The 113018-nt window shown below is 71.5% G+C and carries 99 protein-coding genes, 2 tRNA genes, 3 rRNA genes and 2 pseudogenes (2 of these 106 running past the window's edge); 64 read left to right on the top strand and 42 right to left on the bottom strand.

Annotated elements, in window-relative coordinates; genetic code table 11:
* From ACZ466_RS07555 to ACZ466_RS07525, 7 genes are all read left to right on the top strand, one after another.
* Nucleotides 1–418, top strand: the 3' end of a protein-coding gene (locus ACZ466_RS07555) for a TIGR03936 family radical SAM-associated protein (RefSeq protein WP_378291289.1). It extends 473 nt beyond the left edge of the window; the window shows 418 of its 891 coding nt (coding positions 474–891); the start codon falls outside the window, past its left edge; the stop codon is at nt 416–418.
* A gap of 206 nt (nt 419–624) precedes the next feature.
* Complete coding sequence (locus tag ACZ466_RS07550) at nt 625–4074, top strand: Rne/Rng family ribonuclease (protein ID WP_464043069.1); 3450 nt, start codon at nt 625–627, stop codon at nt 4072–4074.
* 324 nt (nt 4075–4398) lie between these two features.
* Nucleotides 4399–4713 carry a 50S ribosomal protein L21 gene (gene rplU / locus ACZ466_RS07545; RefSeq protein WP_378291285.1) on the top strand — a complete coding sequence of 105 codons (315 nt, stop codon included), beginning with the start codon at nt 4399–4401 and terminating at the stop codon, nt 4711–4713.
* 24 nt (nt 4714–4737) lie between these two features.
* Entirely contained in the window at nt 4738–4992 is a 255-nt protein-coding gene (gene rpmA / locus ACZ466_RS07540; protein ID WP_378291283.1) for a 50S ribosomal protein L27, read from the top strand.
* 79 nt (nt 4993–5071) lie between these two features.
* Nucleotides 5072–6472 (top strand): GTPase ObgE, encoded by a 1401-nt coding sequence (gene obgE, locus ACZ466_RS07535; protein ID WP_378291281.1) that lies wholly within the window; start codon nt 5072–5074, stop codon nt 6470–6472.
* Between the two features lie 58 nt (nt 6473–6530).
* Nucleotides 6531–7763, top strand: a complete 1233-nt coding sequence (proB, locus tag ACZ466_RS07530; protein ID WP_378291279.1) for a glutamate 5-kinase — start codon at nt 6531–6533, stop codon at nt 7761–7763.
* A 31-nt stretch (nt 7764–7794) separates the two neighbouring features.
* The gene (locus ACZ466_RS07525; RefSeq protein ID WP_378291277.1) at nt 7795–9084 is read left to right on the top strand and encodes a glutamate-5-semialdehyde dehydrogenase; all 1290 of its coding nucleotides are present in this window, start codon (nt 7795–7797) and stop codon (nt 9082–9084) included.
* Between the two features lie 177 nt (nt 9085–9261).
* On the opposite strand, the gene ACZ466_RS07520 is transcribed toward ACZ466_RS07525, so the two are convergent.
* A complete protein-coding gene (locus tag ACZ466_RS07520) occupies nt 9262–10302 on the bottom strand; it encodes a M48 family metallopeptidase (RefSeq protein WP_378291275.1) in 1041 nt (346 codons plus the stop codon).
* A 344-nt stretch (nt 10303–10646) separates the two neighbouring features.
* Between ACZ466_RS07520 and ACZ466_RS07515 the strand changes: the two genes are divergently transcribed.
* From ACZ466_RS07515 to ACZ466_RS07485, 7 genes are all read left to right on the top strand, one after another.
* Nucleotides 10647–11942: a phenylacetate--CoA ligase family protein gene (locus ACZ466_RS07515; protein WP_378291273.1), complete on the top strand. Its 1296-nt coding sequence runs from the start codon at nt 10647–10649 to the stop codon at nt 11940–11942.
* A 70-nt stretch (nt 11943–12012) separates the two neighbouring features.
* Nucleotides 12013–12615 (top strand): nicotinate-nucleotide adenylyltransferase, encoded by a 603-nt coding sequence (nadD, locus tag ACZ466_RS07510; protein ID WP_378291271.1) that lies wholly within the window; start codon nt 12013–12015, stop codon nt 12613–12615.
* A gap of 198 nt (nt 12616–12813) precedes the next feature.
* Nucleotides 12814–13227, top strand: coding sequence for a ribosome silencing factor (gene rsfS / locus ACZ466_RS07505; protein ID WP_378291269.1), 414 nt, complete (start codon nt 12814–12816; stop codon nt 13225–13227).
* The gene (locus tag ACZ466_RS07500; protein ID WP_378291267.1) at nt 13220–13909 is read left to right on the top strand and encodes a histidine phosphatase family protein; all 690 of its coding nucleotides are present in this window, start codon (nt 13220–13222) and stop codon (nt 13907–13909) included. Before rsfS ends, ACZ466_RS07500 begins: the two co-directional genes overlap by 8 nt.
* Nucleotides 13910–13993: 84 nt before the next feature.
* Nucleotides 13994–14066 (top strand) — tRNA-Ala (locus tag ACZ466_RS07495).
* A 229-nt stretch (nt 14067–14295) separates the two neighbouring features.
* Nucleotides 14296–14901 (top strand): hypothetical protein, encoded by a 606-nt coding sequence (locus tag ACZ466_RS07490; RefSeq protein ID WP_378291265.1) that lies wholly within the window; start codon nt 14296–14298, stop codon nt 14899–14901.
* Nucleotide 14902: 1 nt separating this feature from the next.
* Nucleotides 14903–15496 (top strand): hypothetical protein, encoded by a 594-nt coding sequence (locus ACZ466_RS07485; RefSeq protein ID WP_378291263.1) that lies wholly within the window; start codon nt 14903–14905, stop codon nt 15494–15496.
* Here the strand turns inward: ACZ466_RS07485 and ACZ466_RS07480 are convergent.
* The 3 genes from ACZ466_RS07480 to ACZ466_RS07470 all read right to left on the bottom strand — a co-directional run bounded on the left by ACZ466_RS07480 (nt 15493) and on the right by ACZ466_RS07470 (nt 17962).
* The gene (locus ACZ466_RS07480) at nt 15493–16257 is read right to left on the bottom strand and encodes a crotonase/enoyl-CoA hydratase family protein (protein WP_378291307.1); all 765 of its coding nucleotides are present in this window, start codon (nt 16255–16257) and stop codon (nt 15493–15495) included. The genes ACZ466_RS07485 and ACZ466_RS07480 overlap by 4 nt on opposite strands.
* Before the next feature lie 168 nt (nt 16258–16425).
* Nucleotides 16426–17400, bottom strand: a complete 975-nt coding sequence (locus tag ACZ466_RS07475; protein ID WP_378291261.1) for a DUF5954 family protein — start codon at nt 17398–17400, stop codon at nt 16426–16428.
* 136 nt (nt 17401–17536) lie between these two features.
* Nucleotides 17537–17962, bottom strand: coding sequence for a hypothetical protein (locus ACZ466_RS07470; RefSeq protein WP_378291258.1), 426 nt, complete (start codon nt 17960–17962; stop codon nt 17537–17539).
* A gap of 177 nt (nt 17963–18139) precedes the next feature.
* Between ACZ466_RS07470 and ACZ466_RS07465 the strand changes: the two genes are divergently transcribed.
* On the top strand, nt 18140–19408 hold the full coding sequence (locus tag ACZ466_RS07465; RefSeq protein ID WP_378291256.1) for a hypothetical protein: 1269 nt from the start codon (nt 18140–18142) through the stop codon (nt 19406–19408).
* 66 nt (nt 19409–19474) lie between these two features.
* Nucleotides 19475–19547: transfer RNA gene (locus ACZ466_RS07460), tRNA-Ala, on the top strand.
* A gap of 218 nt (nt 19548–19765) precedes the next feature.
* Here the strand turns inward: ACZ466_RS07460 and ACZ466_RS07455 are convergent.
* From ACZ466_RS07455 to ACZ466_RS07445, 3 genes are read right to left on the bottom strand one after another with little or no spacing between them, the layout of a single operon-like run.
* Nucleotides 19766–20863 carry a baeRF2 domain-containing protein gene (locus ACZ466_RS07455; protein WP_378291252.1) on the bottom strand — a complete coding sequence of 366 codons (1098 nt, stop codon included), beginning with the start codon at nt 20861–20863 and terminating at the stop codon, nt 19766–19768.
* A 45-nt stretch (nt 20864–20908) separates the two neighbouring features.
* Complete coding sequence (locus ACZ466_RS07450; protein WP_378291250.1) at nt 20909–21418, bottom strand: DUF1360 domain-containing protein; 510 nt, start codon at nt 21416–21418, stop codon at nt 20909–20911.
* Nucleotides 21415–21771: a VOC family protein gene (locus ACZ466_RS07445; protein WP_378291248.1), complete on the bottom strand. Its 357-nt coding sequence runs from the start codon at nt 21769–21771 to the stop codon at nt 21415–21417. Before ACZ466_RS07445 ends, ACZ466_RS07450 begins: the two co-directional genes overlap by 4 nt.
* An 89-nt stretch (nt 21772–21860) precedes the next feature.
* Between ACZ466_RS07445 and ACZ466_RS07440 the strand changes: the two genes are divergently transcribed.
* A complete protein-coding gene (locus ACZ466_RS07440; protein ID WP_378291246.1) occupies nt 21861–22241 on the top strand; it encodes a DUF5709 domain-containing protein in 381 nt (126 codons plus the stop codon).
* A 52-nt stretch (nt 22242–22293) separates the two neighbouring features.
* On the opposite strand, the gene ACZ466_RS07435 is transcribed toward ACZ466_RS07440, so the two are convergent.
* The 3 genes from ACZ466_RS07435 to ACZ466_RS07425 form a co-directional block, all read right to left on the bottom strand.
* A complete protein-coding gene (locus tag ACZ466_RS07435) occupies nt 22294–22551 on the bottom strand; it encodes a DUF7218 family protein (protein ID WP_378291244.1) in 258 nt (85 codons plus the stop codon).
* A gap of 53 nt (nt 22552–22604) precedes the next feature.
* Nucleotides 22605–23414, bottom strand: a complete 810-nt coding sequence (locus ACZ466_RS07430; RefSeq protein WP_378291242.1) for an MBL fold metallo-hydrolase — start codon at nt 23412–23414, stop codon at nt 22605–22607.
* Nucleotides 23415–24800: 1386 nt separating this feature from the next.
* The gene (locus ACZ466_RS07425; protein WP_378291240.1) at nt 24801–24962 is read right to left on the bottom strand and encodes a hypothetical protein; all 162 of its coding nucleotides are present in this window, start codon (nt 24960–24962) and stop codon (nt 24801–24803) included.
* Nucleotides 24963–25436: 474 nt separating this feature from the next.
* Between ACZ466_RS07425 and ACZ466_RS07420 the strand changes: the two genes are divergently transcribed.
* The 6 genes and pseudogenes from ACZ466_RS07420 to ACZ466_RS07395 all read left to right on the top strand — a co-directional run.
* Nucleotides 25437–26138, top strand: coding sequence for a DUF6882 domain-containing protein (locus tag ACZ466_RS07420; RefSeq protein ID WP_378291238.1), 702 nt, complete (start codon nt 25437–25439; stop codon nt 26136–26138).
* Nucleotides 26139–26942: 804 nt separating this feature from the next.
* Nucleotides 26943–28457, top strand: a 16S ribosomal RNA gene (locus tag ACZ466_RS07415).
* Nucleotides 28458–28907: 450 nt separating this feature from the next.
* Nucleotides 28908–32014, top strand: a 23S ribosomal RNA gene (locus ACZ466_RS07410).
* A 155-nt stretch (nt 32015–32169) separates the two neighbouring features.
* Nucleotides 32170–32286: ribosomal RNA gene (rrf, locus tag ACZ466_RS07405) — 5S ribosomal RNA — on the top strand.
* Together the 16S, 23S and 5S rRNA genes form the textbook arrangement of a ribosomal RNA operon.
* A gap of 575 nt (nt 32287–32861) precedes the next feature.
* On the top strand, nt 32862–33023 hold the full coding sequence (locus ACZ466_RS07400; protein WP_378283878.1) for a hypothetical protein: 162 nt from the start codon (nt 32862–32864) through the stop codon (nt 33021–33023).
* A 78-nt stretch (nt 33024–33101) separates the two neighbouring features.
* Nucleotides 33102–33204 (top strand): annotated as a pseudogene (locus ACZ466_RS07395) (IS481 family transposase); the annotation flags it as partial.
* Nucleotides 33205–33623: 419 nt separating this feature from the next.
* Here ACZ466_RS07395 and ACZ466_RS07390 read toward each other — a convergent pair.
* Nucleotides 33624–34112 (bottom strand): 2-thiouracil desulfurase family protein, encoded by a 489-nt coding sequence (locus ACZ466_RS07390; protein WP_378283877.1) that lies wholly within the window; start codon nt 34110–34112, stop codon nt 33624–33626.
* A 96-nt stretch (nt 34113–34208) separates the two neighbouring features.
* Between ACZ466_RS07390 and ctaD the strand changes: the two genes are divergently transcribed.
* The 6 genes from ctaD to ACZ466_RS07360 all read left to right on the top strand — a co-directional run bounded on the left by ctaD (nt 34209) and on the right by ACZ466_RS07360 (nt 42226).
* Nucleotides 34209–35852 (top strand): aa3-type cytochrome oxidase subunit I, encoded by a 1644-nt coding sequence (gene ctaD, locus ACZ466_RS07385; RefSeq protein WP_378283876.1) that lies wholly within the window; start codon nt 34209–34211, stop codon nt 35850–35852.
* A gap of 73 nt (nt 35853–35925) precedes the next feature.
* Nucleotides 35926–36597 (top strand): class I SAM-dependent methyltransferase, encoded by a 672-nt coding sequence (locus tag ACZ466_RS07380; RefSeq protein WP_378283875.1) that lies wholly within the window; start codon nt 35926–35928, stop codon nt 36595–36597.
* Between the two features lie 214 nt (nt 36598–36811).
* Nucleotides 36812–37984, top strand: a complete 1173-nt coding sequence (locus tag ACZ466_RS07375; protein WP_378283874.1) for a PP2C family protein-serine/threonine phosphatase — start codon at nt 36812–36814, stop codon at nt 37982–37984.
* Between the two features lie 249 nt (nt 37985–38233).
* Nucleotides 38234–40525, top strand: a complete 2292-nt coding sequence (locus ACZ466_RS07370) for a sensor histidine kinase (RefSeq protein ID WP_378283873.1) — start codon at nt 38234–38236, stop codon at nt 40523–40525.
* Entirely contained in the window at nt 40525–40923 is a 399-nt protein-coding gene (locus tag ACZ466_RS07365; protein WP_378283872.1) for a DUF742 domain-containing protein, read from the top strand. The genes ACZ466_RS07370 and ACZ466_RS07365 overlap by 1 nt, the downstream gene beginning before the upstream one ends.
* Nucleotides 40904–42226, top strand: a complete 1323-nt coding sequence (locus ACZ466_RS07360; RefSeq protein ID WP_378283871.1) for an ABC transporter substrate-binding protein — start codon at nt 40904–40906, stop codon at nt 42224–42226. Before ACZ466_RS07365 ends, ACZ466_RS07360 begins: the two co-directional genes overlap by 20 nt.
* On the opposite strand, the gene ACZ466_RS07355 is transcribed toward ACZ466_RS07360, so the two are convergent.
* The 3 genes from ACZ466_RS07355 to ACZ466_RS07345 all read right to left on the bottom strand — a co-directional run bounded on the left by ACZ466_RS07355 (nt 42150) and on the right by ACZ466_RS07345 (nt 45029).
* Nucleotides 42150–43082 carry an SDR family oxidoreductase gene (locus ACZ466_RS07355; protein ID WP_464043058.1) on the bottom strand — a complete coding sequence of 311 codons (933 nt, stop codon included), beginning with the start codon at nt 43080–43082 and terminating at the stop codon, nt 42150–42152. The genes ACZ466_RS07360 and ACZ466_RS07355 overlap by 77 nt on opposite strands.
* A 172-nt stretch (nt 43083–43254) precedes the next feature.
* Nucleotides 43255–44301 carry an AurF N-oxygenase family protein gene (locus ACZ466_RS07350; protein ID WP_378283869.1) on the bottom strand — a complete coding sequence of 349 codons (1047 nt, stop codon included), beginning with the start codon at nt 44299–44301 and terminating at the stop codon, nt 43255–43257.
* Nucleotides 44298–45029 carry a TetR/AcrR family transcriptional regulator gene (locus ACZ466_RS07345; RefSeq protein WP_378283868.1) on the bottom strand — a complete coding sequence of 244 codons (732 nt, stop codon included), beginning with the start codon at nt 45027–45029 and terminating at the stop codon, nt 44298–44300. The genes ACZ466_RS07350 and ACZ466_RS07345 overlap by 4 nt, the downstream gene beginning before the upstream one ends.
* Before the next feature lie 175 nt (nt 45030–45204).
* Here ACZ466_RS07345 and ACZ466_RS07340 point away from each other — a divergent pair, with 175 nt between their 5' ends.
* Both ACZ466_RS07340 and ACZ466_RS07335 read left to right on the top strand, forming a co-directional pair.
* Nucleotides 45205–46416: a pyridoxal phosphate-dependent aminotransferase gene (locus ACZ466_RS07340; RefSeq protein WP_378283866.1), complete on the top strand. Its 1212-nt coding sequence runs from the start codon at nt 45205–45207 to the stop codon at nt 46414–46416.
* A gap of 71 nt (nt 46417–46487) precedes the next feature.
* Entirely contained in the window at nt 46488–46928 is a 441-nt protein-coding gene (locus ACZ466_RS07335; protein ID WP_378283865.1) for a pyridoxamine 5'-phosphate oxidase family protein, read from the top strand.
* Here ACZ466_RS07335 and ACZ466_RS07330 read toward each other — a convergent pair whose 3' ends face one another.
* The 12 genes from ACZ466_RS07330 to ACZ466_RS07275 all read right to left on the bottom strand — a co-directional run bounded on the left by ACZ466_RS07330 (nt 46929) and on the right by ACZ466_RS07275 (nt 60218).
* Nucleotides 46929–48077, bottom strand: a complete 1149-nt coding sequence (locus tag ACZ466_RS07330; RefSeq protein WP_378283864.1) for a pyridoxal phosphate-dependent aminotransferase — start codon at nt 48075–48077, stop codon at nt 46929–46931.
* A complete protein-coding gene (locus tag ACZ466_RS07325; RefSeq protein ID WP_378283885.1) occupies nt 48077–48976 on the bottom strand; it encodes an amidohydrolase family protein in 900 nt (299 codons plus the stop codon). The genes ACZ466_RS07330 and ACZ466_RS07325 overlap by 1 nt, the downstream gene beginning before the upstream one ends.
* Entirely contained in the window at nt 48976–49623 is a 648-nt protein-coding gene (locus tag ACZ466_RS07320) for a bifunctional 4-hydroxy-2-oxoglutarate aldolase/2-dehydro-3-deoxy-phosphogluconate aldolase (protein ID WP_378283863.1), read from the bottom strand. The genes ACZ466_RS07325 and ACZ466_RS07320 overlap by 1 nt, the downstream gene beginning before the upstream one ends.
* Nucleotides 49620–50636, bottom strand: a complete 1017-nt coding sequence (locus ACZ466_RS07315) for a sugar kinase (protein ID WP_378283862.1) — start codon at nt 50634–50636, stop codon at nt 49620–49622. The genes ACZ466_RS07320 and ACZ466_RS07315 overlap by 4 nt, the downstream gene beginning before the upstream one ends.
* Nucleotides 50629–51618, bottom strand: coding sequence for an ABC transporter permease (locus tag ACZ466_RS07310; protein ID WP_378283861.1), 990 nt, complete (start codon nt 51616–51618; stop codon nt 50629–50631). The genes ACZ466_RS07315 and ACZ466_RS07310 overlap by 8 nt, the downstream gene beginning before the upstream one ends.
* A complete protein-coding gene (locus ACZ466_RS07305; RefSeq protein WP_378283860.1) occupies nt 51615–53147 on the bottom strand; it encodes a sugar ABC transporter ATP-binding protein in 1533 nt (510 codons plus the stop codon). The genes ACZ466_RS07310 and ACZ466_RS07305 overlap by 4 nt, the downstream gene beginning before the upstream one ends.
* 16 nt (nt 53148–53163) lie before the next feature.
* Nucleotides 53164–54363: a substrate-binding domain-containing protein gene (locus ACZ466_RS07300; protein ID WP_378283859.1), complete on the bottom strand. Its 1200-nt coding sequence runs from the start codon at nt 54361–54363 to the stop codon at nt 53164–53166.
* Nucleotides 54360–55349 (bottom strand): ABC transporter permease, encoded by a 990-nt coding sequence (locus ACZ466_RS07295; protein WP_378283858.1) that lies wholly within the window; start codon nt 55347–55349, stop codon nt 54360–54362. Before ACZ466_RS07295 ends, ACZ466_RS07300 begins: the two co-directional genes overlap by 4 nt.
* Nucleotides 55346–56605, bottom strand: a complete 1260-nt coding sequence (locus ACZ466_RS07290) for a M20 family metallopeptidase (RefSeq protein ID WP_378283857.1) — start codon at nt 56603–56605, stop codon at nt 55346–55348. Before ACZ466_RS07290 ends, ACZ466_RS07295 begins: the two co-directional genes overlap by 4 nt.
* Nucleotides 56602–57090, bottom strand: coding sequence for a pyridoxamine 5'-phosphate oxidase family protein (locus ACZ466_RS07285; protein WP_378283856.1), 489 nt, complete (start codon nt 57088–57090; stop codon nt 56602–56604). The genes ACZ466_RS07290 and ACZ466_RS07285 overlap by 4 nt, the downstream gene beginning before the upstream one ends.
* Nucleotides 57087–57932, bottom strand: a complete 846-nt coding sequence (locus ACZ466_RS07280; RefSeq protein ID WP_378283854.1) for an IclR family transcriptional regulator — start codon at nt 57930–57932, stop codon at nt 57087–57089. Before ACZ466_RS07280 ends, ACZ466_RS07285 begins: the two co-directional genes overlap by 4 nt.
* Nucleotides 57933–58043: 111 nt before the next feature.
* Nucleotides 58044–60218, bottom strand: coding sequence for an ATP-dependent DNA helicase (locus ACZ466_RS07275; protein WP_378283853.1), 2175 nt, complete (start codon nt 60216–60218; stop codon nt 58044–58046).
* 152 nt (nt 60219–60370) lie between these two features.
* On the opposite strand from ACZ466_RS07275, the gene ACZ466_RS07270 reads away from it, so the two are divergent.
* Together ACZ466_RS07270 and ACZ466_RS07265 are read left to right on the top strand one after the other, a co-directional pair.
* A complete protein-coding gene (locus tag ACZ466_RS07270) occupies nt 60371–61423 on the top strand; it encodes an MCE family protein (RefSeq protein WP_378283852.1) in 1053 nt (350 codons plus the stop codon).
* Between the two features lie 5 nt (nt 61424–61428).
* A complete protein-coding gene (locus ACZ466_RS07265) occupies nt 61429–61926 on the top strand; it encodes a phosphoribosyltransferase (RefSeq protein ID WP_378283851.1) in 498 nt (165 codons plus the stop codon).
* 21 nt (nt 61927–61947) lie between these two features.
* Here the strand turns inward: ACZ466_RS07265 and ACZ466_RS07260 are convergent, their stop codons facing one another.
* The 3 genes from ACZ466_RS07260 to ACZ466_RS07250 form a co-directional block, all read right to left on the bottom strand.
* Entirely contained in the window at nt 61948–63075 is a 1128-nt protein-coding gene (locus ACZ466_RS07260; RefSeq protein WP_378283850.1) for a hypothetical protein, read from the bottom strand.
* Nucleotides 63076–63218: 143 nt separating this feature from the next.
* Nucleotides 63219–64700: a helix-turn-helix domain-containing protein gene (locus ACZ466_RS07255; RefSeq protein WP_378283849.1), complete on the bottom strand. Its 1482-nt coding sequence runs from the start codon at nt 64698–64700 to the stop codon at nt 63219–63221.
* Between the two features lie 258 nt (nt 64701–64958).
* Nucleotides 64959–66170: a helix-turn-helix domain-containing protein gene (locus tag ACZ466_RS07250; protein WP_378283848.1), complete on the bottom strand. Its 1212-nt coding sequence runs from the start codon at nt 66168–66170 to the stop codon at nt 64959–64961.
* A 647-nt stretch (nt 66171–66817) separates the two neighbouring features.
* Between ACZ466_RS07250 and ACZ466_RS07245 the strand changes: the two genes are divergently transcribed.
* Together ACZ466_RS07245 and ACZ466_RS07240 are read left to right on the top strand one after the other, a co-directional pair.
* Nucleotides 66818–67441 (top strand): hypothetical protein, encoded by a 624-nt coding sequence (locus ACZ466_RS07245; protein WP_378283847.1) that lies wholly within the window; start codon nt 66818–66820, stop codon nt 67439–67441.
* Between the two features lie 434 nt (nt 67442–67875).
* Nucleotides 67876–69801: a DUF6801 domain-containing protein gene (locus ACZ466_RS07240; protein ID WP_378283884.1), complete on the top strand. Its 1926-nt coding sequence runs from the start codon at nt 67876–67878 to the stop codon at nt 69799–69801.
* A 334-nt stretch (nt 69802–70135) separates the two neighbouring features.
* Here ACZ466_RS07240 and ACZ466_RS07235 read toward each other — a convergent pair whose 3' ends face one another.
* From ACZ466_RS07235 to ACZ466_RS07215, 5 genes are all read right to left on the bottom strand, one after another.
* The gene (locus ACZ466_RS07235) at nt 70136–70801 is read right to left on the bottom strand and encodes a hypothetical protein (protein WP_378283846.1); all 666 of its coding nucleotides are present in this window, start codon (nt 70799–70801) and stop codon (nt 70136–70138) included.
* Nucleotides 70802–71369: 568 nt separating this feature from the next.
* Nucleotides 71370–71945 carry a hypothetical protein gene (locus ACZ466_RS07230; RefSeq protein WP_378283844.1) on the bottom strand — a complete coding sequence of 192 codons (576 nt, stop codon included), beginning with the start codon at nt 71943–71945 and terminating at the stop codon, nt 71370–71372.
* A gap of 15 nt (nt 71946–71960) precedes the next feature.
* Nucleotides 71961–72569 (bottom strand): hypothetical protein, encoded by a 609-nt coding sequence (locus ACZ466_RS07225; RefSeq protein ID WP_378283843.1) that lies wholly within the window; start codon nt 72567–72569, stop codon nt 71961–71963.
* A 56-nt stretch (nt 72570–72625) separates the two neighbouring features.
* Nucleotides 72626–73252 (bottom strand): hypothetical protein, encoded by a 627-nt coding sequence (locus ACZ466_RS07220; RefSeq protein ID WP_378283842.1) that lies wholly within the window; start codon nt 73250–73252, stop codon nt 72626–72628.
* A gap of 234 nt (nt 73253–73486) precedes the next feature.
* The gene (locus ACZ466_RS07215; RefSeq protein ID WP_378283841.1) at nt 73487–74452 is read right to left on the bottom strand and encodes an AraC family transcriptional regulator; all 966 of its coding nucleotides are present in this window, start codon (nt 74450–74452) and stop codon (nt 73487–73489) included.
* 70 nt (nt 74453–74522) lie between these two features.
* Between ACZ466_RS07215 and ACZ466_RS07210 the strand changes: the two genes are divergently transcribed.
* From ACZ466_RS07210 to ACZ466_RS07195, 4 genes are all read left to right on the top strand, one after another.
* A complete protein-coding gene (locus ACZ466_RS07210) occupies nt 74523–75383 on the top strand; it encodes an NmrA family NAD(P)-binding protein (RefSeq protein ID WP_378283840.1) in 861 nt (286 codons plus the stop codon).
* Nucleotides 75380–75775, top strand: a complete 396-nt coding sequence (locus ACZ466_RS07205) for a DUF4440 domain-containing protein (RefSeq protein ID WP_378283839.1) — start codon at nt 75380–75382, stop codon at nt 75773–75775. Before ACZ466_RS07210 ends, ACZ466_RS07205 begins: the two co-directional genes overlap by 4 nt.
* An 87-nt stretch (nt 75776–75862) precedes the next feature.
* Nucleotides 75863–76678, top strand: a complete 816-nt coding sequence (locus ACZ466_RS07200; protein WP_378283838.1) for a VOC family protein — start codon at nt 75863–75865, stop codon at nt 76676–76678.
* Between the two features lie 284 nt (nt 76679–76962).
* On the top strand, nt 76963–77511 hold the full coding sequence (locus ACZ466_RS07195; protein ID WP_378283837.1) for a Uma2 family endonuclease: 549 nt from the start codon (nt 76963–76965) through the stop codon (nt 77509–77511).
* Nucleotides 77512–77516: 5 nt separating this feature from the next.
* Here ACZ466_RS07195 and ACZ466_RS07190 read toward each other — a convergent pair whose 3' ends face one another.
* On the bottom strand, nt 77517–78581 hold the full coding sequence (locus ACZ466_RS07190) for a methyltransferase domain-containing protein (RefSeq protein ID WP_378283836.1): 1065 nt from the start codon (nt 78579–78581) through the stop codon (nt 77517–77519).
* Nucleotides 78582–79253: 672 nt separating this feature from the next.
* On the opposite strand from ACZ466_RS07190, the gene ACZ466_RS07185 reads away from it, so the two are divergent.
* The 15 genes from ACZ466_RS07185 to ACZ466_RS07115 all read left to right on the top strand — a co-directional run bounded on the left by ACZ466_RS07185 (nt 79254) and on the right by ACZ466_RS07115 (nt 94081).
* Nucleotides 79254–80234: an ABC transporter ATP-binding protein gene (locus tag ACZ466_RS07185; protein WP_378283834.1), complete on the top strand. Its 981-nt coding sequence runs from the start codon at nt 79254–79256 to the stop codon at nt 80232–80234.
* A 46-nt stretch (nt 80235–80280) separates the two neighbouring features.
* The gene (locus ACZ466_RS07180; RefSeq protein ID WP_378283833.1) at nt 80281–81066 is read left to right on the top strand and encodes an MlaE family ABC transporter permease; all 786 of its coding nucleotides are present in this window, start codon (nt 80281–80283) and stop codon (nt 81064–81066) included.
* A 4-nt stretch (nt 81067–81070) separates the two neighbouring features.
* Nucleotides 81071–81907, top strand: a complete 837-nt coding sequence (locus tag ACZ466_RS07175) for an MlaE family ABC transporter permease (RefSeq protein WP_378283832.1) — start codon at nt 81071–81073, stop codon at nt 81905–81907.
* Nucleotides 81908–81931: 24 nt separating this feature from the next.
* Nucleotides 81932–83212 (top strand): MCE family protein, encoded by a 1281-nt coding sequence (locus ACZ466_RS07170; protein ID WP_378283831.1) that lies wholly within the window; start codon nt 81932–81934, stop codon nt 83210–83212.
* A gap of 2 nt (nt 83213–83214) precedes the next feature.
* Complete coding sequence (locus ACZ466_RS07165) at nt 83215–84261, top strand: MCE family protein (protein WP_378283883.1); 1047 nt, start codon at nt 83215–83217, stop codon at nt 84259–84261.
* Nucleotides 84258–85370 (top strand): MCE family protein, encoded by a 1113-nt coding sequence (locus ACZ466_RS07160; RefSeq protein ID WP_378283830.1) that lies wholly within the window; start codon nt 84258–84260, stop codon nt 85368–85370. The genes ACZ466_RS07165 and ACZ466_RS07160 overlap by 4 nt, the downstream gene beginning before the upstream one ends.
* On the top strand, nt 85367–86599 hold the full coding sequence (locus ACZ466_RS07155; RefSeq protein ID WP_378283829.1) for an MCE family protein: 1233 nt from the start codon (nt 85367–85369) through the stop codon (nt 86597–86599). The genes ACZ466_RS07160 and ACZ466_RS07155 overlap by 4 nt, the downstream gene beginning before the upstream one ends.
* On the top strand, nt 86596–87834 hold the full coding sequence (locus ACZ466_RS07150) for an MCE family protein (protein WP_378283828.1): 1239 nt from the start codon (nt 86596–86598) through the stop codon (nt 87832–87834). Before ACZ466_RS07155 ends, ACZ466_RS07150 begins: the two co-directional genes overlap by 4 nt.
* The gene (locus ACZ466_RS07145) at nt 87834–89084 is read left to right on the top strand and encodes an MCE family protein (protein WP_378283827.1); all 1251 of its coding nucleotides are present in this window, start codon (nt 87834–87836) and stop codon (nt 89082–89084) included. Before ACZ466_RS07150 ends, ACZ466_RS07145 begins: the two co-directional genes overlap by 1 nt.
* On the top strand, nt 89081–89638 hold the full coding sequence (locus tag ACZ466_RS07140; protein ID WP_378283826.1) for a hypothetical protein: 558 nt from the start codon (nt 89081–89083) through the stop codon (nt 89636–89638). The genes ACZ466_RS07145 and ACZ466_RS07140 overlap by 4 nt, the downstream gene beginning before the upstream one ends.
* An 8-nt stretch (nt 89639–89646) precedes the next feature.
* Entirely contained in the window at nt 89647–90147 is a 501-nt protein-coding gene (locus ACZ466_RS07135; protein ID WP_378283825.1) for a hypothetical protein, read from the top strand.
* Nucleotides 90148–90161: 14 nt separating this feature from the next.
* Nucleotides 90162–91007 carry a hypothetical protein gene (locus ACZ466_RS07130; protein WP_378283824.1) on the top strand — a complete coding sequence of 282 codons (846 nt, stop codon included), beginning with the start codon at nt 90162–90164 and terminating at the stop codon, nt 91005–91007.
* A gap of 10 nt (nt 91008–91017) precedes the next feature.
* On the top strand, nt 91018–91554 hold the full coding sequence (locus ACZ466_RS07125; RefSeq protein WP_378283823.1) for a hypothetical protein: 537 nt from the start codon (nt 91018–91020) through the stop codon (nt 91552–91554).
* A gap of 89 nt (nt 91555–91643) precedes the next feature.
* On the top strand, nt 91644–92852 hold the full coding sequence (locus ACZ466_RS07120) for a DUF4192 domain-containing protein (protein WP_378283822.1): 1209 nt from the start codon (nt 91644–91646) through the stop codon (nt 92850–92852).
* A gap of 728 nt (nt 92853–93580) precedes the next feature.
* On the top strand, nt 93581–94081 hold the full coding sequence (locus ACZ466_RS07115; protein ID WP_378283821.1) for a VOC family protein: 501 nt from the start codon (nt 93581–93583) through the stop codon (nt 94079–94081).
* Here the strand turns inward: ACZ466_RS07115 and ACZ466_RS07110 are convergent.
* Both ACZ466_RS07110 and ACZ466_RS07105 read right to left on the bottom strand, forming a co-directional pair.
* Nucleotides 94057–94311 (bottom strand): annotated as a pseudogene (locus ACZ466_RS07110) (helix-turn-helix domain-containing protein); the annotation flags it as partial. The gene ACZ466_RS07115 and the pseudogene ACZ466_RS07110 overlap by 25 nt on opposite strands.
* 240 nt (nt 94312–94551) lie before the next feature.
* Complete coding sequence (locus ACZ466_RS07105; RefSeq protein WP_378283820.1) at nt 94552–94920, bottom strand: hypothetical protein; 369 nt, start codon at nt 94918–94920, stop codon at nt 94552–94554.
* Nucleotides 94921–95107: 187 nt separating this feature from the next.
* Here ACZ466_RS07105 and ACZ466_RS07100 point away from each other — a divergent pair, with 187 nt between their 5' ends.
* Entirely contained in the window at nt 95108–96019 is a 912-nt protein-coding gene (locus ACZ466_RS07100; RefSeq protein ID WP_378283819.1) for a polysaccharide deacetylase family protein, read from the top strand.
* Nucleotides 96020–96141: 122 nt separating this feature from the next.
* Nucleotides 96142–96666 carry a DUF1707 and DUF4870 domain-containing protein gene (locus tag ACZ466_RS07095; RefSeq protein ID WP_378283818.1) on the top strand — a complete coding sequence of 175 codons (525 nt, stop codon included), beginning with the start codon at nt 96142–96144 and terminating at the stop codon, nt 96664–96666.
* Between the two features lie 54 nt (nt 96667–96720).
* Here ACZ466_RS07095 and ACZ466_RS07090 read toward each other — a convergent pair whose 3' ends face one another.
* Together ACZ466_RS07090 and ACZ466_RS07085 are read right to left on the bottom strand one after the other, a co-directional pair.
* The gene (locus tag ACZ466_RS07090; protein WP_378283817.1) at nt 96721–96888 is read right to left on the bottom strand and encodes a hypothetical protein; all 168 of its coding nucleotides are present in this window, start codon (nt 96886–96888) and stop codon (nt 96721–96723) included.
* 306 nt (nt 96889–97194) lie between these two features.
* Nucleotides 97195–97734: a DUF1707 SHOCT-like domain-containing protein gene (locus ACZ466_RS07085; protein ID WP_378283816.1), complete on the bottom strand. Its 540-nt coding sequence runs from the start codon at nt 97732–97734 to the stop codon at nt 97195–97197.
* A gap of 348 nt (nt 97735–98082) precedes the next feature.
* Here ACZ466_RS07085 and ACZ466_RS07080 point away from each other — a divergent pair, with 348 nt between their 5' ends.
* From ACZ466_RS07080 to ACZ466_RS07060, 5 genes are all read left to right on the top strand, one after another.
* Nucleotides 98083–99450, top strand: coding sequence for an FAD-binding oxidoreductase (locus tag ACZ466_RS07080; protein ID WP_378283815.1), 1368 nt, complete (start codon nt 98083–98085; stop codon nt 99448–99450).
* A gap of 100 nt (nt 99451–99550) precedes the next feature.
* Complete coding sequence (locus ACZ466_RS07075) at nt 99551–100816, top strand: class I SAM-dependent methyltransferase (RefSeq protein WP_378283814.1); 1266 nt, start codon at nt 99551–99553, stop codon at nt 100814–100816.
* A 126-nt stretch (nt 100817–100942) separates the two neighbouring features.
* The gene (locus tag ACZ466_RS07070) at nt 100943–101839 is read left to right on the top strand and encodes an alpha/beta fold hydrolase (protein WP_378283813.1); all 897 of its coding nucleotides are present in this window, start codon (nt 100943–100945) and stop codon (nt 101837–101839) included.
* 108 nt (nt 101840–101947) lie between these two features.
* Nucleotides 101948–103219, top strand: coding sequence for a cytochrome P450 (locus ACZ466_RS07065; protein ID WP_378283812.1), 1272 nt, complete (start codon nt 101948–101950; stop codon nt 103217–103219).
* Between the two features lie 160 nt (nt 103220–103379).
* Nucleotides 103380–105425: a glycosyltransferase gene (locus ACZ466_RS07060; RefSeq protein ID WP_378283811.1), complete on the top strand. Its 2046-nt coding sequence runs from the start codon at nt 103380–103382 to the stop codon at nt 105423–105425.
* A 49-nt stretch (nt 105426–105474) separates the two neighbouring features.
* On the opposite strand, the gene ACZ466_RS07055 is transcribed toward ACZ466_RS07060, so the two are convergent.
* Together ACZ466_RS07055 and ACZ466_RS07050 are read right to left on the bottom strand one after the other, a co-directional pair.
* Nucleotides 105475–107016 (bottom strand): long-chain-fatty-acid--CoA ligase, encoded by a 1542-nt coding sequence (locus ACZ466_RS07055; protein WP_378283810.1) that lies wholly within the window; start codon nt 107014–107016, stop codon nt 105475–105477.
* 234 nt (nt 107017–107250) lie between these two features.
* On the bottom strand, nt 107251–107547 hold the full coding sequence (locus ACZ466_RS07050) for a lytic polysaccharide monooxygenase (RefSeq protein ID WP_378283809.1): 297 nt from the start codon (nt 107545–107547) through the stop codon (nt 107251–107253).
* A gap of 434 nt (nt 107548–107981) precedes the next feature.
* Here ACZ466_RS07050 and leuS point away from each other — a divergent pair, with 434 nt between their 5' ends.
* Complete coding sequence (leuS, locus tag ACZ466_RS07045; RefSeq protein WP_378283882.1) at nt 107982–110480, top strand: leucine--tRNA ligase; 2499 nt, start codon at nt 107982–107984, stop codon at nt 110478–110480.
* Between the two features lie 347 nt (nt 110481–110827).
* Here the strand turns inward: leuS and lexA are convergent, their stop codons facing one another.
* Nucleotides 110828–111526: a transcriptional repressor LexA gene (lexA, locus tag ACZ466_RS07040; RefSeq protein ID WP_378283808.1), complete on the bottom strand. Its 699-nt coding sequence runs from the start codon at nt 111524–111526 to the stop codon at nt 110828–110830.
* 323 nt (nt 111527–111849) lie between these two features.
* Here lexA and ACZ466_RS07035 point away from each other — a divergent pair, with 323 nt between their 5' ends.
* Both ACZ466_RS07035 and ACZ466_RS07030 read left to right on the top strand, forming a co-directional pair.
* On the top strand, nt 111850–112089 hold the full coding sequence (locus tag ACZ466_RS07035; protein ID WP_378283807.1) for a LysM peptidoglycan-binding domain-containing protein: 240 nt from the start codon (nt 111850–111852) through the stop codon (nt 112087–112089).
* Nucleotides 112090–112189: 100 nt separating this feature from the next.
* On the top strand, nt 112190–113018 hold the 5' portion of the coding sequence (locus tag ACZ466_RS07030) for an MFS transporter (RefSeq protein ID WP_378283806.1). Its footprint extends 731 nt past the window's final position; only the first 829 of its 1560 coding nucleotides appear in the window; its start codon is at nt 112190–112192; the stop codon falls past the right edge of the window.

Below are 113018 nucleotides of genomic sequence, written 5' to 3'. Positions count from 1 at the left end.
GAAGGGACGCCGCCGTTTCGACGTGCGCGCCGCCGTCAGCGCTCTGGAGGCCCCGGAGGCCGGGGCGGCCGAGCCGGCCCGGCGCGCCGCGGAGGCGGTGGATGCCCCTTGTGCAATACTTCGAATGGTTGTTCGGCACACCACACCCGCCGTACGACCCGACGACATCCTCACCGGACTGCGCCAGGTCGCCGACCTCGCGCCGCCGTCACCGCCACTGGTGACCAGGCTGGCGCAGGGGCCCCTCGACGCGGTCACCGGTGAGATCGCGGATCCGTTCGAACTCGATCGCGGCGAGCTCTCGCCCGACCGAGAGGCCGTACGGCCGTCCGGCGACGACGCCGTGACGGCGCGCGGCCCTGCGCTGCCGCAGTCCGATCCGGCCGCGAGCGCGGATGTCGCCGGCGCCCGTTCGTAGGACCGAAGCCGTGGTGACACGGAACCGGTTTCCAGGGAGCGACGGGCGCGCCCCCGACGACTTTGTCGTCGCCGCAGGACCACGTGCGTGGCCAGGCGGTGACGGCGCCGACGACTGACGGAGAGTTCCCGTGCGGCGCACCGCACCGATCCGCCCCGGGGGGCGGAACGAGGTCGCGCCCGGGAACCTGACGGGAGATTGCCCGCATGCTGGAGAACGAAGCAGATTCGGCAGAGGCCGAAGCCACAGAGAACGCGAACGGCACCGCTGAGGAGGTCGCGGCCGGTACGGAGAGCGGCGCGGAGGCGCGCTCGCGCCGCCGTGCCAGCCGGCCCGCCGGCCCGCCCCCGGAGATCGAGGACGCCCCCGCGGTGGTCACCGCTCCGGCCGCCCCGCCGCCCGCGCCCGCCGAGCCCCCCGCGCCCGCCGTGAGCGAGACGGCCGGGGACGACGAGGACGCCGAGGACGAGGCCGAGGGCGAGCAGGGCGCGGGAGAGGCCGCGGCCCCCGCCGCCGCCGAGCCCCCGGCCGAACCCCCCGCCGAGCCCAAGAAGCCCGCGCGCACCCGGACGCGCACCACCTCCCGCGCCACCAGGCCCGCCAAGGCGCCCGAGCCCGAGCAGGAGGCGGAGGCCGCGGCGGCCCCGCAGGCCGCTCCCGCGGAGCCCGCCCCCGCCGAGCCCGTGGCCGCCGAGGCCGCTGAGGCCGTGCCCGCCGAGGCCGCCCCGGAGAAGCCGGCCCGCACCCGCACCCGCCGCCGTGCCGCCGCGCCCCCGGCCACCGGCACCGCTGCCGCCGCCGAGCCCACCGCGGTGCCCGAGACCGGGCAGACGGGTGAGCAGGCCGGTCCGCCGCAGGTCCCCGGCGTGCCCCTCGTCCCCGACCTGGGCCCGGGCGGCGCGCGTACGCCCGAGACCGAGCCCACCACGGCCGGCGGTGGCGTGCCCGGCGTGACCTTCCAGCCGCCGATGGTGGTGTTCCAGCCGCCGCAGCCGGCCGAGACGCCGTCCCGCGCCAAGGACAAGGACCAGGACAAGCAGGAGCGCGAGCGCGAGCGCGAGCACGAGCGCGAGACCGCCAAGTCCGCGGCGGAGGACGAGGAGCTCGAGGACGCCGCGCACGCCGAGCGCGACGAGGACGACGAGTCCGGCGACCGTCCCTCGCGCCGCCGCAGGCGCCGGGGCGGCCGTGGCCGCGGCCGCGGCGGCCGGGACGCCGACGACGACGCCGCCGACGAGACCGAGGCCGAGGAGGCCCGGGACGGCAAGGACGCGTCCGAGAAGGCCGAGAAGGCGGAGAAGGCCGACCGCGCCGAGAAGTCCGACAGGTCCGACAAGTCTGAGAAGACCGAGAAGAAGGGCAGGTCCGGCCGGAGCCGTGCCGAGGGCAAGGACTCGGGCAAGGACGCCGACGACAAGGGCCGCAAGAAGGACGCCAGGTCCGACCGCGACCGGCACGACGAGGACGCCGCCGACGCCGAGTCCGAGACGTCCGCCGACGACGGCGAGGACGGCGGCGACCAGGGCAGCAGCCGTCGCCGGCGCCGTCGCCGCCGCCGCTCCGGGGCCGGTGACGGCGAGCCCGCCACCGTCGACGACCCGCCCAACACCGTCGTGCACGTGCGCGACGCGCGCGCGGTCGAGGACGAGGTCCAGTCCGTCCGCGGCTCCACCCGGCTGGAGGCCAAGAAGCAGCGCCGCCGCGAGGGCCGCGAGCAGGGCCGCCGCCGCCCGCCGGTGATCACCGAGGCGGAGTTCCTGGCCCGCCGCGAGTCGGTGGAGCGGCAGATGGTGGTCCGCCAGGAGGGCGAGCGCACCCAGATCGCCGTGCTCGAGGACGGCGTCCTGGTCGAGCACTACGTCAACCGCGCCACCCACCAGTCGTACGTGGGCAACGTCTACCTCGGCAAGGTGCAGAACGTGCTGCCCTCGATGGAGGCGGCGTTCGTCGACGTCGGCAAGGGCCGCAACGCCGTGCTGTACGCGGGCGAGGTCAACTGGGACGTGGCGGGCCTGGAGGGCCAGCCGCGCCGGATCGAGTCGGCGCTCAAGTCCGGCCAGTCGGTGCTGGTGCAGGTCACCAAGGACCCGGTGGGCCACAAGGGCGCCCGGCTGACCAGCCAGATCTCGCTGCCCGGCCGCTACCTGGTGTACGTGCCGGACGGCTCGATGACCGGCATCAGCCGCAAGCTGCCCGACAAGGAGCGCAGCCGGCTCAAGCAGATCCTCAAGAAGGTCATGCCGGACAACGCCGGGGTGATCGTGCGGACCGCCGCCGAGGGCGCCACCGAGGAGGAGCTGTCGCGGGACGTGTCCCGGCTGGCCGCCCAGTGGAGCAACATCCAGAAGCAGGTCAAGAACGCCTCCGCGCCCTCGCTGCTGTACGGCGAGCCCGACCTGACCATCCGGGTGGTCCGCGACATCTTCAACGAGGACTTCGCCAAGCTGGTGGTGGCCGGTCCCGACGCCTGGGACACGGTGTCGGAGTACGTGGAGTACGTGGCCCCGCACCTGGCCGACCGGGTGGAGCGCTGGACCGACTCCCAGGACGTGCTGTCGGCGTACCGGATCGACGAGCAGATCGCCAAGGCGCTGGACCGCAAGGTGTGGCTGCCCTCCGGCGGCTCGCTGGTGATCGACCGCACCGAGGCCATGACGGTCATCGACGTCAACACCGGCAAGTTCACCGGCCAGGGCGGGAACCTGGAGGAGACGGTCACCCGCAACAACCTGGAGGCGGCCGAGGAGATCGTGCGCCAGCTGCGGCTGCGCGACATCGGCGGCATCGTGGTGATCGACTTCATCGACATGGTGCTGGAGAACAACCGCGACCTGGTGCTGCGCCGGCTGGTGGAGTGCCTGTCGCGGGACCGTACCAAGCACCAGGTGGCCGAGGTGACCTCGCTGGGCCTGGTCCAGATGACCCGCAAGCGGGTGGGCCAGGGGCTGCTGGAGGCGTTCTCGGAGACCTGCGAGTCCTGCAACGGCCGCGGCATCCACGTCCACCTGACGCCGGTCGAGCCCAAGGCCGACAAGGGCGCGGGCGCCGGTGCGGCGGGCGGCGGGCGCCGCCGCAAGCGCAAGGGCGATGTGGAGAAGGCGGTCGAGGAGAAGCTCGCCCAGCACGAGCCCGCCAAGGCGGAGCCCGTCAAGCAGGAGCCGGCCAAGCAGGAGTCCGCCAAGGCGGAGCCCGCGAAGGCGGAGCGTGCCAAGGCGGAGCGTGCCAAGGCGGAGCCGGCCAAGCCGCGGTCCGCCAGGCGGCCCGCCGGACCGCCCGCCTCGGAGCCTGACGAGGCCGAGGGCGCCGAGCCCGTGCCGGCGGCCGTCCAGGAGACGGCCCAGGAGGCCGAGCCTCAGGCGGCCGTGGAGGCGGCCGAGGCCGCCGCGGAGAACGCCGGGACCGCTCCGGGCGCCCTGGAGGCGGTCGAGCCGGTCGAGCCGGTCGTCAACGGCGTGGAGCCGTCCGAGCCCGCCGCCGGCGCCGCCGAGGCGCCCTTCGCGGTCGCGGAGTCCGGTGAGGCGGCCGAGGGCGCGGAGGCTCCGGACTCGGGCGAGGTCTCGGACGACGCCGCCGCGGCGAGCAACGGGCGGCGCCGCCGTACGCGCCGTACCAGGGCCAAGGCCGAGGCGGCTTCCGGCGACGCGGCCGGGGAGTGAACGGCGGGGCGCCCGGGTCCACCCCGGGCGCCCCGGTCGCCGCCCTCCGCGTCGGCGCCGTTCGCGTCCGGTACGGGCGTCCGGTACCCTGAGGTTTCGACGTGCGCGAGCGCGTCATCTCGACCTGCACCACTCGGTGCACGGCTCATCCGCCGGTCACAGCGACCCGGCGGGCAGGCGAGATCCAGCGGAGAGCGCCGGGCGGAGCGGCCCGGCGTGCCGCCCGTGGCCCCGGTGCCGCGGGTAGGCCCCCGCCCGGGGGCTGGAAGACCACGCGCGGGACCGGTTCGCTCCGGAAGCGCGCGCAGACGAGAGGTTTCCGCGGTGTACGCGATTGTCCGCGCAGGCGGCAGGCAGGAGAAGGTGGCCGTCGACGACGTGCTCACCGTCGACAAACTGTCCGGCGAAGAGGGTTCCACCGTCACGTTCCCGGCCGTGCTGGTCGTGGACGGCGACGAGGTCGTCAGCTCCGCCGCCGAGCTCGCCGGGTACCAGGTGACCGCCGAGATCCTCGGCGCGGTCAAGGGCCCCAAGATCAACATCATGCACTACCGGAACAAGACCGGGTACAAGCGGCGGATGGGTCACCGTCAGCCGTACACCGAGGTCAGGATCACCGGTATCGAGGCCGGAAAGTAGCCGGGGAAGTAGAGGAGCGGTCAGATGGCACACAAGAAGGGCGCGTCGTCCAGCCGTAACGGTCGGGACTCCAACGCCAAGCGCCTGGGTGTCAAGCGCTTCGGCGGCCAGGTCGTCAACGCCGGCGAGATCATCGTGCGGCAGCGCGGCACCCACTTCCACCCCGGCCTGAACGTCGGCCGTGGCGGTGACGACACCCTGTTCGCGCTGACCGCGGGGAAGGTCGAGTTCGGCCGTTACCGCGGGCGCAACGCGGTCAGCATCGTCCCGGCGGAGTAGTCCGCCGCAGCGAGACGTTGACACAGGGGCGGACCGGCACGGTCCGCCCCTGTTTCCTGTTCGGAGTGAAGGAGAGATCGTGGCCGCAGGAGCCGGTTCGGGCGCGCAGTTCGTCGACCGGGTGGTGCTGCACGTCGCCGCCGGCAACGGCGGGAACGGGTGTGCCTCGATCCACCGGGAGAAGTTCAAGCCGCTCGGCGGCCCGGACGGCGCGAACGGCGGGCGCGGCGGCGACGTGATCCTCCAGGTCGACGCGAACGCCGCCAGCCTGCTGGAGTACCACCGCCGCCCGCACCGCAGGGCCACCAACGGCCGTCCCGGCCAGGGCGGGCACCGCACCGGCGCGGACGGCGGCGACGTGCTGCTCCCGGTCCCGGACGGGACGGTCGTCAAGGACTCCTCCGGCGCGGTCCTGGCCGACCTGGTGGGGGAGGGCACCCGGTTCGTGATCGCGCGGGGCGGCAAGGGCGGGCTCGGCAACGCCGCGCTGGCCACCGCCAAGCGCAAGGCGCCCGGGTTCGCGCTGCTGGGCGAGCCGGGCGACGAGGGCGAGGTGGTGCTGGAGCTCAAGAGCGTCGCGGACGTGGCGCTGGTCGGCTTCCCCAGCGCGGGCAAGTCCTCGCTGATCGCGGCGGTGTCGGCGGCCAAGCCCAAGATCGCCGACTATCCGTTCACCACGCTGATCCCCAACCTGGGGGTGGTGAGCGCGGGCGACACCACGTTCACGGTCGCGGACGTGCCGGGACTGATCGAGGGCGCCAGCGAGGGCCGCGGCCTGGGCCTGGAGTTCCTGCGGCACATCGAGCGCTCGTCCACGCTGGCGCACGTGCTGGACTGCGCCACGCTCGAGCCGGGCCGCGACCCGGTCAGCGACTTCGAGGTGATCGAGCGGGAGCTGCGCGCCTACGACCGGGTGCTGGGCGACCGTCCGCTGTCGGACCGGCCGCGGATCGTCGTGCTGAACAAGGTGGACGTGCCCGACGGCCGCGACCTCGCCGAGCTGGTGCGGCCGGAGTTCGAGGCGCGCGGGCTGCGGGTGTTCGAGGTCTCGGCGGCCACCCATGAGGGGCTGCGGGAGCTGTCGTTCGCGATGGCGGCGATGGTCGAGGAGTACCGGGCCGCGCTGCCGCCGGCCGAGCCGACCCGGCTGGTGATCCGGCCGGAGCCGGTCGCCGGCGCGCCCGACTTCGAGATCCGCCCGGCGGGCGAGAACACCTACCTGATCACCGGGGAGAAGCCGGTGCGGTGGCTGCGGCAGACCGACTTCACCAACGAGGAGGCCGTGGGCTACCTGGCCGACCGGCTGGCCCGGCTGGGGGTCGAGCAGGCGCTGGCCGAGGCGGGCGCCGCCGCCGGGGCCACCGTCATGATCGGCACGCACGAGGAGTCGATCGTGTTCGACTGGGAGCCGGAGGTGCTCGCGGGCGAGGCCGCCTCCGGGCCGCGGGGCACCGACCGGCGCCTCGACGGCCGCCGCTGACGGCCCGCGACCACCACGCACGATCGCCAGGACGACGCTCCGAGCCACGAGGGAGAGCATGAGCCGCGAACAGGCAGCCGCGACGGCACGGGCGGCCACGACCGCCCCGGACGGCACCGCCCCGGGCGGCGCCGGGGCGACGGCCGCCCCGGAGCGCGCCGCCGTGCGCGACGCGATCGCGGGCGCCCGCCGCATCGTCGTGAAGGCCGGCTCCTCCTCGCTCACCACCCCGCACGGCACCATCGACGCCGACCGGATCGACGCCCTGGTCGACGTGCTGGCCGCCCGCCGCCGGGCCGGCACCGAGATCGTCTTCGTGTCGTCCGGCGCGATCGCCGCCGGGCTCGGCCCGCTCGGGCTGAACCGCCGCCCCGCCGACCTGGCCACCCAGCAGGCCGCGGCCAGCGTCGGGCAGGGGCTGCTGGTGGCCCGCTACACCTCCTCCTTCGCCCGGTACGGGCTGACCGCCGGCCAGGTGCTGCTCACCGCCGACGACATGATCCGCCGCGTCCACCACCGCAACGCCCAGCGGGCCCTGGGCAAGCTGCTCGACCTCGGCATCGTCCCGATCGTCAACGAGAACGACACCGTCGCCACCGACGAGATCAGGTTCGGCGACAACGACCGGCTGGCCGCGCTGGTCGCCCATCTGACCAGGGCCGACGCGCTGATCCTGCTGTCGGACGTGGACGCCCTCTACACCGGCGACCCGAGCCGTCCCGGCGCCCGCCGCATCGCGGACGTGCACGGCCCCGCCGACCTCGCCGGCGTCGAGCTGGGCGGGTCCGGGCGGGTCGGCACCGGCGGCATGATCACCAAGGTGGAGGCGGCCCGGATCGCCGGGATCCCGGTGGTGCTGACCAACGCCGCGTCCGCCGCGCACGCCCTCGCCGGCGCCCCGGTCGGCACCTGCTTCCACCCCGGCGACGGCCGCCGGCTGTCCACCCGGCACCTGTGGCTGGCGCACGCCACCACAGGCCAGGGCCGTGTCATGCTGGACGCGGGCGCGGTCGACGCGGTCGTCATGCGCCGCAAGTCGCTGCTCCCCGCCGGGGTGACCGGCGTCCAGGGCGACTTCGCGGCCGGCGACCCGGTCGACCTGTGCGGCGCGGACGGCGTGGTCGTGGCCCGCGGCCTGATCAACTACGACGCGGGCGAGATCCCCGACCTGATGGGCCGCTCCACCCGCTGGCTGGCGCGCGAGCTGGGCCCCGAGTACGAGCGCGAGATCATCCACCGCGACGATCTGGTGATCCTGACCACCGGGCGATCCGACCACGGACCGGCCTGACCACGAACGAGCGAGGCGGAAGGAGCCGGCGATGGGCGGCGAGCAGGACCGGGAACGCGAGGAGTTCCTGCGGGTGGCACGGCGTGCCAGGGAGGCGGCCGCCGGGCTGGCGCCGCTGCCGCGGGCGGCCAAGGACGCCGCGCTGCACGCGATCGCCGACGCGCTGACCGCCGCCGCGCCGGAGATCGTCAAGGCCAACGAGGCCGACGTGGAGCGGGCCCGCGAGTCCGGCACCTCCGAGCACATGATCGACCGGCTGAGCCTGACGGTGGAGCGGATCGCGGGGATCGCCGACGCCGTCCGCAAGGTCGCCGCGCTGCCCGACCCGGTCGGCGAGACGGTGCGCGGGAACGTGCTGCCCAACGGCCTCGACCTGCGGCAGATCCGGGTGCCGCTGGGCGTGGTCGGGATCATCTACGAGGGCCGTCCCAACGTGACCGTCGACGCCGCCGCGCTCTGCCTCAAGAGCGGGAACGTGGCGATGCTGCGCGGGTCGTCGTCGGCCTACGAGTCCAACACCGTCCTGGTCGGCGTCATGCAGGCCGCGCTGGCGGGCACCGCCGTCCCGGCGGACGCGGTGCAGCTGGTGCCGGGCACCAGCCGCGAGTCCGTCAAGCACCTGATGCGCGCCCGCGGCCTGGTGGACGTGCTGATCCCGCGCGGCGGCGCGTCCCTGATCAACTCGGTGGTGGAGGAGTCCACGGTGCCGGTGATCGAGACCGGCGTGGGCAACTGCGCGGTGTACGTGGACGCCGCCGCCGACGTGGACCTGGCCGTGAAGATCCTGGTCAACGCCAAGACGCAGCGGCCGTCGGTGTGCAACGCCGCCGAGACCGTGCTGGTGCACGAGGGCATCGCCGACGCGTTCCTGCCCAAGGCCCTGGCGGCGCTGCGCGGGGCGGGCGTGACGGTGCACGGCGACGAGGCCGTCCGGGCCCACGACGTCGCCGGCGAGGTCGTCGAGGCCACCGAGGACGACTATTACGCCGAGTACCTCTCGCTCGACATCGCCGCCCGCGTCGTCGGCACCCTGGACGAGGCGGTCGCGCACATCCGCACCTACGGGTCGGGCCACACCGAGGCCATCGTGACCACCTCGCAGGCCGCCGCGAAGCGGTTCGTGGCGCTGGTCGACTCGGCCGCGGTGATGGTGAACGCCTCCACCCGCTTCACCGACGGCGAGGAGTTCGGCTTCGGCGCCGAGATCGGCATCTCGACCCAGAAGCTGCACGCCCGCGGCCCGATGGGCCTCCCCGAGCTGACCTCCACCAAGTACGTCGTCACCGGCGAAGGCCACCTCAAGGGCCAGACTGTGTTTTAGAGTCCCGGCCTACGGGGCTCGCCTGGCGGCTCGCCCCTAACCGGGCCTTGGCGAGCGCGGCATCGCTTCGCGATCTGCCCGGTGAGGCTTGCCTCCGGCTTCGCCTCACCGGGCAGGTAACGCGCTCGCGCGACGGGCGGGGTACGGCTCAAAGCCCGCGCCCGGCCGCGCGGTCGTTCAGTTGGAGTTGCTCGTGGTGGTGCCGCCGTCGCGGCGGGACAGGCGGTCGAACAGGCCGCCCGCCGCGGACGCCGCGCCCTCGGCCACGTCGCGGACCTTGCCGATGAACGGGTCGGCGCTGCGCTCCCACGACTCCTTGTAGGCCGAGGCGGCGGCGCGGGCCTCGTCGGTGACCTTGGCGCTGCCGTCGTCGGCGCGGCGGGCGTAGTCGCCGCCGAGGATCCGCTCGTACTCGCCGCTCTTGGCCCACCGGTCGATCTCGGCGAAACGGATCACCGCGTACGGGTGGGTCTGCGGCAGCAGGTTGAGGAACTTCAGCAGCCCGTCGCGCACGTCGCCGGCCGCGTCGTACTCGCGGGCCTGCGCCAGGAACGCCTCGCTGCTCATCTCCGACAGCCGGGTGCCGCCGGCCAGCTTCATCATCGTGCGCTTGGCCGCGTCCAGGTCCTGGCCGGCCAGCAGCCCGGCCCGGTCGGAGGACAGCTCGGCCTTGCGGAACCACTCCTTCAGCCCGATGATGATCGCCCCGATGGCGATGTTGCCCAGCGGCAGCCAGGCCAGCCGGGTGCCGAGCTGGATCAGGATCTGCATCATCGTCTGGTAGACGGCGTGCCCCGACAGGATGTGGCCGACCTCGTGGCCGACCACGAACCGGAGCTCCTCGTCGTCCAGCAGGTCGATCAGGCCCGTGTTGATCACGATGAAGGGGTGGTCGGAGCCCAGCGCCATCGCGTTCGGCGTCGGGGACTGCCGCACGTACACCTCGGGGACCTCGGGCATGTCCAGGATGTAGGCGGCGTCGCGGACCATGTCGTGCAGGTGGTGGAACTGGCCCTCGCCGACCCGCACGGTGCCGCCCAGGAACATCAGCCGCAGCGCGCGCTCGTTGAACAGGCCCGAAAGACGCCGCAGCACGACGTCGAACCCGGTCAGCGAACGCAGCGCGACCAGCGCCGACCGGTCCGCGGGATGTTCGTAGGCGCGCGAGCTGATCCCCGGGAATCGGGTGCGTGCCCGGTCCGGTGTGTTCGTCGTCATGGGGTGCGCGGCGCGCCCGTCCCGGAAAATCCCCCGTCGGCGATCGCCGCTCCCTCCCTTCCTTCGGGTGTCGGCCGTGCCCCGACCTCGTTCGGATCCTGGTCACGATGTTCCCGGATCAGGACCGGCATGGTAAGTCCGACGAACCGGTCGAGTCCAAGGTTCCCCGCCGCGCGCCGCCGACCGGCTCCGGTCCGTCGCCCCGACCCCTCGTCCCGGAGGGGGCCCGTGCGGCAGAGTGGTGGCGTCCGGCCGCGGGGATGGTCGTTTCCGGGGCGGATCGGGGCGGCCGTCTCGGGGGAGAGCGAGAACTTACCAGGTCATCGGGGGCGCGAGGAGGCGCGATGTTCGATCCGAAGGCCGAGGCGATGTCCCGGGACGAGCGGGCGGCGCTGCAGCGCCACCGGCTGTGGGGACTGGTCGACCGGCTGCTGGTCGCGGGCGGCGTGCAGGCCGACCGGCTCCGCGAGGCGGGGGTCAAGGGCGGCGCCGACGTCACCCTCGCCGAACTGCACACGCTGCCGTTCACCACCAAGCAGGACCTCTGGGACGCCTACCCGCTGGGGATGCTCGCCGTCCCGCAGGACCGGGTGGTCGCCGTGCACGGCTCCAGCGGGACGCAGGGCAGGCCCACCCTCGTCGCCTACACCAAGGCAGACCTGGACCTGTGGGCCGGCATGTGCGCGCGGTCGCTGTCCTGCGCGGGCGCGTCCGCCGAGAGCGTCGTCCACAACGCCTACGGGTACGGCCTGTTCACCGGCGGCATCGGCGTCCACCAGGGCGCCGTGGCGCTGGGCGCCGCCGTGGTGCCGATGTCGGGCGGGATGACCGAGCGGCAGCTCCGGATGATCGCCGACCTGCGGCCCGACGTGCTGGCCTGCACGCCCGCGTACGCGCTGCGGCTGGGCGAGGCGGCCGCCGAGACCGGGACGGACGTCTCCTCGCTCAGGGCGGGGCTGTTCGGCGCCGAGCCCTGGTCCGAGGAACTGCGGACGGCGATCGAGAACGTGCTGCCGATCAAGGCGATGGACATCTACGGCCTGTCGGAGGTGATCGGGCCGGGCGTCGCCACCGAGTGCCTGGAGCAGAACGGCCTGCACGTCAACGAGGACCACTTCATCGTCGAGGCGGTCGATCCCGCGACCGGCGACCCGGTGGAGGAGGGCGAACCGGGCGAGCTGGTCTTCAGCACGCCCACCAAGCAGGCCCTGCCGCTGCTGCGCTACCGCACCGGCGACATCGCCGCGCTCTCGCACGGCGAGTGCGACTGCGGGCGGACCCTGGTCCGGATGAGCAGGATCCGCGGCCGGGTGGACGACATGCTGGTGATCCGCGGCGTCAACCTGTACCCGGGCGAGGTCGAGCGCGTCCTGCTCGGCTCCGGACTGGTCGTCCCCCACTACCAGCTGGTCGTGGACCGCCGGAAGCCCGACGTCCGCCTCGTGGTCGCCTGCGAGGCCGCCGAAGCCACCGAGGACGGCCCCGCGGAGGAGCTCACCCGGGCGCTGCGCGCCGATCTCGGCCTGCACGCCGAGGTGCGGGTGCTGCCCGCCGGGACCGTCCCGCGCGTCGAGGTCGGCAAGGCGGTACGCGTCGTGACCTGGGAATCGGGCCCGGCCCCGCTGCCCGGCCTGGACTGACCGGCGCCCCCGATCACCGCCGCGGGGGCGGTGGTCGGGGGCCACCGGCCCGCTGGCTATTCTCGTCGTCATGACGCAAAAGCGACGGTTGGGGATCATGGGCGGTACGTTCGACCCGATCCACCACGGCCACCTGGTGGCCGCCAGCGAGGTCGCCCACGTCTTCTCGCTGGACGAGGTCGTGTTCGTGCCCACCGGCCTGTCCTCCCACAAGGGGGAGCGCCGCGTCGCCGCCGCCGAGGACCGCTACCTCATGGCCGTGATCGCCACCGCGTCCAACCCCCGCTTCTCGGTCAGCCGCATCGACATCGACCGCCCCGGCCCCACCTACACCGTCGACACCCTCCGCGACATGCGCGAGCTGCACGGCCCCGACACCGAGTTCTTCTTCATCACCGGCGCCGACGCCCTCGGCAAGATGCTCACCTGGCACGACACCGACGAGCTCTTCGAACTCGCCCACTTCATCGGCTGCACCAGGCCCGGCCACCGCCTCGCCGACCCCGGCCTCCCCAACGGCCGCGTCAGCCTGATGGAGGTCCCCGCCCTGTCGATCTCCTCCACCGAATGCCGCGACCGTGTCCGCGCCGGAGAGCCCATCTGGTACCTCGTCCCGGACGGGATCGTCCAGTACATCAACAAACGCGTCCTCTACCGCGACCAAGCCGCCTGACCTGGTGCTGAGCGCCGTGCGGCGGCCGTACCGGCGGGTCGCGGCGGGGCCATACCCTGGAACGGACAGGACGGCGCCGTACCCGGTCGAAAAGGGCGCGGTGGGTGAACGCCGACGAAAAGGGGCCCGCCCCTTTCCGAAGCCCGTGAGAAGCTGGTTCCGGGAAGAGATGCCTACAGGGAGGATCGCGAGCGCATCGTGACCGCATCCGACAGGGCCGTGCAGCTGGTCCGCCTCGCCGCCGAGGCGGCGAGCGACAAGCTGGCCGACGACATTCTTGCCTATGACGTGAGCGAGCAGCTCGTCATCACCGACGCCTTCGTGCTCTGCTCGGCGCCCAGCGACCGGCAGGTCCGCGCCATCGTCGACGAGATCGAGAAGCGGCTCCGCGAGGAGGCCGACGCCAAGCCCGTCCGCCGCGAAGGCGAGCGGGAGGGCCGCTGGGTGCTGCTCGACTACGCCGAGATCATCGTGCACATCCAGCACGAGGAGGACAGGATCTTCTACGCCCTCGAACGGCTGTGGAAGGACTGCCCGCTGATCGGGCTCCCCGAGGCCGTCAACGCCCACTCGGCGCAGCGCCGCCGCACCGTCGGGAGCGCCAGTGAATGACCGCGTGCCGGGCAAGCGCCGCATCGTCCTCTGGCGCCACGGCCAGACCTCCTGGAACGTCGAACGCCGCTTCCAGGGCAAGACCGACATCCCCCTGGACGAGACCGGCGTCCAGCAGGCCCACCGCGCCGCCCGGCTCCTCGCCGCGCTGAGCCCCACCGCCCTGCTCGCCTCCCCCCTCCAGCGCGCCGCCGACACCGCCCAGGCGCTCGCCGACGTCACCGGCCTCCCCATCCGCCACGACCGCGACCTCATCGAACGCGACGGCGGCGCCTGGGAGGGCCTCACCAACCTGGAGATCCGCGAACGCTACCCGGCCGAGTACGCCGCCTGGCAGCCCCCCGGCGGCGAGACCAGCCTCCAGGTCGCCAAACGCGTCGGCGCCGCCCTCGACCGCGCCCTCGACGACCTGCCGCCCGACGGCCTCCTCGTCGTCGCCTCCCACGGCGCCGCCCTCCGCCTCGGCATGTCCCACCTCCTCGGCCTCCCCGAAGAGGTCTGGGAACGCCTCGGCGGCCTCTCCAACTGCTGCTGGTCCGTCCTCGGCGAAATGCGAGGTGGGGGTGGGTCCCCCGAAGGGGGACGGAATGAACGCAGCGGAGGGTGGCGGCTCGTCGAGCACAACGCCGGAACCCTCCCCGAACCCGTCCTCAGCGACGACCGCGTCGAGAACGGCGCCTGACCCCCCGGCAAACCGATTCGAGTACCACGGCCCAGTCCTATACACTGGCCAAGCGCTGCGGGATGAACGTCCACGCAGTCGCGCGGGGCTATGGCGCAGTTGGTAGCGCGCCTCCATGGCATGGAGGAGGTCTGGGGTTCGAATCCCCATAGCTCCACTCGTAGGTGGGAGGAGTGTGGTCGCGGCTGACGCCGCTTCCCCGCTCCTCCTCGTCGTGTTTATCGGGGGGGCGACCCCCCGAGCCCCCCGATGTGGGGGCTTCGCCCCCACGCCCCCTTGTGCGTGGTTGCGGTTGTTGGGGGTTTCTCCTTGTTGTGTTCTTTGGGGGCTTCGCCCCCAGGTGCCCCTGGCGGTTCTTGGGTGGGGTTTCGGATTAGGGTGCTCGGATGGTGAGCCTCTTGGGGTGTTCGGTGCTGCGGATCGAGCAGCGGTCATCGCAGCTGGAGTACGGGATCAGCGACGAGTCCGGGCAGGTGCTGGGGCAGGCGGTGCAGGTGGCCGGGCCCAAGCCGCGCAAGGGCTTGATCGCGATGTTCGGCGGCTCGGGGCTGGGCGGGGCCCGGGTGGTCGTCCAGGTCGAGGGGGCGGACGGGGGCGTTCTCTTCTACGTCGATCGCCAGGACGGGGCGCCGGTCGCGATCGTGGGGGCCGATGGAGTGGTGATCGGGCGGTTCGTCGACGATCCGGCCGGGGCGGCGAAGTATCTGGTGGAGCGCAAGCCGGGGCTGGTGCACCGGCTCCTGGACGTGCGGGACCGGACCGTGGGCGAGGTCGACTGGGAGATGAAGCGGCGGTCCAGCGAGGAAGCGGTGAGCGTGGTGCCGGTCGGTGGTGTCTGCACCGATCTGGAGGGGCGGCGGGTGGCGGAGATCGAGGTGCGCGAGGCCACCTTCAAGGACCGGTACACGCTGCGGTTGGAGGGGGAGCCGGCCGAGCCCCTGCGGACGCTGGTCCTGGCCACGCCGCTGGCTCTCGACCTGACCCGGAGCTGACATGGAACTCATGGCCTGGACGGTGGACGAGCCCCAGCTGCGGCGGGACTACGTCATCCATGATCGGGGCGTGGTCTTCGCGCGGGTGGAGAGGGTGCCCGCGCCGGATGACGGGTTGATGTTCTACCCGAACCCGCATGCCCGTTATGACGAGACGCGGGTGGTGGTCGGTGCGTCGGATTCTGAGGGCCGGCCTTGGTTCTCTGTGGATCGGACGAATGATCCGATGCGGCCGCAGCCCGCGCTTGTGGTCGGGGGTGATGGGGCTCAGCTCGGGGCGATCGCCGTGCATGTGGGTGGGGTGAAGGGGACGCTCGGGCTGTCGGGCGGGGAGAGCAGCGGGGGCTATGCGGTTCGGGACGCTCAGGGCGAGGAGGTTGCCTTCTTACTGATGCCGGGGGTGGATGCGGCTTTGCAGGAAGGGACTGTGGTGGACGCCTCCGGGGACGTCATTGGGCGGTTCTCGGTTGGGGTTTCTGTGTACGAGGAGAGGCGGCGCCGGTACGGCGTGCGTCTTGAGCATGCCGTACCGGAGCCGTTGCAGACGCTTCTGGTCGCCTCGCTGATCGGTGTTGAGCTGATGATTCCGTTCTAGGTGCCCGACCAGTTCGGGGCGCGCTTCTCGATGAAGGCCTTCGCGCCTTCCTTGGCGTCGGCGGAGTTGCGGACGGGGGTGGTGTACTCCTCCTGGCGGTCGAACGCTTCGTCCTGGGACCAGTCGGAGGAGCGGGAGAGCACCTGCTTGGACGCCGCCAGGGCCAGGGGCGCGTTGGCGGCGATCTCGTCGGCCAGCTTCAGGGCTTCCTCCAGGGCGGACCCTGGAGATGTCAGGCGGTTGACCAGGTGGACTTCGGCGGCTTCCCGGGCGGGCCACATGCGGCCGGTGAGGACGAGGTCCATGGCCAGGTGGTAGGGGATGCGGTGCTGGAGGCGGAGCAGGCCGCCGGCGGCGGCGCAGAGGCCCCGCTTCACTTCGGGGAGGCCGAACTTGGCGTTGTCGGCGGCGACGATCAGGTCGCAGGACAGGACGATCTCGAAGCCGCCGGCCAGGGCGTAGCCCTCCACGGCCGCGATCAGCGGCTTGGCGGGGGGCTCTTTCACCAGGCCGGCGAAGCCGCGGCCCTCGACGATGGGGCGCTCGCCCCGGGCGAAGCCCTTGAGGTCCATTCCGGCGCAGAAGGTGCCGCCCGCGCCGGTGATCACGGCGACGCTGAGGTCGGGGCGGGAGTCGAGGGTGTCCAGGGCCGCGGCGATCTGGTGGGCCATGGCCAACGACATCGCGTTCTTGGCGTCCGGGCGGTTCATGGTGAGGACGAGGACGCGGCCGCGTTCCTCGACGATCAGGTCGTCGCTCATGGGGTCTCCTTCAGCACGGATGGCGCCGTCGAGCCGGATGGTCTCGCCGTTGAGCATCGTCTTCTCGATGATCTGCAGGGCGAGGGCAGCGTACTCGGCGGGCGGGCACGCCGACGTGGTCGGCATGGGCCGAGGAGCCGTTCTGGGCGACGGCTGCGCCCTTGTGGGTCAGGACTCGTCCTGGACGACCTCCGGCACGCCGTAGCGCTCCTGGTCGGACGGGCGCGGCGCCTCCGGGCCGTCTCGGCCGAGCCGCAGCATCCGGGAGACCCGCACGGTGCGGAACCGGCGGCCGAGGGCGGTGAACTCGTGTCCGGTCGCCGCCGTGATCCGCGCCGCGGCCCCCGCCCACGCCTCCATCTCGGCGGGCGTGGCCGGATCGCCCTGGAACTCGCGCAGCCGCGGCAGCAGCCGGCTGAAGTAGCCCGCCAGGTGGTCGCGGGCGTCGTCGGGATCGCTGCCCCCGGTGAGCGGCTCCCACGCGTCCTCCGTGACCTCCACCACGGTGAACGTGGGCGGCAGCAGCACCACCCCGGGGTGGGTGCGGATCGCGTGCCGCGCCTCGGTCCGGACGATCTCCGGGACGGTGCCGGGCATCGGCATGTACCCCACCAGGTTCAGCCTGAGCTGGGCCTCCCACTGCCCGGCGGGCGCCCGCGGGTCGATCGGGTGCCCGCGCAGCATCGAGTCGATCCCGGTCAGGGCGCCGTCGCTGGGGCGGGGAGGCTCCATCACCCGGTCGCCGATCAGGGTGTACTTCTCGATCCTGATCACCCGGTAGCGGCGGTCGCCGAGCTCCCACTCGTCCTTGGGGAGCTGCTCGCCCTCCTCGGGGTCCAGCCGGTCGGCCGCCGCCCGCATGGCCCGGGCCGTCGCCGCGTCGGTGCCGTCCTCGGCGGCGGCCTGCCGCAGATCCATGGCCAGCCCGTAGCGCGCGGCCGAGGGATCGGTCGCGCCCAGGCAGCCGATCCGCCACCGCGAGCCGGTCTGCACCGCGTGTCCGAAATCGGGGGAGCCGGCCGGGAGGATCCTTCGGTAATCGCGGATCCGCTCGCCGATCTCGCGGTCCCGCAGCGCCGCGCCCGGCTCCAGTTCGGCGACCAGATTGATGTGGTCGTAACCGGGCATCAGGGGGAAACTCATTCCCTCATCTTCGCCACGGACCCGCACCGTACGCAGGCGATTCACCGGATCGGCGGGCAACTCCGCGCCGAATCCCCGTCGTCTGAACGGATATTTCCGATTACTCCGGAAAAGCGGGTCATGATCATTGTCGTGTTCACAGATCGAACCACGGAATGCACGTCACGTCGTAGAACGCGTTGGAATCCAGGCTCGCCTCGACGATCTCGTGCCAGTTCCCGCCGTGCCGGGCGTACATCCACTCGATCGTCGGGCCCTGCGGGCTGCCGTACCGGGCCTGGTTGCGCTGCTCCAGCTTCCGCACGTCCTTGACCTTCATCTTGCCGCGCACCAGCGACTTGGCCTCGTTCCGGCGCGGCACCATCGCCCGGGCGATCTCCTGCTCGCTCTTGCCCTGGATGCGCATCCGGTTGACCTCGACCTCCATGGCCTCCAGGCGGTCCAGGTACGCCTGCCGCACCTGGCAGTTGTGCACCCAGTCGTCCGCCGGGCCCACCCCGGTCCACAGGGACAGCCCGAACAAGCCGGGGAGCAGCAGGAGGGTGACCGCCAGCCGGCGCATGCGCAGTACCTTTCGTGACACGGGGGGTGACGCCGCCTATGGACGATGCCGTATACCGGATCGTCCGATCAACGGGAACGGGTGATCTCGGCCCTTCCCCGCGGCGGCCCTGTCATGGTGGCGCAGGACGGCCCCGCCCGTGAAGCCCGACCCGTCCTGGGCCGGTAGTTTTCATCTGTGAACGACGAGCGAGCGTCCCAGGCCGGTTCGATCGCGTTCGCCGGGGCCCTCGGCGCCCTGGCGGGAGCGGCCCTCGCCGGCCACCGCGGCGCGCGCGCGGCGGGAGCCGGGGCCGCCCTGGGCGCGGTCGCGCTCGGCGCAGGCGAGGCGGTGGCCCGCGCACGGCAACGCCCCGGCGAGATCCCCGCCCTGTGGCAGCGCATCGCCGTCAGCGGCGCCATGGCCGCGCCCTTGGGGTGGCTGGCCGGGCGCTCCGCGGGCCCGTTGGCCGTGGGGACGGTCTCCGGCGCCGTCGCGGGCGCCCTCGGCCTGAGACCGCAGAAGGTCGCCCTCGGCCCGGTCGTCGGCGCCGCCGTCGGCGCAGCCGCCACGGCACGGCCCCTCCCCGCCGCCGCGGTGGCGAGCGCGGCCGTGGTGACCTACCGCACCCTGGCGGCGCTCCTCTTCCGCGACGCCCAGGTCAGCCTCCTCGCCGAGGAGGTCCCCGCCGAGAGCCTCCCCTTCGTGGTGCCGAGAGAGGCCCGATCCCGGTACGTCGGCACCGGCTACGTCAAAGAACTCGCCGAAACGATCGGCGGCACCTACACCGCCGACGCCCCCGACGTCGGCATCGTCGGCTCCCTGGACGAACTCGCCGGCCCCGACTTCGACCCCGCCGGGACACACCCCCTCGTCCGCGAGTTCTACGAGCACACCGCCCGGTTCGAACTGGACATCGTCCCCGAATGGCGCACCTGGGTCCGCCCCGGCTACCTCCTCTACCGCACCCTCCTCGCCCGCCCCCTCGGCCAGGCGAACGTCCCGATGAACCAGCGCGAAGCCCAGCGCGGCGTGCGCGGCCGCATCGACACGATCGTCCCCGACCTCCCCGACGCGACCGCCGTCCGCGGCTGGATCCGCTCCTTCTCCGACACCGACGAACCCATCTACGTGGGCATCTACACCACCTACCGGCACGGCGACCGGGGCTACGTCAGCGTCGGCTTCCCACTGCCCCACGCCAGCTTCACCGCCACGCTCGCCCCGTACGCCCGGCCCGGCGGCGGACTCGTCCTCACCAGCGAAAGCGATCTCGACCACCCCGGGCACTACCTCACCTACGTCGACCCCGGCTCCAGAGACCTCACCGCCCTCGCCGTCCACGGCTTCGCCGAACGGCTCGACGTCTACGTGGAGGACGGCGCCCTCCGGGCCGAACACGCCTTCTCCGTCTTCGGCCTGCCGTTCCTCGTCCTGCGCTACACGATGACGCGCAAGACCCGCTGACGTCCCGAGCAGGCCTCCGCGTGCACTAAGCTCTCCTAGGGCCGGTCACCGGAAACGGCGGCCTGCGGGGCTATGGCGCAGTTGGTAGCGCGCCTCCATGGCATGGAGGAGGTCTGGGGTTCGAATCCCCATAGCTCCACTCGTAGGTGGGAGGAGTGTGTCCGCGGAAGGCGCGGACCGCTCCTCCTCGTCGTGTTTATCGGGGGGGCGACCCCCCGAGCCCCCCGATGTGGGGGCTTCGCCCCCACGCCCCCCTGGCGGGTGGTTGCGGTTTTTGGTTGGGGTGTTCGGCTCTTGCACGGGCGGCCCCGGCCCGCTCCTCCACGGGCGGGCCGGGGCCGGGCGGGGTGCTTTGGGTCAGTGGCGGGTGGACGGGTCGTTGTAGCGGAGGACGGCGCCTACGCCGAGAGAGGCGTTGGGGCCATCGGACGGGAGGACGACCACGTCCCCGTCGGTCGCGGCCACGGCCCTGATGAGGGCGGCGTCGGCGCGCTCCTCGACCGGGTCGTCGACGCCCAGGGGGCGGAGGTCGTCGGGGGTGGTGGCCACCTCGAAGGGCTGCGGGCCCGTCCAGAGCCTGGCGGGGGAGGCGGGGTCGTCGTCGATGAGCAGCGTCTCGACCTGGCCGCGGCGGACGGCCTCGACGGTCGCGGGGAGGCCCGCCACGGCGCGCTCGCCGTTGGCCAGCTCGCGTTCGAAGCGCTCGGCGACGGTGAGGATCCGCTCGGTGCTCTTGAGATCGAGGATCCGGGAGAGCTCGCCGTCCAGGCCGTTGCCGCGGTCGGACTCGACCGTGTGCTCCAGCACGCCGTCGGAGATCTCCTCCAGGACGGCGGTGCGGGCCCTGGCGTCACCTGCGATCACCACGGCCTCGGCATGGCTGGCGCGGGCGACCTTGTCGATCTCCCGGGCGACCTTCTTGGCGTTGCTCTTCCAGACGTTCTCCGCCGAGCGCTGGAAGCGCGACTGGTTCCAGTCGCCGGCCTTGACCTTGCGGATGGGGTACTCCTCGTCCCCGGGCACGTCGATGTGGCGGTGCCGGCCCTCCGGGTCGACGCAGTCGATCTCGCCGCCCCTCCGGTCGACGTGCGCGACCAGGTGGGCGAAGCGCTCCCCCCGGTCGGAAAGGTACGGCATCACGTGGGGGAGGGGGGACACCCTGGCCAGGGGCGTGCGGGGGGCGTGCTCGAACCGTTCGGAGAACACCACCTCGCCGTCCGCCGCGAAGATCACCAGGCCCTCGGAGCGGCGCCGCTCCACTTCCTCCTCCACGGCACGCTCCACCGCGCGCAGCGTGGGCTTGGGCGCGCCCTGCGCCTCCAGCTCCGCGTGCAGCGCACGCCAGCGCAGCTCGACGGCCTTGCCGGCGTCCTCGGTGGTGCGGGTCAGGTCGGCGTACACGGAGGCGTACGGACCCGGCCGGGAGTACAGCGGCTTGAGGAAAGACAGTTCCATATGGAGGCCCTACCCGTCCCGGCGGCACCAAACGTCGCCGCTCCCTCACTCCTCGGCGGCCCGCTGGAGCCGCGCGTAGGCGAGCTGGAGCCAGTCCGAACCGGCCACGGCCGTCATCGTGGCGCCCGCCAGACGGGTCGCGTCGGGGGCGAAGGCCAGACCGGCGGCGTACGCGGTCGCCACCCACTGGGCCGTGCAGAACGGGCAGGTGATCAGCTCGCCGACGACATGCCGGGCGCCGTGGCCGCGGACCTCCTCGGCCAGCTCGGACGGGCCGGCCGTGCCCGCGTACCGGGTGAACGGGGCGCGCAGCGGGCTCGTCACCGGATCCTTGGAGATCAGCCGGGCCAGCTTGTGCGTGGTCACCGTCATCAGGGCGAGATCGGCCGCCCCGACGCGGGTGGCGGGGGCGGCGCGGCGCCGGGCCAGCAGCGCCAGCGCGCCGGTGGTGAGGCCGTACACGGCGAGGGTGGCCAGGTACGAGCCCAGCGGGCGCTCCGCCCCGGCGGTGTACTTCTCCTTCTGTCGGCGGGCGTGTTCGGCGACCTTGGTCATGAGGATCCCTCCGGTTCGACGATCAGGCAGAACTCGTTGCCCTCCGGGTCGGCGAGCACCGTGGTGAGCCACCCCTCGTCGTCGAAGGGGCCGCGCACGACGGTGGCGCCGAGCCCGGTGAGCCGGGCCAGCTCGCCGTCCATGTCCGTGACGCGCAGATCGGGATGCATCCGGTTCTTGCCGACCTTGGGTTCGGGGACGCGTTGCAGCAGCCACTTGGGACCCTCGCCGCGCGGGTCGTCCAGCGCCGTGTACGGGGGAGAGTGCGGGTGGCGGCGGTAGCGGAGCGCGGCGGCCCAGAAGGCGGCCAGCCGCTCCGGGTCCGCGCAGTCGAGGACGAAGACCTGGCGCATGCCCCGAGCGTGCCCTGCCGCAGGGCGCCGAACCACGAATGATCCGCGCCACGCGGGTACGCGCCCCCGGAACGGAAAGGGGGAACGCGATGACCGAGCGGCACAGCTCGCCGGAGGACGACGGCATCCCCGATCTTCAGGACGGGACCCCGGAGCAGTACTGGACCGAGGACCCGCAGGAGGCCGCGCTGCCGGGGGACGAACCGGTCGCCGTGGACGACTTCGGCACGACCGCCGAGGAGATGCGCGAAGGCGAGCCGCTCGACGAGCGGCTGCGCCGGGAGGAGCCGGAGCGTCCCGCGCCCGCGGACGAGCCCGCCGCCCCCGCCCCCGCCCCCGCCGGGCGCATCGTCGAAGAGGACGAAGGCGCCCGCACCGACACCGAGCCGGACGCGGTCGCCCGGGACGAGGGCGCCGACGGCGGCGGGTACACGGCCGAGGAAAGGGCGATGCGGATCGAAGAGGAATAGGACGGCCGAACGAAGAGGGGGCGGCCCACGGGCCGCCCCCCTCTCCGATGGGTCAGTGGCTGCGCAGCGCCTTGACCAGTTCCGACTTGTTCATCGACGAACGGCCCTCGATGCCGATCTCGCGTGCGCGCTTCATCAGCTCGTCCTTGGACCAGTCGTCGTACGCGGGGCTCTTACCGCCCTTGCGGCCGACCTTCCCGCTCCCCTGGGAGGCGGAGGCGTTGGCGATCCGTGCCGCCTTCTCCTTGCTGTCGCCCTTCTCGCGGAGGCGCTGATACTTCTTCTCGTCCTTGATCTGGGCTCTGGGCATCAGATGACCCCTCCTTCCAAGGCCCGTGGTACCCGGCGTGCGCGTTTCACACGTCAGCTCAACCGGACGAAGGGTTCCGGGAGATGCGGTGCGGCCAGCAGGCCACCGCTCTTGCGCAGCTTGCGCAACACCGCGGTGCGCGTGGTCGCGGCCGCCGCGGAGTCCTCGTCGTAGACGTACTCGATGGCGGGGTCGGCCAGCTGGACGGGGTGCAGGACCACATCGCCCGACACCATGAGCTGGTCGTCCCCGAGCACCACCGACTGATGCCCCGGCGTGTGCCCCGGCGTGGGGACGACCTTGATGTCCTCGGCGATGCGGGTCTGCCCCTGGAGGGTGTCCAGGCATTCGGCCTCTTGCAGGGGGGTGACGACCTCGTCCAGGACGTCCCCGCCCTCGCCCTCCAGCCAGGTGAGCTCGTCCTCCTGGACGACGTGGCGGGCATTGGGGAACAGGGGCTTGCCGTCGACGACCGCGCCGCTGGCGTGGTCGCTGTGGAGATGGGTCAGTACGACGGTGTCGACGCTTTCCGGCTTGACGCCGATCTCTGCCAGCGCCGTAGGGAGGCGTCCGGGCACGGGCGCCCAGGAGGAGGCCGGAGATTCCTCTGGACCGAGCCCCGCGTCCACCAGCACGGTGGGACCCGCGGGGACGCGCAGCAGATAGCAGTGGAAGTGCAGGATCCACTCACCGTCCGGCCCGAACGCCTCAGGCGCCTCGGCCCTCGTGCGCTCCCAGAGCGCGGGCCTGGCACCAGTGAAGGTGTCGTCCAGCGGTTTCCGCAACGCCTCTCCCATCGGACCCACCGCGTCGCAGAGCGGGATGACCTCGACGCCGGAAACGATCCTTGGTTTCTCGTGCATGAAGCCACCCTCCCAGGAAGGCCCCACCCTGCCGCAAACGCGAATCGGCGGCCGAGGGGAGGACAATCTGCCTGCACGATTCCGGGCCGCCCAGGGTCGGCTGCGCATGCTGTGGCGGCGGCCCGTGATCGGCTGGCCCTGGACCAGCCGATGTGGACACCGTCGCGCCGTTCGCCTGGAGGAACTGCGGGCGCCCCCGCCGTGCCCCGCTCGTACCGCTGACCGTGGCACACCCGCTACGGGCGCGGGCGCCGTACGGGTCGGGGCCGCCAGCCGCTCGCCGGAGCGGCTGCTGACCAACGTCCCCGCCCAGATCACCAACGTCATCGGCTGGACGCGCTGGAGCACGAGAGCGCGCCGTCGGCGGCACGATGCCCGCGAGAACACCGCATGGTCCGGGGTGAGCGCGCCCGGGCCGCCGGGCTCCTCGGCACCACGTACGCCTGCCAGCGCACGACGACCGCCCAGGGCTCGACGCAAGCCGTACCGAGACCACCGCCCGGCAGGCACTCGGCGACGACAGCTCCGCCACCGCGTACGACCGCGCCCCGCGGACGGCCTCCATCTGGGACGACCAGTTGGATCACCACCCCCGCAAGCCAACGCCCCCGGGCGTGAACGACTTCCAGGAGCGCAACACCACCACGATCCCGGCCGCCCCAGGCCAGCGTGTGCCAGACGTGGTTGCCCACCGCCCCACCCGCCATCAGGGCTCGCACAGATGCGTCACCGAATTCACCTCAGGCCCGGAATCGTCGAGGTGTCCGGGATCAGAATGCTGCTCACATGCGCCGCGCGAACGTCGCCGCGACCCGGTGCGGAACCGAACCGTCCCCAGCAACGGCGCCGAACGCGCGATCGCCGTCTGCGGAAAGTCGAGGAAGCCCCGTGAACGTCATCGTTTCAGCGCTGTGCCCAGCCTCATCGTCGCGAACATCGCCATCTGCGGCACGAGGCCCGGAAGCAACTGCCACGGCTGGGCCTCCGTGTTACCCGCCACCGCACGACGAACATGAGCAGGAACACGACGGCGTCCCTCCGAGTGGCGCAGCCGGGCTACGTTCCCGCCGGGCCAGCGTCAACCCGTGCCGCAGCGGGGCGGCACACCCCGACGGCCCGGCGCTCTTCTGCCTCTGCCGACGGCCGTCCGGTCAGCGTGAGGAAGACCTCGTCCAGACTCGGCATCCGCAGTGACAACTCGGTCGGCACGCTCGCCGTCTCGTCCAGCCGGCGCGCCACCAGGCCGTCAGACCGCCGGAGCCGACACCGGCGCCATCACAAGCTCCATCGCCGCCGCGTGAGAACCGCCACGATCGCGCCCGGCTCCTCCATCCGATACGGCTCGGCCGCGCGTGCCACCAGAGTCTGCCGCCCGATCCGCCCCTTTCAGTTCCGCAGGCGCGCTCTCCGCCACCACCCGGCCGTGATCAGCAGCACCGTCGTCCCGTCGTCCACGAGGTCCCGGACGGCCGCCCGCACCTCATCGCGGGTTCGCGGGTCCGGTCCCGCCCTCGGCTCGTCCAGGTAGATCGCCTCAGACCGGTTCACCAGGCTCGTCGCCAGACCTGGCCTGAGTACGTCCTCACCGCGCGCCTCGCGGCCTCCATCAACTGGAACCGCTCTACAGCGCCCGCCTCCGCGCCTTGGCCCGTGCCGGGCCGAAGCCCAGCAGCCACACGATCATGACCAGGTCCTCGGTGCCGGTCAGCCCAATCGTTGCCCGCACCGGGCCGTGTTCCGGACGACGTCGTACCCGCAGACCTCCGCCCGGCCGGCGTCCGGCTCAGCAGCGTGCCCCGCCGGGCCGCCAGGTCCGCCCCGTCCAGTGCACGCGTCTTTCTGAACCGCCCGCAGGCCCTCCCGGCCCGTATCAGCTACTCACAGGCGGCCTTTCGACGATGACTCGCGTTCTCCGGAAGCACCGTCACCGGCGCCGCTGACACGTGCCCACAGGCGCGGGCACCCCGCTGACGCCCAGGGCACGGCCCTGCCGGTCGCTGTGCGCCACTATGCTGCCGCTGCATGTCACGACAGAGCTCCTACAGTCCGGCGTTCGAAGCGTTCGGGGCGGAACGCTCCGCAGCGGCGATGCAGCAGCAGGAGGCGTTGAACGCCTTCCTCGGCACCGAGCACAGGACCGCCGACCTGGAATCGCGGTCACTGCGCTCCGACGGTCTCGTAATCGGCGGCGTGACGAGCCTGGGCAGCTTCTCCCACCTCAGCAATACCTGGCTGTGGACCTGGGCGAATCCGAACTTCGGCTGGGACCATCCCGCCGTCGCCGCGGTCCGCGCCATCCACGACTACGGCGTGGAGCACGACATCCCCGAGCTGAGTACCGGCCACCTCGACCTCGGCGGTTTCCCCCAGCCGCACCAGGCCGCCACCACCATGGCCATCGCCGCCGGCCACCTGCTGGGCGGGAACGGCATCTGGTCATGCGCGATCAACGAGGGCAAGGGCGCGGCGTACGTCCACCTCGACGACCCCCAACTGCCCTCCGCCGTGTTCGACCCGAACACCGCGCCGCGCCTGCTCATGACCGCCGTCCAGGTCTTCCCCGATGACCACCGGCGGGTCGTGCGCGGCTACTTCGACCGCCACGGCGCCCCGTACGAGGAGACCGCCGAGACGATCTCCGGCGGCCCCCCGGGAGGCGGCAGCATCACCGTGGCCTTCGACTCCCAGGGCCGCGTCGACCAGCTCTCCGCGGCCCTGGCCTGAGGGGCCGCACCGGGCGAGCCTCGCGCCCTAGCGGTGGATCGAACGTGGGGTACACCACTTCCAAGCCATCCCATGGTTGCTCACGGGTGAGGTGCTCCCCTCGGCCGAGGCAAGCCCGGTGACCGGCATCCTCCGAGGTGCCCGCGTCCGGGCGACCTCTCCGGGGTCCGTGAGTGAATCAACCGTGACCTGGGGGTTTAGTCCGCGTGGGCGAGGGGTAACAAGACCGAGTTGACGAGTGGTTCTTGATTATCTAATGTTCTTCCTGCCCCGAGGGGATGCGGGACGCCGACAGGCGGACGGCCTCCGGGGAAGCCCCCAGAGGAAAACGGTTCGAAGCTCGCTTGGAACCGGGTTACTCTGGAGTGGTCAGCCCAGACGGGATGCAGGACGCCGCAAGGTGGTCGGCCCGTGGGACTCCACCGAACGATCGATCACGGGCCGCTCCGGCTGCCCGCGATGACGCACGGCGGGCTGGGCTAAGCCTCTGAAGATCAACCGCCAGGTTGGTTGACAGGAGCGAAGATCCTGGTAAGTTAGAAGGGTTGCCCCGGAGGACGGGCCCGCGAGAGTGGGCGCGAACGCGGTGGGTGTCCGTTTCTTGAGAACTCAACAGCGTGTTAAAAGCCAGTGCCTTTATAGGTCCGGCCGTTTAGGTCGGACCACCCCGTGGCCGCGGTCATCGCTTGTCGGTGTCCGTGGTGGGGATTTCTTTGAGGCAGTGCACCGGCCCGTGTACGGGTTGGTGTTTTGCTGGGATTTTTTCCTGAGGTTTGGCGGCTTTTCGGAGTCGTCGTTCGGACCTTGATGGAGAGTTTGATCCTGGCTCAGGACGAACGCTGGCGGCGTGCTTAACACATGCAAGTCGAGCGGAAAGGCCCCTTCGGGGGTACTCGAGCGGCGAACGGGTGAGTAACACGTGAGCAACCTGCCCCTGACTCTGGGATAAGCCTGGGAAACCGGGTCTAATACCGGATATGACCCTCCATCGCATGGTGTGAGGGTGGAAAGTTTTTCGGTTGGGGATGGGCTCGCGGCCTATCAGCTTGTTGGTGGGGTGATGGCCTACCAAGGCGACGACGGGTAACCGGCCTGAGAGGGCGACCGGTCACACTGGGACTGAGACACGGCCCAGACTCCTACGGGAGGCAGCAGTGGGGAATCTTGCGCAATGGGCGGAAGCCTGACGCAGCGACGCCGCGTGGGGGATGACGGCCTTCGGGTTGTAAACCTCTTTCAGCAGGGACGAAGCTAACGTGACGGTACCTGCAGAAGAAGCGCCGGCTAACTACGTGCCAGCAGCCGCGGTAATACGTAGGGCGCAAGCGTTGTCCGGAATTATTGGGCGTAAAGAGCTCGTAGGCGGTTTGTTGCGTCCGTCGTGAAAGCCCACGGCTTAACTGTGGGTCTGCGGTGGATACGGGCAGACTAGAGGCAGGTAGGGGAGCATGGAATTCCCGGTGTAGCGGTGAAATGCGCAGATATCGGGAGGAACACCGGTGGCGAAGGCGGTGCTCTGGGCCTGTACTGACGCTGAGGAGCGAAAGCGTGGGGAGCGAACAGGATTAGATACCCTGGTAGTCCACGCCGTAAACGTTGGGCGCTAGGTGTGGGGTCCTTCCACGGATTCCGCGCCGCAGCTAACGCATTAAGCGCCCCGCCTGGGGAGTACGGCCGCAAGGCTAAAACTCAAAGGAATTGACGGGGGCCCGCACAAGCGGCGGAGCATGTTGCTTAATTCGACGCAACGCGAAGAACCTTACCAAGGCTTGACATCGCCGGAAAACTCGCAGAGATGCGGGGTCCTTTTGGGCCGGTGACAGGTGGTGCATGGCTGTCGTCAGCTCGTGTCGTGAGATGTTGGGTTAAGTCCCGCAACGAGCGCAACCCTCGTTCCATGTTGCCAGCACTTCGGGTGGGGACTCATGGGAGACCGCCGGGGTCAACTCGGAGGAAGGTGGGGATGACGTCAAGTCATCATGCCCCTTATGTCTTGGGCTGCAAACATGCTACAATGGCCGGTACAAAGGGCTGCGATACCGTGAGGTGGAGCGAATCCCGTAAAGCCGGTCTCAGTTCGGATCGAAGTCTGCAACTCGACTTCGTGAAGTCGGAGTCGCTAGTAATCGCAGATCAGCAACGCTGCGGTGAATACGTTCCCGGGCCTTGTACACACCGCCCGTCACGTCACGAAAGTCGGCAACACCCGAAGCCCGTGGCCCAACCTTTTGGGGGGAGCGGTCGAAGGTGGGGCCGGCGATTGGGACGAAGTCGTAACAAGGTAGCCGTACCGGAAGGTGCGGCTGGATCACCTCCTTTCTAAGGAGCATCAACTGGCCTGTGTCGCTCACTTCGGTGGGGATGCGGGTCGGTGGCCGTCTTCGGCAGCGAGTGTCTGCCGGGTGGCTGCTCATAGATGTGGAGCACTGGTTATTCAGCTCGCCGCTCGTGCGAGCCGGCTAGTACCGCCCGGTCTTTGACTGGGAGTGGGAACGTTGGTCGTCGGGCGGGTGGGGAGCTGGACACGCTGTTGGGTCCTGAGGAAACGGACCCTTCAGCCCCTGAACACGAGAGTCTTCGACTCGGGTGTGATGGGGCTGGGTTGTTTCTTCTGGATTGCGGGGCTGGTTGCCCTGGTCGCCGGTTGGTGGCTGGGGGGCTGGTGGTCCCGGTTGTTTTTTGAGAACTGCACAGTGGACGCGAGCATCTCTGAATGAGGGCCCTTTCGGGGGTTCTTGTTCTCTGTTGCGATTTGTTGATCGTTTTGTGTGTTCAAGTTTTTAAGGGCATACGGTGGATGCCTTGGCATCAGGAGCCGATGAAGGACGTGGGAGCCTGCGATATGCCTCGGGGAGTCGGCAACCAGACTTTGATCCGGGGATTTCCGAATGGGGAAACCTGGCACCCGTCATGGGGTGTCGCCGCCGTCTGAATGTATAGGGCGGTTGGTGGGAACGCGGGGAAGTGAAACATCTCAGTACCCGCAGGAAGAGAAAACAATAGTGATTCCGTGAGTAGTGGTGAGCGAAAGCGGAGGAGCCTAAACCGTGCGCGTGTGATAGCCGGCAGGCGTTGCGTGTGCGGGGTTGTGGGACCATCCGGTCAGTGCTGCCGTGCTGACAAGAAGTTACAAACTGCTCGGGTAGTCGAATGGCATGGGAAGGCCGACCGTAGACGGTGAGAGTCCGGTAGACGAAATCTGAGTGGCTTCTGGGTGTGTTCCCGAGTAGCACGGGGCCCGTGAAATCCCGTGTGAATCTGCCACGACCACGTGGTAAGGCTGAATACTTCCTGATGACCGATAGCGGACCAGTACCGTGAGGGAAAGGTGAAAAGTGCCCCGGTGAGGGGTCGTGAAAGAGTACCTGAAACCGTGTGCCTACAAGCCGTCAGAGCGTCCTCAGCCCTTTCGGGGGCTGTTCGTGATGGCGTGCCTTTTGAAGAATGAGCCTGCGAGTTATGGTGTGTGGCGAGGTTAACCGGTGGCGGGTAGCCGTAGCGAAAGCGAGTCTGAATAGGGCGTTTGAGTCGCATGCTGTAGACCCGAAGCGGAGTGATCTAGCCATGGGCAGGGTGAAGCGCCGGTAAGACGGTGTGGAGGCCCGAACCCACCAGGGTTGAAAACCTGGGGGATGACCTGTGGTTAGGGGTGAAAGGCCAATCAAACTCCGTGATAGCTGGTTCTCCCCGAAATGCATTTAGGTGCAGCGTTGCGTGTTTCTTGCCGGAGGTAGAGCTACTGGATGGCCGATGGGCCCGACAAGGTTACTGACGTCAGCCAAACTCCGAATGCCGGTAAGTGAGAGCGTGGCAGTGAGACTGCGGGGGATAAGCTTCGTAGTCGAGAGGGAAACAGCCCAGATCATCGGTTAAGGCCCCTAAGCGTGTGCTAAGTGGTAAAGGATGTGGAGTTGCCGTGACAACCAGGAGGTTGGCTTAGAAGCAGCCATCCTTGAAAGAGTGCGTAATAGCTCACTGGTCAAGTGATTCCGCGCCGACAATGTAGCGGGGCTCAAGCACACCGCCGAAGCCGTGGCATTTCAGTCGTGAGGCTGGGATGGGTAGGGGAGCGTCCTGCGTCCGGTGAAGCCGCCGAGTGATCGTGTGGTGGAGGGCGCGGGAGTGAGAATGCAGGCATGAGTAGCGAATGGAGAGTGAGAAACTCTCCCGCCGGATGACCAAGGGTTCCTGGGGCAGGCTAATCCGCCCAGGGTAAGTCGGGACCTAAGGCGAGGCCGACAGGCGTAGTCGATGGACAACGGGTTGATATTCCCGTACCCGCTGGTATGCGCCAACGCTGAATCCTCTGATGCTAAGACCCTGAATCCTGGTTGGAGCCTTCGGGTTTCTTCCGGGCCTAGCGGTCGGCCCGAGGGGGTAGTAGGTGAGCGATGGGGTGACGCAGGAGGGTAGCTCAGCCCAGGCGATGGTTGTCCTGGGGTAAGCATGTAGCCCGTGCCATAGGTAAATCCGTGGCGCATCAAGGGTGAGATGTGATGCCGAGCCGTTTTAGGTGAAGTGAGTGATCCCATGCTGCCGAGAAAAGCCTCTAGTGAGTGTACCGGCGGCCCGTACCCTAAACCGACTCAGGTGGTCAGGTAGAGAATACCAAGGCGATCGGGTGAACTGTGGTTAAGGAACTCGGCAAATTGCCCCCGTAACTTTGGGAGAAGGGGGACCACGTCCGGTGATGGCACTTGCTGCCGGAGCTGGGGGTGGTCGCAGAGGCCAGGGGGAAGCGACTGTTTACTAAAAACACAGGTCCGTGCGAAGTCGTAAGACGCTGTATACGGACTGACGCCTGCCCGGTGCCGGAACGTTAAGAGGACCGGTTAGGCCTTCGGGTCGAAGCTGAGAATCTAAGCGCCGGTAAACGGCGGTGGTAACTATAACCATCCTAAGGTAGCGAAATTCCTTGTCGGGTAAGTTCCGACCTGCACGAATGGCGTAACGACTTCCCCGCTGTCTCAACCACAGGCCCGGTGAAATTGCAGTACGAGTAAAGATGCTCGTTTCGCGCAGCAGGACGGAAAGACCCCGGGACCTTCACTATAGCTTGGCATTGGCGTTTGGAGCGTCTTGTGTAGGATAGGTGGGAGACTGTGAAGCCGGCACGCCAGTGTCGGTGGAGTCGTTGGTGAAATACCACTCTGGTCGTTTTGAGCGTCTAACCCGCACCCGTGGATCCGGGTGGGGGACAGTGCCTGGTGGGTAGTTTAACTGGGGCGGTTGCCTCCCAAAGAGTAACGGAGGCGCCCAAAGGTTCCCTCAGCCTGGTTGGCAATCAGGTGGTGAGTGCAAGGGCACAAGGGAGCTTGACTGTGAGACTGACAGGTCGAGCAGGTGCGAAAGCAGGGCCTAGTGATCCGGCACCGGCGTGTGGAAGCGGTGTCGCTCAACGGCTAAAAGGTACCCCGGGGATAACAGGCTGATCTTCCCCAAGAGTCCATATCGACGGGATGGTTTGGCACCTCGATGTCGGCTCGTCGCATCCTGGGGCTGGAGTAGGTCCCAAGGGTTGGGCTGTTCGCCCATTAAAGCGGCACGCGAGCTGGGTTTAGAACGTCGCGAGACAGTTCGGTCCCTATCCGCTGCGCGCGTAGGAGAATTGAGAGGGTCTGTCCCTAGTACGAGAGGACCGGGACGGACGGACCTCTGGTGTGCCAGTTGTCCCGCCAGGGGCACGGCTGGTTGGCTACGTTCGGTCGGGATAACCGCTGAAAGCATCTAAGCGGGAAGCCTTCCTCGAGATGAGTTCTCCCTCCCACCTTTGGTGGGGTAAGGCTCCCAGTAGACGACTGGGTTGATAGGCCGGAGATGGAAGCTCGGTAACGGGTGGAGTTGACCGGTACTAATAGGCCGAGTGGCTTGACACACCCTGATCGACAGGTCTGCTGCGGTTGGTGTTCGCGTCCCTGTGTGGTTCCCGGAGAACAAACGGGAACCCCGTGTGTTTGAGTCTTGAATAGTGTGAGCCGTACGGCTCGAACGAGCTTGCCGCCCCTGTTTGGTTGGGGGTGTGCGTGGGTCGTTCGGTGGTTATGGCGAAGGGGAAACACCCGGTCCCATCCCGAACCCGGAAGTTAAGCCCTTCAGCGCCGATGGTACTGCATGGGAGACTGTGTGGGAGAGTAGGACACCGCCGGACACATATTAGGAAAGGGCCCTGCCGGGTTTACCGGCGGGGCCCTTTCTCATTTATAGGCATTCACGCCCCCGTCCGCCGCCAGGGCTGGGATGGGCTGGTCGGCCGGTGCAGCGGGCTGCGCTCTTGCCGGTCGTGGACATCTACCCGCGTCGAGGAGCAGGTGCTCGCAGGCCGGGCGCGAATTGCGGGTCGGGCGCGATCACATCGCCTGGGCGACCGGGTGGCGGCCCGTATCCTCACCCGGATCCTGCGCCGCCAGGGCTGGGACGGGCTGGTCGGCCGGTGCAGCGGGCTACGTTCCTGCCGGTCGCGGACAACCGCCCGCGTCGGGGAGTAGGTGCTTCGGGCCGGGCGCGAATTGCGGGCCGGGCCCGGTCACGTCGTCCGGGCGACCGGGGTGCCGGTCCGCATTCTCACTCGGATGCTGCGCTGCGAGGGCTGGGATGGGCTGGCTGGGCGGCGCAGCGGCGCCACGCTCTTGCCGGTCGCGGGCATCTGCCCGCGTCGGGGAGTAGGTGCTTCGGGCCAGGCGCGAATTGCGGGCCGGGCCTGATCGCATCGCCCGGGAGACCGGGGTGCCGGTCCGCATTCTCACTCGGATCCGGCGTCGTCAAGGCGTCCCCGTCCCGGCCGGCGGCGAACCGGTCACCGGGCAGCAGATCCGGGCCTCCCGCATGAGCCTGTGGCGTTACGAGCGCCCGGCGCCGGGCGACCTGATCCATCTGGACGTCAAGTAGCTCGGCCGGATCCCTGACGGAGGCGGCTGGCGTGTCCATGGCCGCAGCGAGGCCGTGCGCGGACGCGGGATCGGCTACGACCACGTCCACACCGCCATCGGCGACCACTCCCGGCTTGCCTGCGCCGAGGTCCTGGCCGATGAGGAGGGCACCACCTGCGCCGCGTTCCTGGCCCGGGCCGCGGCGTTCTCCGCCGTCCACGGCATCGTCCCGCATCGAGCAGGTGTTGACCGACAACGCCCGCAACCACCCGGGCCAGCCCCCTTTCGGCAGGCATGCGCCGACCTGGGAGTCCGTCAGAAGTTCACCCGCCTCCGCTGCCTCTGGACCAACGCGTTGGTGGGTGGACGCGCGGGTGCCTTGGATGGGGGCAGGGTGGCGTTTTGGTGGGCTTTTGGGTTGAGTGTTTTATGAGGCGAATGCGCTCGGGAGTGTGGATCTCGCGTCCAACCGTGATTGCTGGATGTGGGGGCGGCGAGCTGGGCGAGGACGATCTGGCGTTGAAGGTTGCAGGAGCGCTCGCTGGTCTTTTTCGGGATCCTGGGGCGGGACTTTCGGCGGAAGGGCCGATGTGGTGGTGCGGGGGCTCTGGGGCAGTGGTTAGCGTTCGAGTTCGGCCAGGTAGTCGGCGGCGGCGTCGAGTTCGTTCTCGTTGAAGACGCGGATTCCTGAGCGTTGGAGCAGCGTCGTGGTGATGCCGGCGCCGGGTATGCGGGTGCCGGTGAACGTGCCGTCGTAGGTGTGGCGGGTGGCGCAGGAGGGGCTGCCCTCCTTGAGGATGGCCATGCGGGCTCCCGCGCGTTCGGCGGTTTCCAGGGCCAGGCGGGCGCCGCGTACGAAGGGGTCGGTGACGTCGGCGCCGGTGTCGGTGCGGACGCCGGCGGTGCCGTCCAGCACGGCGGCGGCCGGGCCGGTGAGTTCGGCCGGGGGACGGGGGACGGGCAGTCCGCCGGATACTTCGGGGCAGAACGGGACCAGGCGGCCCTCGGCGCGCCAGCGTTCGAAGAGCGCGCCGTGCACGGGCTTCGCGGCGCCGTCGTAGCGGACCGGCCGCCCGAACAGGCAAGCGCTCACCAAAATCCGTTCCACGTCTCCAGCCTATGCGGGCAAGCCGGACGGACCTTGCTTGCGCCTCCCGTGACCTGGGCGAATAGTTGAGGGGACCCCGTTCTCAGGGAGTACGGCATGGTTCTTCTCGGCCGCCCTCTGACGGAGGCGCCGCCTCGGGAGCGCCCCCGGGGCTCGGTGCTGGTCTCCTGGATCACCACCACCGACCACAAGGTGATCGGCCACCTCTACCTCGTCACCTCGTTCACGTTCTTCCTGCTGGCAGGACTGATGGCGATGGTGCTGCGGGCGGAGCTGGCCTCGCCGGGCCGGCAGCTGGTGAGCAACGAGCAGTACAACCAGTTGTTCACCGTGCACGGCACGGTGATGCTGCTGCTGTTCGCGACACCGCTGTTCATCGGGTTCTCCAACGTCATCATGCCGCTGCAGATCGGCTCACCGGACGTGGCGTTCCCGCGGCTCAACATGTTCAGCTACTGGCTGTTCCTGTTCGGCGGCCTGATCGTGTTCGCGTCCTTCGTCGCGCCGGGCGGCGCCGCCAGCTTCGGCTGGACCGGCTACAGTCCGCTGAACAGCGAGCTGCGCTCGCCCGGCGTGGGCGCCGATCTGTGGATCATGGGGTTGGTGCTGTCGGGGGTCGGGACGATCCTGGGCGGGGTCAACTTCATCACCACGATCGCCGTGATGCGGGCGCCCGGGATGACGATGTTCCGGATGCCGATCTTCACCTGGAACATCCTGCTGACCAGCCTGATGGTGCTGATCGCGTTCCCGATCCTGGCGGCGGCGCTGCTGGTGCTGGAGTCCGACCGGCGGCTGGGGTCGCACGTGTACGACCCGTCGCTGGGCGGGGCGCTCCTCTGGCAGCACCTGTTCTGGTTCTTCGGTCATCCCGAGGTCTACATCATCGCGCTGCCGTTCTTCGGCATCATCACCGAGGTCATCCCGGTCTTCAGCCGCAAGCCGCTGTTCGGCTACGTCGGGATGGTCGGGGCCACGATCGCGATCGCGGGCCTGTCGATGGCGGTGTGGGCGCACCACATGTTCACGACCGGGCGGGTGCTGCTGCCGTTCTTCTCGTTCATGACGTTCCTGATCGCGGTGCCGACCGGGGTGAAGTTCTTCAACTGGGTCGGCACGATGTGGCGCGGCCGGCTCAGTTTCGAGTCGCCGATGCTGTTCTCGGTCGGGTTCCTGGTGACGTTCCTGTTCGGCGGGCTGACCGGGGTCATCCTGGCCTCGCCGCCGATGGACTTCCAGGTGCAGGACTCCTACTTCGTGGTGGGGCACTTCCACTATGTCGTCTTCGGCACGGTGGTGTTCGCGATGTTCGCGGGCTTCTACTTCTGGTGGCCGAAGATGACCGGGCGGATGCTGGACGAGCGCCTCGGCAAGCTGCACTTCTGGTTCCTGTTCGTCGGCTTTCAGGCGACGTTCCTGGTGCAGCACTGGCTGGGTGCCGAGGGCATGCCGCGGCGGTACGCCGACTACCCCGAGCAGTTCGTCGCGCTGAACCGGGTGTCGAGCGCCGGGGCGTTCATCCTGGGCGTCTCCACGCTGTTCTTCCTCTACAACGTGTACAAGACGACCCGGCACGCGCCGCGGGTGGACGCCGACGACCCGTGGGGGTTCGGGAACTCGCTGGAATGGGCGACCTCGTCGCCGCCGCCCCGGCACAACTTCAAGGTCATTCCGCGGATCCGGTCGGAGCGGCCGGCGTTCGACCTGCACTATCCGAGGCTGCCCGACGAGCATCGCTGAGGCGCGGCGGCCGGGTGTGGTCAGGTGCGGGTTCCCGGCCGCCTGCCGCTACACACCGCCATAGGGTGACCGCATGGAGCGACGGCAACGCGACTGGAACGCCTGGCACGGCGCTTACGACGATCCCTCGTCCGCCCTGGCGCGGCGGTTGCGGATCGTCCAGCAGCGCATCAGGGAAGCGCTCGACGTCGCCCGTCCGGGCAGGATCCGGACGGTGAGCGTCTGCGCGGGGCAGGGGCGCGACCTGCTCGGGGCGCTGCCCGGCCATCCCCGCGGCGCCGACGTCGTGGCGCGGCTGGTGGAGCTGGACCCGGCGAACGTGCGGGTGGCGCGGGCGACGGCGCGCATGTCGGGGCTCGGCGGAATCGAGGTGGTGGAGGGGGACGCCTCGGTCACCGACGCCTACGCAGGTGCGGTCCCGGCGTCGCTGGTGCTGGTGTGCGGAGTGTTCGGCAACATCGGTTTCGCCGACATCGAGCGGACGGTGTCGCTGCTGCCTCAGCTGTGCGGTGAGGGCGCGCAGGTGATCTGGACGCGCGGGCGCGGCGAGGCCGACCGCACGGAGGAGGTGCGCGCCCTGTTCGACGGGCACGGGTTCCAGGAGCGCTGGCTGTCGGGGCCGGAGGAGAAGGACTACGCGGTCGGGGTGCATCGCTTCACCGGCAGGCCGGTCCGGCTGCAGCGGGGGACGCGGCTGTTCACCTTCGTCGGGCACGACGCGCTGCGGGAGGGCGCCCCGGGCTGACCGTGCCGAGCCTTTCCCGTGGGGGCGGGAGAGGCGGTGTGACATTTCTCTGGACGCGCGTTCCGAGGGAACGCGTTTCGGTTCGTGTTCGCTCGACTACACTCGGCCACTGTCATCGTGTCTTGTGCTTGTCCCCGCCCAAGCAGAACGGCGAACCCCCATGCTCTGGTCGGATCTTCCCTCAGCCACCGGGGCCGGGACCGCGTTGCCGCCCGTGCCGGCGGCCGTGATCCCGGCGGCCGTGATCGGCGTCCTCGATCTCCTGCTCGGCAGCCCGTACTCGCTGTTGCCGCTGCTGGCCGCCGTGCCCGCGCTGGCGCTGCTGCGTCCGGCCGAGCCGCGCCGGGTGCTGGTCGTCGCGGTCGCCGTCGCGGTGGCGGCGGTGCCGTCGGCCGTGCAGTACGGGCCGGATCGGCCGGTCTCGGTGTCGACCAGCCTGCTCGCCGCCGCGATCAGCACCCTGATGCTGTGGATCGTCTGCCGCCGCCACCAGCGCGGCGAGCGTGACCGGGCGGAGTTGCGCCGGGTCGCGGACACGATGCGGCGGGCCGTGCTGCGGCCGGTGCCGGGGCGGCTGGGGCCGGTCACGGCGGAGGTCCGCTACCTGGCGGCGGCCGAGCACGCGCCCCGGAGCGCGGTTCCGGGTGCGGGGACGCGGGCTCGGGTGCGGGCGGGGGTGCGGGGGAGGCCGAGGCCGGATGGAGAGGGGGCGGGTGTCGGCGGCGATCTTTACGACATGGTCGCCACCCCGTTCGGCGTCCGGGTGATCGTGGGCGATGTGATGGGCAAGGGCCTGCCCGCGGTGGAGGCGGTCGCTGACGTGCTCGGCGCGTTCCGCGAGCTGGCGCAGCACGAGCGCGACCTGGCCGCGGTGGCGGTGCGGCTGGACGCCTTCCTCGGCACCCGGGGCCGGGAGGAGGAGTTCGTGACCGTGCTCCTGGCCGAGGTGCCTGGGGAGGGCGGGATCGCGCGGCTGGTTAACTGCGGGCATCCGCCGCCGCTGCTGCTGTCGGACGGCGCGGTGGCCTTCGCCGACCTGCCGGCCTACGCCTCGTCGCCGCCGCTGGGCCTGCTGCGGGTCGCGGGCAGCGACGGGCCGGTGGCGCACGCGACCGTTCCGTTCGGCCCGGGTGACGGGCTGCTGCTCTACACCGACGGGGTCGGGGAGGCGCGCGACCCCGAGGGGCGGTTCTATCCGCTGGCCGAGCGGGTCGCGGTGCTGAACCGGCAGGGCCCGCGTGGGCTGGTGCGGCGGCTGGAACGCGATCTGCGCGCCCATGTCGGCGGCGATCCGGGCGACGACGCGGCGCTGCTGCTGGTGCGGATGGAGCCCGTCCCGGTTCCGCTGCCGGGCTCGCCCTACGAGCCCCCGCACGCGCTCACTTGATCATTTCCGCTGGTCGGGGGCGGGAGAAGTCACGCGAAAGTAACAATCCACCCGCGTGAGGCAATCGGTCCGAGTGTCTCGCGGGGATGGAGTAGCGTTCCAACCCAACCGAGTGAGCTGGGTCACAGGAGCGCTGGGGGTCGTCATGCGCGTTGTCCGTGCCACCACCGGCCTGGGGGACTGATGGCGGGGCGCGCACGCCGTGCACGGGCGGCGGTGTCCCGTGCCCGGTCGGTCCGGTCCAGGATCGTGTTGCTGCTCGTCCCGCCCGTCACGGCGCTGGTGGTGGTGTGGGGCTTCGCCGCCGCCGGCACCCTGCAGGACAGCCTGCGGCAGACGCGTGCGCAGACGTTCACCGAGAAGGTGCTGCACCCGACCGACGAGGTGATCGCGGCGCTCCAGGACGAGCGGCGCATGTCGCTGTCCTTCCTCGGGGACGACGCCACCATCGGCCGCGCCGGGTTCGACGCGCAGCGGGCGGTGACCGACCGGGCCCGCGACCGGTTCCGCCGCTCGGCGGCCGACGGCGACACCCGCGGCGCGACCAGGCCCGCCACCCGGCAGCGGATGACCCGGCTGGCCGGCGCCCTGGGCGGGCTGCAGACGCTGCGCATCGCGGTGGACGGCCGTTCGCTCGACCGCGCCCGGGCGCTCGGCCGGTACACCGAGTACATCGAGCTCGCCGCCGAGATCTACGACGAGGTCCACGCGATGGATCCGGAGCTGGTGCGGGCCAACCGGATCCTGCGCACGCTGGAGCGCGCGAGGGAGAGCCTGTCCCGCGAGGACGCGCTGGTCACCGGCGCGCTGGCGGCCGGGCGGCTGAGCCGGGAGGAGCACCTGCAACTGGTGCAGTTCGCCGGGGCGCACCGCGTCCTGTACGACGACGCCGCCCGCGGCCTGCCCACCGCCGACCGCGCACGCTACGAGCAGATCATCGCCGGCGCCGAGTTCCGGCGGTACCAGGACCTGGAGAACCGGCTGATGCGCGGCGGCGCCACCGAGGGGCGCCCTACCGTGGACATCGGGGCCTGGCACACCTCCACCGAGACCGTCGACACGCGGCTGGCCGGGCTGTCGTCCGACCTGCGCTCCGGCATCACCCGGCGGGCGGGGGACGAGGCGGGCACCGTGCTGCGGCGGCTCGGCCTGATGGGCGGGCTGGGGCTGGTCGCGGTGGTCGCGGCGATCCTCATCGCGGTGCGGGCCGGCCGCCGGCTGGTGGTGGAGAGCCGGGACATGGCCGCGGTCGTGACCACGTTCGCCCACGACCGGCTGCCGCTGATCGGCGAGCGGGCGCGACGCGGCGAGGACGTGGCCGCCGGGACCGATTCCGGTCCTGGCGGGGCCGGGCGGTACCGGGTGACCGAGATCGAGCAGATCGACCGGGCGTTCGCCGAGGCCAGGCGGGCGGTGGTCGCGGCCGCCGAGCGCGAGGCCGCGGCGCACCGGCGGCTGAACGAGGTGTTCGTGACGCTGGCCCGCCGCAACCAGTCGCTGCTGCAGCGGCTGCTGCGGATGCTGGAGTCGATGCAGCGGCGCACCGACGACCCCGACGAGCTGGAGCGGCTGTTCGAGCTGGACTCGCTGGCGACCCGGATGCGGCGGCACGCCGAGGGCCTGGTGATCCTGTCGGGGCGGCCGTCCGGGCGTACCTGGCGCAACCCGGTCCGGCTGGTGGACGTGGCGCGCGCCGCCGCGGCGGAGGTCGAGGACTACGCCAGGGTCGAGGTGGTGCCGATGGGCCGGACCGCGCTGCGCGGTCCCGCGGTCGCCGACACCATCCACCTGCTGGCCGAGCTGATCGAGAACGCGGCGGCGTTCTCCCCGCCCGCCACCCCGATCCGGGTGACGGGGCAGGAGGTCGCGCACGGCTTCGCGCTGGAGGTCGAGGACCGGGGGCTGGGCATCGACCGGGAGACCATGGACGGGTTCAACCGGCTGCTGGCCACCGATCCCGAACTGGACCTGGACGACAGCGCCCGGCTCGGGCTGTTCGTGGTGGCCCGGCTGGCGGCCCGGCACGGCATCCGGGTCACGCTGCGGAGCTCGCCGTACGGGGGCGTGATCGCGATCGCGCTGGTCCCGCACGAGCTGGTGGTGGAGCCGGGGGAGGGCGACCGGTCCTCCGGGCACGCGGGGCCTGAGGAGGCGCGGGCGCGCGGCGGGGCCGGGACGGGTGAGCACCGCGCGCTGATCGCGTCCGCGCCGGTTTCGGCGGTCCGGGAGGCGGTCGAGCCGGTCGGCGGTCCCGCCCCGGTTCCCGCGCCGGACTCGTCGCCGACGGCGACGACCGGCGAGGTCCCGCTGCCCACGCGGCGCCGTCAGGCGCATCTGGCGCCGCAGCTCAGAGGCTCGGCGGGAACGGCCGGTCCGGAGCCGGACGAGGGCTCTGGCGGCGTGCCGAGGCCGCGGTCGCCGGAGGCGGCGCGCGACATGATGTCGACGATGCAGCGCGGCTGGCGGCGCGGCCGCGCCGAGGCGGCGGGCGGGTCGTCCGGGGGCTCTGACACCGGCGACGTCTCCGGCGGCGGGGAGTGATGTCCTCCGATCGGCCGGGGGAGCGGCCGGAGGACCTGTGGGTCGACGAGGAGGCCGGGCCCGTCGTCCGGCCCTTCGCGGTGACCCGGGGCCGCACCCGGAGCCGGCAGCGCGGCGGGGACCTCGACCTGATCGCGGTCGTGGTGACGGCGGAGGTGCCGATGCCCGATCCGGTGACGCTGGGGCCCGAGGACGAGCGGATCCTGGAGTACTGCCTGAATCCGGTGTCGGTGGCCGAGCTGGCCGCCGAGCTCGCGCTGCCGGTGGGCGTCGTCCGGGTGCTGCTGGGCGACCTGCTGGAACGGGGCCTGGTGGACGTGCAGCGGCCGGTCGTGTCGGCGGGACGTCCCGACGTGCGCATTCTCAAGGAAGTGATCGATGGTCTCCGTGCGCTCTGACAGGCCGGGGAGCAGGGCCGGAGCCCTGCTTGCCGGGGCGGTGCTGCTGGCGGGGGCGGCGGCCGGATGCGGCGGGTCGCCGGACGCCGCGCCCTCCGGCCCGGTCCCCGGCATCACCGACCGGCCCTGCCCGAAGGCGGTGAACCGGGAGCACGGCTGCGTCTACCTGGGGCTGATCTCCGACCTGAGCTCCACCCAGTTCAGGGCGCTGGGCGTGCCGATGGTGGCGGCGCAGCGGGCGTTCTGGGACCGGGTCAACCGGCAGGGCGGCATCGGCGGGTACGACATCGACGCCCACACCTACGTCCGCGACAACCGGTACGACGTGGCCGCGCACCGCCGCGCCTACGACGAGATCAAGGACAGGGTGCTGGCGCTCGGGCAGAGCCTGGGGTCGCCGACCACCGAGGGGATCCTGGACGACCTGCGCGCCACGCGGACGATCGCCGTGCCCGGCTCCTACCCGTCCAAGTGGGAGTTCGAGAACGTCATCCTGGAGTCGGGTGCCTCGTACTGCTTCGAGGCGATGAACGCGGTCGACTACGCGGCGGACACCTTCCGGGCGAAGAGCGTGATGTCGATCCACTATCCGGGCGACTACGGCGGGGACGCGGCGGCCGGGGCGAAGGCGGGGGCGGCGGCGCGCAAGCTGGGCTACTCCGCCGTGGAGACCGGGCAGGGCGCGGCCGGGCAGGAGGCGGCGATCAAGGCGGTCCTGGCCCGCAAGCCCGATCTGGTGGTGCTGACCACCGGCCCGGCGGAGGCCGCGGCCATCATCGCGGGGACCGTGGAGGCGGGCTTCGACGGCCACTTCATGGGCAACAACCCGACCTGGAACAAGGCGCTGCTGCAGAGCCCGGTCGCCGCGGCGATGAAGTCGCGGTACCTGCAGGTGGCGCCGTGGAAGCCGTTCGCCTCCGACTCGCCCGGCCACACGGCGATGCGGCAGTCGCTGGGGAGGGTGCGGCCCGACGACGCCTACACCTCGGGGTGGGTCCTGTCGTACCCGCTGAAGGCGGTCCTGCAGAGGGCGGCGGCGAACCGGAGCCTGACCCGCGAGGGCCTGTACGAGGCGCTCGGGCAGATCACCAACGTCGACTACGAGGGGATGCTGCCGGCGCGGGCGGGCGACACCTCGGGGACGCCGAACTCGGCGGCGTACCGGGAGTCGGTGATCGCCCGGCCGGACGAGCGGGAGTTCACCGGCGCGAAGGTGGTGACCGACTTCACGGCCGGGCCCACGACCAGGGCGTACCGGCTGGAGACGCCCTGCTACAACCCGGGCGGGACCGCGGGCTCCTGACCCGCGGAGCCGCGGAGCCTGCGGAGGCGGGGCTCAGTTCTTGTCGGCGCGGATGCGTCCGACGGCGAACTGGGCGGCCCGTACCGCCAGGGCGGGGTTGAGGCGGACGCCGCGCCAGGCCGCGCGGCCGTGTGTGGGGGCGACGATGAGCGCCTGGTTGCGGCGCACGCCGCGCATGACGTCGCGGGCCAGCTTCTCGGCGGTGTAGAGGCGGGGGGGACGCCTTGGCGATGTCGTCCTTGGCGTCGCCGCTCATCGGCGTCTCGGGGAGGCCGGGGTTGACGTTGGCGAGCAGCGGGGTGTCGACGAAGCTGGGGCACACGACGCTGACCTTGACGCCGCGTCCGGCGGCCTCGGCGCGCAGTCCCAGCGACAGGCCGACCACGGCGTGCTTGGTGGCGGTGTAGGGGATGCCGACGGGCATCGGCACCAGCCCGGCCAGGGAGGCGGTGTTGACGATGTGCCCGGCGCCCTGCTCCAGCATGATCGGGTACGCGGCGTGCACGCCGTGCACCACGCCCTTGAGGTTGATGTCGATGGCGCGGTCCCAGTGGTCGAGGGTGAGCTCCTCGGCCAGCCCGCCGATGGCGATCCCGGCGTTGTTGAAGACGAGGTCGAGGCGGCCGTGCTCGGCGCGCACGCCCTGGTAGACGCCGGTGACGGCGCCGGGGTCGGTGACGTCGAGGGCGGCGGCGGACGCCTTGCCGCGGCCCAGGGTGTTCAGCCGGTCGGCGACCTTCCGGGCGCCGGCCTCGTCGATGTCGGTGACGACCACCGTGTCGCCGCGGGCCACCAGGGACGTGGCGATCGCCCGGCCGATCCCCGACGCGCCCCCGGTCACGATCGCGATGCTCATGGCACTCCACTCCGCGTATTGGATGGTTTGTGTAATTGGGGTGAGTGTAGGGCGCGCGGCGGAGCCGTGAACACACGCTCCCCGCCAACACTTGGCGCCCGGGACGCTCACTCTCGCAACGTCCCGTCCTCCCCGGAGGGCGACGGCACGAGGGCGATAGGTCCCGGAACGGTCAGGCGGCCTTGGCCGCCTTGGCCGGGCCGGCCCCGCGGGCGGCCAGGCTGCGGTCGCGCCGCGCCTTGGGCTCGTCCCAGATGCCCAGCGCCTTCCACAGCAGCCGGTTCACCGGGGTGATCAGGCCCAGCTCGTGCATCAGGTCGCGGACCTTGCCGACCGAGTCGCTGATCTCGTCCAGGTGCACGCCGTCCCGGTACGCCTCGCGGACCACGTCCTTGGGGATGTCGAAGTGCCGCACCATCGGCCCGGGCGGGGACAGCATGATCCGGGCCATCCAGCCGAGGATGAGCGGGCCGGTGACGCCGATCAGCCGGCGCCGGCCGCGGCTCAGGCCCGGCACCCGGTGCTTGAGGTAGTGCCGGGCGAAGGAGATGTGCCGCGCCTCCTCCGCGATGTGGATCCTCATGATGGCCTGCTCGAGCGGGTGCTTGATGTGCCCGCCCTTGAGGCTCTTGCGCTGCACGTAGTCGATCGGGTCCTCGCCGCCGAGCACGAACACGAAGAACAGCTCGGTGCTGACCAGCGGGATCCAGGGCGCCACCTGCGCGACCGCGGTCAGCGCGCGGGGCATGCCGCGCACCGGCAGCCCGGTGCGGTTCACGAACTCCTGGAACATCATCCCGTGGTGACATTCCTCGGTGGTCTCGTGGTAGACGTACCGGAACTCCGGCCGCCCGTTCGGCAGCCAGTAGGCGTAGTTGAGCAGGCCGCGCTTGAGCAGGTTCTCGAACTGCAGGCCGACCTTCATGGCGGTGGCCACCCGCCACAGCCCGATCCGCGCCTGGACCTCCGGCGGCTGGGACCGGTACCACTCGGTGCGGCCGAGCTGGTCGACCTCGCCGAGGATCCAGCGCGGGTCGTCGGGGTCGATGGCGAAGTCGGGGTCGTCCCAGGGGATGTCGGCGTAGGCCTCCCAGTGCTTGTCGACCGACGCCTTGTTGAGACGGTCGATGACGCCCAGGTAGGACTTCTTGTCCTTCACCTGCTCGCGGACTTCCTCGGCCAGGTCGGCAGGGGTCTGGTTCTTCTTCAGCGCGGTCATGTCGTGCGCTCCCTCGGCGTTGGGGGTGTCGGCGGTGCCGGTGCCGTGCCGGAGTCGTTCGTCGTGTCGGTGACGGAGGCGGGGACGGTGCCCTGGTCGGGGACGAGCAGCCGCGCGTAGTCCTTGAGCTGGTTCAGCACGGCGGACTGGTGGCCTCCGGCGTCGCCGTCCAGGGAGTTCTGCAGTGACAGCCCGACCAGCAGCGCGAACAGGCCGCGGATGAGGGTGTCGACGAGGTCCTCGGGGAGCGTCTCGGGGAACAGGCCGTGGAAGACCTCCTTGACGATCCGCACGACCCGTTCGCTGAGGTCGACGCTCAGCACGCGCAGGTCCTCGTCGGTGCGCCCGGCCAGGCCCAATTCCAGCAGCGCCATCGCCGACGGCAGCCGGATGGTGTCCCAGAGCAGGTCGAGCGCGCCGGCGACGTCGCGCCGTTCGGGCGGCAGCTCGGCGAAGGCCCGCTCGTAGTCGGCGCGCAGCCGGTCGAGCAGGTGCTCCAGCGCCGCGGCGACCAGCGCCATCTTGGTCGGGTAGTGGTGCTGCTGCGCGCCGCGGGAGACGCCGGCCCGGCGCGAGACCTCGGTGGTCGACAGCCGAGACCAGCCCAGGTCGGCCAGCGCGTCCGCCGTGGCGTCCAGCAGCCGCTGCCGGGTCTCGGTACGGCGCTGCTCCTGCGTGCGCCGCCCGCCGTGCCGGCGGTGATGCCGCCGCCTGTTGTTCACTGACACGTTTCGACGGTAGGAGCGCGGTAACAAGCAATCAAGCCTGCTTGTATGTTGCCCGCATCACAATTGGACACCGCGTCTGATTCGGGGTCATCCGGGCGGCACGTCGCGAACCCTTGGCGGAACTCCGTCCGGAATACGGCCGAAGCCGGTGATCGTCCGCGGCTATGGTGTATCCATGCAGGTCAACCAGTCGGCCAAACTGACCAACGTCTGCTACGACATCCGGGGACCGGTGCTCAAGCGGGCCAAGCAGCTGGAGGCGGAGGGGCAGCGGATCCTGAAGCTGCACATCGGCAACCCCGCACCGTTCGGGTTCGAGGCCCCGCCGGAACTGCTCCAGGACATGGTCCGCAACCTGCCCGACGCGCACGGCTACAGCGACTCCAAGGGCATCCTGCCCGCCCGCCGCGCCGTCGTGCAGCGCTACACCGAGCAGGGCCTGACCGGAGTGGACGTGGAGGACGTCTACCTCGGCAACGGCGTCTCCGAGCTCATCGTCATGACGCTGCAGGCGCTGCTCGACAACGGCGACGAGGTGCTGATCCCCGCACCCGACTACCCGCTCTGGACGGCCGGGGTCTCGCTGTGCGGCGGCACCCCGGTGCACTACCTGTGCGACGAGGCCGCCGACTGGGCGCCCGCGGTGGACGACATCGAAGCCAAGATCACCGACCGCACCCGGGCGATCGTGATCATCAATCCGAACAACCCGACCGGCGCGGTCTACCCGCGCCCTGTGCTGGACCGGATCGTGGAGCTGGCCCGCCGCCGCAACCTGATCATCTTCGCGGACGAGATCTACGACCGGATCCTCTACGACGACGCCGAGCACGTCTCGATCGCCTCACTGGCCCCCGACCTGCTCTGCCTCACCTTCGGCGGGCTGTCCAAGAACTACCGGGTGGCCGGCTTCCGCTCGGGCTGGGTGGTGCTGTCGGGGCCCACCGAGCACGCCGAGTCCTACATCGAGGGCCTGGACATCCTGGCCAACATGCGGCTGTGCCCCAACGTCCCCGGCCAGCACGCCATCCAGGCCGCGCTCGGCGGCTACCAGAGCATCGAGGACCTGGTGCTCCCCACCGGCAGGCTCTGCGAGCAGCGCGACCGGGCGTGGAAGCTCCTGAACGACCTGCCCGGCGTCAGCTGCGCCAAGCCGCGGGGCGCCCTGTACGTCTTCCCGCGCCTCGACCCGGAGATGTACCCGATCGAGGACGACGTCCGGTTCGCCTTCGACCTGCTGGAGCAGCAGCGGCTCCTCGTCGTCCAGGGCACCGGCTTCAACTGGCCCGCCACCGACCACTTCCGCGTGGTGACGCTCCAGTACGCCGACGACCTGGAGGAGGCGGTCGGCCGCATCGGCGAGTTCCTGGCGACCCGCCGCCGCTGACCCGCGTGAGGCCGCCCGAATCCGGGAAAGGACTGCCGGGTGAGACAGAGCCTGCCGAGGGGGCGATGACCATGAGCGCATCCGGTGGGGCGGACCCGTCCGGCCGCCCGGTCCTGGAGGAGCTGAACCACGAGCAGTGCCTGGCCCTGATCTCGCCGGGCGGCGTCGGCCGGGTCGCCTTCGACGACGGTGAGGGGCCGACGGTCATCCCGGTGAACTACGCCGTGGACGGGGACGCCGTGGTGTTCCGCACCAGCCTGGAGGGGCGCCTCCACCAGTCGCTGGCGACCGTGCTGACCGGCGCGGCGGTGCGGATCGCGTTCGAGGTCGACAGCATCGACCCGGTGCGGCACGAGGGCTGGAGCGTGCTGCTGCGCGGCGGCGGCCAGGAACTGCCCGACCACGAGCGGCCCGCGTCGCCCGCCGTCGAGCCGTGGCCCGGCGGCGAGCGGCCGGTCTACGTCCGGCTGGTGCCGCACCACGTCTCCGGCCGTCGCCTGGGCCACGGATGATCAGCGGCAGCGGATGATGCGGTCCAGGCCCTCCAGCAGGTCCTCGGTCGCGGTGGCCAGGGACAGCCGGATCCAGCCCTCCCCGTGCGGGCCGAACGTCGTCCCCGGCGCCACCGCGACGTGCTCCTCCCGCAGCAGCCGCACCGCCCACGCGGTCACGTCGTCGCCGCACCGGTCGGACACGTCCGCCCACAGGTAGAAGGCCCCCTCTGGGCGCAGGTACGGCAGGCCCGCCCGGTCCAGGACGGCGGTGGCGGCCTCGCGCCGCTCCCGGTAGGCGTCGCGGGCGGCGGCGGTCTGGTCCTGCGGGCCGGTCAGCGCGGCCAGCGCGCCGTACTGCGCGGGCGCGTTCACGCACGCGACCAGCGGCTCCTGCAGCTTGGCGCACACCGGCGCCAGCTCCGGCGGCGCCAGCAGGTAGCCGACCCGCATCCCGGTCATCGCGTAGGTCTTGGAGAAGCTGAAGCAGCTGATCACCCGGCCGTCGGTGTCGAACCGGGCGGGGCTGACATGCGGCCCGTCGAAGGTGATCTCCTCGTAGCACTCGTCGGAGACCAGCCACAGGTCGTGCTCGCGGGCGAACTCCACCAGCCGCTCCACGGTCGCGGCGGGCAGCACGGTGCCGAGCGGGTTGGACGGGGAGTTCACCACGATCGCGCGGGTCCGCGGGGTGACCAGCCGGGCCAGCTCGTCCACGTCCGGCTGGAAGCCGTTCTCCGGGCGCAGCTCGTACCGGACCGGCACGCCCTGCAGCAGCTGGACGAGCATGGTGAAGTTGGGCCAGCCCGGGTCGGGGATCAGCACCTCGTCACCGGCGCTGACCACCGCGCTCATGCCGAGCTGGAGCGCCTGCATGCCCCCGGCCGACACGATCACCCGCTCCGTCTCGGCGGCGGCGAGGCCGTTGCGCTCGCGCAGCTTGGCGGCGATCGCGTCGCGCAGCTCGGTCACCCCGGCGTTGGGGACGTACCGGGTGCGGCCCTTGGCGTAGGCGTCGGCGGCCGCGTCCAGGACGTGCGGGGGCGTGGCGAAGCTGGGCTCGCCCACGTGCAGCCCGATGACCGGGCCGGGCAGCCGCCAGGCCATGTCCATGATCGCGCGGATCCCGGACCGGGGCATCCGCTCGGCGTTCGGTGCGATGGGCGGCATCAGGCCTCCTTCGTGGGTGGATTCGTGGGTGGTGCGAGGGCGGGGAACAGGGACAGGGCGGTGCCGCCGTGCAGGGCGGCGCGCTCGACGGCCGAGAGCCCGGGCAGCGTGTGGCCGGCGAGCCGCAGCAGCGCGGCGTGCCCCGGCACGTCCCGCGTCCACGGGTAGTCGGACGCCCACAGCATCCGGTCCGCGCCGAAGGCGTCGGCGAACGCGCGCACGACGCCGTCCAGATCGGCGTACGGCGGCTCCTCCCGGGACAGCGCGTACTGTCCCGAGAACATCAGGTGCACGTTCGGGTGCCGGGCCAGGCCGAGGACGGTCTCCACGACCGGCGGCGGGAACGGGTCCTCGAACCAGGGGCGGCCGTGCTCGTCCACGCGCATGTCGTGCGGGGCGAACCCCAGGTGGTTGAGCACGATCCGCAGGTCGGGCACGACGTCGGGCAGTTCGCGCAGGAGCGGGAGCTGCGCGGGCGGGACGTAGCTCCACAGCGGCAGCCCGAGCCCGGCCAGCTCGCGCAGCACCGGCAGCATCGGGCTGTCGGCCAGCGGCCGCCCCGGCTCGCCGAGCCACTGCGTGCGCAGCCCGGAGAAGCCCTGCGCGAGCCGCTCGCGCAGGGCTTCTAACGGGGAACCGGTTCCCGGGCGCCTTCCCTGGATCTCCGGGCCCGCCACCGCGACCGCCGCGAACCGCCCCGGATGGGCGGCCAGCGCCTCGGCCACGTACTCGTCCTCCGGGCCGAGCGGGACGAGCAACGCCCGCTCCACCCCGGAGGCGGCCAGCACGCCCAGCAGGTCCTCGACCGGGGCGTCCCGCCCGGCCGGGGCCAGCTCGTCCACCACCCGGCGCCGCAGCGCGGCGGGACGGAAGACGTGCAGATGGGCGTCGACGATCATCACGCCGCGGCTCCGCGCCGGGCCGCGGCGAGCTGCGCGGCGACCGCCGCCGCCCGCTCCGCGATGCCGGGCAGGTCGCCGGGACCGGGCGCGGCCGGGACCAGGTCGGAGCCGAGCCCGACCGCCACCGCGCCGGCGGCCAGCCACTCGCCCACCGCGTCGTGCCGGATCCCGCCGGTCGGGATGAACGCCGCGTCCCGGAACGGGCCGCGCAGCGCCCGCAGGTAGGGGAGCCCGAGCGCGCCCGCCGGGAACAGCTTGACCAGCCGCGCGCCCGCGTCCAGCGCGGTGGCGACCTCGGTCGCGGTCCCCGCGCCCGGCAGCGGCTCCAGCCCGGCGCCCAGCACCGCCCGGATCAGCCCGGAATCGGTGTGCGGGCTGACGCAGTAGCGGGCGCCGCTCGCCGCGGCCTCCTCGACCTGCTCGCGGGTACGGATCGTGCCCGCGCCCAGCAGCGCGTCGGCGGGCAGCGCGGTACACAGGGCGCGCAGCGCCGCCGGGCCGCCCGGATGGTCGAAGGTGACCTCCATGGCCTTCAGGCCCGCCTCGTACAGGGTCGTGCCGACCTCCACCACGTGCCGGTGGTCGGTCATCCGCAGGATGGCGATCGCGCCGGCGAAGCCGCCGCCGTCCAGGGTCGGGGTCATCGCAGGATCCTCCGTGCCTCGGCCCCGCGGCGCGCCAGGTCCGCCGGGCGGATCCGGCAGGCGTCGCCGGGCATGGTGTGCTGGAACGCGCCCGCCCAGGCCGCCTTGTCGGCGAGGGTGGCGCCGTCGTCCCCGGCCAGCCGGGCGGCCAGCAGCACGCCGAGCGCGGCGTCCCCGGCGCCGAACGCGTCGACCACGTCGGCCTCGTGGACGCCGCCGGTGACCTCCTCGGCGGCGGTGACGACGGTGACCCGCGCGGCGACCCGCCGCCCGGGGAGCTGGTCGGTCCGGCGGAGCACGACCAGTTCGTGGCCGAACTCCCCGATCGCCCTGTGGGCCAGTGCCGTCGCGCTCTCGTCCTCGCGCGCCGACGGCAGCAGCCGCAGCAGGTCGCCGCGGCCGGCGAGCAGCACGTCCACGTGGGGGAGCACGCCGCGCAGCACCGGCACGGCCTCGTCCCACGTCCACAGCCTGGCGCGGTGGTTGACGTCGAACGCGGTGACCGCGCCGCTGCCGCGCCCGGCCGCCAGCAGCGCGGTCGCGGCCGCGGCGGGCCCGGCGCCCAGCGCGCAGGTGATGCCGCTGGTGAGGACGGCCCCGGCCCCGGTCGTCAGGGCCGTCCAGTCGAAGGTGTCGGGGGTGAGCCGCCGCATGGCGGTGCCGGAGCGGTCGTACAGCACCTCCGAGGGCCGCGGCGGGACGCCCTGCTCGACGAAGTACAGCGCCGCGCGGGCCCCGGGATCCCAGTCGACCTGGACGTCCACGCCGAACGCGCGGGCGTGCGCGGCCACCCGGTGGCCGAGCGGGTTGTCGGCCAGCCGGGAGATCCAGGTGGCGCGCAGGCCCAGCCCGGCCGCGGCGATCAGCGCGTTCATCTCGGCGCCGCCGACCTCCACGTCCAGCCCGGTGGCGTGGTCCAGCCGCTGGTGGCCGGGCGGGGAGAGCCGCAGCAGGGACTCGCCCAGCCCCACGATCCGGGGCGGGCCGTGGGCGGGGGCGGGGGCGTCAGTCATCGCTGGTCCTCGGGACGAAGAGCGCGGCGGCGGCGAGGATCACCACGCCGCGGATCAGGTCGGAGGCGGTGGCGGGGAACTGCAGCAGCGTGAACGAGCTCTCCACCAGGGCGAGCAGGGCCACGCCGCCGAGCGTCCCGGTGAGGCTGGCCCGGCCGCCCAGCAGCGACGCGCCGCCCACGACCACGACCGTGATGGCCGACAGCTCCAGGCCCTGGCCCGCGCTGGGGGAGCCGATCGTGGCGCGCGCGGCCAGCATCACCCCGGCCGCCGCCGCCAGCGTGCCCGCGATCACGAAGGCGAGCACCAGGGTGCGGCGCACCGGGACGCCCGCCGAGCGCGCCGCGGCCTGGTCGCCGCCGACCGCGTGCACGTGCCGGCCGAACCGGGTCCGGTACAGCAGCACCGCGACGACCGCCACCGCGACCGCCAGCACCGCCAGGGCCAGCGGGAACGGCCCCCAGCGGCGCATGCCCACGGCCACCAGCGCCCGCGTGACCTGCCCGGCCGGGGTGGTGCTGATCAGGAACGCGATGCCCTGGATCAGGTAGAACGTCGACAGCGTCACCACGAACGCCGGGATCCGGGTCCGCGACACGATCAGCCCGTGCACGGTCCCGATCGCCGCGCCCAGCAGCAGCATCGCCAGGATCGCGGGGATCGTCCGGATCGGGTAGCCGTCGATCAGCATCGCGGTCAGCAGCGCCGACAGCGTCGCGGTGGAGCCCACCGACAGGTCGATGCCGCCGGTCAGCACCACCAGGTGCTGGCCCAGCGCCACCAGGCCGAGCACCACGGTCGCGGTGAGCACGTTGGCGATGTTGGCCGCCGCCCAGAACCCGCCCGGGTTCGCCACGGTCAGCACCGCCACCAGCACCGCGACGATCGCCCAGGCCGCCAGGCCGGTCCGCGCCGCCGCCGCCAGCACGCCCCCGGGCGCGCGCCCGGCGGCGGTACGGCCGGGAAGGGTCACCGCCGTCACGACGCCGCCTCTTCCGTTTCCGTCCCCAGCGCCAGATGCATGATCTGCTCCTCGTTGATCCGGTCGCCGGTCAGCTCGCCGCCCACCCGGCCGTCGCGGCACACCAGCACGCGGTGCGCCAGCCCGGTCACCTCCGGCAGCTCGCTGGAGGCGAACACCACCGCCAGGCCGCGCCCGGCCAGCTCGGCGATGATCTTGTAGATCTCGGCCTTGGCGCCGATGTCGATGCCCCGGGTGGGCTCGTCCAGCAGCAGCACCTTCGGGCCGGTGCGCAGCCACTTGGCCAGGACGATCTTCTGCTGGTTGCCGCCCGACAGCTGCCCGGTGCGCTGGCCCGGACCCGACACGCGGATCCCGAACCGCGCCCGCTCCTCCTCGAACGCGGCGCGCTCGCGGGCGCCCGACAGCCAGCCGCCCGGGGCGACCGACCGCAGGCTCGACAGCGTGGTGTTGGCGCGCACCGGCAGGTCGAGCACCAGCCCCTCGGTCTTGCGCTCCTCGGGGACCAGCACCACGCCCGCCTCCACCGCGGCGCGCAGCGACCCGCGGACCGGGCGGCCCGCGACGGCGACCTCCCCGGCCGAGCGCGGCGCGACCCCGGCCAGGGTGCGCAGCAGCGTGCTGCGCCCCGAGCCCAGCAGGCCCGCCACCCCGACGATCTCCCCGGCCCGCACGGTCAGGTCCAGCGGCGGGACGGACCGCCCCGCCGGCACCAGGCCGCGGACGCGCAGCACCTCCTCGGCGCCAGGCGCGGCCAGGTCGGGGAAGACCGCGTCCACGTCCCGGCCCACCATCTCCCGGACGATCCGGTCCACCGGGTACCCGGCGGCCGGGCCGGTGGACACCAGCCTGCCGTCCCGCAGGACCGTGACGTCGTCGGCCAGCGCCCGCACCTCCTCCAGCCGGTGCGTGATGTAGATGACCGCCACGCCGCCGGCGGTGAGCTCGCGCACCACGGCGTGCAGCGCGTCCAGGCCCTCGCCCGACAGCAGCGCGGACGGCTCGTCCAGCAGCAGCACGCGGCTGCCGCGCACCAGGGCCCGCGCGATCTCGACCAGCTGCCGGGTGGCGGCCGACAGCGTCCCGGCGCGGGTCCGCGGGTCCAGGCCGCCCAGGCCGACGCGTTCCAGCGCGGCGCGGGCGGTCGCGCGCTGCCGGCCGCGGTCCAGCAGCCCGCGGCGGGCGATCTCCTGCCCGAGCATCACGTTGTCCAGGACGGACAGGTCGGGCAGCACGGTCAGCTCCTGGTACACGGCGGTCACCCCGTGCGCGAGCGCCTGCCGCGGGTCCTCCAGCCGCACCGGCTTCCCGCCGATCAGCAGCTCGCCCTCGTCGGGCGGGTGGTCGCCGGTCAGGATGCGCACCAGGGTCGACTTGCCCGCGCCGTTCTCGCCGAGCAGGGCGTGCACCCGGCCCGGCCGGCAGACCAGCCCGGCCCCGTCCAGCGCCGTCACGCCGGGGAACCGCTTGACCAGCCCGCGGGCCTCCAGCGCCGGCGTCTCCTCCGGAGCGCGGGTCGATGACGTCATCTCGGGTCCACCTCCCTCAGCACAGCTTGAGCTTCTTGAGCAGGTCGGACGGCAGCGCCGAGGGCACCGCCAGGTCGTCGCTGCATTCCGGGCGGACGTACCGGTCGATCTGCTCGTGGGTGAACACCGCGGCGTCCACGTTCACCTGGCTCGGCACCTTCTTCCCGGCCAGCGCGTCCAGCGCCACGTCCAGGCACTGCGCGCTCTGCTCGGGCGGGAACGCGCTCAGCGCGAACGGCACGTTCTTCCCGCGGACCGCCTTCAGGAACGCGTTGGTGACGTCCCCGGTGACCGGCGGCACGGGCTTGCCCGCCTGGCTGTACGCCTCGTACACGCCCAGGTTGGTGATCGAGGAGTCCGACCAGATCGCGTCCAGGTCGGGGTGGCGGGCCAGCAGCTGCGCCGCGACGGTCTTGGCCTTGGTCGCCGACCAGTCGGTGTTCTGCTCGGCGACGACCTGGATGCCCGGGTACCGCTCGGCGAAGATCTTCTTCGCCTGCGCCTTCGGCAGCTCGGCCGTCGGCACCCCGGCGATCCCCGACAGCATGGCGACCTTGCCCGTGCCGCCGATCCGCCGGGCGATCCACTCCGCCCACAGCGTGCCCTGCAGCTCGTAGTCGCGGGTGACGGTGCTGACCGCGCCCGACCCCTCGCCGAGCCGGCCCGAGCACACCACGACCGGGATCCCCTGCGCGGCGGCGGCGCGGACCTGTCCGGTGACGGCGTCGCCCATCGGGACCACCACCATCGCGTCCGGGCGCTGCGCCACCAGCTGCTGGACGTTGTCGACCTGCTTGTTCACATCGCCGTTGGCCGAGGCGTACAGGACGTCCACGCCGCGCTGGCGCGCCCGGTACTTGAACGCCTCCTCGTTGGTCAGCGCCCAGGCGTTGGTGGGACCCTGCGCGGCGATCGCGACCCGGTAGCCGCCCCGCGGACGCTCCTTGGCGAACTTGGCGGTGTCGACCTCGCAGACCTGCGAGGCCGCGGGCGACAGGCCGTTCAGGCCGATCGCCGCGCCCGCGCCGCGCCAGGTCTCGGCGTACTTCTGCTGGGCGGCCCTGGCCTGCGGGCCGGTGCAGTCGGCGGCCTCGCCCAGACCGGCGGTGAGCGACTCGCGCTCGGTGCTGCACGCGCCGAGGGCGAGCACGCCCGCCAGCAGCGCCGCCGCCAGCCCGGCGGGCCGGGTCCGGCGGTTCCTCGTCCGGGGGGTCATCCGGAGCCTCCCTGGTCGGTCGTTCCGCGCTGGCGCAGCCAGGTGGCCAGCAGGATCGCGGCGCCCTGCACGGCGAGCTGCCCGCCCGCCCCGGCGCCGAGCTGGATCATCCAGACGATCAGCACGGCCAGCAGCGCCACGCCGATGACGGTGTGGCCGATGTGGCCGCGCCCGCCGGTCAGCGCGACGCCGCCGATGACGGCCGCGGCCAGCGAGTTGAGGTCCAGGCTGCGCGACAGCTGGGCGTCCACGTGCCCGGCGTAGGCGGCGCTGACCAGCCCGGCCAGCACCGCCAGCAGCGCGCTGGCCAGGTAGCCGGCGGCGATCACCCGGCCGGTGCGGATGCCCGACAGCCGGGCCGCCCTGGGGTTGGCGCCGGTGGCGTACAGGCGCCGTCCCGCGCTGGTCCGGGCCAGGATCACCGCGGCCACGACGGCGATGCCGGCGAACAGCCACAGCGGCGTCGGCACGCCCAGGAAGCGTCCGGAGCCGAGCGGCTGCAGCGCCTTGGGGATGTCCCCGGCCGCCGCGCCCTTCGTCCACGCCGTGATCGCGCCCTGCACCAGGACGAACACCGCGAACGTGGCCACGAACGGCGGCACGCCGCGCAGCACCACCAGCCCGGCGTTGACCGCGCCGATCGCCAGCCCGGCCAGCCCGGCCAGTCCGATCGCGACCGGGAGCCGACCGGCGTCGCCATCGCTCTGCGTCGCGATGACGACGGTGGTGAGGCCCATGACCGCGCCGACCGACAGGTCGATGCCGCGGCCGAGCAGCACCAGCGTCTGGCCGACCGCGGTGATGCCGATCAGCCCGGCCTGGAAGAGCACCAGCCGCAGGTTGGCGTCGGAGTAGAAGCCGGGGGTCACCACCGCGGCGATGACCAGCACCAGCGCCAGCCCGCTCAGCGGCATCAGCGTCGTGAGCGAGGCGAGCGACCGGACGCGTCCGGTCGCGGCCTCGCCCGTCGCGGTTCCGGCGCTCATCGCCCCTCCTCCTCTGCGGACGCCTCGCCGGGGCAGAACGCGGCGGCGATGCCCGCGTACAGGCCGACGGCCCGGCGCAGCGCGGCCACCGACACCCATTCGTCGGCGCCGTGCGCCCGGCGCAGCAGGCCGGGGCCGAACGCGGGCAGCACGGGAACGTTCCAGGCCGGTTGCAGGAAGGCGGCGTCGGTCGTCCCGGGGAACATCGCGTCCGGCGGCACGTGCCCGAGCACCCGCCGGGCCGCGGCGCGGACCGCGGCCGGCAGCGGCCCGGCCGGGTCCGCCACCGTCCCCGGCAGCAGGCCCTGCTCGTCGAACTCCACCTCCAGCCGCGCCCCGGTCCGCTCCGCGACCCTCTCCACGAGCGCCGTGACGGGCCGCCGGACGTCCTCGCGGGTCATGCCGGGCAGCAGCCGCACCTCGGTGTCCACGCTCATCCGTCCGGGCAGCACCCCGTAGCCGACCCCGCCCCGGTAGGCGAGCCCGGTGTTGACCGTGGTCTCCCAGCCCCGGATGCCGTACGGGTCGGCGGGGGAGGGCAGCTCGAGCTCCTCGGCCAGGGCGACGGCCGCGCGCGCGGCGTCCACTCCGGCGTTGCGGGTGCCGGGCTCGCCGGAGAGGCTGGAGTGGCCCTGCCGCCCGTGCGCGGTGACGCGCATCCGGGCGATGCCGCGGCTGCCCAGGTGGAGGAGGTCGTAGTCGTCCTCCAGGCCGCCGGGCTCGCCGATGAGCACCGCGTCGGCCGCGGCGAGGCCCTCGGGCGGCGACTCGGCGAGGTACTGGGCGCCGTGGTACGCGCCGTCCTCCTCGTCGGCGGTGAACAGCAGCGACAGCCGTCCCGCCACGGGGGAGCCGTCGCGGACGAGCCCGGACGCGGCCAGCAGCATGGCGGCCAGTGCGCCCTTCATGTCGGCCGAGCCGAGCCCGTAGAGGCGGTCGCCGTCCAGGTCGGCGCCGAGCGGGTCGACGCTCCAGGCGGCGTCGCCGATCGGCTTGGTGTCCATGTGGCCGCACAGCACCAGGTGCCGGCCGCCGGGACCGAAGTCGAGGGTGAACAGCAGGTTGGGACGCGGACCGCCGCGCCCCAGGACGCGCGGAGCCGGAAGCCCGGCCGCCCGCGCCATCTCGGTGAGCGCCTTGGCGACCTCGCTCTCGTCGCCGCCCGGGTTGGGGCTGGGCACCCGCACCAGCGCCCGGGTGAGCTCGACGACGTCGCCGGCGACGTCCCCGGCGGGGGCGGCGGGGACGGCGGTCACTTGTAGCGCTCCGCCCAGTCGTTCCCCTGCCAGGTGGTGATGTTCACCGGGTCGAGCCGGAACAGCCAGCGCGGCTTGTCCAGCGTCGGCTCCAGGTAGCGGGGGCCGTTCTCGCCCAGGTAGCGCACGCTCATCCGCTCGGCGACCGGCAGCCACTGCCCGTTCAGGCAGGGCTCCTCCACCAGGACGGCGCGCGCCTGCGCCACCACCTTGCGCTGCGTGCCGGCCTCGTCCACGGTGATCGCGCAGCGCGGGTCGGCGGCGAGGTGGCGGGCCCAGGCGGCGCGGGACCGGGGCACCACCCAGAACGCGGCGCCGTCCCACTCGTGCCAGCACGGCACCACGTACGGCCAGCCGTTCTCGTCCAGGCACGCCAGCCGCGCGATGTGGCCCTCGGCGAGGAAGGCCGAGACCTCGTCCTCCGCCAGCCTGCCCACCTTGCCGCGCCAGCTCTCGCCGCCGCCGGCCGGGGACGTCTCGCTCATGACACCTCCTGATTCTTCGATGCGGGATGGTGGCCGAGCCGCGCCGACAGCGTCGCGGCGGCCGCGACGACCAGCTCGGCGACGGCCGGCAGGTCCGCGCTGGCGAACCGGTAGGCGGGCGCCGACACCGACATCGCCGCGGCGACCCGCCCGGTGTGGTCGCGGATCGGGGCGGCGACGCAGCGCACGCCGTCCTCGTTCTCGATCTCGTCGATCGCGTACCCGCGCTCGCGGGTGGTCTCGAGCTCGGCCGCCAGCGCGTCCGGCTCGGTGATGGTGTTGGGGGTCTTGCGCACCAGCGGCCCGTCCAGGCAGCGCCGCCGGGTCTCGGCGTCGGCGTGCGCCAGCAGCACCTTCCCTATCCCGGTGCAGTGCAGCGGGTTGATGGTGCCGACGACGGCCGCGGGCCGGACCGCCTGCGGGCTGTCGACCTTGGCCACGTAGAGCACCTTGTCGTCCTGCTCGATGCCGAGGAAGCAGGTCTCCCGGGTGCGGGCGGACAGGTCCGCCATGAGGTCGCCGGCCAGGTCGCGGATGTCCAGCCGGTCGAGGAAGCGCTGCCCCCAGACCGCCAGCCGGGGGCCGAGGTCGTAGAGGCCGGCGGCGTCGGCGCGCAGGACGCCCGCCTCCAGCAGCACCTCCAGCAGCCGGACGACGGTGCCGCGCGGGACCCCGCTGGCCTCGACCAGGTCGGTGAGCCGCCGCGGCCCTTCGGCGGAGATGAGGTCGACCAGCCCCATGCCCTTCACCAGGGCCTTGGCCGTTCCGGTCGCCGAGGCCGCCGTCGCCGCGGGAGCGGTCGCCTCCGGTTTGGACGCGACGTCCATTCTTGTTCTGGACATGGCGTCCATTCCTAGCAGCACCGGTCTGACCTGCGCAAGTGGAAGTTTTCAGGCAGGGGCCGACGCGACCGGGCGCGGCTCGTTCGCCGCGCGCGGTGGAACGGAAGTGAGTTAGGCGTCGCCGGAGGATGCGGAGGAGGCGGCCGCGTCGAGGCGGCGCAGCGCGTTGCGGACGACCTCGGCGTCCGTCGTCGGCCAGAACGGCGGCAGCGACGCCTTGAGGAAGCTTCCGTAGCGGGCCGTGGCCAGCCGCGGGTCCAGGACGGCGACGACGCCGCGATCGTCCATCGAGCGCAGCAGCCGCCCGGCGCCCTGCGCCAGCAGCAGCGCCGCGTGCGTCGCGGCGACCGCCATGAACCCGTTGCCGCCGCGCGCCGCGACCGCCCGCGAGCGGGCCGAGTTCACCGGGTCGTCCGGGCGCGGGAACGGGATCCGGTCCATGATCACCAGTTGCAGCGACGGGCCCGGGACGTCCACGCCCTGCCACAGCGACAGCGTGCCGAACAGCGAGGTCCGCTCGTCCTCGGCGAACTGCTTGACCAGCAGGGACGTGGAGTCCTCGCCCTGGCACAGCAGCGGGTGGGTGAGATGGTCCTTCAGCTCGTCGGCGGCCTGCCGCGCCGCCCGCATCGAGGAGAACAGCCCGAGCGTGCGGCCGCCCGCGGCCTCGATCAGCTCGGTGATCTCGGTCAGGTAGGCGTCGGCCAGGCCGTCGCGGCCCGGCTGGGGGAGGTGGCGGGCGACGTAGAGGATCCCCGACCTGGGGTGGTCGAACGGCGATCCGGCGTCCAGGCCGGACCAGACGATCTCCTTCTCCCCGTCCTTCTTCCCGTCGTCCTCGGTAGCGGTGCGGGCCAGGCCCTCGGCCGCCGTCTTCGCGTCCCGGGGCGTCCCGTCGCCGGCGTTCCCGGCGGTGTCGAGGGGTGGCAGGCCCCACTGCCGGGCCAGCGGCTCGAACGACCCGCCCAGCGTGAGCGTCGCCGAGGTGAGGATCGCGGTGCGCCGCTCGAACAGCGTCGTGCGCAGCAGCCCGCCCACCCCGATCGGCGCCACGTGCAGCGACGGCGGGCGCTTGGGCCTGCCGTCCTGGACGAACGGCTTCTCCACCCACACCACGTCGAACCGCGCCGAGATCTCCGGCTGGAACGACTCCAGCAGCCGCACCGCCGTGTCGTGCAGGTCCTCCAGGGCCGACCGGGCGGCCTTGCGCGCCGCCATGGTGCCGGCGTCGGAGTCCTTCTTCTCCGGGCCGATCGCGGTCAGGCAGGCGTGCGCGGCGTCCCGCACGACCGCGAGGGTGTTGCCGAGCGCGGGGGACAGCACGTCCATGCGCCCGCCCGGCAGCTCCTCCAGCAGCAGGCCCAGGCCCTCGGCCGACTCCTTGAGCCGGTCGGCTCTACCCATTACGCCGCCCGAACCCACCTCCTCCTCGATCAGCCGTCCGCAGCGGCGGGCCGCGGTCTCGACCGCGGCGGCGCTCAGATCGCCGGTGGCGACCGAGGTGACCCGGTCGACCAGCTCGTGCGCCTCGTCCACGATCACCAGGTCGTGCTCGGGCAGGACCTGGAAGTCCTCCAGCGCGTCGATCGCCAGCAGCGCGTGGTTGGTGACCACCACGTGCGCCTCGCCGGCCTCGGCGCGGGCCAGCTCGGCGAAGCACTCGGTGCCCTGCGGGCAGCGCTGGGCGCCCAGGCACTCCTTGGCGGTCACCGAGACCTGCCGCCACGCCTGCTCGTTCACGCCGGGCACCAGCTCGTCGCGGTCGCCGGTGGTGGTCTCGTCGGCCCACTCGTTGAGCCGCTTGACCTGGCGGCCCAGCGCGGACAGCTGCTGCGGGTCGAACAGCCCGCCGCCCTCGGGCTCCTCCGGGTCGTCCAGCGCGCCGGTCTGCACCTTGTTGAGGCAGAGGTAGTTGCGGCGGCCCTTGAGGATCGCGAACTTCAGCTCCCGGCCCAGCAGCGGCCCGAGCGTCTCGGCCAGGCGCGGCAGGTCGCGGTCGACCAGCTGCCGCTGCAGCGCGATCGTGGCCGTGGACACCACGACCGTGGTGCGCCTGTCGACCGCGTGCCGGATCGCCGGGACCAGGTAGGCCAGCGACTTGCCGGTGCCGGTGCCGGCCTGGGCGGCCAGATGCTCCCCGGCGGCGATGGCGCGCTCGGCGGCCAGCGCCATCTCCACCTGGCCGGGGCGTTCGGCCCCTCCGATGGCCTCGACGGCGGCGGCGAGCAGCGTCGCCGTGTCCGGAATCTGGGTGTCGCTGCCGGTCAGCAGATCAGGGGCGGGCACGTCGCCCAACGCTACCGGTCGCGGGGACCGCGCGCGTCCCGGGTGCGTGAGAGGGATCACGCCGTCACGGGGAGCGGAGTGGGCGCTCCCTCCCCAATAATGCAAGCGGCCGCTTACGGGGCGCGACCGTGAGCAGGCACCCAGGGGGTTCCATGTCCGATGCCGCTCTCTCCGCACGCTCGCGGGCGCTCTACGCCGCCCTCGGCGCGGGCGCCCTGGCCGCCGCCGTGACCACCGCGGCCGTCGCCGCCCTCCCCGGAGACTCCGGCGCCACCCGCTACACCGCCGCCTTCGGCCGCGCCGGGCAGGGCCTGGACGCCCGCTCGGACGTCAAGGTCCGCGGCGTCACCGTCGGCACGGTCGAGTCGGTGGGGCTGGAGCCCGACGGCCGGGTCCGCGTCCGCCTGCGGGTGGAGCGCGGCGTGCGGATCCCGCGCGACGCCAGGGCGCGGATCGACCCGGTGTCGATCTTCGGGCCGAAGGAGATCTCGCTCGACCTCGGCCCCGCGGCCGGGCGCGGCCCGTACCTGGCCGACGGCGGCACCATCACCCGCACCCAGGACCCGGCCGACCCCGCCGACACGGCCCGGCCGCTGTACGACACCGCCCGCGCCATCGACCCCCAGGACATGGCCACGATCGTGCACACCCTCGCGCAGGGCACGGCCGGGCAGGGGCCGGCGCTGCGTCGCACCATCGGCAACGGCTCCCGGGTGATCGACGCGGCACACGCCGACCGGGCCGTCATCAACGGCCTGATCAACGACCTCGGCGGGCTCGGCGGCACCCTGCAGAACCGCGGCGGGGCGCTCGTGGGCACCGCCCGCGACGCCGGGGCGCTGTCGGCGAGCCTCGGGGACCGTCCCGACAAGGTGACCCGGCTCCTCGACCAGGCCGCGCAGGTGTCGTCCCGGGTCGGCGACGACCTCCAGGGGCACGGCGACGACCTGGGGCGGATCGTGGACGGCGCGGGCCGCACCGCGAACGTCGCCGCCGCCCGGAGCGGCGAGCTGCTCATGCTGGTGGACGCGCTCAACGGGTTCTTCGACGGGCTGGCCAGCGTCATGACCGCCGCCGGCCCCGAGGGCACCCGGCCCGCCGTGCTCAAGGGCACGCTCCCGCTGGACGCCTGCGCGATCGTCGCCGATCTCTGCGGCCCGGCCGGATCCGGGGTGCCGAGCAGTCCCGCCGGTCGGCGAAGATAGGGGCCGTGTCTGCCGAAAGAGAAGTCCTGACCTGGGAGATGTTCGGTACGGCCGGTCGCGCGCTGGCCCAGGAGATCGCGGACGACGGCTACCGTCCCGACCTGATCCTGTCCATCGCGCGCGGCGGGCTGTTCGTGGCCGGTTCCCTCGGTTACGCGCTGGACGTCAAGAACCTGCACGTGATGAACGTGGAGTTCTACACCGGCGTGAACGAACGCCTCGACCTGCCGGTGATGCTCCCGCCCGTGCCCAACGCCGTCGACCTGTCGGGCGCCCGCGTCCTGGTCGCCGACGACGTGGCCGACACCGGGGCCACGCTGAAACTGGTCCGGGACTTCTGCGCCGACCACGTGGCCGACGTCCGCTGCGCGGTGATCTACGAGAAGCCGCACTCCGAGGTCAAGTGCGAGTACGTGTGGCGGCACACCGACCGGTGGATCAACTTCCCGTGGTCGACGCTGCCGCCGGTGGTCGAGGGCGAGGACCAGGTCCTGGACGCCTGACCGGCGGCATCGGCGGCGGCGCTAGCCGCGCGGCTGGAGCCGGACGGCGGCCTTGGGACGCAGCGGCAGCCAGACCAGCCGTATCGGGACCGGCGCGGGCTGCGGCGGGACGGTGCGGAGCCGGGCGTCGGTGAGCCGCCGTCCGGCCAGCCACCGCCGCACGTGCGCCGGGACCTCCCGGCGCCGGGACATCCGCGTCCGCGCCAGCAGCAGCGCCACCGACGCCGCCATCGCGGCCAGCCAGCCCGCGTGGATCGCGGCCAGGTCCTCGGCGTCGAAGGACTCCTCGAAACCCGCGCGCAGCACCGCGCCCGGAGTGATCGGCGGCGGGCTCGCCGCGATCTGCGGCGAGGCGACCGGCGGCAGCGCGACCTGCGGGAGCGGGATCCCGGCGACCGCGTTGAACGAGGAGTTGGTCAGCGGCGGCACGTCCGAGGGCAGGTCCGACAGCGAGATCCCGGGCGGCAGCGCCCCGGACGAACTGGTGAGGATCAGCGTGTAGCTCCTGGAGACGGTGACGGCCTTGGACGCCGACACCGACGCCTTGAGCTTGATCGTCCCCGGCCGGGCGTTCGACGGCGCCGTGACGGTGGCCGCCGCCGTGCGGCCCCCGCCGCCGACGCTGCCCATGCCCTGCGCGGACGGGCTCACCGAGGCGCCGCTCGCCGACAGCCGCAGCACCGTGCCGTGGGCCGTGGCCTTCGCGGCGGCCACCTTGACCGTCACCGCGACCGTCCCGCCGGGCTTCACCGTCGAGGACGACGTCGACAGCCACATCGACAGCACCGGGTTGCTCGTCCCGGGGCCGCCTCCCGGCGGTGGGTCCGTCGGCGGGGGCGTCGTGGGCGGGTCCGTCGGAGGATCGGTCGGCGGGTCCGTCGGGGGATCCGTGGGGGGATCCGTCGGAGGGTCCGTCGGAGGGTCGGTCGGGGGGTCCGTGGGCGGGTCGGTCGGCGGGTCGGTCGGAGGATCCGTGGGCGGGTCGGTGGGGGGATCGGTCGGCGGGTCGGTGGCCGTCCCGCCGGTCGGGGACTCGCCGCTCGGACTGGGCTCGGGTTCGGCGATGACCGGTGGCGCCGCGGCCACCGCGAAGACCGCCGCCGCACCGAGCCCGGCCAGCAGGGAGCCGCCCGCCGATCGTGAGCGCACCTGCACGCACCTCCACGCAATCGCCGACCATGTCGTTCAAATGCACCGTGGTTCCGAATAGGCATGGGAGCACGGAACGAATGGTCGAATCAACCCTGACCGAACAGAGTTATTCGCGGATGCGCAATCGCCGTCGGTGGTTATCACCGGGTTCGCATTCTGGCCTCCATGGGCAGCCCGCCGTCCAGGGGTCCGCGGCCCTCGGCGGGCACCCGGCCGTCCGCCGGCACCCGGCCGCCGCGGCCGAGATCGAGCGCGGTCATCGCGATCTCGCGCGGCCCGGTCTCGCGCGGCCCGGTCTCGCGCGGCCCGGTCTCGCGCGGCCCGGTCTCGCGCGGTCCGGCGGCGCGGGGCGCCGCGTCCAGCGGCTCGGCGTCGGGCTCGGCGTCGTGCCTGGAGGCCGCCGGGTCCTGGAGGCCGGGGGCGTCGGCGTCGGCGCGGCGGCGCAGCCACATCGCGCGCAGCACCACCTCGATCGCGAACCGCGAGTCCGGCTCGGTGAGCCGCTCGCCCAGCGTGCCCTCCAGCTTGCGCATCCGGTACCGCACGGTCTGCGGGTGGACGTGCAGCTCCTCGGCGATCTCGGCGGCGGTGCCGCGGGTGGTGAGCCAGGTCCGCAGCGTCTCCAGCAGCCGGTGCCGCTGCCCGGTGTTGAGCGCCGCCATCCCGGCCAGGTTGCGCCGCGCGATCTGGTCGATCAGCGCCGGGTCGTTCAGCAGCCACAGCGTGATCAGGTGGTCCTCGCAGCGGGTCACCGGGCCGTCGTCCAGGATCCCCGAGTCGACCATGGCCAGCGCCTGGCGGGCCCAGCGCAGCGAGTCGGCGCAGCCGCCGGGCGGGACGCTCACGCCGGAGACGGCGCGGCCCTCCGGCAGCGCCTCGGCCAGCATCCGCTGCCGGTCGGCGGTCATCCGCCCCGGCACCAGCAGGTGCGGCTCGGGGTCGGTGAAGTCGGCCAGCACGTCGCGGTCCAGCGCGGTCCGCACCACCCGGGAGCCCGGCGGCACGGCCACCAGCGTCATCTCCTCCGGGACGTCCCACTCGGCCGGCTCGGCCAGCTCCTCGATCGCGCGCCGGGACGCCGCCGGGCGGCGCAGCAGGAGCCGCAGCAGCCGCCGCCGGTGCTCCTCCAGCTCCTCGGCGGGCAGCGCGTCCAGGTAGCCCTTCAGCGCCAGCGAGGCCAGCTCGTCGATGTAGGCGAACAGCGCGTCGGCCAGCTGCGCCATCACGGCCGAGGACAGGTTGCGCTGCGGACCGACCCGCATCACGCGCCGCCAGGCGACCTGCGCGCCGATCCGGAACGCCGCCTGCAGGTTGTCCAGGGTCCGGCCCTCCTGCGCCTCGAAGCGGCCGAGCCTGCGGTAGGTGTCCTCGTGCCGCTCGCGCGGCAGCGACGGGTCGGCGATCTGCTCGACGAAGTGGGCCAGGGCGCGCTCGACGCCGATCTGCAGGGCCTGGACGTAGGGACCCTGGATCGGCCGCCCGTACTCGGGGATCGACCGCCGGATCTCCTCGATGATCTCCGTGGCCAGGCTGGGCAGCTCCGGCCGCATCATGGCGGCCAGATGCCTCGGCAGGGGGGCCGACAGCTTCACCAGCCCGCCCGGTTCGAGCGTACGCGTCATCGGTGCACCTCCGAGAACGCCGAGATCATGGGAGCGTTCCCGCGCCGCCGGCGGGGCCGCCGGCGACTGTGACCTCGGGGTACGGCATGTGACCCGGGAGGAGCGCGCCGAGCGGGGGACCCCTGCGCGCCCCCCGGCAGGAATGTTTGTGAGGTGAAGCACACTGAACGTAGATCAGAAGGGCGTCGTTTTACGGTAAAGAATCGGCAAAACCGCCCTGCGTCATCACCTTGACACAATTGGTGATTCACATCGTCGTCAGCGCAGCGACGGGCTCCGTTCTCTCAGCCGGCCCGCGCGCAGCACCGCTTCCAGCGCAAATCTCGATTCCGGGTCGGTGAGCTGCTCTCCGAAAGCCTCGGTGATCTGCCGGAGCCGGTACCGGACGGTCTGCGGATGCACCTGGAGCCGCTTGGCCGTCTCGACCGCGTTCCCCTGCGTCTCCAGCCACGCGCCCAGCGTCTCGGTGAGCCGCAGCCGCTGCGTGGCGCCCATCCGGGCCAGCACGGCCAGCCGCCGCCGCGCGACCTGGTCCAGCAGCGCGCCGTCGGCCAGCAGCCACAGCTCCAGCAGATGGTCCTCGGCCGCGGTCAGCCCGGCGTCCTCGACGATCCCGGTGTCCACCAGCGCCAGCGTCCGCCGCGCCCAGCGCAGCGAGTCGGCCGCCTCGCCCGGCGGGACGGTCAGCCCGGTCGCCGCCCGCCGCTCCGGCAGCGCCGCCAGCAGCACCGCGCGCCGGTCCGCGTCCAGCGGGCCCGGCAGCACCAGATGCGGCTCGGCGCCGCCGAGGTCGGCCAGCACGTCGTCGCCCAGGGCCGCGCGCACGCACCGCGCCCGTGGCGGCAGCGCCACCGGCGTCACCTCCGCGGGCAGGCTCCACCCGGCCGCGTCCGCGGCCCGCTCCAGCGCCGCCCGGGACGGCCGGGGACGCTCCACCAGCATCCACAGCAGCCGCCGCTGCAACTCGGCGCGCTCATCGTCGGTGCGGGACCGGGCCTCCTCGAACCCCTCCACCGACAGCGAGGCCAGCTCGTCGATGTAGGCGAACAGCGCGTCGGCCAGCTGCGACATCACCGTGGACGACAGCCCGTGCCGGCGGCCGACCTCGGCGACGCGCCGCCAGGCCACCTGGACGCCGGTCCGGTAGGCGGCCTGGAGCGCGTCCAGGCTCCGGCCCCGGTACGCCTCGCTGCGGCCCAGCGCCCGGCACAGCTGGTCCCGGCGGTCGCGCGACTCGTCCGAGCCGGAGATCTGGTCGACGAAGGTGCGCAGCGTCTGCTCCACGCTCGCCCGCAGCTCCAGCCGCGCGCCCGAATCCGGCGGCTCCCCGTACTCGGGAATGGTTCTGCGGATCTCCGACATGATGTCCTCGGCGAGCGAGTCCAATTCCGGCCGCAGAACGGTGGCTATCCGCGGTGGAAGCCGTCCCGGACGCCGATCCCGCCCGGCGGAATCGTGGATGCGCGCCATCGTCGATGCTCCTTCCCGCCACCGCCGGCCGCGCGGCGCCACGGGTGGCGGCGGGGAGCCTCCCGGCTGCGGTAGGGCCATTACGGTCAGCGATATCGCGTGCATTCCACCCGCGGGGCCGGCGCATTCACCGGTCCCCGGGGTGATCTACGACGCGTCAAACGTAACCCAATCGGGCCGGTCGTGCACCGATCCATGGAAGGTTTCCCCGGGGGAGCGCGAATGATCGCACCGAGTGGTCATTGACCAGCGGTGATGATGTGCACGGAGCGTGGCGGGAGACCGCCCGGTCACTCACTTCAAGACAGAACGATCGACGTTTTCATCATCGGGTGACAAGAAATCGAGGGCGCTCAAGATTTTCCGATATCAGCCCTTGTCGGACGCGAAGTCGGCACTTAGTTTACTCATCGGTAGGAGGCGCCGAAGCGGAACGGGGCAGGTTACCAGAAACCTCCGCCCGGTTACCCGGATACGGCGAAAACTCCCCGGCCGATCCTGCCGGCCGATCCTGCCCGGCCGCAGTTTCACATCCAAGGAGCCGCCCAGAGAAGGAGTCTTGCCACCCCGTCCCCGGATCCCACCCCAACGAGTACCGAGTACCGGCACCCACCGGGTACAACCCCCCTCTCGAAAGGGCACATCCAATGCGCAAGTCCATCCGCACGGGACTCATCGCCGGCGCGATCGCCGCCGCCGGAATCGGCCTGACCGCCGCTCCCGCCGCCGCGGCCGACGCGAGCTGGACCGTCACCGGCGCCTCGGGCTACGCCTACGGCTACTCCGACGACACCCAGCTCAGGGTTCCGCGCAGCGGCGCCGTCCTGAAGTGCGTCGACGCCGAGGCCGACGCCACGATCAACAACGGCAGCTACAGCAGTACGGTCGGCACGATCGACAGCACCACCTGGACGACCTGCACCGGCCCGTTCGGGCTGACCTTCAACGTCACCCACGGCGGCACGTGGAACATCAAGGGCGTGCAGCCGACCGCGGACCCGGCCGTCAACGTCGGCTCCATCACCAACATCAGCGCGTCGATCTCCGGCCCGGCCTGCAGCGCGACCTTCACCGGCGGCGTGCCCGGCTACTACCGCAACGCCACCGGCACGCTGTCGGTCGACCCGACCGCTCCCAACCCGGGCAACGTCTCGCTGGTCGCCTCCGGTGTCACCGGTTGCCTCGGCATCATCCAGAACGGCGACACCGCCCAGTTCACCGGCAACTTCGAGATCGACCCCAACACGATCGACCTCACCTACGTCCCCTGACGGCGGTGAACACCGTGTGACCCGGGATCAGTCCCGAACGGCCGCCGCGCGGAGCCAGGCCCGTCCACCGCGCGGCGGCCGCACCCGTTTCCGAGGGCACCGCCCGCCGGTGCTTCCCCTCTGATAGAAATCCGGCGGCGGTTGTCATCGGTTTATAAAGGTGTCGCCGGCGGGCCTCGCGGCGATTGGCTTCCTTGTCGGAGTTGTGCGCCGCCGTCTATGCTACTCGTCCGTAGCAATGACTCTGTGAAACTGTCATCGTCATTTCTTCCGGTGCTGTCGTCGCAGGAAGCGGCCGGTGCAGCCGTGCTCGGGGAGCGAAACACGCGGCCGCCGGCGCGCACCTCCTTTTCTCGTACGGATAGGCGGATATGAAGAACGGCGCGCGTTGGGCATCCCGCAGGTCCGTCCGCACGGCGGGAATCGCCGCGGTGATGGTATTGGCGGGCCTGATCCCGGGGGCCGCCGCGGCCGTCGGCAGCCAGCGGGCGGACGTCTCGCTCAGGTACGCCTGCCAGTTCCCCTCCGGCGCCGAGCAGGTCGCGGTGCGCGTCCAGGGCACCTTCCCCGGATCGGTCGAGCCGCGCTCGCAGATCCGGGTGCAGGGGGTCTCGGTCACGACGACCCTGCCGGAGAAGGCCGTCGCGGGCCTGGGTGAGGGCGCGACGTCCGTCGAGGGCGTCGCCGGCTTGGACGTCCTGGTCACCGAGGGGCGACGGCCCGGCAGCGCGACGTGGCAGGGCCTCACGATCCCCGGTACGAAGGTGCCGGGACAGGGCTCGCTCAGCCTGGAGGCCGCCGGCGCCGTCCCGCCCGCCACGATCGGGACCGAGGGCGACGCGGTGTTCTCGGCGGGGGCCCTCTCCCTCCGGCTGACCCTCAAGGGAGCGGGCGACGGCGCCGCGGCCCCGGCCCCGCTGACGGTGGCGTGCACGCCGAACCTCGGCCAGGACAGCACGCTGGTGACCGTCCCGGTCACCGGGTCGCCGGACGCCGCCGACCCCGCGCCGTCCGCGAGCCCGGGAAGCGGCGGGGCCCCGTCGCGCACCCGCGCGGCCCCGGGCGAGGAGTGCCCGGACCCGATGCCGGAGGGCGGGTACAACGAGAAGTTCGTGCACCTCTTCCCGCCGGTACCGCCCGACCACGTCCACGTGTCCGACCCGATCGCCGGGTGCGCGTTCCTCTCCGGTAAGTCCAACGTGAACAAGCTCAAGGGCGCCAGCCCGATCGCCGGCCGCGCCTCGGTGATCGTGGGGCAGGACCTCTACAACTATCCGGACCCCCCCACCGGTGAGCAGCTCACCCAGGCTCGGCACATCGCGGTGGCCCACCTGGACACGCTGGAGTCGACCTTCCTCACCTTCGGGTTCATGCCGACGACCGCCAAGATGGAGATCACCCAGATCGGCAACATGAACCTGGCCTCGGTCGGCCCGGCGACGGTCTCCACCCGGCCCACCATCACCAACACCTGGGCGGAGGCGACGATCCGCGTCCATGACGTGCGCGTCAACGGCTCGCCCATGGACGTGGGCCCGAACTGCCGGACCGAGAAGCCCGTGTACCTGCCGCTGACAGGCCGGAGCGACAGCGACCCGCCGTACGACGTCGCCCAGGGCGGACGGCTCGTCGGCAGCATCGACATCCCCGGCTTCAGCGGATGCGGCGTCGGCGAGGACCTCGACCGGCTCCTCACCGCGTCCATCTCCGGCAAGGGGAACTACATACAGCTGACCCAGGGGCCGGTGTGCTTCCCCGCGCTCGGGAGCACCCGCATCAACCCCTGTCCCCCGACCCCCGGCTACGGGTACTCCATCAAGCCGGGCGGCGAATGGACCGCCACGTCCGGACCGGTGTCGATCCAGGCGGGCAGGACGGGCAACGCCGTCGTCCAGTGCTCGTCCACCACGATCCGCGGCCGCTTCGAGAGCGGGACGCTGATCCGGCCGGACGCCATGGGCGAGGTGACCGGTGTGACGTTCCGCGGCTGCGAGGGCAACGCGACCTTCGGGGGCGAGGACTTCACCGTGGAGGTCGGCCGCCTGCCCGCGAAGATCACCGACAACCGCGCCGGGATCGACCCGGCGACGGGCGACTTCACCGGCGCCTTCGCCGACTGGTCCTTCCAGGTGTCGTCGGCGTCGTGCAGCTTCGAGATCTCCGCGTCCAACCAGGCGCTGCCGGCGTTCACGCACTCCCGGAGCAAGAACGAGATCTCCGTGCCGGGGCTGGGCTCGGGAATGCAGGTCAGGAACAAGAGCGCCACCTGCGCCAGGTTCGCGGGGCCGCCCCAGTTCGTGGAGCCGATCGTGTACCCGGGGATCCAGCAGGACATCAGGTACGGCCAGACGTTCGAGTGATCCGGCGGGACGGGAGCCCGCGGCCGACGCCCATCGGGGCGTTCCGGCCACGGGCTTCTTTGTGCCGCGGGCGCCTTCGCCGCTGCATACGGGCCCGTGCGTCTCAAGCCCCGGTGACCGAGGTTTGCCGGCGGACCAAGCCCGGACGCTCGAAGCTCGCACGCCCGGACGGCCGCTGCTGGACTGGGCGCGTGAGGCACCGCCCTGAGCTGCCGGGACCGGGGATCGGGCGGCGGGCTCCGCATGGTGAAAAGGTCGGCGCGCACGTCAGAAAGCCCGCCACCCTGGAGGGTGGCGGGCCCCTGCTGTGCGCGGCGCGGGCGCGGGCTCGGAATCAGCCGATCTTGGCGAGTTGCTGGGCCACCGCCGGCGGGACGGTCGGCGTCCCCAGCTTCACCGAGATCGTGTTGTCCGGCCCCGGCACCGTGAGGTTGATCAGCGGCGTCGCCAGGATGCAGTTCTGGAACTCGGGGATCGTGTAGGTGCCCGTCAGCGTGCCGCCCTGCAGGACGTTCCAGTCGTCCCCGGACACCAGGTTGATCGTCGCGGGGGTCTTGGTCTTGCAGTTGTCGCCGACCGGCGTCGGGATGCCGGCGACCTTGAGGTTGGACAGCTTGAGGGTCACCTTCGAGGTGCTGGTGACCTTGCCGGTGTTGAGGTCGATCGTCCCGGTGGTGGGGGCCGCCTCGATGAGGGTGGTCGTCACGCTGACCGGGATGACGCCCCACTGCTTGAACTCGCCCTGGGCCGGGGGCATCACCAGGTTGGCGGTCAGACTGCCCGTGCCCAGGTCGAGGCTCGACTTGAGCGTGCCGGGCCCGAGGTTCAGCGAGGAGTTGGTCGCCTTGATGAAGGTGGTGCCGGTCGCCGGGTAGTCGACCTTGAGGATCGGCTCGGCCTGCGCGGCGGAGGGGACGGCGAGGACGGCGCCGGCGGCCAGCCCGGCGGTCGCGAGCGTCGCGAAGCGGCGGGCCTTGCTGCGAAGGGACGGGCGCACCATGAATTGCCTCCTGGGGCGGGACGGAATTCGGCCGGCACGGGGCGCCCCGGTGTCGTCGCGCCTTGGTGGCGATCGCTTGTGGCGGGCCGCCGACCGGCCGCCCCGGGTGCGGGCACCCGGGTGGAAAGAGAAGATGGTCGGGGTGCGGTCATGCGGGTCACGGCATTTCCGCGAATCGTTTCAACGGACTGAACATTACTTCTGCGCGGAATGGGTGACAAGGCTTGGTGCGGGCAATTTCCCGCGCTCCGGGAAAGCGGCTCCAATCATTGTCATCGCAATATAAGTGCGCGCTTTGCTTTGTGTGTGGATGATAGGTGGAAGCGGAGGTGCGGCGGATCCTCCCTGGTCGGCGGGCGGGCCGGTGGGACGGCGCCGTACTGGCCGCTTTGGGCCGCGGTGGAATCACTGACCGTGAATGCTGCCGCACATTCCGGTGACCGTCGTGAATAACCGAGCCGAGCCGACCGCCGGCGTGGACCGAGAGCTCGCCGGCGACGGTCGGCCAGAGTCGGCTCCTCCGCGTCGACCGAGCGCCGGCCCGCGGTACGGGGCCGGCGGGTGCGGCTCAGAGTGGAGGGTCGACGGTGTAGTCGCCTCGCCATTCCAGCAAGTCGCCGTTGGTGACGAGGCCGAAGCAGCTGACGACGCCGGAGGCGATGAGCGTGACCTTGTCGGGATTGGGCTGCAACGCGGCGAGCGCCATGGCGGCGCCGGCGCTGTCATAAATCCCCGGCGATCCACCGGTCACCGTTATCGAGCAGGAGACACCGCTGAAATGGAGCGAGATCTGGGTGATGGATATGGTGGTGAGGCTGGACGGTGGATATGATGTGAGGGTTTTGTACTTCCATATCCCCGTGGCCTGGGCGTTCAGACTGAAGTTGAGCGAGTCTGTGCAGTTGGTGAAGGCTTCGGTCTCGAGGTTCACGGCATTGAAGGTGGGCCAGCCGACCATCTCGTGCTCCTGGCAGGTGATGATGCGCTGGCGGGTGCGCAGATTCCAGAGCCCCATGTTGGTGGAGAAGAAGGTCACGTAGTCGGCCGCGCGCGGGGCGCTCTGCGCGTGTGCGGGCGGAGCCGTGAGGGCGGTGGCGAGCAGGGCCGCGACCAGGACGAGGCGCCTGACGGTCGATCCGATCATGTCTTCTCTCCCGCGTCAGGGCGTGTGGGTGAGGGTGTACGGCGGGTCGGTCGCGTAGCGCGCCGTCCAGTTGGCGACGCCGCCGTTCTGGATGAGCCCGAGGCAGCCCTGGACGTTGGAGAAGGTGAGTCCGACGCCGTCGGGGTTGGAGCCCGCCGAGTCGAGGGAGAGCGTGCCGTCGGTGTTGTCGTACCGGCCCGGAACCCCGCCGATGATCGTCGCGGTGCAGCCGAGGCCGGAGAGGATGAGGTGGACGCCGGTGATCGAAACGTGGTTCACATCCGGGTCGGCCGTGGGGGCGACGGCGTTGTACCGCCACTGGCCGACGACCGTCACGGCGAACGAGCTGAACGGGAGGCCGCAGTTCGTCAGGGTCTGGTCAGTGATGGAGCCGATGTCCGGGCCGGGGTGGCTCGTCGTGTCGTCCATAGGTCCCGACATCTCGTGATAGGCGCAGGTGAACCTCGCTCCGGAAGCCGGCACCGTCCACGTGAGATCGGACGACCCGTAAGTGACCCATCCGCCGGCACCGCTGACCGTCCATCCGGCCGCGTACGCGGGGGAGGCCGTCAGGGCGACGGCCGCGGCGACTCCCGCCGCCAGTGTGAGCAGGCGCTTGAACATCGGCCGCATCATGCGTGGCGTTCCCTTCGGGACGGGTGAAACGATGTGCCGGGCGGTCAGGGGGTGCTGGAAAGGCCATATACGGGATCAGTCAGATACGCGGCGTCCCACTCCATGGTTCTTCCGTTCGCCAGCATCCCGGTGCACCCCGTGACATCGGAGGCCACGAGCTCGTGGCCGCCGGGGTTGGGCGCGTTCAGATCCATCTCGAGGTAACCCGTGTCGCTGTGGTAGTAGCCCGGTGCCCCGCCCGAGATCGTCGCTTCGCAACCCGGGCCGCTGACCTCGAGTTCGATGGCCGTCACGGAAATGACGCTCACGTCCGGATTCGCGGTCGGCGCCACCGCGTTGTACTCCCAGAAGTTCTCCGATGTCACAGCGAACTGTCCGATGGACGGGTGGAAGCACGTGCCCCAGTCGAAGTTCTCGAGAACGCCGATTCCCGGCCCGGGGTGCCCGGACGTGTCGTTGAGTTCGCTCGCCATGAGCTGCTGGTCGCAGGTGAAGGCGACATTGGTCTGGACGTCCCTCAGGTAGGGCTGGCCACTGGAGGCGTAGAAGACCAGGCCACCGGCCCCGCTGACCGTCCAGGTCGCGGCGTGGGCCGGAGTCGCCGTGAGGGCGACGATCCCGGTGACCGCCGCGGCCGACGTGAGAACGCGTTGACGGAATGACCGCACCATGATCTCTTCTCTCCCGAGGAGTGCCAGGACCGCGCGAGACGGCCCGGGTGCACCGACGGTACGACGCCCGGTTTATACCGACAAGGGAGATTTCTAGAGGTGCTCGAAATTGTTCCGACCGCTCAAGCGCTTATCACCAGCTGCCAAGAACGCGGGCACACGGATGGCAGCTAAATTGCGCGAAGGTGCAACCGGAACCGGATGCCGTGATCCCCGCGGGGTGGTCCCGGCGGTTCATCGGGAAGCCGTCCGGGTGCGGCGGTATTCGCCGGGGGGCGTGCCGAAGTGGCGGCGGAAGGACAGGTGGAAACCGACGGCCGAGCGGTAGCCGACCCGTTCGGGGAGCACCCCCAGCGGCAGCGCGGTCTCGTCCAGGAGCCGGGCCGCCTCGCGCATGCGCCGGCCGTTCAGATGCCGGGCCGGGGCCTCGCCGACGAGGCGGGTGAACGTGGTCGCGAACGCCGACCGCGACATGTTCGCCTCCCGGGCCAGCGACGCGAGCGTCCACGGTTCGGCGAACCTGGTCTGGATCGCCAGCAGGGCCCGGCCGATCCCCGGATGCCGCAGCGCCCGCAGCGCGGGCGAGGTGTCGCCGAGCCTGCCGAGCGCCACCCGCAGCGCCAGCACGAAGACCAGCTCGAAGGCGCGCAGCGCCACCAGCCGGGCGCCGGGCGCGCCGTCCCGTGCCCCGCCGGCGAGCCGGTCGAGGGTCCCGGCCAGCAGCGGCTCGTCGGCCAGCATCTCCCGATCGAGCACCAGGATCTCCGGCAGCGCGCGGTAGAGCGGCGACACGGCGGTCTCGTCGTAGTGCAGCCCGCCGCACAGCAGCTCGGTCGCCGGGCCCGGGCCGTCCACCCGCAACTCCGTGGCCGTTCCGGCCGGGCGGCCTGGGAGCAGCAGGTCGAGCGGGGTGGTGGGACGGCCGGGACGGTCCGCCAACTCGTGCGCGGCGCCGTACGGGAAGACCGCCAGCTCGCCCGCGCGCAGGACGACCGGCTCGGACGGCCCCGGCATCGTGATCGCGCACTCGCCGGAGTGCACGTAGTGCAGGATCGCGTTCCGCTCCTGGTCGCCGCGCAGGCCCCAGGGCGCGTGGACCGTCCACCGGCTGGCGAACACGCCCTCCAGGCGCAGCGGCGCCAGCCACTCGCCCAGCAGGTCGCCCTCCGGGGCGGACGTCTCCCGCACTTCCACCGTCACAGACGATCCTTAATCAAAGCCGGATCTTTGCGTATAGAACGTACAGGAGAAGCAGCGGCAGCCTGAACGCATGAGCGATATCTATCTGGTGATCGGCGCGGGCGGCGCGCAGGGCGGGGCGGTCGCGCGGCGGCTGCTGCGGGACGGGCACCGCGTCCGTGGCCTCGGCCGGAGCGTGCGCGGGCCGTCCGGCGTCGAGTGGGTGCGCGGCGACCTCGCGGACGCCGCAGCCGTACGGGCCGCGTTCGAGGGGGTGACGCGCGCCTCGGTGACGCTTCCCATGGAGTTCGACCCGGCGGCGGTGGCCCGCTTCGTGGACAACATCGTCGCGGCCTCGGCCGATCTGGAACGCCTGGTGTTCAACACCGGCAACCGCGTCCCCGCCGTGCGGACGGGCGTCGCCGCGTTCGAGTCGAAGCGGGCCGCGGCCGAGGCCCTGCTGGCGTGCGGCGTCCCGGCCGTGGTGCTGCGTCCGCCCGTCTACCTGGACAATCTCGCCGCTCCGTGGGCGCGGGAGGCCCTCGCCGGCGGCGTCCTTCCCTATCCGCTGCCCGCGGCCCACCGGGTCGCGTGGCTGGCCCATGACGATCTCGGGGCCCTCACGGCCGCCGCGTTCGACCGCCCTGCCCTGGCCGGAGCGGCGGTGGACATCGGCGGCAAGGAGGCGGTGACGGGACCGGAACTGGCGGCCGCCTTCACCTCCGTCCTCGGCCGGGAGATCCGCTACGTACCCGTGGACCCCGACGCCTTTGAGGAGGGCTTGGTGCCGCTGCTCGGCGCGGAGGCCGCGGCGGGCGTGGCGAGCACGTACCGATGGCTGGCCGCCCCCGAGGCCGCCGGCCTCTACGAAGGCGACCCCGCCAAGCTCGAAGCGCTCTTCGGCGTCGAGCTGACACCGCTGCGCACCTGGATCGGGCGGAACGCCGCGTGAACGCCGTGGACGAGGTCGTGCTGCATCACCGCTTCATCGAGAGCTGGCTGCGCGGCGAGGCGGAACCGTCCGCCGTCGCGTCCTTCCTCGGCAGGCACGCGCCGGACTTCACCTGGTACGACCCGGACGGCGCCGTCAAGACCCTGCCCGACCTGGCGGCCATGATGGAGGCGGCCCACGGCGCGTCCCCGGGCCTCGTCCTGGAGATCCGCGAGCCGCGCGTCCTGCTGGACGAGACGCGCGGCGGCGGCATGGTCGTGGCGGCCTACGAGGAGCACCAGCGGACGCCCGTCTCCTCCGACGCCCGCCGCGCCGTGGCCGTCTTCGCGCCCGCGCCCGGCGCCCGCAACGGCCTGCTCTGGCGCGCCCTGCACGAGGTCTGGATCGTCTGAGACCCGGCTTGGCCCGCGCTTTACGGGCACCGATGAATCCGTGCCTCCGGTCGGGTCACAACCAGGAACGTACAACGAGGAGGTTCCATGGGAGTGACCCCGGCCATCGGCAGCATCCTGCTGGCCAGCAGGGAGCCGGAGCGGCTCCGGGCCTGGTACGAGCGGGCGTTCGGGATCAGGGCCGACGCCGACGGGTTCCTGTCGTTCGGCGAGGTCGGCGTCCTGATCGACGGCCGCGACGACGTGGCGCCCCTGGCCGCCGAACCCGCGCGGATCATCATCAACCTGCACGTCGACGACGCGCGGGCGATCGCGCGCCACCTGGACTCGCTGGCCGTGGCCTGGGTCGCCCCGCTCGAGTACCGGGAGGGGGCGGGCGCCTGGTTCGGGACGGCGCTCGACCCGGACGGCAACCTGCTCCAGATCATCGAGCTGACGCCCGCGTACTGGACCGCCCGCCGCGAACGCGAACGCGCCGCCGGGCGCGCGGCGGCGGGCCCGCTGGCCGACGCCGCCGTCTCCGCCCGGCTGCCCGCCCAGGACCTCGACCGGGCCAGGCGCTTCTACGCCGAGAAGCTCGGTCTCGAACCGGCCGAGACCCGTCCCGGCGGGCTGCGCTACCAGTGCCGGAATGGCTGGTTCTCGGTCTTCCAGTCCGCGGGCGGGCCGTCCGGGACGCACACGCAGATCGCCTGGGAGGTCGACGACATCGAGGAGGTGGTCGCCGAGTTGCGCCGCCGCGGGGTCGAGTTCGAGGACGTGGACGCTCCCGGGCTGCGCACCGTCGACGGGATCGCGCAGGTCAGCGGCAACTACCCGTCGGCGGGCGGGGTCGGTGAACGGGCCGCCTGGTTCCGCGACAGTGAGGGCAACATGCACGGCATAGGCCAGACCATGCGCTGACCCGGGGCCGCCCACCAGAAGCGTCCTGTGCTCCGTCCCCTCCCCCCTCTGGAGAAGGGGGGAGGGGACGGCCGCCGAACCGTCATGCTCGCCTCCCCCCCGAACGTCAACGCCTCACAGCATCAGCCCCCGAGATCGCGCTTCCGTATCACTCCCATCCCAGTACGAACCACCGATCCTTGCGCTAAGTTTCCATCCGGACGCTCTACGTGACCTTGTGGTGGCCGGTGCTGCTCTGTTCGGTACGGCGTCACCACCGCTGCAACCCCACGAGGGGACCTGTGATGACGGCGCCGTTCGACCGGGACGACCTCCGCGAGGTGTTCGCCGCGCTTGAAGTGGCTCCCGGTTTCCGGGCGGAACTGGTAGATGGGGAGATCATTGTTTCGCCGAGCCCGGATGGGCAGCACGAGACGATCGTGGTGGCGGTGGACGACTGGGTGCGGAACGCCCACGGGCTCCGGCTGCATCGCAACTTGACGCTGATCAGCCCGGAGGGGGAGTACGTGCCCGACGGCATCGCGGCGCCCAAAGGGGCGTTCGCGGGGCGTGAGTGGCACAGCAAACCCGAGGGCGTTCTGATGGTGCTGGAAGTCACCTCCAGGGACGGCCGGAGCCTCAAGGGCGCCGAACGCGACCGCGGTCCCAAGCGCCGCGGGTACGCCGCCGCCGACATTCCGCTCTACCTGCTGGTCGACCGGCTGGACGGCAAGGTCACCATCTTCTCCGAGCCTCGCGGAGGCGACTACACCCACAGTTCCTCGGTCGTGGTCGGGGAGGCGCTGGCCATTCCGGCGCCGCTCGAGGGCGTGCTGCCGACGGATGAGTTCTGAGGGGGTCAGCGGGGGCGTAGTTGGGTCAGGTGCGAGTGGGTGCCGGAGACTCTCACTTGTTGTAGGTGGACGGCTGTCAGCCCGTTCTTGAAAGCGGAGGTCAGGGCGCCGGGGTCGGGGATGAGGACGACGGCGATTCCCTTGGGCGCGAGTACGCGGCGCAGTTCCGACCACAGGCGGGCGGGGTCGCGGGCGAGAAGGCCGGACGGGTTCACCTGGGTTCCCCACGGCGGGTTGGAGATGACGCGGTCGATGCTCGCGTCCTTGAGAGGGAGGGCGCCTGCGTCGGCCCGGCGCAGGTCGACCCTGGGTAGGCCCTTGAGCCCCTTGGCGTTGGCGCGTGCGGCCTGGAGAGAGGCTTGTGCGGCGTCGAATCCGCGGTAGCGGGCCGCCGGTTGCAGGTGGGCGGCCTCGATGAGGAGTGTGCCCGCGCCGCAGCACGGATCCAGGACGATGTGGCCCGGGTCGATCTCGGCCAGGTGGGCCATGGCGGCGGCCACGGGCGGGTGCAGCGTGCCGGGGATCGTGTGGCGTTTGTACGCGCGGCGGTGCAGCGGGTGGTCTGCGATGCGCAGCAAGAGGGTGGCGTGGGTGCCGTCAAGGGTGAGCCGCCACCCGCTGTAGGCGGGCGGGGGTGCGCTGCCGTTCCGCCTGGAGTGGTAGGGGACGTTCAGGCGGGAGGCAAGGGCGGACCCGACGGCGTCCTCGGCGTCGTGGCGGTTGTAGTTGCGGCGTCCGAGGAAGGACGCGGACACCTCGACCCCGGTGATGGTCGGTGCGTGCCGCAGGTCGGCCTGGGCCGCCAGGTCGGTGAGCGCTGTGTTCAGGTCGGTCTTGGACGGGCCCGGGTCGGGCATGCGGGCGGCCAGGACGAACACGTCGTCGGCGGTGCGCAGGTCGGTCGCTTCAAGCGCGGAGTGCTGCGCGCTGAAGTGCACCTCGCGATGGCCGAGACGGGTGATCGTGCCGAGCCCGTTGCGGAGGATCTCGGCGGCCAGGGCGGGCTCCAGCCCGCGGACGCACCGCGCCACCAGGCAGGGGGCGGTGGAAAAGGGCGCACGGGTGCGCATGGTGATCGTTCTTCTCCCACGTCGGGACCCGGGACGGCGCCGCGCCGCCCCGCATCGCCGGCGGCGGGGGTTCCTCGCCTCGCCGGCGGATCCTCAACGCAGGAAGAAGAAGGTCATGGCGGGATGCTAGCACCGCTCCGGGCGCCCCGTTCACCGGCCCGATGGGCGGAACGTTCCCGTTCGTGGCCGTCACATCGAGATCGCCCGGTGTTCTCCGCGGCGCTCCGCGTGCTCGCGGAGCATTATGCGCGGTGATTTGAACTGCGTTCTGTACTCGATCTAGAAAATGCCGATCGGGCCGAGCGTCATTCTGTTGCGCACGCCTGCTCCGTGACCAGGTTAGTCCTTTCCCGGGGCGGTGGAGGCGCCTGTGCGGGAGCCCGTGGTGGCGCGTGGACCTGGGTCGATGGCAGGGCTTCCGGTCGGGCGCGCACTTGGAGATAAACCCTCTGGTAGGCATTGTCAATCGGTGACAACGAAGTCACAGGCCGATATTGGATTCACCGGTGTTGCTTGCGTCCGTCATGCCGCACAAGTAGCGTACCCGCCAGTAGGGAAGGCGTGGCGAACGGTTCCCCGGCAATCGCCGTTTCGGTGCGCGATTCAACGCGCGGGCGATCGCCGATATATGCGGCCGGAATGGGGAGTTCCTTCGATGTTCGAGTCCGCGGAATGGGCATAGAAGTCGTCGTCGAGGGGCTGACCAAGTCCTTCGGCCGGCAGACCATCTGGCGGGAGGTGTCGCTGACGCTGCCCGCCGGCGAGGTGAGCGTGCTGCTCGGGCCCTCGGGCACCGGCAAGACCGTCTTCCTCAAGTCGCTGATCGGGCTGCTCAAGCCCGAGCGCGGCCGGGTGCTGATCGACGGCGTCGACATGGTGAACGACCCCGACCGCAAGGTCTACGAGACGCGCAAGCGGTTCGGCCTGATGTTCCAGGACGGCGCCCTGTTCGGCTCGATGAACCTGTTCGACAACATCGCCTTCCCGCTGCGCGAGCACACCCGCAAGAAGGAGTCGGAGGTCCGGCGGATCGTCCTGGAGCGGATGGAGATGGTGGGCCTGGCCGGCCAGGAGCGCAAGCTGCCCGGCCAGATCTCCGGCGGCATGCGCAAGCGGGCCGGGCTGGCCCGGGCGCTGGTGCTGGACCCGCAGATCATCCTGTGCGACGAGCCCGACTCCGGCCTCGACCCCGTCCGCACCGCCTACCTGTCCCAGCTGCTCATCGATCTGAACGCGCGGATCGACGCGACGATGCTGATCGTCACCCACAACATCGAGATCGCCTCGACCGTCCCCGACAACATCGGCATGCTCTTCCGCCGCGACCTGGTCACCTTCGGGCCCCGCGAGGTCCTGCTGACCAGCGAGGAGCCGGTGGTCGCGCAGTTCCTGCGGGGCAACCGGCACGGCCCGATCGGGATGAGCGAGGAGAAGGACGCCTCCGAGCTGGCCGCCGAGGCGCGGCTGGCGCGGCCGGCGTCCGGGGTGCCCGAGATCGTCCCGCAGCTGGAGCCGAGCCCCGGCATGCCCGAGCGCAGGGCGGTCACCCGGCGCCGCGAACGCGTGATGACCATGCTCGCGCAGCTTCCCCCCGCAGCCCAGGAGGCGATTTTGAACAGCCTGCTGCCCCCCGTGAGGGGAGGCCGCCCATGAACGACTCGTCCGGCGGCCAGCGGCGCCCCCGCGGGGGGTGGTCGTGATGGTGTCGCAGTCCGGGGTGCCCGGTGCCGGGGCCCTGCGCGAGACGGGACGGCTGTTCGCGCTCGGCGCCACCGTGCTCACGCAGATGTTCCGGCGCCCCTTCCAGGCCCGGGAGCTGGTGGAGCAGTTCTGGTTCATCGCCTCGGTCACGATCCTGCCGACCGCGCTGGTGTCCATCCCGTTCGGCGCGGTGATCGCGCTGCAGGTCGGGTCGCTGGCGCAGCAGCTGGGCGCGCAGTCGTTCACCGGCGGCGCCAGCGTGCTCGCGGTGATCCAGCAGGCCAGCCCGATCATCGTGGCGCTGCTGATCTCCGGCGCGGGCGGCTCGGCGATCTGCGCCGACATCGGCTCGCGGACGATCCGCGAGGAGATGGACGCGATGGAGGTCATGGGCGTCTCGCCGATCCAGCGGCTGATCGTGCCGCGGGTGCTGGCGGCGATGCTGGTGGCGGTGCTGCTGAACGGCCTGGTCTCGGTCGTCGGCGTCCTCGGCGGCTACTTCTTCAACGTCATCCTGCAGGGCGGCACGCCCGGCGCGTACCTGGCGTCCTTCTCCGCGCTGGCGCAGCTGCCCGACCTCTACATCAGCGAGTTCAAGGCGCTGCTGTTCGGCTTCATCGCCGGGGTCGTGGCGGCCTACCGCGGGCTCAACCCCAGAGGCGGGCCCAAGGGCGTGGGGGACGCGGTCAACCAGTCGGTCGTGATCACCTTCCTGCTGCTGTTCTTCGTCAACCTGGTGCTGACCGCGATCTACCTCCAGGTCGTCCCGCCGAAGGGGGCGTGAGGGGATGGTCTCGACCGGTTCCCGCCTGCGCCGTCCCGGATCGTGGTTCGCCTGGCTCGACCAGCCCGGCGACCAGCTCGGCTTCTACGTGCGGGCGCTGCTGTGGACGCCGCGCGCGCTGCGCCGCTACCTCAAGGAGGTGCAGCGGCTGCTGGGCGAGGTCGCGTTCGGGTCGGGCGCGCTGGCGGTGATCGGCGGCACGGTCGGCGTGATGTTCGCGATGACGCTGTTCACCGGCGTGGTCGTCGGCCTCCAGGGGTACGCGGCGCTCAACCAGATCGGCACCTCGGCGTTCACCGGGTTCGTGTCGGCCTACTTCAACACCCGGGAGATCGCGCCGCTGGTGGCCGGGCTGGCGCTGTCGGCGACGGTCGGCGCGGGCTTCACCGCCCAGCTCGGCGCGATGCGGATCAACGAGGAGATCGACGCGCTGGAGGGCATGGGCATCCCGTCGCTGCCCTACCTGGTCACCACCCGGATCATCGCGGGCACGGTGGCGATCATCCCGCTGTACGGGATCGGGCTGCTCAGCTCCTACCTGGCGTCCCGGCAGGTCACCATCTGGGTGAACGGGCAGTCGGCGGGCACCTACGACCACTACTTCAACGTGTTCCTGTCGCCCACCGACGTGGTGCTGTCGTTCCTCAAGGTGCTGATCTTCAGCGTGATGGTGATCCTCGCGCACTGCTACTACGGCTACCGCGCGAGCGGCGGCCCCGCCGGCGTCGGCGTGGCGGTGGGCCGCGCGGTCCGCACCGCGATCGTGCTGATCAGCGTGACCGACTTCTTCCTCAGCCTGGCGATCTGGGGCGCCACGACGACGGTGAAGGTCGCCGGATGAGCGCGCCGAGGGAGGTGACCGGCGATGCGTGAAGGCCCCCTGGCGACGGTGTCGCGGCGGCTGCAGGGCGTGGTGTTCCTGCTGGTCCCCGCGCTGCTGGTGTGGCTGGCCGTCGCGATCTACCAGAAGCGGTTCACCGACGCGACGATGGTGACGCTGCGCACCGGGTCGGTCGGGAACGAGCTGCACCGGCACGCCGACGTCAAGGTGCGCGGCGTGGTCGTCGGCGAGGTCCGGGAGATCACCGCCGACGGCTCGGGCGCCCGGCTGACGCTGGCACTCAAGCCCGAGACGGTGCGGCGGATCCCGCGGAACGTGTCCGCGCAGATGCTCCCGACCACGCTGTTCGGGCAGCGGTTCGTGGCGCTGATGATCCCCGCGCAGCCGGCGGCGGACCGGCTCACCGACGGCAGCGTCATCACCGAGGACCGCACGGCCAACGCGGTGGAGCTCCAGGAGGTCCTCAACAACACGCTGCCGCTGCTGACCGCCGTCCAGCCCGCCAAGCTGTCGGCGACGCTGACCGCGATGTCGCAGGCCCTGGAGGGACGCGGCGACGAGCTGGGCCAGACGCTGGTCACGCTCGACGCGTACCTGAAGAAGTTCAACCCCGACCTGCCCGCGCTCAACCGCAACATCCACGAGCTCGTCGCGTTCAGCCACAACTACGCCGACGCGACCCCCGACATCCTGGACGCGCTGTACGACTTCACCGCGACCAGCCGCACCGTCGTCGACCAGCGCCGCAACCTCAGCGAGCTGTACTCCACCGTCACCTCCGGGGCGCAGGACCTCACCACGTTCCTGCGCGAGAACTCCGCCAACATGATCCAGCTGGCGTCCACGAGCCGCGGGTCGCTGGAGGTGCTGGCGCGGTACTCGCCCGAGTTCCCCTGCGTGTTCTCGATGCTGAACGACTTCATCCCGGAGATGGACCGGGCGCTGGGCAAGGGCACGGACCGGCCCGGCCTGCAGGTGGACGTCACCTCCGTCCCGTCCAAGGGCCGCTACATCCCGGGCAGGGACACGCCGCGGTACACGGCGGGCGGCGGGCCGCGCTGCTACCCCGTCCCGTACGACCCGTCCGGCGGCGCGGCGGCCCGCGGCCAGGCCGCGCCCCCGGGACGCGCCGCGCCGGTCGCGGTCACCCCCGGCGGCCTCGGCCTGCCCAACTCCCCGCAGGAGAACGCCCTGGTGAACGAGCTGGTCGCGCCCGCCCTGCGGGAGGTCCCGCAGTCCCTGCCCGACTGGAGCAGCGTCCTGGTCGGCCCGATCTACCGGGGGGCGAAGGTGAGCGTCCGGTGAGGATGAACCTCAAGGGCCTCGGCGGCCCGCTGGTCAAGTCGATCCTGTTCGTGGTCGTGACCGTCACCGCCACCGCCGTGCTGGCCATCAGCATCGCCAACACCGGCGTCGGCGACGCCGACCGCTACAGCGCGCGCTTCACCGACGTGGCCGGGCTGAACGAGGGCGACAGCGTGCGGATCGCGGGCGTGCGGATCGGCCAGGTCACCGACATCGGCGTGGTGAACCGGCGGCAGGCCAGGGTGGCGTTCACGGTGCAGAAGGGGCGCCGGCTGCCCGCGTCCACCACCGCGACGATCAAGTACCTCAACCTGGTCGGGCAGCGCTTCATCGAACTGGACCGGGGCACCGGGACGCCCGGCGCGATCCTGCCGCGCGGCGGCACCATCCCGGTGCAGCGCACGACGCCCGCGCTCAACCTCACCCAGCTGTTCAACGGCTTCCAGCCGCTGTTCCAGGCGCTGTCGCCCACCGACGTCAACCAGCTCGCCGGGGAGATCATCCAGGTGCTGCAGGGCGAGGGCCCCACGATGGACTCGCTGCTGCGCACGGTGGCGTCCCTCACCAGCACCCTGGCGGGCAAGGACCAGGTCATCGGGCAGGTCATCGACAACCTCAACGACGTGCTGGAGACGATCAACGCCCGCGGCGACCAGCTCGCCGACCTGATCGTCACGCTGCGCAGGCTGACCTCCGGGCTGGCCGCCGACCGCAGGCCGCTCGGCGAGGCGATCGGGGCCATGTCGGAGCTGACCAACAGCACCGCCGGACTGCTGCAGGTCGGCCGGGCGCCGCTCGAGGACAGCATCGCCCAGCTGGGCCGGCTGTCGGACAACCTCGCCGACGAGTCCCCGACCCTCGACCGCTTCCTGGGGACGCTGCCCGGCAAGAGCGCCACCATCGCGCGGCTCGGCTCCTACGGGTCGTGGATGAACTTCTACATGTGCCAGGCCACCATCACCGGCGCCCGCTACACCGACGGCAGCAAACCGCCCACGGGCGTCCCGATGGACGAGAGGGACGCGCTGAGATGCCAGGAGGAGCGATGAGCGGCCCCGCGCGGCCGGCGCCGACCGCGCTGCCGCCGCTGAAACGCGCCCGCGCCGGGTTCCTGCGCGGCAGGCCCATCAAGGAGCGCAACCCGATCGGCGTCGCCGTGGTCGGGCTGGTGATCATCCTGGTGCTGGGGACGCTCGCCTACCGCGCCGACGACCTGCCCGTCATCGGCGGCGGCACCACCTACACCGCCGACTTCCGCGAGGCGGCCGGGCTCCGGCCCGACGACGAGGTGCGCGTCGCCGGCGTCAAGGTCGGCGAGGTCACCGGCGTGGAGCTGGACGGGCCCAAGGTCAAGGTCACCTTCCGGGTCAGGGACACCTGGATCGGCAGCGCCAGCACCGCCGGAATCATGATCAAGACGCTGCTGGGCGCCAAGTACCTGGCCGTCGACCCGCTCGGCCCCGCCGCCCAGGACCCGGGCCGGCGGATCCCGCTCAGCCGCACCGTGTCCCCCTACGACGTCACCCAGGCGTTCCAGGACCTGTCCGGCACCATCGACCGGCTCGACACCGTCAAGGTCGCGCAGAGCCTGGAGACGATCGCCGACACCTTCTCCACCACCTCGCCGAGCGTCCGCAAGGCCCTGGACGGCCTGTCCGCGCTCTCCCAGACGATCTCCACCCGGGACGCGCAGCTCGCCCGGCTGCTCGCCAACGCCAAGCAGGTCACCGGCGTGCTCGCGGAGCAGAGCGGCGAGTTCCAGCGGCTCCTCCAGGACGGCAACCTGCTGCTGGCCGAACTCCGCCGGCGCCGCGAGGCCATCCACGGGCTGCTGGTCGGGTCGCGGGCCCTGTCCCGTGAGCTGTCCGGGCTCGTCGCCGACAACCGGCGGCAGATGCAGCCCACCCTGGACGCCCTCGACCGGATCACCACCGTGCTGCAGCGCAACCAGGACAACCTCAACCGGGCCCTGGCGATCGCGGGGCCCTACAACCGGCTGCTCGGCAACGCGCTCGGCAACGGCCGCTGGATGGACGGCTACCTGTGCGGGGTCGTCCCCAAGGAGTACCTGGCCCCGAACACGCCGCCCAAGGACGACTGCCGCCCGCCCAAACCCGCCGGTCCCGTGGTGACCGGGAACGGAGGTGGCGGCCGATGATGGAGACGTCCTGGCGCAGGCAGATGTGGCAGGAGCGGCGCCGCACCGTGATCGCGCTGGCCCTGGCGCTGGTCCTGATGGCCGTGGCGCTGGCGTCGGTCGCCGGCGGCACCACCGGCAAGCGCATCACCGCCTACTTCGCCGCCGCCGTCGGCGTCTACCCCGGCTCGGACGTGCGGATCCTCGGCGTGAAGGTCGGCACGATCGACGAGGTCACCCCCATGGGCACCCGCGTCCGCACGCGGCTCACCCTGGACCGGGACGTGCCCGTCCCCGCCGACGCCAAGGCGGTCGTGATCGCCCCCAGCGTCGTCGCCGACCGCTACATCCAGCTCACCCCCGCCTACACCGGCGGCACGCAGATCGCGGCCGGCGCCGAGATCCCGGTGACCCGGACGGCGACGCCCGTCGAGCTGGACCAGCTCTACGACAGCCTGAAGCGCATCTCCGGCGACCTCGGCCCCAAGGGCGCCAACTCCCAGGGCGCCCTGTCGCGCGCCCTCCAGGTCGGCGCGGAGAACCTGGGCGGCAACGGGCAGGCGATCAACGACACGATCGCCCAGTTCGGCCAGGCCAGCAAGACGCTGGCCGGATCGAGCGAGGACCTGTTCGCCACCGTCGCCAACCTGCAGAAGTTCACCACGATGATCAAGGACAACGACTCCCAGGTGCGGCTGGCCGAACGGCAGCTGGCCGAGGTCACCGGCTTCCTCGCCGCCGACCGCGACGAGCTCGGCGCCGCGCTGCGCGAACTGGCCGTCGCGCTCGGCCAGGTCCGCGACTTCGTCCGCGACAACCGGGCGCTGCTGAAGAAGGACGTCGACAAGCTCGCCTCCATCACCCGGGTCCTGGTCGACCAGCGGGCCTCGCTCGCCGAGGCGTTCGACGTGCTGCCGCTGAACGCCACCAACCTGCTCAACAGCTACGACCCGTCCACCCGGACGCTGATGGGACGCGGCAACCTGAACGAGATCAGCATGGGCCCCATCTCCACGGCCGGCACGGCTGCCGGGGCCGCGCTGGCGGCGCTCGGGCAGGGCACGGGCAACCCGGTGTGCGGATCGTCGGCCGCGTCCAACGCGACCGTGAAGGCGCTGTGCGAGAAGCAGCGCGCCGGGACCCTGACCCCCGTACCGGAATCGGCGACCGGGATCCTTCCCCCGATGCCGCTGCCGACCGTGGGCGACACGTACGGCTCGCCCACGTCCCCCAAGGGAGGCGGCCGATGAGCCACCCGAGAAGAACAGGACGGGCCGTGCTCTACGCCACGGCGGGCGCGGTCCTGCTGAGCGGCTGCGGAGGCGGCTTCACCGGAGTGCAGGACCTTCCCCTCCCCGGGGGCGCCGACCTGGGGTCCAACCCGTACACCGTCACCGCCGAGTTCTCCAACGTGCTCGACCTCGTTCCACAGGCCGCCGTGAAAGTGAACGACGTCGCCGTGGGCCGCGTCTCCAAAGTGTCGCTGCCACTGAACGGCTGGACCGCCCAGGTCACCATGAAGGTGAACGGCAAGGTGCGCCTCCCGTCCAACGCCACGGCCCGCCTGGAGCAGTCCAGCCTCCTCGGCGAGAAGTACATCCAGCTCGCCGCCCCCACCTCCGGCGCCACCGGCACCCTGGGCAACGGCGCGCGCATCCCCGCGTCCCGCACCAACCGCAACGTCGAAGTGGAAGAGGTCTTCGGCGCCCTGTCCATGCTCCTGAACGGCGGCGGCCTCCCCCAGCTGCGCACCATCTCCCGCGAACTCAACAACGCCCTCACCGGCAACGAGGCGGAGATCAAGTCGGTGCTGCGCCGCCTCAACGAACTCACCACCAGCCTCGACTCCAACAAGGGCGACATCGTCGCCGCCCTGGACGGCCTCAACCGGCTGTCCGCCACGCTCTCCACACGACGGCAGAAACTCGGCACCGTCCTGGGCGACCTGAGCCCCGGCCTGAAGGTCCTCGAAGACCAGCGCGGCGCGCTCATCACCATGCTCCGCCAGCTCGAGGACCTCTCGGACGTGGCGGTGAAGACCATCAACGCCTCCCAGGACGACTTCGTCGCCGACCTGCGCGCCCTCGCCCCCACACTCCAGAAACTGGCCGACGCGGGCGAGGACCTGCCCAACTCGCTGCAGGTGCTGCTCACCTACCCGTTCACCGACGCGGTGATGAACGCGGTCAAGGGCGACTACCTCAACGTGTACCTGGCCGTCAGCGCGGTACCGGGCACGGCGATCATCCCGCCGATGACGCCCGCGCCGTCCGGCGCCCCCGCCGCCCGGACCCCGAACCGGCAGGTGCGGGACACCCCGACGCTGCCGCTGCCGCCCGCCGACACCCCCTCGATCGTGCAGCCGCCCATCGTCCCCGGCACCCCGACCCCGTCCGGCACGGGCAGCCCGAGCCCGAGCGCGCCCGGCACGCCGCCCGGCGGCGGAGGCGGCATCTTCCCCGAGATCCCCGGCGGAGGCGGCTGATGCTGACCCTCGGAACACGGATCAGGACGCTGGCCTTCCTGGCCATCTCCCTGACGATCATCGCGTTCATCGGCGCCCGCTACGCCGACCTCGGCCGGTACGTGGGACTGCGCGGCTACTACGTCGCCAAGCTCGAACTCGCCGAGACCGGCGGGCTGTTCCCCGGCTCCAACATCACCTACCGGGGCGTCTCCGTCGGCCGGGTCGGCGACCTGCACCTCACCGACGACGGCGTCGTCGCCGACCTGAAGATCGACGACTCCGCGCCGCGGATCCCGTCGAACCTGCAGGCCGTGGTCGCCAACCTGTCCGCCGTCGGCGAGCAGTACGTCGACCTGCGCCCCGCCGGCAGCACCGGCCCCTACCTCGACGACGGCACCGTCATCCCGCGCTCGGCCGGCGCCATCCCCGCGCCCGTCACCGACCTCCTCAAATCCGCCAACGACTTCACCGGCTCGGTCCCGCTGGAGTCGCTGCGCATCGTCGTGGACGAGTTCTACCAGGCGTTCAACGGCCAGGGACCCAACCTGCAGGCGCTCATGGACGCGCAGAACCAGTTCATCCGCGCCGCCGACGCCAACATCGCCCCCACCAGCCGCCTCATCCACGACGGCGAGCTCGCGCTGCGCACCCAGAACGAGGAGGCCGCCGCGCTCAAGGCGTTCGCCCGCGACGCCCGGCTGCTCGCCGGCCAGCTCCGCACCTCCGACGCCGACCTGCGCAGGCTGATCGCCGCCGCGCCGCAGGCGTCCACCGAGATCACCGGACTGCTCCGCGACCTCGACCCCAGCCTCAGCGTCGTCATCGCCAACCTCCTCACCTTCTCCAAACTGACCGCCACCCGCACCGACGGCCTGGAGGAACTCCTCGTCCGCCTCCCCGGAGTCGTCTCCGCCGGCTCCACCGTCGTCCAGGACGGGAAACTGCGCTTCGGGATGGCCACCACGTTCTTCAACCCGCTGCCCTGCATGCGCGGGTACGGCGGCACCACCTACCGCAACGGGCTCAACGTCTCCGAGGGCCCGCCGCTCAACACCGGCGCGAACTGCACCATGCCGGCCTCCAGCGGGGTGAACGTCCGCGGCGCCGCCAACGCCCCCCGCCGCGGCGTCCCCGAACCGGCCCGCCCCGGCTCGGTGGGCCTGACGGCCGGACCGGACGCCGACCTCCCCGGCGCGCTCGGCCTCCCGGGCGTCCCGGGACGGCAGCCCGACATGGGCGACCTCCTCGGACTGGGAGACCAGCGATGACCGAAACCGAGACCCGCCCCGAAACCACCGAGGACTCGCCACCGGCCGCCCGCTCCCGCCCCGCCCTCGCCTGCTGGGCCCTCGTCGCCACCGCCGCGCTGTTCCTGGCCTGGTCCTGCTGGACGTTCTGGGACATGCGCCAGGGCGAGGAACAGGACACCGCCCGCGACCGCGACCGCGCCGTCACCGCCGCCAAGCAGCAGATCGCCGTGCTCAACAGCATGGACGCCCGGCACCTCGACCAGAGCCTGCAACGCTGGCAGGACTCCTCCACCGGGCCCCTGCACGACGAGCTGAAACGCACCCGCGCCGACAGCAGGCAGAAGATCCAGAAGGCCGGGACCAGCGCCACCGGGACCGTCTCCGACGCCGCCCTCACCGCCCTGGACCACCGCACCGGCTCCGCCCGGGTCATCGCCACCGTCCGGATCGAGATCACCCGGACCGGCGCCGCTCCGACCGTCCAGCGCAAACGCTACGACGCCGCCCTGACCCGCACCGCGGCCGGATGGAAGCTCAAGTCCCTGACCGCCCTGCCTGCCAACGCCCGATGAGGAGCCCCGTGAGAACGGCCCTGTGGCGCCCGCTGACCATCGCCCTGGTGCTCGCCCTGGCCGCGGCGGGCGTGCTGGCCTTCACCGACCGGCAGCGCGGCTCCTCCCCGTCCGCCAACCGCGCGCTGCTCGACAGCGAGGCCACCACCAAGGCGGTCGGCGACGTCAGCAACGCCCTGGTCAAGATCTTCTCGTACCAGCACGGCGACGTCGCCGCCACCGAGAAGGCCGCCGCCGACCTGCTGGAGGGCAAGGCCGCCCAGCAGTACCGGGGCCTGTTCGCGCAGGTGAAGCAGCAGGCCCCCGCGCAGCAGCTCAACCTGACCACCCGCGTCGTCCGCGCCGGCGTCTCCCGGATGTCCGCGGACACCGCCCACCTCCTGGTCTTCCTCGATCAGGCGAGCACCCGCAAGGGCCTGCCCGCCGGCGGCACGGCCGCGGCACAACTGACCGTGACCGCCCACCTGCGCGACGGCCAGTGGCGCATCGCCGAGATCCGGTCGAGCTGACGATGGGACCCCAGGTGAAGACCAAGAACCGCACCCCCAAGCCAACCGCCCCCGAACCAAGCGACACCGAGTCGGCCGAGACAGAATCGGGGGACACCAAGTCGCCCGACGCCGAAGCGCCAGACGCCAAGCCGAACAAGGCCAAGCCGCCCAAAACCGAGCCGGACGACGTCGAGCCGAGCGACGCCGAGCTGAGCAAGGCCAAGCCGCGCAAGGCCAAGCCGCTCAAAACCGAGCCGGACACCGCCGGAGCAGACAAGACCAGCGCAGACAAGACCAGCGCAGACAACACCGGAGCGGACAACGCCGAAGCGGACAACACCGGTGCAGGCGACGCGGACAAACCCCAGAAGCCGAACGGCAGACGCACGGTAGCGCTGGCTCTGACGGTGGTCGCCGCCCTGTGCGCGGCATGGTTCGGGTGGTCCTGGTACGGAGCGGCGCACGACGAATCCCTGCATTACTCAAGCGCGCGCGACGAAGCGTTGCATGCGGGGGAGCAGGCGATACAGAACCTCAACACCCTCGACTACCGCAGCCTGGACGAGGGCCTGAAGGTGTGGCAGGACTCCTCCACCAGCCAGCTCTACCGGGAGATCGTGCAGGGACGTCCGCAGTTCGAGCAGGCCGTCCGCAAGGCCCAGACCATCACGTCCGCCAAGGTCCTGGACGCGGCCGTGACCGAACTGGACCAGCACGCGGGCAAGGCGAGCGTCCTTGTGGCCCTCCAGGTGACCGTCACCCCGCCCAAGGGGGAACCGACCGTCAAGAAGACCCGGCTCATGGGCCAGCTCACCCGTACCTCGACGGGCTGGAAGCTCAGCGCCCTCGCCCAGGCCCCGGTCGGATCGGGCGGGTGAAAGGACGACCATGAAGCACACGCTCCGCGCCCTGTGGCGACACCCCAGGCTCCCCGTGGCCCTGGCTGTCATCACCATCCTCCTGGGCGGCGTAGGGGCCTGGTCGGCCCGCCAGGCGCACGCCCTCAACAGCGGGACGACCGCCGACAACGCCGCCCTGACCGACAACGCCCGGACGAGCGCGCTCAAGGGCGAGGTCACCGACATCGTCAACACGGTCTTCTCCTACAACTACACCGACGTCGCCAAGACCGAGCGCGCGGCGCAGACCCTCCTCACGGGCAAGGCCGTGCAGCAGTACAACCAGATGATCGCCGTGGTCCGCACGCAGGCCCCGACGCAGAAGCTGGTCCTCACCACCACGGTCACCGACAGCGGGGTCCGCATGCTGAACGGCGACCGCGCCCGCCTCCTGATCTTCGCCGACCAGCGCAGCACGCGCACGGACAAGAACCAGACGGCCTACTCCGCGGCGATGTTCTCGGTGAGCGCCGTCCACCGCGAGCGCCGGTGGCAGATAGACAACATCGACACCTTCCTCAAATAGGGACAATTCCGAAGGGCGTCCCGGCACCACTTATCCACAATTCCCGCAACCCCTTCCAGGCCCCCGCCCGACCGGCCAAAGTCGAAGGCATGAACCCACCGACCGGCCGGAACCCCATGGTGATCCGCTCCATTCCCGACGCGATCGCCGCCGTCCCCTACCTCCTGGGCTTTCACCCGTCCGAGAGCCTGGTGGTCATCGGTTACGACGGGCCGCACAACATGTGCGCCATTCGCGTCGACTTACCCGCGCGGGACGACCGCGCCGAAACGGCCGCCACCGCCGAGCGGGTCGTGTCCGTTCTGGGCGACAACGGTTTCCGGCGGGCCCTGATCCTCGGGTACGGCCCGGCGGATCAGGTCGACGCTGCCGCCTCCACCATCTGGGACGGCCTGGCCGCCCACGGCCTCTCCCTGACCGACGCCGCCCGTGTCGCAGACGACCGCTGGTGGTCCCTCACCTGCGTGGACGCGGAGTGCTGCGCCCCCGGCGGCAACCCGTACGACAGTTCCCTCACCGTCGTAGCGGCCCAGGCCACCCTCGCCGGAAAGGTCGCCCTGACCGACCGCACCGAACTGGCCCGCTCCATCGCCCCCGTCACCGGCAAGGCCCGCGCCGCCATGCACGAAGCCACCGCCCGAGCCGAGGCGCGCCTGAAATCCTGGGCCGTCGAAGGCCTCTCCCAATCCCAGTTCCACCAGCGGATGCTCCAAGAAGGCCAGTCACTGCTCATCCGCCTGCGCGGCGACGAGCCACCCACGGACAACTCCCCGTACCGCCACTCCACCCCAGAGCCGAAAGCGCTCTACCAACGTCCCACGGGATCAAACGCCCAGCACCCCAGCGCCTTCGACCGCTCACCACCCCCGACACGAAAGCCGCCGACCAACTCCGCCGGCCGGCCCAGCGACGATGACGTGGCCTGGCTCAGCGTCCTGCTGACCAACCTGCGTGTCCGTGACGAGGCCTGGGTGCGCATCGACGAGGAACAACCCGACGACGACATCGATTTCTGGCGCGACGTCCTGCGCCGCGTGGACGAGCCGTACGCGACCGCCCCAGCCTGCCTCCTGGCGTACGTCGCCTACGTCTCAGGAGACGGCGGCCTGGCCAACATCGCCCTGGAACGAGCCGACCCCGACTACTCCATGGCGACCCTTCTCGGATGGGCGTTCGAGGCGGGAGCACCGCCGTCCTTGGTCCGGCTCAACATGACGCCGGAAGACCTGGCCGCCGCCCACGCAACCCAAGACGCCCACTCCACCACCCCAGGAAGGGAGGGGCTTCTGGACCGATGACCCGGCGGGCCTGCTGCGAGGTCAACACCATCCCTTCCCTCCTTCACAAACCACGCAGCAGGCCGCCGCCCGTACATCAACCCTGAACAAGCAACCGACCCCTGCGACCAACCGCCCCAAACCCGCCAGCGGAGGCAGCGTGGTTCGGCCGGTGACAACGTCGCGCGGTGTTGGTCCTGGTGGACGACCCGGAACGCTGCGGTCGATAGAAACCTGGGCCATGGACGGCGGGCGGCGCGGCACAACGGCAGCGCGACGCCGGCTTCAGGTGGCGTCGGCCATCGGTCGCCATCATCGCGATGCCGCAATGTGCCGCCTATGCCCGCGGCGCCATGGAGCGTCGGGTGGCACGTAGCCCGTCAGGCGCGTCTCGGAGTGGGGCTCAGGTACCGCGCGAGTGCGCTACTCGGGTGGTGAGGCGATGTCGGGGGCGAGCTACCGACCAGCTCGCGAAGCGATGTTGTGTTCGCTGAGGCCCGGTAGGTGGGAGCCGATGCGGTACGGAAGCGCCATGAGTGCGTCCTAGTCAGATGAGTGCCGCTGGCCGACCACCTAGACGATCAAGTCCTATGGTTGGCCCGTCTGGCGAGAATCTGACTCGTCCCGGACGACCCTGGTGGGGTGATGTGGGTCGTCATCCATCGGGCGCCTTCTAGGACAGGGACTGACCTACAGCGGACCTAGCGTCATCGCCACGTTGAGGCGTTCGCACCCCAGGAGGCAGCCCGATGTCCGTCAAGCCTGTTCCCCAGGGCTACACCACCGTGACGCCGTGGATCATCTCTCGCGACACAGTGCAGCTCATCGACTTCATGAGGAGGGCGTTCGACGCGGAGGAGCTTGCGTGCCTCGCCGGCGAGGACGGAAGCGTCGCGCATGCGGAGGTGCGGATCGGTGACTCGGTGGTGATGATGTTCGACGCGCGGCCGGAGTGGCCGCCGACCCCCGGCTTCCTCCGTCTCTACGTCGAGGACGCTGACGCCGTGCACCGGCAGGCCGTCGCGGCCGGCGGAACCTCGGTCACCGAGGTCACCCACCTGTTCTTCGGAGACCGGGTCGGGCGGGTGCGCGACCCGCTGGGCAACCTGTACTGGATCCAGACCCGCATGGAGGACCTGAGTCCGCAGGAGATGGAAAGCCGCCTCGGCGACCCCGAGTTCACCAAAGCGATGGAGTACGTCCAAAGCGCCGACTTCTTCCCCGGACGGGATGCGGCGCGGTTGGTGTAGCGGTCGGCTGGAGCGATCGTGCATCCCCGCACGGCGCCCAGCCGCCGGTAACGGTCCGCCCAGCGGGCGGCGGTGGTGTGGGCCACCTGGAACCGTTCCGCCGCCCTGCGCAGTGGCCGGCCGTCGTCCACGACGCACCGCGCCAGACGCAGTCTGCCGGTCGGGGTCAGCGGGGCGTTACGGTGGGACGCGAGGGCCTCCTGGCGATCGGTGCAGACGTCGCAATCCACACCGAACCCATCAGGCCCTCACCCGTTCAAGCACCCAGCCCGCGTGTCACCAACGTGCCGGGACAGCACACCTAGGGCGTGTCTCGAAGTGGCCTCGGGGATTGCGCGAGCGCGTTCGCCTGGGAAGCGATGCCGGAGGCGAGCAGCTACTCCGAAATTGCGTGGTGATGTCGCGTTCGCCGAGGGCGGTTGGGGGCGCGTCGTCAGGCGAGCGTTGTGGGGCGGGCTTCGAGATACGGGCTAGCTGACGGCTTCGCCGGGGGAGCCCGGGTCTAGGCGGCGTTCGCGGTTGCGCTCGTTCCAGGCGCGCATGCGCGGTGGGTAGCCGACGATCTGCACGTCGTAGACGGGCAGGCCGAGTTTGTGGGCGACCTTGCCGATGACCTGGGGCGACCCGACCCGGCGGCGGGTCCATTCGCCGTCGTGGGCCACGGCCACGGCGGTGGTGTCGGTGGCGAAGGTCTCCGGCTCGACATAGAACTCGACGCCCTGGCGGCTGCGCGCGAACGCGATCAGCGCCTCGATGTCGGAGTCGGTGGCCTCGCGGTCGAGCCTGGTCACCGTCGAGCCACGGTGCTTGCGAATCCCGAATCGGTCCCGGAACCTCATCGGCGTGTCCCGTCGTCTCGTGCCGCCCCGGAACCGCTCCGGAGTCACTGGGCCGTATGACCCTAACGAGTATCGGGTGGAATGGGGTTCCCGACACAGGCGAGATATGCCCGGACGCCGGCCCCCGCGCCCCTACACTGTCGGGTCGAACAGATCAACAATGGGCGCGTGAGCCGAGGGAGCGTTCATGACGTGGCGGCGCGGAACGGTCGTGGTGCGGCGTTCGGCGGCGGTGGTGATGGGGCTCGCTTTGTGCGGGTGGCTGAGCACTCTGGCTCCCGTCCCGTCCACGCTCGTCTCCGCCCGTACCGGCGAGCGTCCCGCACAGGCCACGACGGTCGCCGGCGCCAAGGTGAGCCAGCGTCCTGTGCCGGCTCCCAGTGCGTCACCCACGCCCAGCGTCTCACCCACGCCCAGTGCCTCATCCACGCCCAGTGCGCCGCCCGCGGGCGGCGCCGATTGCAGGCGGATGAAATGCGTCGCCCTCACCTTCGACGACGGCCCGATGGGTGTCACGGCCCAGTTGCTCGACATCCTGGCCGCGCGCAAGGTGAAGGCCACGTTCTTTCTGGTCGGCCAGAACGTGGAGGAATTCCCGCACCTTGTTCGGCGTGAGGCCGCCGAGGGCCATGAACTCGCCAACCACAGCTATTCGCATGCCGACCTCGGCCGCTCCTCGAACTCGAAGGTGACGGCCGAACTCGTCCGCACTCAGCTGGCCATCAAGAAGGCGACCGGTGTCACTCCCACCCTGATGCGCCCGCCCTACGGATCGACCGACAAGCAGGTCGCCCGCATCACCAAGAAGCTGGGCCTCGCCCAGGTGCTCTGGACGGTGGACCCGCTCGACTGGCAGGTGCGCAACTCCAAGAGGGTGGAGCGCAAGGTCATCGGTGGCACCCGCAACGGGACCATCGTGCTGATGCACGACATCCACCCCACGACCGTCGCCGCGGTCCCGCTCATCATCAATCGCCTGGCGGCCAAGGGGTACGTCTTCGTGACGATCTCCCAGCTCTACGGCAAGCCCCTCACCCCGGGCAAGGAATACACCGAGCGCCGCGTGGCCGAGCCGCGCACTCCCCCTGTGGAACCTTGACATTCAGCGTTCGTTGTCTAAATACAACGGCCGTGTCGTCCCCGAGTCGGGTGTCGGATCTCAGGGGCGTCTCAGGGGCTTCCCGGATGGTGGGCACGCGTGCCCGGAGCGAGGATTGACGTATGAACGGTGGATATGCGGCCGCTGAGCTGCGGGTTTCGGACGCGGAGCGGGAGCCCGTCATCGAGCGGCTCCAGGAGGCGTACGCCGAAGGGCGCTTGGACGAAGCCGAATTCGACATGCGCATGCATCTGGCCATGACGGCCAAGACGCGGGGGGATCTCGCGCCGGTCCTGCAGGACCTCGCCCCCGCCCCGAACCTCGACGCGGCCCTGAAGGGCACCGGCCCTGCGCCCACGGGCGAGGACAGGATGCTCGCGGCCGTCTCCCACGCGCTGGGGGTCCCCACCCTGTTCGTGGGCCCGCTGGTGATGATGCTGCTGAGCGGCAAGCGCTCGGAGTACGTCCGCCGGCACGCGGCGGAGGCCCTCAACTTCCAGCTCACCCTGCTCCTGATCACGATCGTGACGTTCGGGCTCGGCAGCATCGTGTACGCGATCAGCTGGGCCGTGGCCGCGGTCGCCGCCGTGGTGGGTCTCACCGGCCAGCAGTTCCGCTACCCCTGGATCCTTCGCCTGGTGAAGTGACGCCGGCCGGCGACCGCGCGGGTCGCGATTCGTCCCGTGCCGGAAACCCGGTCACTATTCAGCGGTCCGGCGTCTGCGATTTCTCGTCGACGCACAGCAGCGCGGCCCGTTCGGGCGGTACAGCCCGACCGCATCGTCGACCTTGTCCATGGACAGCGGATCGGCGGACTTGAGGTCGAAGTGCCGCCAGATCCGCCCGATGGTCCCGGTGCGTTCGGCCATCGACGCCCGTGACCACCCGCACTACTTGTTCGACCTGGTCCAGCGGGATCGGCGGCGGCCTGCCCGTGCTCGATGAACCGCCTGCGCCACTTGGCCGCCGTTGGCGGCGAGGCTCGCAGCTCGGCGGCCACATGGCTGTTGAACGCGCCGCTGTCGACGGTCGTCGGCCACGCCGAGATCCTGACCGGCGAACGTGAAACGGGGTTCAGTAGCGTCCCTGCGCTCAAGGGACGCTTGGCCTGTGTTCTGGCTGGTCTATGCCGCGCGAGGGAAAGCGGGCTCTTGTGGCGTCGGCCTGGTGCGGGGTCAGCGTCTTGCGTGGCGGATCTTCAGTCGTCCCAGACCCATGGTTCCGGAGATCCGGATCTTCGGGCCGCCGGGGCGGGCGGGGCGCCGGGTCTTGTAGAGGGTGTCCTTCCACACGGTGCGCAGGTCCTCGACGTCGACGGTCGCGTCGCGCGGGACGGTGATCTTGGCCCTGCCGGTGCCGAGCTGCAGCTCGATGTCGACCACCGGGTGCTCGATGACCGCGCGGGACAGGTCCAGGTGCACCTTTCCCAGGGCGGACTCGACCTTGAGGGTCCGAGGCACGCGCCATGCGCCGCGGCGGCGGATCCGTCTGCTGAGGGCGGCGATCGTGGAGGTGGCCGCGTTCTGTTCCGGGAGCGAGTCCAGAGCCGTCTCGAGCGCGCTGTGCGTCTTGGCGGTGAGTATCTGGTGGAGGCGCTCGTCCATCTCCTCGTGCGAGATGTGCCCCTCGGTGTACGCCTCCTGCACGCGCTGCACGGCCGTGTCCCGGTCGTCGTCGTTGATCAGCGGCCGCGGCTCTTTCGGTACGGGGGGCACCGTTTCACTCTAGCGCCGTGAGCGTGCTCCGGTTTGTGGCAGGCAAGGCGTTCGATAAGGGGCCGACCGCTCGTCGGTGGGGTCGTGCACGCGGCGCGCCTCTGTGTCACGGGCCTGCGTTGGCGCGGTTTGGACGCGGGGGTGTCAGGGATTGTTTCGGGGGTGGTGGAAGGTGTGGGCTGGAGGGGTTGCGGGGAGAGTTCAGAGGGCCGCTGGGTGGGAGGAGAGGGGGCGGGGCAGCGGGTGGTTGGCGCGGTTTATTCCCTTACGTACCTGTGATCACCCTCTCGCCCAAATTATGTGGAAGATACATAGGATCATCGCTTTACTTGGGCACGGGAGGGGTGCATGACAGAGCTTCTGATCAAGGGCGATCATCAGCGGGCGGTCGAGGCGCTGCGCAGGTCGTACGAGGCGATCCCGGCGGGGGCGCCGGTGCGGCTGGCCAAGCGGACCTCCAACCTCTTCCGCTGGCGGGACCCCTCGGACGCGCCGGGCCTCGACGTGTCGGGGTTCGACCGGGTGCTCGAGGTGGATCCGGAGGCTCGCACGGCCGACGTGCAGGGCATGACGACCTACGAGGACCTGGTCGACGCGACGCTGCCGCACGGGCTGATGCCGACCGTGGTGCCGCAGCTGAAGACGATCACGCTCGGCGGGGCGGTGACCGGGCTGGGGATCGAGTCGAGCTCGTTCCGGCTGGGGCTGCCGCACGAGGCGGTCCTGGAGATGGACGTGCTCACCGGGGACGGGCGGATCGTCACGGCGACGCGCGACAACGAGCACAGCGACCTCTTCTACGGGTTCCCCAACTCCTACGGGACGCTGGGGTACAGCCTGCGGCTGAAGATCGAGCTGGTCCCGGTGAAGCCGTACGTGCGGGTGCGCCAACTGCGGTTCGACGACGCGGCGGAGCTGTCGCGGGTGATGGCGGAGATCACCGAGGCCGGGTCGTACGACGGCCAGAGCGTGGACTTCATGGACGGCACCGTCTTCGGCGCCGGCGAGCAGTACATCACCCTCGGGACGTTCGCCGACACCGCGCCGTACACCTCGGACTACACGGGCCAGGAGATCTACTACCGGTCCATCCAGACGCGGTCGGTCGACTTCCTGACGGTGCGCGACTACCTCTGGCGGTGGGACACCGACTGGTTCTGGTGCTCGGGGGCCTTCGGCGTCCAGCATCCGGTGGTGCGGCGGCTGTGGCCGGACAAGGCCAAGCGGTCGGACGTCTACCGCAAGCTCGTCGCCTACGACCGGCGCTTCCAAGTCCTGGCCCGGGTCGACCGCTGGAGGGGGCAGCGTCCCAGGGAGGACGTCATCCAGGACATCGAGGTGCCGGTCGGGCGGCTTCCCGAGTTCCTGGAGTTCTTCCACGAGAAGGTGGGGATGAGCCCCATCTGGCTGTGCCCGCTGCGCGCGCGCGAGCGCTGGCCCCTGTATCCGCTGGAGCAGGGGCGCACGTATGTCAACGCGGGTTTCTGGGGGACGGTCCGGCTTCCCCCGGGGCAGATCCCGGAATACCACAACCGGCTTATCGAACGCAGGGTCGCGGCCCTTGACGGGCACAAGTCCCTCTATTCGACTGCTTTTTACAGCCGTGACGAGTTCTGGCGTTACTACGACGGGGAGACCTACCGGCGGCTCAAGGAGTCGTACGACCCCGGGCAGCGACTGCTGGATCTCTACGACAAGTGCGTGCGCGGACGCTGACCGGCCAGGCGCGTCCGCGTATCGGGGGGAGCCCCCGGTGGGGGCTGGGTGGTGACCCGATGGCCCCTGCCACGGGGGCGTGAAGACAGGAGGATGCATCATGACGCTGGCCAGGGTCTTCGAGGAACTCGTCGGGCCTGAGGCGCCAGTGGAGTTCGCGGCGTACGACGGGTCTCGTGCGGGGGTTCCCGGCGCCGGCATCCGGTTCGACGTGCGGTCACCCTACGCGGTGTCGTACCTGGTGCACTCGCCGGGCTCGCTGGGTTTGGCGCGGGCGTACGTCAGCGGATACCTCGACGTCAGCGGGGACATGTACACCGCGCTGTCCACCATGCAGCAGGTGTTCAGCGATGTGACACCGGGCGACAGGCTGAAGGTGCTCGCCGAGGTCATGCGGGACCCGCTGCTGCGGGCCGCCGTGACCAGGCGCCTGGCGCCGCCGCCGCAGGAGGCTCCGTTCAGCAGGGTGCCGTCGTGGTTGAGGCATTCCAAGCGGCGCGACGCGAAGGCCATCTCGCACCACTACGACGTGTCCAACACCTTCTACGAGTGGGTGCTGGGCCCGTCGATGGCGTACACGTGCGCGTGTTACCCGCAGGACGACTCGACGCTGGAAGAGGCGCAGTTCCACAAGCACGACCTCGTGGCCAAGAAGCTGGGCCTGCGGCCGGGCATGCGGCTGCTGGACGTTGGGTGCGGGTGGGGCGGCATGGTGATGCACGCCGCCAAGGAGTACGGGGTGAAGGCGCTGGGCGTCACCCTGTCCAAGCAGCAGGCCGAGTGGGCGCAGAAGGCCATCGCCGACCGGGGCCTCTCGGAGCTGGCCGAGGTGAAGCACCTGGACTACCGGGACGTGGCGGCGACCGATTTCGACGCGGTGAGTTCGATCGGGCTCACCGAGCACATCGGCAAGGCCAATCTCGGTTCCTACTTCTCCTTTCTGCACGGGAAGCTGAAGCCGGGCGGGCGCCTGCTCAACCACACCATCACCCGGCCGGACAACCTGGCTCCGGCGATGAAGCCCGGCGGGTTCATCAACCGGTACGTGTTCCCCGACGGGGAGCTGGAGGGGCCGGGTCACATCCAGTCGCAGATGAACGACGCGGGGTTCGAGATCCGGCACCAGGAGAACCTGCGCGAGCACTACGCCCGCACGCTGGAGGGCTGGTGCCGCAACCTGGACGCGCACTGGGACGAGGCGGTCGCGGAGGTCGGCGAGGGCACGGCCCGGGTGTGGAGCGTGTACATGGCCGGCTGCCAGCTCGGCTTCGAGCAGAACTGGATCCAGCTGCACCAGACGCTCGGCGTCAAGCTGGACTCCGACGGCAACTCCCACATGCCGCTGCGGCCCGACTGGGGCGCGTGAACGTTCGGTGTGCCGTAGGGCCCCGCTCTCCGTTCCGGGGTGCGGGGCCTTTCCGTCGGCGGGGGTCGCTCGCTCGGCGCGTGGGGATAATGGCCCCCTCCGGTGCGAGAAGGGTGGTCTTCGGTCATGGCGGACGTGGTGCGCGGGACGGTCGAGGCGAACGGCCTGGAGTTCGGCTATCTGGCGGCGGGGCCGGAGGACGGGCCGCTGGCGCTGTGCCTGCACGGTTTCCCTGATTCGGCGCACACGTGGCGGCATCTGCTGCCCGAGCTGGCCGGTGCCGGGTACCGCGCGGTGGCGCCGTTCATGCGCGGGTACGCGCCGACGGCGCTTCCGGAGGACGGCGCGTACCAGACCGGGGCGCTGACGGCCGACGCGATCGCGCTGCACGAGGCGTTCGGCGGCGGCCCGGACGCGGTCGTCATCGGGCACGACTGGGGCGCGTTCGCGACCTACGGCGCCGCCGCGCACGCGCCCGGGCGCTGGCGCAAGGTGGTCACGCTCGCCGTCCCGCCGATGAACGCGCTGATGTCGTCCTTCTTCGCCTACGAGCAGCTCAAGCGGTCGTTCTACATGTTCCTGTTCCAGACGCCGATGGCCGAGGCGGCGTTCAACCGGGATTTCGTCGAGGGGCTGTGGCGCGACTGGTCTCCCGGGTACGAAGCCCAAGCGCGCGCGGTCGACGTCGGTCACGTCATGGACTGCCTGGCCGCTCCCGAGAACGTGGGCGCGGCGATCGGTTACTACCGCGCCATGTTCGACCCCTCGCGGCACGTCGAGCGCTTCGCCGCGGAGCAGGACGCCGTGGGGGCCAAGGGGGAACGTCCCGTGCTGTACCTGCACGGCGCCGACGACGGGTGCCTGGGGGCGGACGTGGTGCTTCCCGGCGGGGACGTGTCGGCCGTGCTGGGGCAGCTGCCGGACGGTTCGCGGGTGGAGTCCGTCCCGGGGGCGGGGCATTTCCTGCACGTGGAACGTCCTGGGGACGTGAACGCCCGCATCCTTGACTGGCTCGCCCGCTGAGCGTGGAGTGAGGTGGGTCACTCCAACGGGTGTCGTCCCGCACCGGTTGACTCTGAGAGGGTTAATGTAAACCGAATGGCGTTCTAGCAGGGGAAGCGGTGGTGCACGATGCTCAAGGTCGAGGACATCAACCTCACGGACTGGGAGTTCTGGCGGAGGCCGCTCGAGCACCGGCACGAGGCGTTCAAGGCCCTGCGCTGGGAGCCGAGCCTGGTGCGCTTCGAGGAGCCCGACATCGTCATCGTCCCGCGCGGCCCGGGCTACTACGCGCTGACCCGGCACGCCGACGTGGTGGAGGCGTCCCGGCGCCCGCAGGACTTCTGCTCCGGCCGGGGCGCGATCAACATTCCCGACATGCCGGGCGACATGCACGAGTACTTCGGCTCGATGATCAGCATGGACGACCCCCGGCACGCCAAGATCCGCCGGATCGTCTCCCGTGCCTTCTCGCCCCGGATGATCCAGCGCTTCGAGGACCAGGTGGAGGAGGTCGCCGCCAAGATCGTCGAGGACGTCGCGGCCGGCGGCGGCACCGGTGACTTCGTCGCGGACGTGGCCGCCCGCCTCCCCCTGAAGATCATCTGCGATCTGATGGGCATCGGCGAGGAGCACTACGGCACCGTCCTGGACGCCACCAACGTCATCCTCGCCGGGAACGACCCGGAGTTCATCCCGCACGACGACCCCGAGCAGGCCGCGCTCGCGCTGCTCACCGCCGGCCAGACGCTCAAGGAGCTGGTCGAGGACCTCGGCCGGCGCCGCCGCGCCGAGCCCACCGACGACCTCACCTCCGCGCTGGTCAACGCCGAGGTGGGTTCGGGCGGCGGAATCGAGCAGGGCGGCGAGTCCCTGACCGACCAGGAGCTCGGCTCGTTCTTCATCCTGCTGGTGGTGGCGGGCAACGAGACCACCCGCAACGCCATCGCGCACGCCCTGCACCTGTTCACGACCAACCCCGGCCAGCGGGCGCTGCTGCTGGAGGACTACGAGGGCCGGATGCCGGGGGCCGTGGAGGAGATCGTCCGGTTCGTCTCGCCGGTGATCTGGATGCGGCGCACCGCCACCCGCGACACCACCCTGAACGAGCACGTCATCAAGGAGGGCGACAAGCTCGTCCTGTACTACTGGTCGGCCAACCGGGACGAGACCGTCTTCACCGACCCCGACCGGTTCGACATCACCCGCAAGCCGAACGACCACGTGGGATTCGGCGGGCCAGGCCCACACTTCTGCCTGGGCGCCCACCTGGCCCGCCGCGAGATCACCGTGATGTTCCGGGCGCTGCTGGAGCGCCTTCCGGAGATCCGTTCGGACGGCGAGCCCGACCGGCTGGAGTCCAGCTTCATCAACGGCATCAAGCGGCTCCCGTACACCTTCTGAGGGATACGGCCGGGGGCGCCGGCGCGGGACGTCCTAAGCCGACGAGGAGATGAACAACGCGTGGCGGCCTGACGCGGAACGGCGGAGGGCGTGGTGATCCGGTCTAGCGTGGACGGATTGGAGCCTTTTGCCGCCGACCCTGCCGCCCGGGGGTGCACCTGTGACCGACACCCACTCCGCGTCCGCGCCTCCGTCGGCGTCCGTGTCGGCGCAGCGGGCCCGCGCCGACCGGCTGGCCGCCGACGGCGCGGCGCTGCGGCTGCGGCTGGCCGAGGCGGAGCGGGAGCGCGACGAGCGCGAGCGGCAGATCGTCCATCTGCGCCGCGAGCTGGCCGAGACGGCCCGGCGGCTCGGCGAGGCCGACCGTGCCCGCGCCACCGAGGCGCACCGCGCCGACCAGGCCGAATGGCAGGCCGAGGTGCTGCGGCGGCGGCGCTGGACGCGGCTGGGCGGGGCGCTGGGCCGGTTGGCGCGGCGGCCGCTGTCGCCCGGCTCGTACCGGGGGCTGCGGGCGGCGGCGCGCGTCCGCCCGGCGCCGCAGGCGCCGCCCAAGAACCCGCGACTGCCGAAGCACCCCGAGGTGCGGGCGGTCGACACCGAGCCGTTCGACGGCGTTCCCGCGCTGGAGTTCCCGGACGGCCCGGTCAACCGGCCCGAGCTGACCGCGGCCGTCCTGGCGAACCCGCCCGTCGAGGCGGCGCTGCGGTACGAGTGGCGCCAGCTCGACCGGTTCCCCCCGGACGGCTGGCGTGCGGCCTTCGAGGCCGAGCCGCCCGACCTCCTCTTCGTGGAGTCCGGCGCGGCGGCGAGCACTCCGGACGGGAGTCCGCTGGAGGAGATGGCCGCCTGGTGCCGCGAGCATGACGTCCCGACCGTCTTCTGGGACACCGGCGACGATGACTCGCCCGACCCCGCCGCCACGCTGTTCGACCACGTCTTCACGGTCGACGCCGCACGTGTGCGCGCGCTGCGCGAAGCGCTCGGGCATGACCGCGTCCACGTGCTTCCCTTCGCGGCCCAGCCCCGCCTCCACACTCCTATACGGGGCGCGGACCACGGCAGGTACCCGCTCCTGTACGAAGGGGACTACGACCCTGGAGCGGAGGCGTTGCTCGGCCCCGCGCCCAAGCTCGGAGCCCACTTCTACGGGTCGGACTTCCCCTCGCTCTACAGGCAACGGGTCGTCCCGGCGCTTCCGTACGAGAAGGCACTGACGGCCCGCAAGCGCTACCGCGTCCTACTCGCGCCCCACCCCCGGCTGGCCTATGAGGCGGCGGCCGCGGGCGTCCCCATCGTGCACACGGCGGACGACCCCCTCGCGTTCGGCCCCGCCGTGGGCGACGCACAGGACGCGTCCCGGCTCCTGGGGGCCCTGCTCGCGGGGCCGGAGATGCGCGACCGCCAAGCCCACCTGGCACTCCGCCGGATCCACGCCGAGCACACCTACCGGCATCGGGTCGACAGCGTCCTCGAGGCGCTCGGCACGTCCCACCCGGAGGCGCAGCGCGCGGAGCCGCCGCTCGTCTCACTGGTGCTGCCGACCTGCCGGGCCGAGCAGATCGCCCAGGCCATCGAGCACGTGGCCCGGCAGGTGTGGCGTCCACTGCAACTGGTCCTGGTCCTGCACGGCATAGACCTCGACCCCGTCGTCGTGGAGAAGCAGGCCCGGGCCGCCGGGATCGACGACATCGTGGTGCTGCCCGCCGACCGTTCCCTCTCCCTGGGCGAATGCCTCAACCTCGGCATCGAGGCCGCCGACGGCGCCTACATCGGGAAGATGGACGACGACGAGCTGTACGGCCCGCACTACGTCTCCGACCTCGTACCGGCCTTCTCCTACACCGAGGCGTCGGTCGTCGGGAAGCTCGCGCACTACACGCACCTGGAGTCCATCGACGCCATGGTGCTGCGCCACCCCGGCCTGGAGCACCGCTACGTGAACCTCCTGCGCGGGGGAGCGCTCCTCGCCGACGGCGACCTCCTGCGCGAATACCGCTTCGCCGAGGTCGGCAGGGGCGAGGACACCGATCTGTTCCGGCGGCTGCGCGAGGACGGGGTGCGGGTGTACGCGGCCGACCGCTACTCGTTCATCACGATCCGGCACGCGGACCCCGGCCGGCACACCTGGCAGCCCAGCGACCTGGAACTGCTCGCCGACGCCCGCCTCGCCCACTACGGGCTGACCGAGGAGCACATCCTCTTCTGAGAGCCCCGCCGGCCCGGGCCAGGCCGGGCCGGCGTCGGCCGGGGGACGCTCAGCGCAGCTCGCGCTTGAGGATCTTGCCGGTCGCGGTCATCGGCAGCTCGTCCCGGAACTCCACGATCCGCGGGTACTTGTACGCGGCGAAGTTCTCCCTGCCCCAGGCGATCAGCTCGTCCTCGGTCACCCCGGCGTCCGGCGTGCGGATCACGTACGCCTTGATCTCCTCGCCGTGGCTGTCGTGCGGCACCCCCACCACGGCGGCCAGCGACACCGCGGGGTGGGTCATCAGGACCTCCTCGATCTCCCGCGGGTACACGTTGAACCCACCGCGGATGATCATGTCCTTGGAGCGGTCGATGATGAAGTAGAAGCCGTCCTCGTCCCGGCGGGCGATGTCGCCGGTGCGGAACCAGCCGTCCCGGATCGCCTCCTCGGTGGCCTCCGGGCGGCCGTAGTAGCCCTTCATGACGTTGTGGCCCCGGATCGCGATCTCGCCCGGCCCCTCGCCCTCGACGGTCTTCCACTCCTCGTCGACCAGCTTCATGTCCACGCCCCAGATGGGCGTGCCGATCGAACCGGGCTTGGTGGGCCGGTCCGGCTGGTTGAACGACGCCGTCGGCGAGGTCTCCGACAGCCCGTACCCCTCCAGGATCTTGACCCCGAACTTCGCCTCGAACCCCTTCAGGACCTCCAGCGGCAGCGACGCCCCGCCCGACACGCACGTGTGCAGGCTCGCCGCCACCTCCTCGGTGGGGACGGTGCCCTGGTCCGACAGCAGCGCCCAGTACATCGTGGGCACCCCGGCGAAGATCGTGACCTTCTCCCTGGCCATCAGCGTCAGCGCCTCGCCGGGCTCGAACCGCGCCTGCAGCACCAGCGTGGCCCGCCGCCGGAACCCCACGTTCATCACGCAGGACTGCCCGAAGGCGTGGAACATCGGCAGCGTCACCAGCGACACGTCATGGTCGCGGCGCTCGAACATCGCGTCCGACACGAACGCGTTCATGAGCATGTTGGAGTGCGACAGCTCGGCGCCCTTCGGCTGCCCCGTCGTCCCGCTGGTGTAGAGGATCACCGCGGTGTCGTCCGCGCCCGTGAGCGCCGGGTCGATCGTCGACGGCAGGCCCGCGAGCGAGGGCCAGAACAGGTCCGCGTCCTCGTACGGCGACTCGGTCGCGCCGGGGTCGGTGGTCATGAGGAACAGGTGCTCGCACCCCGCGGCGGCCTGGAATCCCGCGTGCCCCATCTCGCCCAGCGGCAGCTCCGGCGTCCCCTCGAAGACGAACAGCGCCTTCGCGTCCGAGTCCTCCAGGTGGTAGGTGATCTCGCGGGGCTTGAGGAGCACGTTCAGCGGGACGACCGCCGCCCCCGCCTTCAGGATCCCGAAGTAGGCCATCGGGAAGTAGGGGACGTTCGGACACGAGAGCGCGACCTTGTCGCCGGGGCCGATCCCGCGGTCGCGCAGGAGGTTCGCGACCTGGTTCGCGATGGTCTCGATCATCCCGTAGGACAGCCGCATGTCCCCGAACACGATGGCGTCACGGTCGGGCGCCTTGCGCGCGGCGTCCTCAAGAAGCACGGAGAGGTTGAGCATGACACTCCTCGTACGGGGCTGACCACAGGCCGGTTGTTACCGACGAGTGTACGAATGGTTGCCGCTCATCCTGCTGTATGGGCGATGCCGCCCGCTATCCCGTAATACGTCCGTGACGTGCTGTTCTGCGGGAGAAACGCGCACGGAACCCGCGGCGATACTGTGCGTGCGCACAACGGGTTCGGTGCCTGTCCACAACGGAATCCGGCCCGGCCCCGGCCTGGCGGTGCCGGTTCAGCCGAAGTCGACGTCCGCGCAGGAGCAGAAGGCGTTGCCGGTGTCGGCGATGTCCCAGACGGCCAGGATCAGGTGGCGTCCCTGCTTGGCGGGGAGCGTCGCGGGATGCGAGACGGTGGACGGGGGCTGACGGCCGCCGTAGTTCTGGGTGAGGAACGGCTGCGGGTCCAGGGCGGCGCGGGTGAGTGGCTGCGCGGGGTTCCAGCCGTTACGGGTGACGAAGTAGCGGAACGAGGTGGTGGCGCGCGCGGCGACCACGAGCGGAAGCCCGAGCCCGGCGCCCACAGCCAGCACGACCCCCTTCCTCCCAGTCACGCGCCCAGTGACGGGTAGGCGGGTGGTGATGGGCAGGCGGAATTGGGTGGACATGCGCGATCCTCCTTGGCGGGGGGAGCGGGGTCGGGGATCGGCGGCGGCTTCTACTTATAGGAAACCTTCCTGTCAGTTCGAGCGTGGACGATCTCCGTCGCGTCCGTCAAGGCCCAAACCCGGGCCCGCGGGCGGCCCGGCGCGCCAGCGCGGGCTCTTGCCTCTGCGCTAGTCTTGCTGTATGCGGACCCGGCTGCTTCTCAGCCCGCCGCGCTGACCGCCAACCAGGCCGGCGCGGCGACCCCTCGTTCTGCGGGGGGTCCTTTCATGTCAGGGCATCGGCCTTCATGTCAGGGCGCGGGGCCGCATCCCGTACCGACAGGACCAGTGGAGTAGCGACCGTGAGCAGCGACGACACCATCCGCGAAGCGCAGGCGGGAGCGGGAGGCCCGTCCCCCTCGGCCGAGGGCTACGACCCGCGGGCGGTCCAGGACAAGTGGCAGGCCCGCTGGGCGGAGCTGGACCCCTTCCGGGCCGCCGAAGGCGAGGACGGCCGGGAGCGTCGCTACGCGCTCGACATGTTCCCCTACCCCTCCGGTGACCTGCACATGGGTCACGCGGAGGCGTTCGCCATCGGCGACGTGATCGCGCGCTACTGGTTCCAGAAGGGCGACAACGTCCTGCACCCGATCGGCTGGGACTCCTTCGGCCTGCCCGCCGAGAACGCGGCGATCAAGCGCGACTCCCACCCGGCCGAGTGGACCTACGCCAACATCGACACCCAGGCGAGCTCCTTCCAGCGGTACGCGCCCTCCTTCGACTGGTCCCGCCGCCTGCACACCTCCGACCCCGAGTACTACAAGTGGACGCAGTGGCTGTTCCTGCGCTTCTACGAGCGGGGGCTGGCCTACCGCAAGGGCGGCCAGGTCAACTGGTGCCCCAACGACCAGACCGTGCTGGCCAACGAGCAGGTCGTCGGCGGCCACTGCGAGCGCTGCGGCGCCCTGGTCGAGCGCCGGGTGCTGACCCAGTGGTACTTCAAGATCACCGAGTACGCGGACCGGCTGCTGGACGACATGGCGCAGCTGGAGGGCAGGTGGCCCGAGCGGGTGCTGCTGATGCAGCGCAACTGGATCGGCCGCTCCACCGGCGCCGACGTCGACTTCGTGATCGAGGGCCGGGACGAGCCGGTCACCGTCTACACCACCCGCCCCGACACCCTGTACGGCGCCACCTTCATGGTCGTGGCCGCCGACGCCGACCTGGCCGAGGAGATCTGCGACCCCGGGCAGCGCGCCGCGTTCGAGACCTACCGCGAGGAGATCTCCCGGGAGAGCGAGATCGAGCGGCTGTCCACCGAGCGCGACAAGACCGGCGTCTTCCTGGGCCGGTACGCGATCAACCCGGTCAACGGCGAGCGCATCCCGATCTGGGCCGCCGACTACGTGCTCGCCGAGTACGGCCACGGCGCGATCATGGCGGTGCCCGCGCACGACCAGCGCGACCTGGACTTCGCGCTGAAGTTCGGGCTGCCGGTCCGGGTGGTCGTCGACACCGGCGAGGCCGACCCCGCCGAGACGGGCGTGGCCACCGCGGGTGACGGCCGCATCGTCAACTCCGGCCCGATCGACGGCCTGGCCAAGGCCGACGCGATCGCCCGGATCACCGAGATCCTGGCCGGGAAGGGCCTGGGCAAGGCCGCGGTCAACTTCCGGCTGCGCGACTGGCTGGTCTCCCGCCAGCGGTTCTGGGGCTGCCCCATCCCGATCGTGCACTGCGAGGGGTGCGGCGAGGTCCCGGTGCCCGACGACCAGCTGCCGGTCCGGCTGCCCGACGACCTGCGCGGCGCCGACCTGGCCCCCAAGGGCACCTCGCCGCTGGCCGCCGCCGCGTCCTGGGTGAACGTCGAGTGCCCCAAGTGCGGCGGCCCCGCCACGCGCGACACCGACACCATGGACACCTTCGTCGACTCGTCCTGGTACTACTTCCGCTACTGCTCGCCCGGCTACGACCAGGGCCCGTTCGACGTCGAGCAGGTCCGCAAGTGGATGCCGGTCGACCAGTACACCGGCGGCGTCGAGCACGCCATCCTGCACCTGCTGTACAGCCGCTTCTTCACCAAGGTCCTGTACGACATGGGCATGGTGGACTTCACCGAGCCGTTCACCCGGCTGCTGAACCAGGGCCAGGTCATCCTCAACGCCAAGGCGATGTCCAAGTCGCTGGGCAACATGGTCGACCTGGGCGAGCAGATCGACCGGTTCGGCGTCGACGTCGTCCGCCTGGCCATGCTGTTCTCCGGCCCGCCCGAGGACGACATCGACTGGGCCGACGTGTCGCCGCACGGCATGTCCAAGTTCCTGACCCGGGTGCACCGCATCGCCACCGAGGTCACCGGCCCGGTCGGCGCCGACCCCGGCACCGGCTCGGAGGACCTGCGCCGCGTCACCCACCGCACCATCGACGAGGCCACCGCGCTGGTCGAGGTCCGCCGGTTCAACGTGGCCATCTCGCGGATCATGGAGCTGGTCAACGCCACCCGCAAGGCCATCGACTCCGGCCCGGGCGCGGGCGACCCGGCCGTCCGGGAGGCCGCCGAGACCATCGCGATCCTGCTGTCGCTGTTCGCCCCCTACACGGCGGACGAGGCGTGGGAGCTGCTGGGCCGCACCGCCCCGGTGGCCCTGGCCGGCTGGCCGTCGGCCGACCCGGCGCTGCTGGTCCAGGAGTCGGTGACCTGCGTCGTCCAGGTCGCCGGCAAGGTCCGCGACCGGCTGGAGGTCGCGCCCGGCATCACCGAGGGCGAGCTGGAGAGCCTGGCGCTGTCCTCCGACAAGATCAAGGAGGCGCTGGCCGGACGGGACATCCGCAAGGTCATCGTCCGCGCCCCCAAGATCGTCAACATCGTCCCCGCCTGACACCGACCGGCCCATGGCACGCCCGGCGTGCCATGGGCCACCGGAAGGCTCCGGCGGTCGCCCCACAGCGCCGGACCGGTGGCGCAGCCGATCACGGTGCGGCCGGGCGGCAGCCGAGTCTGGGTGCCGCCCGGGTCATCGCCGTACGACCCCGGAGGCGCTGCCCATGCGGGGGCGCCTACGAGCGCCGGGGCGAAGCCTCTGGGGTGACGACCACCGCTGGACGCGGTCGCACGTACGGATCTCGCGGTCCGGCGTGGTGAGGAGACCGCTGCTCGACGAGCGGGCCGGAAACGCGGACGGCGGCCCGGGTCAGCGGGCCGCCGTGCGGGTGGGGAGCGTCCGGGTCACATCTTGCGGAGGACGGCCACGACGCGGCCCAGGACGGAGGCCTCGTCGCCGGGGATGGGCTCGTAGGCCGGGTTCTGCGGCATGAGCCAGATGTGGCCGTCGCGGCGCTTGAAGGTCTTGACGGTCGCCTCGCCGTCGATCATCGCGGCCACGATGTCGCCCTGCTCGGCCACCGGCTGCTGGCGGACCACGACCCAGTCGCCGTCGGCGATCGCGGCGTCGATCATCGAGTCACCGGTCACCTTGAGCAGGAAGTGGGTGCCCTCGCCGACCAGCTGCTTGGGGAGGGTGAAGACGTCCTCCACCGCCTCCTCGGCCAGGATCGGCCCACCGGCGGCGATCCGGCCGACCAGCGGCACGTACGCGGGGGCGGGGCGGGAGGAGGAGGTGTCCGCGGCGGCGGCCTCGTAGGCCTCGTCCTCGGTGCGGACCGGGGTGGTGCCCGGCACCCGGACCTCGACCGCGCGCGGGCGGTTGGGGTCGCGGCGCAGATAGCCCTTGCGCTGCAGGGCGCGGAGCTGGTGCGACACGCTCGAGGTGCTGGTCAGGCCGACCGCCTCGCCGATCTCCCGCATGGACGGCGGGTAGCCGCGGCGCTGGACGGAGTCGCGGATCACCTCGAGCACCATGCGCTGCCGCTGGGTGAGCCCGCTCTCGTCCATCGGGCCGTCGGGCAGCTCCCGGACCTTGCTCATCGCTCGTCGCCTCCCCGGCGCTGGGATCCGTCACTCCTTGTCATGGCACGTTATCGCGTCCGGACCCGATGATCAAACAATTGTTCGAAGAATGTACTCGCGTTTCGTCGTTCCGGTGCGGTACAACATCGTACAGACGTTCGATCGAATATGCATTCGACCGGCCGGATTCGCGGCCGACTCCGGGGAGGGCCGAGATGGCGGGTTCGCCCTCCGGGCGAGATGCCCGGAACGCCCTTGAAATGAATGCTCAGGAACCACCGATCCGGCTCACGCGGCGGGGTCGCGCCGTCCTGGTCGGATTCGTCGCGACCGTGTTGCTCGTGGCGTTCTGGCTGACGGCGGGCCCCGGCGCGCAGGCGGGCGGACGCGGCGGCGAGGCGCCGCCGGGCGCTCCTCCCGAGACCGTGGTCGTCGGGCCCGGCGAGACGCTCTGGGACATCGCCGTCCGCGACGACCCCGAGGGCGATCCCCGGATCACCGTGCGCCGCATCGCCGATCTCAACGGCCTGCCCGACTCCATCGTCCAGCCCGGTCAGCAGCTCCGCATGCCCGCCCGGTAGCCGCCGCGAGAAAGATCGGCGGCCGCGTGTAGAGAACGCGGCGGCGGCTCCGACCTCCCCGTGGAAGGCGCCCGGCGGGGGCGCCGCGGAGGAGGGTCTCATGGATGCGGTCGCAAGGGCCGGGCGGCGCGAGTGGGCCGGGCTGGCCGTGCTCGCCCTGGCCGCGCTGCTGGTGTCGATCGACGTGTTCGTCCTGCTGCTGGCGCTGCCGCATCTGAGCGCCGATCTCGGGGCGAGCGCCGTCCAGCAGTTGTGGATCATGGACGTGTACGGGTTCCTGCTGTCCGGGTTCCTGATCACGATGGGCGGGCTGGGCGACCGGATCGGGCGGCGCAGGCTGCTGCTGGCGGGCGCGGCCGCGTTCGGCGCGGCGTCGGTGGTGGCCGCGTACGCGACCGGCCCGGGGACGCTGATCGCGGCGCGGGCGCTGCTGGGCGTCGCCGGGGCCACGATCGCGCCCTCGACGCTGTCGCTGATCGGCACGATGTTCCGCGATCCGCGGCAGCGGGCGCTGGCGATCGGCGTGTGGATGGGCTGCTTCATGGGCGGCGCGGCGCTGGGGCCGATCGTCGGCGGGGCGCTGCTGGAGCACTACTGGTGGGGGTCGGCGTTCCTGCTCGGGGTGCCGGCGATGGCGCTGCTGCTGGTCCTGGGGCCGGTGCTGCTGCCGGAGTACCGCCGTCCCGGCGCGGGACGCGTCGACCTGGCCAGCGTGCTGCTGTCGCTGGCGGCGATCCTGCCGGTCGTGTACGGGCTCAAGGAACTTGCCCGGGGCGGCTGGCAGCCGGTCCCGGTGGCGGCGGCGCTGGCGGGCGCCGGGGTGGGCGCGGTGTTCGTCCGGCGGCAGCGGCGGCTCGACGATCCGCTGATCGACCTGGGGCTCTTCCGGGACCGCGCGTTCGGCACGGCGCTGGCGGGGATGATGGCGA

Source organism: Actinomadura rugatobispora, from assembly GCF_055379765.1.
This window is presented reverse-complemented; position numbering and strand designations above follow the sequence as displayed.

Excerpts from the sequence above, each read along its gene's own strand:
- ACZ466_RS07440 (WP_378291246.1), top strand. The coding sequence starts at position 21,861 with ATGACCGAGCGGCACAGCTCGCCGGAGGACGACGGCATCCCCGATCTT.
- ACZ466_RS07065 (WP_378283812.1), top strand. The coding sequence starts at position 101,948 with ATGCTCAAGGTCGAGGACATCAACCTCACGGACTGGGAGTTCTGGCGG.
- ACZ466_RS07420 (WP_378291238.1), top strand. The coding sequence starts at position 25,437 with ATGTCACGACAGAGCTCCTACAGTCCGGCGTTCGAAGCGTTCGGGGCG.
- lexA (WP_378283808.1), bottom strand. The coding sequence starts at position 111,526 with ATGAGCAAGGTCCGGGAGCTGCCCGACGGCCCGATGGACGAGAGCGGG.
- ACZ466_RS07515 (WP_378291273.1), top strand. The coding sequence starts at position 10,647 with ATGTTCGATCCGAAGGCCGAGGCGATGTCCCGGGACGAGCGGGCGGCG.
- ACZ466_RS07140 (WP_378283826.1), top strand. The coding sequence starts at position 89,081 with ATGACCGAAACCGAGACCCGCCCCGAAACCACCGAGGACTCGCCACCG.
- nadD (WP_378291271.1), top strand. The coding sequence starts at position 12,013 with ATGACGCAAAAGCGACGGTTGGGGATCATGGGCGGTACGTTCGACCCG.
- ACZ466_RS07070 (WP_378283813.1), top strand. The coding sequence starts at position 100,943 with ATGGCGGACGTGGTGCGCGGGACGGTCGAGGCGAACGGCCTGGAGTTC.
- ACZ466_RS07450 (WP_378291250.1), bottom strand. The coding sequence starts at position 21,418 with ATGACCAAGGTCGCCGAACACGCCCGCCGACAGAAGGAGAAGTACACC.
- ACZ466_RS07180 (WP_378283833.1), top strand. The coding sequence starts at position 80,281 with ATGGTGTCGCAGTCCGGGGTGCCCGGTGCCGGGGCCCTGCGCGAGACG.
- ACZ466_RS07115 (WP_378283821.1), top strand. The coding sequence starts at position 93,581 with ATGTCCGTCAAGCCTGTTCCCCAGGGCTACACCACCGTGACGCCGTGG.
- ctaD (WP_378283876.1), top strand. The coding sequence starts at position 34,209 with ATGGTTCTTCTCGGCCGCCCTCTGACGGAGGCGCCGCCTCGGGAGCGC.
- ACZ466_RS07155 (WP_378283829.1), top strand. The coding sequence starts at position 85,367 with ATGATGGAGACGTCCTGGCGCAGGCAGATGTGGCAGGAGCGGCGCCGC.
- ACZ466_RS07190 (WP_378283836.1), bottom strand. The coding sequence starts at position 78,581 with ATGCGCACCCGTGCGCCCTTTTCCACCGCCCCCTGCCTGGTGGCGCGG.
- ACZ466_RS07270 (WP_378283852.1), top strand. The coding sequence starts at position 60,371 with ATGTCCGATGCCGCTCTCTCCGCACGCTCGCGGGCGCTCTACGCCGCC.
- ACZ466_RS07240 (WP_378283884.1), top strand. The coding sequence starts at position 67,876 with ATGGTATTGGCGGGCCTGATCCCGGGGGCCGCCGCGGCCGTCGGCAGC.
- proB (WP_378291279.1), top strand. The coding sequence starts at position 6,531 with ATGAGCCGCGAACAGGCAGCCGCGACGGCACGGGCGGCCACGACCGCC.
- ACZ466_RS07435 (WP_378291244.1), bottom strand. The coding sequence starts at position 22,551 with ATGCCCAGAGCCCAGATCAAGGACGAGAAGAAGTATCAGCGCCTCCGC.
- ACZ466_RS07245 (WP_378283847.1), top strand. The coding sequence starts at position 66,818 with ATGCGCAAGTCCATCCGCACGGGACTCATCGCCGGCGCGATCGCCGCC.
- ACZ466_RS07445 (WP_378291248.1), bottom strand. The coding sequence starts at position 21,771 with ATGCGCCAGGTCTTCGTCCTCGACTGCGCGGACCCGGAGCGGCTGGCC.
- ACZ466_RS07350 (WP_378283869.1), bottom strand. The coding sequence starts at position 44,301 with ATGACCGCGCTGAAGAAGAACCAGACCCCTGCCGACCTGGCCGAGGAA.
- ACZ466_RS07095 (WP_378283818.1), top strand. The coding sequence starts at position 96,142 with ATGAACGGTGGATATGCGGCCGCTGAGCTGCGGGTTTCGGACGCGGAG.
- ACZ466_RS07305 (WP_378283860.1), bottom strand. The coding sequence starts at position 53,147 with ATGACGTCATCGACCCGCGCTCCGGAGGAGACGCCGGCGCTGGAGGCC.
- ACZ466_RS07280 (WP_378283854.1), bottom strand. The coding sequence starts at position 57,932 with ATGTCCAGAACAAGAATGGACGTCGCGTCCAAACCGGAGGCGACCGCT.
- ACZ466_RS07360 (WP_378283871.1), top strand. The coding sequence starts at position 40,904 with ATGGTCTCCGTGCGCTCTGACAGGCCGGGGAGCAGGGCCGGAGCCCTG.
- ACZ466_RS07250 (WP_378283848.1), bottom strand. The coding sequence starts at position 66,170 with ATGGCGCGCATCCACGATTCCGCCGGGCGGGATCGGCGTCCGGGACGG.
- ACZ466_RS07380 (WP_378283875.1), top strand. The coding sequence starts at position 35,926 with ATGGAGCGACGGCAACGCGACTGGAACGCCTGGCACGGCGCTTACGAC.
- ACZ466_RS07550 (WP_464043069.1), top strand. The coding sequence starts at position 625 with ATGCTGGAGAACGAAGCAGATTCGGCAGAGGCCGAAGCCACAGAGAAC.
- ACZ466_RS07090 (WP_378283817.1), bottom strand. The coding sequence starts at position 96,888 with ATGGCCGAACGCACCGGGACCATCGGGCGGATCTGGCGGCACTTCGAC.
- ACZ466_RS07480 (WP_378291307.1), bottom strand. The coding sequence starts at position 16,257 with ATGAGCGACGACCTGATCGTCGAGGAACGCGGCCGCGTCCTCGTCCTC.
- ACZ466_RS07055 (WP_378283810.1), bottom strand. The coding sequence starts at position 107,016 with ATGCTCAACCTCTCCGTGCTTCTTGAGGACGCCGCGCGCAAGGCGCCC.
- ACZ466_RS07195 (WP_378283837.1), top strand. The coding sequence starts at position 76,963 with ATGACGGCGCCGTTCGACCGGGACGACCTCCGCGAGGTGTTCGCCGCG.
- ACZ466_RS07470 (WP_378291258.1), bottom strand. The coding sequence starts at position 17,962 with ATGCGCCGGCTGGCGGTCACCCTCCTGCTGCTCCCCGGCTTGTTCGGG.
- ACZ466_RS07105 (WP_378283820.1), bottom strand. The coding sequence starts at position 94,920 with ATGAGGTTCCGGGACCGATTCGGGATTCGCAAGCACCGTGGCTCGACG.
- ACZ466_RS07080 (WP_378283815.1), top strand. The coding sequence starts at position 98,083 with ATGACAGAGCTTCTGATCAAGGGCGATCATCAGCGGGCGGTCGAGGCG.
- ACZ466_RS07330 (WP_378283864.1), bottom strand. The coding sequence starts at position 48,077 with ATGCCGCCCATCGCACCGAACGCCGAGCGGATGCCCCGGTCCGGGATC.
- ACZ466_RS07210 (WP_378283840.1), top strand. The coding sequence starts at position 74,523 with ATGAGCGATATCTATCTGGTGATCGGCGCGGGCGGCGCGCAGGGCGGG.
- ACZ466_RS07475 (WP_378291261.1), bottom strand. The coding sequence starts at position 17,400 with ATGAGTTTCCCCCTGATGCCCGGTTACGACCACATCAATCTGGTCGCC.
- ACZ466_RS07295 (WP_378283858.1), bottom strand. The coding sequence starts at position 55,349 with ATGAGCGCCGGAACCGCGACGGGCGAGGCCGCGACCGGACGCGTCCGG.
- ACZ466_RS07235 (WP_378283846.1), bottom strand. The coding sequence starts at position 70,801 with ATGGTGCGCCCGTCCCTTCGCAGCAAGGCCCGCCGCTTCGCGACGCTC.
- ACZ466_RS07125 (WP_378283823.1), top strand. The coding sequence starts at position 91,018 with ATGAAGCACACGCTCCGCGCCCTGTGGCGACACCCCAGGCTCCCCGTG.
- ACZ466_RS07285 (WP_378283856.1), bottom strand. The coding sequence starts at position 57,090 with ATGAGCGAGACGTCCCCGGCCGGCGGCGGCGAGAGCTGGCGCGGCAAG.
- ACZ466_RS07430 (WP_378291242.1), bottom strand. The coding sequence starts at position 23,414 with ATGCACGAGAAACCAAGGATCGTTTCCGGCGTCGAGGTCATCCCGCTC.
- ACZ466_RS07255 (WP_378283849.1), bottom strand. The coding sequence starts at position 64,700 with ATGACGCGTACGCTCGAACCGGGCGGGCTGGTGAAGCTGTCGGCCCCC.
- ACZ466_RS07200 (WP_378283838.1), top strand. The coding sequence starts at position 75,863 with ATGGGAGTGACCCCGGCCATCGGCAGCATCCTGCTGGCCAGCAGGGAG.
- ACZ466_RS07150 (WP_378283828.1), top strand. The coding sequence starts at position 86,596 with ATGAGCCACCCGAGAAGAACAGGACGGGCCGTGCTCTACGCCACGGCG.
- ACZ466_RS07145 (WP_378283827.1), top strand. The coding sequence starts at position 87,834 with ATGCTGACCCTCGGAACACGGATCAGGACGCTGGCCTTCCTGGCCATC.
- ACZ466_RS07300 (WP_378283859.1), bottom strand. The coding sequence starts at position 54,363 with ATGACCCCCCGGACGAGGAACCGCCGGACCCGGCCCGCCGGGCTGGCG.
- ACZ466_RS07520 (WP_378291275.1), bottom strand. The coding sequence starts at position 10,302 with ATGACGACGAACACACCGGACCGGGCACGCACCCGATTCCCGGGGATC.
- ACZ466_RS07165 (WP_378283883.1), top strand. The coding sequence starts at position 83,215 with ATGAACCTCAAGGGCCTCGGCGGCCCGCTGGTCAAGTCGATCCTGTTC.
- ACZ466_RS07490 (WP_378291265.1), top strand. The coding sequence starts at position 14,296 with ATGGTGAGCCTCTTGGGGTGTTCGGTGCTGCGGATCGAGCAGCGGTCA.
- ACZ466_RS07075 (WP_378283814.1), top strand. The coding sequence starts at position 99,551 with ATGACGCTGGCCAGGGTCTTCGAGGAACTCGTCGGGCCTGAGGCGCCA.
- ACZ466_RS07335 (WP_378283865.1), top strand. The coding sequence starts at position 46,488 with ATGAGCGCATCCGGTGGGGCGGACCCGTCCGGCCGCCCGGTCCTGGAG.
- rpmA (WP_378291283.1), top strand. The coding sequence starts at position 4,738 with ATGGCACACAAGAAGGGCGCGTCGTCCAGCCGTAACGGTCGGGACTCC.
- ACZ466_RS07315 (WP_378283862.1), bottom strand. The coding sequence starts at position 50,636 with ATGACTGACGCCCCCGCCCCCGCCCACGGCCCGCCCCGGATCGTGGGG.
- ACZ466_RS07175 (WP_378283832.1), top strand. The coding sequence starts at position 81,071 with ATGGTCTCGACCGGTTCCCGCCTGCGCCGTCCCGGATCGTGGTTCGCC.
- ACZ466_RS07525 (WP_378291277.1), top strand. The coding sequence starts at position 7,795 with ATGGGCGGCGAGCAGGACCGGGAACGCGAGGAGTTCCTGCGGGTGGCA.
- ACZ466_RS07455 (WP_378291252.1), bottom strand. The coding sequence starts at position 20,863 with ATGGAACTGTCTTTCCTCAAGCCGCTGTACTCCCGGCCGGGTCCGTAC.
- ACZ466_RS07320 (WP_378283863.1), bottom strand. The coding sequence starts at position 49,623 with ATGACCCCGACCCTGGACGGCGGCGGCTTCGCCGGCGCGATCGCCATC.
- ACZ466_RS07325 (WP_378283885.1), bottom strand. The coding sequence starts at position 48,976 with ATGATCGTCGACGCCCATCTGCACGTCTTCCGTCCCGCCGCGCTGCGG.
- ACZ466_RS07220 (WP_378283842.1), bottom strand. The coding sequence starts at position 73,252 with ATGGTGCGGTCATTCCGTCAACGCGTTCTCACGTCGGCCGCGGCGGTC.
- ACZ466_RS07100 (WP_378283819.1), top strand. The coding sequence starts at position 95,108 with ATGACGTGGCGGCGCGGAACGGTCGTGGTGCGGCGTTCGGCGGCGGTG.
- ACZ466_RS07225 (WP_378283843.1), bottom strand. The coding sequence starts at position 72,569 with ATGTTCAAGCGCCTGCTCACACTGGCGGCGGGAGTCGCCGCGGCCGTC.
- ACZ466_RS07185 (WP_378283834.1), top strand. The coding sequence starts at position 79,254 with ATGGGCATAGAAGTCGTCGTCGAGGGGCTGACCAAGTCCTTCGGCCGG.
- ACZ466_RS07160 (WP_378283830.1), top strand. The coding sequence starts at position 84,258 with ATGAGCGGCCCCGCGCGGCCGGCGCCGACCGCGCTGCCGCCGCTGAAA.
- ACZ466_RS07170 (WP_378283831.1), top strand. The coding sequence starts at position 81,932 with ATGCGTGAAGGCCCCCTGGCGACGGTGTCGCGGCGGCTGCAGGGCGTG.
- ACZ466_RS07230 (WP_378283844.1), bottom strand. The coding sequence starts at position 71,945 with ATGATCGGATCGACCGTCAGGCGCCTCGTCCTGGTCGCGGCCCTGCTC.
- ACZ466_RS07120 (WP_378283822.1), top strand. The coding sequence starts at position 91,644 with ATGAACCCACCGACCGGCCGGAACCCCATGGTGATCCGCTCCATTCCC.
- ACZ466_RS07340 (WP_378283866.1), top strand. The coding sequence starts at position 45,205 with ATGCAGGTCAACCAGTCGGCCAAACTGACCAACGTCTGCTACGACATC.
- ACZ466_RS07365 (WP_378283872.1), top strand. The coding sequence starts at position 40,525 with ATGTCCTCCGATCGGCCGGGGGAGCGGCCGGAGGACCTGTGGGTCGAC.
- ACZ466_RS07355 (WP_464043058.1), bottom strand. The coding sequence starts at position 43,082 with ATGAGCATCGCGATCGTGACCGGGGGCGCGTCGGGGATCGGCCGGGCG.
- ACZ466_RS07485 (WP_378291263.1), top strand. The coding sequence starts at position 14,903 with ATGGAACTCATGGCCTGGACGGTGGACGAGCCCCAGCTGCGGCGGGAC.